78 protein-coding genes, 12 pseudogenes and 3 CRISPR repeat arrays (1 of these 93 running past the window's edge) are annotated in these 115343 nt (G+C 69.1%); of the genes and pseudogenes, 40 read left to right on the plus strand and 50 right to left on the minus strand.

Annotated features, from left to right (window positions below; genetic code table 11):
- Positions 1–276 precede the first annotated feature (276 nt).
- A complete protein-coding gene (locus tag ACFYU9_RS25435) occupies positions 277–1554 on the minus strand; it encodes an ABC transporter permease (protein WP_389346115.1) in 1278 nt (425 codons plus the stop codon).
- A gap of 335 nt (positions 1555–1889) precedes the next feature.
- Between ACFYU9_RS25435 and ACFYU9_RS25440 the strand changes: the two genes are divergently transcribed.
- Both ACFYU9_RS25440 and ACFYU9_RS25445 read left to right on the plus strand, forming a co-directional pair.
- A complete protein-coding gene (locus ACFYU9_RS25440; protein WP_389212074.1) occupies positions 1890–2495 on the plus strand; it encodes a TetR/AcrR family transcriptional regulator in 606 nt (201 codons plus the stop codon).
- 308 nt (positions 2496–2803) lie between these two features.
- A complete protein-coding gene (locus tag ACFYU9_RS25445) occupies positions 2804–3289 on the plus strand; it encodes an SMI1/KNR4 family protein (protein ID WP_389346239.1) in 486 nt (161 codons plus the stop codon).
- Here the strand turns inward: ACFYU9_RS25445 and ACFYU9_RS25450 are convergent.
- The 3 genes and pseudogenes from ACFYU9_RS25450 to ACFYU9_RS25460 form a co-directional block, all read right to left on the minus strand.
- Positions 3187–3624, minus strand: a pseudogene (locus ACFYU9_RS25450) (transposase); the annotation flags it as partial. The gene ACFYU9_RS25445 and the pseudogene ACFYU9_RS25450 sit on opposite strands and share 103 nt — an antisense overlap.
- A 1-nt stretch (position 3625) precedes the next feature.
- Positions 3626–3781 carry a hypothetical protein gene (locus tag ACFYU9_RS25455; protein ID WP_389346245.1) on the minus strand — a complete coding sequence of 52 codons (156 nt, stop codon included), beginning with the start codon at positions 3779–3781 and terminating at the stop codon, positions 3626–3628.
- A 499-nt stretch (positions 3782–4280) separates the two neighbouring features.
- Positions 4281–5186: an aminoglycoside phosphotransferase family protein gene (locus ACFYU9_RS25460; RefSeq protein WP_389346116.1), complete on the minus strand. Its 906-nt coding sequence runs from the start codon at positions 5184–5186 to the stop codon at positions 4281–4283.
- Between the two features lie 216 nt (positions 5187–5402).
- Between ACFYU9_RS25460 and ACFYU9_RS25465 the strand changes: the two genes are divergently transcribed.
- The 3 genes from ACFYU9_RS25465 (at position 5403) to ACFYU9_RS25475 (ending at position 7211) form a co-directional block, all read left to right on the plus strand.
- On the plus strand, positions 5403–5927 hold the full coding sequence (locus ACFYU9_RS25465; protein ID WP_389346117.1) for a hypothetical protein: 525 nt from the start codon (positions 5403–5405) through the stop codon (positions 5925–5927).
- A gap of 73 nt (positions 5928–6000) precedes the next feature.
- Positions 6001–6477 carry a hypothetical protein gene (locus ACFYU9_RS25470; protein WP_389346118.1) on the plus strand — a complete coding sequence of 159 codons (477 nt, stop codon included), beginning with the start codon at positions 6001–6003 and terminating at the stop codon, positions 6475–6477.
- Positions 6478–6641: 164 nt separating this feature from the next.
- On the plus strand, positions 6642–7211 hold the full coding sequence (locus tag ACFYU9_RS25475; protein WP_389346119.1) for an SMI1/KNR4 family protein: 570 nt from the start codon (positions 6642–6644) through the stop codon (positions 7209–7211).
- A gap of 69 nt (positions 7212–7280) precedes the next feature.
- Here the strand turns inward: ACFYU9_RS25475 and ACFYU9_RS25480 are convergent.
- Positions 7281–7465, minus strand: a pseudogene (locus ACFYU9_RS25480) (transposase family protein); the annotation flags it as partial.
- 305 nt (positions 7466–7770) lie between these two features.
- On the opposite strand from ACFYU9_RS25480, the gene ACFYU9_RS25485 reads away from it, so the two are divergent.
- Positions 7771–8061, plus strand: a complete 291-nt coding sequence (locus ACFYU9_RS25485; RefSeq protein WP_389212085.1) for a hypothetical protein — start codon at positions 7771–7773, stop codon at positions 8059–8061.
- Between the two features lie 29 nt (positions 8062–8090).
- On the opposite strand, the pseudogene ACFYU9_RS25490 reads toward ACFYU9_RS25485, so the two are convergent.
- Positions 8091–8174: pseudogene (locus tag ACFYU9_RS25490) on the minus strand (AAA family ATPase); the annotation flags it as partial.
- Between the two features lie 225 nt (positions 8175–8399).
- Here ACFYU9_RS25490 and ACFYU9_RS25495 point away from each other — a divergent pair.
- Both ACFYU9_RS25495 and ACFYU9_RS25500 read left to right on the plus strand, forming a co-directional pair.
- Complete coding sequence (locus ACFYU9_RS25495; RefSeq protein WP_389346121.1) at positions 8400–8888, plus strand: GNAT family N-acetyltransferase; 489 nt, start codon at positions 8400–8402, stop codon at positions 8886–8888.
- Positions 8885–9016: a hypothetical protein gene (locus tag ACFYU9_RS25500; RefSeq protein WP_389346246.1), complete on the plus strand. Its 132-nt coding sequence runs from the start codon at positions 8885–8887 to the stop codon at positions 9014–9016. The genes ACFYU9_RS25495 and ACFYU9_RS25500 overlap by 4 nt, the downstream gene beginning before the upstream one ends.
- A gap of 93 nt (positions 9017–9109) precedes the next feature.
- Here the strand turns inward: ACFYU9_RS25500 and tnpA are convergent, their stop codons facing one another.
- A complete protein-coding gene (gene tnpA / locus ACFYU9_RS25505; protein WP_389346122.1) occupies positions 9110–9541 on the minus strand; it encodes an IS200/IS605 family transposase in 432 nt (143 codons plus the stop codon).
- Positions 9542–9566: 25 nt separating this feature from the next.
- Here tnpA and ACFYU9_RS25510 point away from each other — a divergent pair, with 25 nt between their 5' ends.
- Both ACFYU9_RS25510 and ACFYU9_RS25515 read left to right on the plus strand, forming a co-directional pair.
- Complete coding sequence (locus ACFYU9_RS25510) at positions 9567–10793, plus strand: RNA-guided endonuclease InsQ/TnpB family protein (RefSeq protein WP_389346123.1); 1227 nt, start codon at positions 9567–9569, stop codon at positions 10791–10793.
- A gap of 17 nt (positions 10794–10810) precedes the next feature.
- Positions 10811–11167: pseudogene (locus ACFYU9_RS25515) on the plus strand (hypothetical protein); the annotation flags it as partial.
- Between the two features lie 128 nt (positions 11168–11295).
- Here the strand turns inward: ACFYU9_RS25515 and ACFYU9_RS25520 are convergent.
- Positions 11296–12279 (minus strand): GNAT family N-acetyltransferase, encoded by a 984-nt coding sequence (locus ACFYU9_RS25520; protein ID WP_389346124.1) that lies wholly within the window; start codon positions 12277–12279, stop codon positions 11296–11298.
- A gap of 166 nt (positions 12280–12445) precedes the next feature.
- On the opposite strand from ACFYU9_RS25520, the gene ACFYU9_RS25525 reads away from it, so the two are divergent.
- Complete coding sequence (locus ACFYU9_RS25525; RefSeq protein ID WP_389346125.1) at positions 12446–13180, plus strand: GNAT family N-acetyltransferase; 735 nt, start codon at positions 12446–12448, stop codon at positions 13178–13180.
- A 133-nt stretch (positions 13181–13313) separates the two neighbouring features.
- On the opposite strand, the gene ACFYU9_RS25530 is transcribed toward ACFYU9_RS25525, so the two are convergent.
- The gene (locus tag ACFYU9_RS25530; protein ID WP_389346126.1) at positions 13314–14759 is read right to left on the minus strand and encodes a PLP-dependent aminotransferase family protein; all 1446 of its coding nucleotides are present in this window, start codon (positions 14757–14759) and stop codon (positions 13314–13316) included.
- A 73-nt stretch (positions 14760–14832) separates the two neighbouring features.
- On the opposite strand from ACFYU9_RS25530, the gene ACFYU9_RS25535 reads away from it, so the two are divergent.
- The 3 genes from ACFYU9_RS25535 (at position 14833) to ACFYU9_RS25545 (ending at position 18349) form a co-directional block, all read left to right on the plus strand.
- Positions 14833–15258 carry a carboxymuconolactone decarboxylase family protein gene (locus ACFYU9_RS25535; protein ID WP_389346240.1) on the plus strand — a complete coding sequence of 142 codons (426 nt, stop codon included), beginning with the start codon at positions 14833–14835 and terminating at the stop codon, positions 15256–15258.
- A 107-nt stretch (positions 15259–15365) separates the two neighbouring features.
- Positions 15366–16640, plus strand: a complete 1275-nt coding sequence (locus tag ACFYU9_RS25540) for an MFS transporter (protein ID WP_389346127.1) — start codon at positions 15366–15368, stop codon at positions 16638–16640.
- Positions 16641–17629: 989 nt separating this feature from the next.
- Positions 17630–18349: a hypothetical protein gene (locus ACFYU9_RS25545; protein WP_389346128.1), complete on the plus strand. Its 720-nt coding sequence runs from the start codon at positions 17630–17632 to the stop codon at positions 18347–18349.
- A gap of 168 nt (positions 18350–18517) precedes the next feature.
- On the opposite strand, the gene ACFYU9_RS25550 is transcribed toward ACFYU9_RS25545, so the two are convergent.
- The 3 genes from ACFYU9_RS25550 to ACFYU9_RS25560 all read right to left on the minus strand — a co-directional run bounded on the left by ACFYU9_RS25550 (position 18518) and on the right by ACFYU9_RS25560 (position 20995).
- Positions 18518–18868 (minus strand): hypothetical protein, encoded by a 351-nt coding sequence (locus ACFYU9_RS25550; RefSeq protein ID WP_389346129.1) that lies wholly within the window; start codon positions 18866–18868, stop codon positions 18518–18520.
- A gap of 289 nt (positions 18869–19157) precedes the next feature.
- Entirely contained in the window at positions 19158–20156 is a 999-nt protein-coding gene (locus ACFYU9_RS25555) for a winged helix DNA-binding domain-containing protein (RefSeq protein ID WP_389346130.1), read from the minus strand.
- 104 nt (positions 20157–20260) lie between these two features.
- On the minus strand, positions 20261–20995 hold the full coding sequence (locus tag ACFYU9_RS25560) for an alpha/beta fold hydrolase (RefSeq protein ID WP_389346131.1): 735 nt from the start codon (positions 20993–20995) through the stop codon (positions 20261–20263).
- Positions 20996–21075: 80 nt separating this feature from the next.
- Here ACFYU9_RS25560 and ACFYU9_RS25565 point away from each other — a divergent pair, with 80 nt between their 5' ends.
- Positions 21076–22050 carry a helix-turn-helix transcriptional regulator gene (locus ACFYU9_RS25565; RefSeq protein ID WP_389346133.1) on the plus strand — a complete coding sequence of 325 codons (975 nt, stop codon included), beginning with the start codon at positions 21076–21078 and terminating at the stop codon, positions 22048–22050.
- 165 nt (positions 22051–22215) lie between these two features.
- On the opposite strand, the gene ACFYU9_RS25570 is transcribed toward ACFYU9_RS25565, so the two are convergent.
- From ACFYU9_RS25570 to ACFYU9_RS25580, 3 genes and pseudogenes are all read right to left on the minus strand, one after another.
- Positions 22216–22833 (minus strand): hypothetical protein, encoded by a 618-nt coding sequence (locus ACFYU9_RS25570; protein WP_389346134.1) that lies wholly within the window; start codon positions 22831–22833, stop codon positions 22216–22218.
- Between the two features lie 212 nt (positions 22834–23045).
- Positions 23046–23441, minus strand: a complete 396-nt coding sequence (locus ACFYU9_RS25575; RefSeq protein ID WP_389346136.1) for a VOC family protein — start codon at positions 23439–23441, stop codon at positions 23046–23048.
- Between the two features lie 118 nt (positions 23442–23559).
- Positions 23560–24350: pseudogene (locus ACFYU9_RS25580) on the minus strand (thioesterase family protein).
- A 13-nt stretch (positions 24351–24363) separates the two neighbouring features.
- Between ACFYU9_RS25580 and ACFYU9_RS25585 the strand changes: the two are divergent.
- A complete protein-coding gene (locus ACFYU9_RS25585; protein WP_389346137.1) occupies positions 24364–24516 on the plus strand; it encodes an Lrp/AsnC ligand binding domain-containing protein in 153 nt (50 codons plus the stop codon).
- A 241-nt stretch (positions 24517–24757) separates the two neighbouring features.
- Here ACFYU9_RS25585 and ACFYU9_RS25590 read toward each other — a convergent pair whose 3' ends face one another.
- Together ACFYU9_RS25590 and ACFYU9_RS25595 are read right to left on the minus strand one after the other, a co-directional pair.
- A complete protein-coding gene (locus ACFYU9_RS25590; protein ID WP_389346138.1) occupies positions 24758–25810 on the minus strand; it encodes a polyprenyl synthetase family protein in 1053 nt (350 codons plus the stop codon).
- 89 nt (positions 25811–25899) lie between these two features.
- Positions 25900–27192, minus strand: a complete 1293-nt coding sequence (locus tag ACFYU9_RS25595; RefSeq protein WP_389346139.1) for a tetratricopeptide repeat protein — start codon at positions 27190–27192, stop codon at positions 25900–25902.
- A gap of 366 nt (positions 27193–27558) precedes the next feature.
- Here ACFYU9_RS25595 and ACFYU9_RS25600 point away from each other — a divergent pair, with 366 nt between their 5' ends.
- Entirely contained in the window at positions 27559–28728 is a 1170-nt protein-coding gene (locus tag ACFYU9_RS25600) for a GDSL-type esterase/lipase family protein (protein WP_389346140.1), read from the plus strand.
- 170 nt (positions 28729–28898) lie between these two features.
- Here ACFYU9_RS25600 and ACFYU9_RS25605 read toward each other — a convergent pair whose 3' ends face one another.
- Positions 28899–29099 carry a hypothetical protein gene (locus ACFYU9_RS25605; protein WP_389212130.1) on the minus strand — a complete coding sequence of 67 codons (201 nt, stop codon included), beginning with the start codon at positions 29097–29099 and terminating at the stop codon, positions 28899–28901.
- 376 nt (positions 29100–29475) lie between these two features.
- Complete coding sequence (locus ACFYU9_RS25610) at positions 29476–30447, minus strand: beta-propeller fold lactonase family protein (RefSeq protein ID WP_389346141.1); 972 nt, start codon at positions 30445–30447, stop codon at positions 29476–29478.
- A gap of 338 nt (positions 30448–30785) precedes the next feature.
- On the opposite strand from ACFYU9_RS25610, the gene ACFYU9_RS25615 reads away from it, so the two are divergent.
- On the plus strand, positions 30786–31112 hold the full coding sequence (locus ACFYU9_RS25615) for a tyrosine-type recombinase/integrase (RefSeq protein ID WP_389346142.1): 327 nt from the start codon (positions 30786–30788) through the stop codon (positions 31110–31112).
- Here the strand turns inward: ACFYU9_RS25615 and ACFYU9_RS25620 are convergent.
- On the minus strand, positions 31070–32263 hold the full coding sequence (locus tag ACFYU9_RS25620) for a glutamate--cysteine ligase (RefSeq protein ID WP_389346143.1): 1194 nt from the start codon (positions 32261–32263) through the stop codon (positions 31070–31072). The two genes, ACFYU9_RS25615 and ACFYU9_RS25620, sit on opposite strands and share 43 nt — an antisense overlap.
- Positions 32264–32659: 396 nt before the next feature.
- Between ACFYU9_RS25620 and ACFYU9_RS25625 the strand changes: the two genes are divergently transcribed.
- Positions 32660–34054 (plus strand): NAD(P)/FAD-dependent oxidoreductase, encoded by a 1395-nt coding sequence (locus ACFYU9_RS25625; protein ID WP_389346144.1) that lies wholly within the window; start codon positions 32660–32662, stop codon positions 34052–34054.
- A 488-nt stretch (positions 34055–34542) separates the two neighbouring features.
- Here ACFYU9_RS25625 and ACFYU9_RS25630 read toward each other — a convergent pair whose 3' ends face one another.
- Both ACFYU9_RS25630 and ACFYU9_RS25635 read right to left on the minus strand, forming a co-directional pair.
- A complete protein-coding gene (locus tag ACFYU9_RS25630) occupies positions 34543–38247 on the minus strand; it encodes a S8 family serine peptidase (protein ID WP_389346145.1) in 3705 nt (1234 codons plus the stop codon).
- Positions 38248–38562: 315 nt separating this feature from the next.
- Positions 38563–38832: a hypothetical protein gene (locus tag ACFYU9_RS25635; protein ID WP_389346146.1), complete on the minus strand. Its 270-nt coding sequence runs from the start codon at positions 38830–38832 to the stop codon at positions 38563–38565.
- 289 nt (positions 38833–39121) lie between these two features.
- Between ACFYU9_RS25635 and ACFYU9_RS25640 the strand changes: the two genes are divergently transcribed.
- Positions 39122–40090, plus strand: coding sequence for a LuxR C-terminal-related transcriptional regulator (locus ACFYU9_RS25640; protein WP_389346147.1), 969 nt, complete (start codon positions 39122–39124; stop codon positions 40088–40090).
- Positions 40091–40329: 239 nt separating this feature from the next.
- Here the strand turns inward: ACFYU9_RS25640 and ACFYU9_RS25645 are convergent, their stop codons facing one another.
- Positions 40330–43947 carry a S8 family serine peptidase gene (locus tag ACFYU9_RS25645; RefSeq protein ID WP_389346148.1) on the minus strand — a complete coding sequence of 1206 codons (3618 nt, stop codon included), beginning with the start codon at positions 43945–43947 and terminating at the stop codon, positions 40330–40332.
- Positions 43948–44593: 646 nt separating this feature from the next.
- A CRISPR array of direct repeats spans positions 44594–49002; the repeat unit is 29 nt; unit sequence CGGACCACCCCCGCTCACGCGGGGACCAC.
- Between the two features lie 98 nt (positions 49003–49100).
- On the opposite strand from ACFYU9_RS25645, the pseudogene ACFYU9_RS25650 reads away from it, so the two are divergent.
- A pseudogene (locus ACFYU9_RS25650) lies at positions 49101–49610 on the plus strand (HD domain-containing protein); the annotation flags it as partial.
- Positions 49611–49917: 307 nt separating this feature from the next.
- Positions 49918–50154, plus strand: a complete 237-nt coding sequence (locus tag ACFYU9_RS25655; RefSeq protein ID WP_389346149.1) for a hypothetical protein — start codon at positions 49918–49920, stop codon at positions 50152–50154.
- 94 nt (positions 50155–50248) lie between these two features.
- Here ACFYU9_RS25655 and ACFYU9_RS25660 read toward each other — a convergent pair whose 3' ends face one another.
- Positions 50249–50683 (minus strand): hypothetical protein, encoded by a 435-nt coding sequence (locus ACFYU9_RS25660; RefSeq protein ID WP_389346150.1) that lies wholly within the window; start codon positions 50681–50683, stop codon positions 50249–50251.
- A 231-nt stretch (positions 50684–50914) separates the two neighbouring features.
- Positions 50915–51220 carry a hypothetical protein gene (locus tag ACFYU9_RS25665; RefSeq protein WP_389346152.1) on the minus strand — a complete coding sequence of 102 codons (306 nt, stop codon included), beginning with the start codon at positions 51218–51220 and terminating at the stop codon, positions 50915–50917.
- A gap of 1609 nt (positions 51221–52829) precedes the next feature.
- On the opposite strand from ACFYU9_RS25665, the gene ACFYU9_RS25670 reads away from it, so the two are divergent.
- The 10 genes from ACFYU9_RS25670 to ACFYU9_RS25715 all read left to right on the plus strand — a co-directional run bounded on the left by ACFYU9_RS25670 (position 52830) and on the right by ACFYU9_RS25715 (position 74274).
- The gene (locus tag ACFYU9_RS25670; RefSeq protein ID WP_389346153.1) at positions 52830–55562 is read left to right on the plus strand and encodes a CRISPR-associated endonuclease Cas3''; all 2733 of its coding nucleotides are present in this window, start codon (positions 52830–52832) and stop codon (positions 55560–55562) included.
- A 32-nt stretch (positions 55563–55594) separates the two neighbouring features.
- The gene (casA, locus tag ACFYU9_RS25675) at positions 55595–57205 is read left to right on the plus strand and encodes a type I-E CRISPR-associated protein Cse1/CasA (RefSeq protein WP_389346154.1); all 1611 of its coding nucleotides are present in this window, start codon (positions 55595–55597) and stop codon (positions 57203–57205) included.
- Complete coding sequence (gene casB, locus ACFYU9_RS25680) at positions 57202–57906, plus strand: type I-E CRISPR-associated protein Cse2/CasB (protein WP_389346155.1); 705 nt, start codon at positions 57202–57204, stop codon at positions 57904–57906. The genes casA (ACFYU9_RS25675) and casB (ACFYU9_RS25680) overlap by 4 nt, the downstream gene beginning before the upstream one ends.
- A 27-nt stretch (positions 57907–57933) precedes the next feature.
- Positions 57934–59109 (plus strand): type I-E CRISPR-associated protein Cas7/Cse4/CasC, encoded by a 1176-nt coding sequence (cas7e, locus tag ACFYU9_RS25685; RefSeq protein WP_389346156.1) that lies wholly within the window; start codon positions 57934–57936, stop codon positions 59107–59109.
- A complete protein-coding gene (gene cas5e, locus ACFYU9_RS25690) occupies positions 59106–59930 on the plus strand; it encodes a type I-E CRISPR-associated protein Cas5/CasD (RefSeq protein ID WP_389346157.1) in 825 nt (274 codons plus the stop codon). The genes cas7e (ACFYU9_RS25685) and cas5e (ACFYU9_RS25690) overlap by 4 nt, the downstream gene beginning before the upstream one ends.
- Entirely contained in the window at positions 59927–60601 is a 675-nt protein-coding gene (cas6e, locus tag ACFYU9_RS25695; RefSeq protein ID WP_389346158.1) for a type I-E CRISPR-associated protein Cas6/Cse3/CasE, read from the plus strand. The genes cas5e (ACFYU9_RS25690) and cas6e (ACFYU9_RS25695) overlap by 4 nt, the downstream gene beginning before the upstream one ends.
- A gap of 1527 nt (positions 60602–62128) precedes the next feature.
- Positions 62129–62476, plus strand: a complete 348-nt coding sequence (locus ACFYU9_RS25700) for a hypothetical protein (RefSeq protein WP_389346159.1) — start codon at positions 62129–62131, stop codon at positions 62474–62476.
- Between the two features lie 95 nt (positions 62477–62571).
- Positions 62572–62733: an NmrA family NAD(P)-binding protein gene (locus ACFYU9_RS25705; protein WP_389346160.1), complete on the plus strand. Its 162-nt coding sequence runs from the start codon at positions 62572–62574 to the stop codon at positions 62731–62733.
- A gap of 730 nt (positions 62734–63463) precedes the next feature.
- Positions 63464–73675, plus strand: a complete 10212-nt coding sequence (locus tag ACFYU9_RS25710; RefSeq protein ID WP_389346161.1) for a LamG-like jellyroll fold domain-containing protein — start codon at positions 63464–63466, stop codon at positions 73673–73675.
- Positions 73676–73710: 35 nt separating this feature from the next.
- Positions 73711–74274: an SMI1/KNR4 family protein gene (locus ACFYU9_RS25715; RefSeq protein ID WP_389346162.1), complete on the plus strand. Its 564-nt coding sequence runs from the start codon at positions 73711–73713 to the stop codon at positions 74272–74274.
- A gap of 111 nt (positions 74275–74385) precedes the next feature.
- On the opposite strand, the pseudogene ACFYU9_RS25720 reads toward ACFYU9_RS25715, so the two are convergent.
- From ACFYU9_RS25720 to ACFYU9_RS25740, 5 genes and pseudogenes are all read right to left on the minus strand, one after another.
- Positions 74386–74472, minus strand: a pseudogene (locus ACFYU9_RS25720) (IS5/IS1182 family transposase); the annotation flags it as partial.
- Positions 74473–74932: 460 nt separating this feature from the next.
- The gene (locus ACFYU9_RS25725) at positions 74933–75538 is read right to left on the minus strand and encodes an SMI1/KNR4 family protein (RefSeq protein ID WP_389346163.1); all 606 of its coding nucleotides are present in this window, start codon (positions 75536–75538) and stop codon (positions 74933–74935) included.
- A 97-nt stretch (positions 75539–75635) separates the two neighbouring features.
- Positions 75636–76432 (minus strand): IS5 family transposase gene (locus ACFYU9_RS25730; RefSeq protein WP_389346241.1). Its coding sequence is split into 2 segments (ribosomal slippage): positions 75636–76094 and positions 76097–76432, totalling 795 coding nucleotides; the frame shifts between segments, so codons are not numbered across the junction.
- 213 nt (positions 76433–76645) lie between these two features.
- The gene (locus tag ACFYU9_RS25735) at positions 76646–77047 is read right to left on the minus strand and encodes a DUF6009 family protein (RefSeq protein WP_389346164.1); all 402 of its coding nucleotides are present in this window, start codon (positions 77045–77047) and stop codon (positions 76646–76648) included.
- Positions 77044–77469, minus strand: a pseudogene (locus ACFYU9_RS25740) (primase-like DNA-binding domain-containing protein); the annotation flags it as partial. The gene ACFYU9_RS25735 and the pseudogene ACFYU9_RS25740, both read right to left, overlap by 4 nt.
- Positions 77470–77683: 214 nt before the next feature.
- On the opposite strand from ACFYU9_RS25740, the pseudogene ACFYU9_RS25745 reads away from it, so the two are divergent.
- A pseudogene (locus ACFYU9_RS25745) lies at positions 77684–78757 on the plus strand (tetratricopeptide repeat protein); the annotation flags it as partial.
- Between the two features lie 105 nt (positions 78758–78862).
- Here ACFYU9_RS25745 and ACFYU9_RS25750 read toward each other — a convergent pair.
- From ACFYU9_RS25750 to ACFYU9_RS25760, 3 genes are all read right to left on the minus strand, one after another.
- Entirely contained in the window at positions 78863–79075 is a 213-nt protein-coding gene (locus tag ACFYU9_RS25750; protein WP_389346165.1) for a hypothetical protein, read from the minus strand.
- Between the two features lie 397 nt (positions 79076–79472).
- Positions 79473–80612 carry an ABC transporter substrate-binding protein gene (locus tag ACFYU9_RS25755; RefSeq protein ID WP_389346166.1) on the minus strand — a complete coding sequence of 380 codons (1140 nt, stop codon included), beginning with the start codon at positions 80610–80612 and terminating at the stop codon, positions 79473–79475.
- Positions 80613–80734: 122 nt separating this feature from the next.
- Positions 80735–83401: a SpoIIE family protein phosphatase gene (locus ACFYU9_RS25760; RefSeq protein WP_389346167.1), complete on the minus strand. Its 2667-nt coding sequence runs from the start codon at positions 83399–83401 to the stop codon at positions 80735–80737.
- A 551-nt stretch (positions 83402–83952) separates the two neighbouring features.
- Between ACFYU9_RS25760 and ACFYU9_RS25765 the strand changes: the two genes are divergently transcribed.
- Positions 83953–86016 carry a SpoIIE family protein phosphatase gene (locus ACFYU9_RS25765; RefSeq protein WP_389346168.1) on the plus strand — a complete coding sequence of 688 codons (2064 nt, stop codon included), beginning with the start codon at positions 83953–83955 and terminating at the stop codon, positions 86014–86016.
- 1271 nt (positions 86017–87287) lie between these two features.
- Here the strand turns inward: ACFYU9_RS25765 and ACFYU9_RS25770 are convergent.
- The 13 genes and pseudogenes from ACFYU9_RS25770 to ACFYU9_RS25830 form a co-directional block, all read right to left on the minus strand.
- Positions 87288–88136 carry a ketose-bisphosphate aldolase gene (locus tag ACFYU9_RS25770; protein ID WP_389346169.1) on the minus strand — a complete coding sequence of 283 codons (849 nt, stop codon included), beginning with the start codon at positions 88134–88136 and terminating at the stop codon, positions 87288–87290.
- Positions 88117–88362: a PfkB family carbohydrate kinase gene (locus tag ACFYU9_RS25775; protein WP_389346242.1), complete on the minus strand. Its 246-nt coding sequence runs from the start codon at positions 88360–88362 to the stop codon at positions 88117–88119. Before ACFYU9_RS25775 ends, ACFYU9_RS25770 begins: the two co-directional genes overlap by 20 nt.
- Positions 88363–88399: 37 nt before the next feature.
- A pseudogene (locus tag ACFYU9_RS25780) lies at positions 88400–89128 on the minus strand (1-phosphofructokinase family hexose kinase); the annotation flags it as partial.
- Positions 89047–89772 (minus strand): ROK family protein, encoded by a 726-nt coding sequence (locus tag ACFYU9_RS25785; RefSeq protein ID WP_389346170.1) that lies wholly within the window; start codon positions 89770–89772, stop codon positions 89047–89049. The pseudogene ACFYU9_RS25780 and the gene ACFYU9_RS25785, both read right to left, overlap by 82 nt.
- A gap of 12 nt (positions 89773–89784) precedes the next feature.
- Positions 89785–90610: direct repeats of the CRISPR family, unit length 29 nt; unit sequence CGACCCACCTCCGCCTGCGCGGAGAGCAC.
- 17 nt (positions 90611–90627) lie between these two features.
- The gene (gene cas2e, locus ACFYU9_RS25790) at positions 90628–90939 is read right to left on the minus strand and encodes a type I-E CRISPR-associated endoribonuclease Cas2e (RefSeq protein ID WP_389346171.1); all 312 of its coding nucleotides are present in this window, start codon (positions 90937–90939) and stop codon (positions 90628–90630) included.
- A gap of 28 nt (positions 90940–90967) precedes the next feature.
- A pseudogene (gene cas1e, locus ACFYU9_RS25795) lies at positions 90968–91883 on the minus strand (type I-E CRISPR-associated endonuclease Cas1e).
- Between the two features lie 71 nt (positions 91884–91954).
- Positions 91955–92632 carry a type I-E CRISPR-associated protein Cas6/Cse3/CasE gene (gene cas6e / locus ACFYU9_RS25800; RefSeq protein WP_389346172.1) on the minus strand — a complete coding sequence of 226 codons (678 nt, stop codon included), beginning with the start codon at positions 92630–92632 and terminating at the stop codon, positions 91955–91957.
- Positions 92629–93498 (minus strand): type I-E CRISPR-associated protein Cas5/CasD, encoded by an 870-nt coding sequence (cas5e, locus tag ACFYU9_RS25805; protein ID WP_389346173.1) that lies wholly within the window; start codon positions 93496–93498, stop codon positions 92629–92631. Before cas5e (ACFYU9_RS25805) ends, cas6e (ACFYU9_RS25800) begins: the two co-directional genes overlap by 4 nt.
- Positions 93495–94673 carry a type I-E CRISPR-associated protein Cas7/Cse4/CasC gene (gene cas7e, locus ACFYU9_RS25810; RefSeq protein WP_389346174.1) on the minus strand — a complete coding sequence of 393 codons (1179 nt, stop codon included), beginning with the start codon at positions 94671–94673 and terminating at the stop codon, positions 93495–93497. The genes cas5e (ACFYU9_RS25805) and cas7e (ACFYU9_RS25810) overlap by 4 nt, the downstream gene beginning before the upstream one ends.
- A gap of 72 nt (positions 94674–94745) precedes the next feature.
- Positions 94746–95456, minus strand: a complete 711-nt coding sequence (gene casB, locus ACFYU9_RS25815; protein WP_389346175.1) for a type I-E CRISPR-associated protein Cse2/CasB — start codon at positions 95454–95456, stop codon at positions 94746–94748.
- Positions 95453–97087: a type I-E CRISPR-associated protein Cse1/CasA gene (casA, locus tag ACFYU9_RS25820; protein ID WP_389346176.1), complete on the minus strand. Its 1635-nt coding sequence runs from the start codon at positions 97085–97087 to the stop codon at positions 95453–95455. Before casA (ACFYU9_RS25820) ends, casB (ACFYU9_RS25815) begins: the two co-directional genes overlap by 4 nt.
- 225 nt (positions 97088–97312) lie before the next feature.
- A complete protein-coding gene (locus tag ACFYU9_RS25825) occupies positions 97313–100108 on the minus strand; it encodes a CRISPR-associated endonuclease Cas3'' (RefSeq protein ID WP_389346177.1) in 2796 nt (931 codons plus the stop codon).
- 295 nt (positions 100109–100403) lie between these two features.
- A CRISPR array of direct repeats spans positions 100404–102139; the repeat unit is 28 nt; unit sequence GTGCTCTCCGCGCAGGCGGAGGTGGGTC.
- Positions 102140–102205: 66 nt separating this feature from the next.
- Entirely contained in the window at positions 102206–102781 is a 576-nt protein-coding gene (locus ACFYU9_RS25830) for a hypothetical protein (RefSeq protein ID WP_389346178.1), read from the minus strand.
- A 318-nt stretch (positions 102782–103099) separates the two neighbouring features.
- Here ACFYU9_RS25830 and arr point away from each other — a divergent pair, with 318 nt between their 5' ends.
- On the plus strand, positions 103100–103528 hold the full coding sequence (arr, locus tag ACFYU9_RS25835) for an NAD(+)--rifampin ADP-ribosyltransferase (RefSeq protein ID WP_389346179.1): 429 nt from the start codon (positions 103100–103102) through the stop codon (positions 103526–103528).
- Positions 103529–103899: 371 nt separating this feature from the next.
- Here the strand turns inward: arr and ACFYU9_RS25840 are convergent, their stop codons facing one another.
- Positions 103900–104133, minus strand: coding sequence for a hypothetical protein (locus ACFYU9_RS25840; protein ID WP_389346180.1), 234 nt, complete (start codon positions 104131–104133; stop codon positions 103900–103902).
- A 122-nt stretch (positions 104134–104255) separates the two neighbouring features.
- A complete protein-coding gene (locus ACFYU9_RS25845; protein ID WP_389346181.1) occupies positions 104256–104717 on the minus strand; it encodes an HNH endonuclease family protein in 462 nt (153 codons plus the stop codon).
- Positions 104718–104822: 105 nt separating this feature from the next.
- On the opposite strand from ACFYU9_RS25845, the gene ACFYU9_RS25850 reads away from it, so the two are divergent.
- On the plus strand, positions 104823–105944 hold the full coding sequence (locus tag ACFYU9_RS25850) for a tyrosine-type recombinase/integrase (protein ID WP_389346182.1): 1122 nt from the start codon (positions 104823–104825) through the stop codon (positions 105942–105944).
- Entirely contained in the window at positions 105941–108700 is a 2760-nt protein-coding gene (locus ACFYU9_RS25855) for a DUF6262 family protein (RefSeq protein ID WP_389346183.1), read from the plus strand. Before ACFYU9_RS25850 ends, ACFYU9_RS25855 begins: the two co-directional genes overlap by 4 nt.
- A gap of 162 nt (positions 108701–108862) precedes the next feature.
- Here ACFYU9_RS25855 and ACFYU9_RS25860 read toward each other — a convergent pair whose 3' ends face one another.
- Positions 108863–109354, minus strand: coding sequence for a hypothetical protein (locus ACFYU9_RS25860; RefSeq protein ID WP_389346184.1), 492 nt, complete (start codon positions 109352–109354; stop codon positions 108863–108865).
- 556 nt (positions 109355–109910) lie between these two features.
- On the opposite strand from ACFYU9_RS25860, the gene ACFYU9_RS25865 reads away from it, so the two are divergent.
- Together ACFYU9_RS25865 and ACFYU9_RS25870 are read left to right on the plus strand one after the other, a co-directional pair.
- Positions 109911–110831, plus strand: a complete 921-nt coding sequence (locus ACFYU9_RS25865; RefSeq protein ID WP_389346185.1) for a tyrosine-type recombinase/integrase — start codon at positions 109911–109913, stop codon at positions 110829–110831.
- 413 nt (positions 110832–111244) lie between these two features.
- Positions 111245–111397: pseudogene (locus ACFYU9_RS25870) on the plus strand (pirin); the annotation flags it as partial.
- 224 nt (positions 111398–111621) lie between these two features.
- Here ACFYU9_RS25870 and ACFYU9_RS25875 read toward each other — a convergent pair.
- Positions 111622–112683, minus strand: coding sequence for a zinc-binding dehydrogenase (locus ACFYU9_RS25875; protein WP_389346186.1), 1062 nt, complete (start codon positions 112681–112683; stop codon positions 111622–111624).
- A gap of 250 nt (positions 112684–112933) precedes the next feature.
- Here ACFYU9_RS25875 and ACFYU9_RS25880 point away from each other — a divergent pair, with 250 nt between their 5' ends.
- On the plus strand, positions 112934–115343 hold the 5' portion of the coding sequence (locus ACFYU9_RS25880; protein ID WP_389346187.1) for a bifunctional cytochrome P450/NADPH--P450 reductase. Its footprint extends 806 nt past the window's final position; the window shows 2410 of its 3216 coding nt (coding positions 1–2410); the start codon lies at positions 112934–112936; its stop codon lies beyond the right edge, outside the window.

The following is a 115343-nucleotide window of genomic DNA, read 5'->3' on the forward strand; positions in this document are numbered from 1 at the left end:
CGGCTCCGGTACGACGCGCGAACACGTCGTACCGGAGCCGCTTTTCCGTCACGGCGGCGCGGGGGTGCGCACGGGCTGGCACGGGTCGGAAGGGACCGGCAGGGGACCGGCACCGGGACCGGCACCGGGACCGGCAGGGGACCGGCACCGGGACCGGCAGGGGACCGGCACCGGGACGTCGGCCCCCGGCTCCTCATGCCGGGACGGCCACCGGCTCCGGTTCGGCCACGGGGGTCGGACCGGTACCGGGGCGTCGGCCTCCCGACTCCTTACCCCTTACGCCGGAACGGCCACCGGCTCCGTTTCGGCCACGGGGCGGCGCAGGAACTCGTGCTCGGCCGCACGGTGATAGCCCCTGCGGTCGTACCAGCGGCTGACGCCAAGCCCGATCACCAGGGCCCCGAGGCCGTAACAGGCCACCACCAGCCACGCCCGGGCCGAGATGTCGCCACTACGGAAGAACAGCAGGCTGCGCGCGCCCGCGGCGATGTGACGGGCCGGCAGCAGGCCACCGAGTGTGTCGAGCGCGGCGGGCAGCGCCTCGACCGGCAGCGCCGCTCCGGACAACGGGATGCCGACCAGGGTCAGCAGCAGGAGCGCGACCACCTGGCCGGGGGCGCCGAGGGCGGCGAACAGCGCCAGCGTGACCAGCGTGACCGAGGCACAGGCCGTGCCGCCGAACAGCACGAACTGCACGGTGTGGGTCGCGTCCAGGTCCGTTATCCACAGGCAGAGCAGCGCGACGACCGCGCCCGCGGCGAAGCCCATCACGGCGGCCGGCAGGGACTTGGCCAGGAACGTCGTCGTCCTGGTGATGCGCACGGCGGGCAGCTGCCGGCGGCGCGGCCCCACCTCGAGCGGGACGTAGCCGAGCCGGGAGTCCAGCATCATCGTCAGCAACGACGCCGGCACCAGCCCGGACACGAGCAGCGCGATGGCGAAGTACAGGGGTACGGCCCCCGAGGTCGACCCGCCGGAGGCGCCGCCCGTGCTCCGGACGCTCTCCTTCACCTCCACCGGGTCGCCCAGCAGCGCCAGGAAGCCGCCGGACGGCCCGGCGGACGGCCCGGCGGAGGATCCGGCCGACGATCCGGCCGAGGCCTTGCCCGGCTTCGACACCTGTGCCGTGAGCGCGCCGCCCACCTGCCGCGACACCTGCGCGGCCGCCGTCTGCAGCACCTTGCCCGACATGGAGGCGGCCAGGCCGGCGGTCCCGGTGTGGCCGATGATCTCCAGCGACGGCCGCGGACCGGCCGGGCCGCGACCGTCGAGCAGGGCCAGCGAGCGGCGGGTGAAGTCGGCCGGGACGACGAGCGCGGCGTACGCCTTCTGGTCGTCCAGGAGCCGTTCGGCCTCCGCGCGCGTGGCGACCCGCTGCCACCTCAGCCGCCCGTGATCAGTGGCCTGCGCCAGCTTCCCCGCGACACGGTCACCGAAATTCACCTCGCCCGCCGGCCCGTGGGCACCCCGGTCCTCGGTCACCAGCGCCACGGGGAGGTCGTGCAGATGCCGCTCGGGAGCGGCCGCGGGTCCCAGGTAGCTCAAGGTGGACACGGCGGCGACCACGCACCCGAGCAAGGTCAGGACCCAGGCCAGGGGATGTTTCCAAACTGTCGCGGCCCGCATGGGGGACCACCTTTCCTCGATCGCTCGTGAATGTCCGAACAGGGCTGGCGTGCGGCCGACGGGATGGCCGGCCGTCAGGTGCGTCGCGCTGCCGTGGACTCGTCCTCAACGGCCCGGTTCCGGACCGCGGGTCATCGAGGAACGGAGAGGCAGCCGAACGGGGCCTGAAGCAACAGTGCAACGCAACGGTGCGTTGCGATATTAGGAGTCGATCACCGAGACCGCAACGCACCGTTGCGTTTTGCTTGATACGGTGGACCGCGATGACGGACGACACGCGGACACCAGACAGGACACCCGGCAAAGGCGGCGGCCCCCGCCGCCGTGACGAGATCTTCGCGGCCTGCCTGGAGCTCCTGGCCGAGCACGGTTACGACCTGCTGACGATCGAAGGTGTCGCCCAGCGGGCGAACGTGAACAAGACGACCATCTACCGCTGGTGGCCGTCCAAGTCCGAGCTGCTGCGCGACGCCCTGCTCAACTCGGGCCTGCTCGCCTTCGACCTGCCCGACACCGGCACCCTGGCCGGCGACCTCACCGCCCTCGGCGCCCGGGTCCAGGACCTGCTCGCGGACGAACACAAGCGCGCGGTGGTCGAGTCCGCCCTCGTCGGCGCCGTACGCCACCCCGCCATGCGCGACCTCGTCTCGTCCTTCCTGGAAGACCGCCTGGGCCGGCATCAGCCGATCTTCGTACGCGCCGTCTCCCGCGGCGAACTCCCCGCGTCCTTCGACCCGGCCCTCCTCGTCGACGCCCTCGCCGGCGCCCTCTGGCTCCGCATCCTCGTACGCCGCCGAGGCGTCACCGAGGGCTTCGCCGAGCAGATCGTCAGCCTGCTGATCAACGGCGCCACCGACAGCCCCTCCTGAATCCGTCGGCGGGGAATGAGCTGCCCTGGGCGCGGTCGAGCCTGCGTACCTTGCGCTGTCAGGGCCGGTCCATGCCAATGCAGTTGCTATAGGGCTGCATGGCCGGAGGCAGTCCGAAAGCAGACCGACTCCGACCTTCGGCGGTTGCAACCGGGACATGCTGACCGGCGTCTCAGTTGGCCCGGCGGGCTGACCAGGGAGTGGCGCGACTACAGTCTCAGCTCGTGACCGATGCTGCGCACCGTACTACCGCGGACGACGACGCGCTTCTGGAGAGGCTGCACGCTCTCGCGTGGGGATCGGCGAGTGTGCCTCCCTCTCCTGGACCTCTCCCAGATCAGCCGTTCCCGCCGCTCACGGAGGCGGAAGTGGACGTTGCTGAACGCAGCCTCGGGTATCCCCTGCCGGGATTGCTCCGCCGCATCTACACCGAGGTCGGCGACGGAGGGTTCGGGCCGGAAGGCGGCCTTGCGTCGCTGACACCGCGCCGTGTTCCGCATGGGCATCTGCCGGACTGGCATTGCGCAACGACCATCCATGCCAAGCGGACGGAGTGGGGGGCACCGACGTCGTGGCTCTTCTTGACGGGCGGCGGCTGCACCATGCAGTGGTACGTCTCGCTGATAGCGGTTGATCACCCGGTCCTGCTCTGGGATGCCGACGGCTGGGAACCGGCCTGGGGCCAGGATCCTCATGACGGCCTGCGATATGCGGCGCCATCGCTGCGCCAGTGGCTGTGGACCTGGGCAGACGGCGGCAACGTCTGGGACGAAGTACTGGCACTACCCGAGTAGGGGCCAGCGGGTGATGGCAGAGCAGACGCATTCTGCTGCGGTCGTCCTGCTCGGCGGGTGCTTTTCGGCTTCGCGGTCGGGTCGAGGGCCCGGTGGCCGCCGCGTGGTGGACGGCGAGGGTAGGCCCGCAGTTCCTGTCGGACGCCTTCCGGTGTCCGTGACCTGATCGGCCCGCCGGGGCCGAGGTGGTTCTTGATCTCGTCGAAGGCGAGCTCGATCTCCCAGCGTTCCCGGTAGCGCGCGACCAGCTCGTCGGCCGGGTACTGCTCGGGGTCCAACAGCGTCGTTCCAGGTAGGCGACCGTGTCGTCCTTCGCGAAGGTGGTGACCCGGTAGATCAGTGCTTGGGCAGGGTTCGGCCCTCCCAGGCGGCGCGGAGCCGGACCTCCTTGCCCGGTCGCGCCATCGACAGATACGAGCCGCCCCGAAGTCCTGCCTGGGCGGTGCCGAGGTGGTTGGACTGGAGCCTGACCAGCAGATCCGCGCCCGCCATGGTGATGACGTGAGCGAACTTGACCGACCGGAAGCCGCGGTCGCCGATGACCAGGTCGCCGGGGTGGAGCCGGCCAGCGGGTAGGCGAGGCTGCGTTCTCCGTCGCGGCAGCCGCCGAGGCGAACGTCGAGGACTCCGTGCGTTCCGATCTCGGCGAGGACCACTGCCCTGACCTGGGGGAAGCTCCGGGAGTGGCCGGGGGTGGCGAGCGGGCCGGCCACCTGGCGGAACACGGTCTCCAGCACCTCCTCGCCGAAGCGGGCGCGGGCCCGGCGGCGAGTCGGCAGGCGGTTCGGCCTTGGTGGTCATGGCGCCCCACGGAGACAGGTGTGAAGCGAGCCGCATTCTGGGGCGACTGAAGCCTTTCCTGGGCACGAACCGCCGGAACCTTTCCTCCGCGCCCCGAACGCAACTTCCTCCGACCCCGCTCCGGGCACCCGCAGCAGACGACAGCCACAGTGGAAACGGCACAGCGCTCCGGGCGCAGCCAGCGGGCAGATCAGCCGCCGGCCAGGGCCATCAGGAACCGGATCTCCGCGTCGTCCCGCCCCGCACACACTCCGGGGACCGCGATGAGAGCGGCCAAGGCCCGGCACCAACCCAGCACCCGGCGCGGAGACATGTCGGGAACCAGCGCCGCGAGCTCCTCGATTCGCCGCTCCAGCGTGGCCGGATCTGCAACTCCTTCCAGCACCCAGTCCACCGTGTCGAAGTCCGGGTCGCCCCACGCCGGCCTCGGATCGATCGCCACCATGCGGGCACCCGGACCGGACAGCACGTTGGCCGGGTGGAGATCACCGTGTACGAGCCTCACGGGCCCACTGCCCGCAAGTTCCAGGGCCGCCCCTCGGGCCCGGCCGAGCACCGTTGGGGAAACGACACCGCTCCTGCGGGCCGCCGCCAGCCTGCGCTCCGTCAAGTCGAACAGGAAGTCGATCCGGTGCGAGAGCGGCCGCAGTACTGAATGCTCTCCTGGCACGAGAGGCGAGACCCGCAGGTCTCGCAGCAGACCCGCGACTTCGGGCACCTCCCAGGCGACCTGCCGCACCGGCACTCCCGGTTCCACATCCTCCAGGAGCAGGGCCCCGCGGGCGAGATCCGCTGCCAGCACGTTGACGACCGACGGCACATCCGCCCAGGCGCGCAGGGCTTCGGCCTCCTCGCGAGCGACCAACGGCTGCGGCGTGAGCTTCAGCCACACCGAGGCACCCGTGTCACGCCGCACGCAGCGGAACACCCGCGAGGTGCCCCCGCCACCCGCCGCAACGAGATCCAGCTTCCAACGAGCGGCGAGCTCATGGACGAGACCAGGCAACCCGTCACACCAACCGAGCACGTCACTGCCGAACCGAACGACGAACCGGTCCCGGACCTCTGGCGCGACGCGGACCAGCTCTCTCAACACGCCCCCCGCAGATGGTCGATGCAGTCTCCGCGCATCCTATGAGCACGGTCAGTGCACGGCCCACCGCCTTTCGCGGCCACGGAAAGTGAGGAGCACCCCGCGACTGACCGATCCCGGCTTGATGATCAATCGCTGTCGAAGCTCGCTTCCGGCGCGGACCTTGGGGAGCGGTAGCGGAATGTCACCGGGCAGCAGGTGTCTGGCATCGTATGAATCGTGGCAGCGATAGACGACGCATCCGAAGCCGGCAGCCGTGCCCCCAGCGCCTATACGCCCCTGGTGCAGGCAGCATGGCTGTATCAGGCGGATCAGGTGTGTCCGGAAGATCTGCCGATGGCCGCTGCCCATGCGCTCGCAAAGGGATGGGACACGCCGAGCCTCCGTGAGCTTGCCGGTCTGCCGCGCCATGCGGACCCCCGGCACATCCGTGGCGCATTCGAGCAGGCCCTTGAAGAGTTGGGAATCATCCTGCCCGATCGCACCCTGGCCCTCCGGTACGCGCTGCGAAGGCTGGCCGCGCGATTCATCGCAGGAGAGGCGGATCTTGCCGACCTGGCATCGGACGAGTGGTCGGAGATGGAAGTCGAGACCGCTGAGGAGCGAGCATTCGTGGCGCTCCTCCCGTCATGCGCGTGCTGCATCGAGTACACGCTGGGGCTCGACGAGGCGGCATGGGAAGCGCAACTGCAGATTGCGGCCCGTGTCTTGGTCTCACATCCCAGCGTCGGGCCGGGCTTCTGACGAAAGAGGTCGGAAAGACAGTCGCGATCGCGGAGTGTCACTTCTCGCCGCCACCTCGACATCGTCACTGTCCATGTCCCTGACCGCGGCCTCGTTCTACGGCGCCGGCATCACCGCCGCCGACGGCGCCGTGCTGCCCGTTTCAGCGGCCCTTGTGACCAGCTCGCGCGTGTCGGCGCCGACGACACACCACGGACGTAAAGAAATCCCGGCTGCGGCACCCGCCGCGTGCAAGGGGAACGCCTGCACCGGGAAGAACCCCCAGCAGGAAGGGTGCGGTTCCGGCGCCACCGTGCTCGCGCGGATCAGGCCGGCGGGCGGCGGTCCGGAGGTCCCAGCTCCGGAATTCCACACGCTGCAGCGCGTCGTGGGCACGCATCCAGAAGGCGAACAGCAACTGGCGGTTCAAGATCGAGATCAGGGGCGTGAAGTCGTACATCGCCAATTAGGGGTGACGCCGTGGTCCTCGCTTGAGTGCTGGAATCTCCTCGGCTGGGCCCGCCGGCACGGTGGGTTGTCTGTGAGGAGTCGCGGGCGGGCAGTTCGCTGAGGGGCCCGACCCTGCGCTTCCGGGCGGACGACGATCGTGGGGAGGGATGGAACGCACGCTCGAAGTACCATCCCTGCAAGGTTCTCCGGCCTGTACTTCTCAACCTCCGCAGTGGCGTAGTCGGACGGAGACATCCCTGTAGAGAGGGCAGAGGGCAGAGGGCGATGAGTGTGGCTGAGAGTTGGTCGCGTGTGATGAGTCTTCTTCGGGAGCACGCGCCGGCCGATCACGCGGATCTGCCGGGGCCCGCTACGGAGCAGATGCTCGCGGCAGCCGAAGAGCGGATGGGGATCTCCCTGCATGGGGACCTGCGGACGTGGCTGTTGCAGAACAATCTGGATCTGCCGGAGGAAGATTTCGACGACGACGTGATGTGTTGCGGCTTCGATGGGTTCCCCGACGAGGGGAGCTTCTTTCTGGGCATCCGGGCGATGGAGAGGCTCTACGCGAACCGCTCCACGTCCTGCGGATTCGACCCTCCGGACCAGCCGGACTACCCGTTCTGGCGTAACGAGTGGATCCCGTTCCTGTCGGACCAGGACGGCTGGAGTGGAAAGTTCATTGATGTACGGGACGGGCGCGTCGGCAGCTGGTTTGTGGGTGGCCCCACGGTCACGGGCGAGTACGAATCGATGGCTCAGTATTTCGACTCTGTGGCGGAGACGCTGACGAGGATCGCCGGTGGAAGCTCCCCCGTCTGTCGGTTCACCGAAGGTCGGCTTGTCTGGTCGTGAGACGGTTCCCGACTGGATGATGACCATTGCCAATCCGTCCTCCCCCTGGAAGGGCAATGAGATACACCAGCGTTGACGTTCCAGGGTGATGGCTGCGGCGATGACGGTCATGCGGTTGGGGCTGCAGCAGGCCCGACGGAAGATCTTCCAGGACTTCAGCCTTGCGATGCTTCGTTCGACCGGTGCCCGTTTGCTGCCGACAGGCCCCGGTTGAACGATCGTTGGGTCGTGGTGAGGTCCCGGTTCGGGAGCCTGGCTGCGTAGGTTCCACGCGAGAGCACTTGTCAGCGGATTTCGGCATCACGCAGTGCCCGGAGAGCGTGTGAATGTTGGTGAGAAGTAAGAGCACCCCCGGGTGGCGGGGCTCGATCGTGCGTGCGGAGCTGGCTGTGTTCGTGGCAGGATGACGGCATGTTGATCAGAAAGGGCGATGCCGCGTAGGCGCCCGAAGGCCGTCCGTGCTGAGCGGTGGCGGCCTCGCAGACACGTTGTAGTTCGGCGGATCCGGGGCGTTTCCGCGAGGACTCGTGCAGCTGTCCGCCGCGTCGAGGATGAGCGGATGTGGCCTGGCGCAGTTGTTGACGCGCTCGCCCGTTTCGAGTGGGCGTTCAGGCAACCCGGCCGTTATCTGAACGCATCCCAGGTATGGCAGCCCGGACTGGAGGTGGAGTATGCCCGCGATGATCTGGAAGAGGTCATGCTTCACCTCCCTGGCGGTGCCCGGCGCGATCTCGGCCGGCTGATTGCCCGTATCGACGATGAGTTCGAGCGTCGCACCCTGCCGAACCCTGGGCCGGTGAACGCCTTCACGGTGGGCGGCTGGTGGTGGTCAAGGATCCGCGAGCACTGAGGATGCTCACGAGCCCTCATGCGTCCAGGTCAGCTCGTGGCCAGCTGTTGTTCGGCGTGGGCTCGGGTGGTGGCGAGGCGGTAGGAGTCGGTGCCGGTCTCGATGATGTCGCCGCGTACAGATCGACCTTGGACTTCGGCAGCACCCCGGCCCCCTCGTCGTGCAGAGCACAACGCGCCCCGGCCTACCTGACCCAACCCGACGGTTGAATCGGGCTGGTGCCCCGCCCACGGGCATCACCGGCGGACGTCGGGGTAGGTCCGAAACCCCTTGGACGGCACAGGGGCCAGCTTGCTGAAATGGGAAACAGCCTCTGTTGGAGTCGAAGGGACGCGGCGATGACCGAGATCAGGCTGCACCTATCGGTGCGCGGCCTCACCGACGCGGACCTGCCGGCCTGCACCTGGGCCGGCTCACCCAAGCACGTGCGCGAGCTCGTCCACCAGATCCGCCGTGCCGAGGCGGGCGAGATCGACTACCTGGCAGTCTGCACGCCGGTCGGGCTCCCGGTGGCGGTCGGCGGCATCGACTACACGGTCAAGCCCGGCGCCGGCACGCTCTGGCAACTCGGCGTCCACCCGGCCCTGCAGTCCTGTGGGATCGGCACGCTGCTGATCCGCTCCGCCGAGCAGCGGATCAGCGCCCGGGGCCTGACCCGCGCCGAACTCGGCGTCGAGGAGAGCAACCCGCGCGCCCGCGGCCTCTACGAACGCCTGGGCTACCGGGCCTTCGGCCGCGAGCTCGACTCCTGGGACGTGGAGGCCGAGGACGGCTCGCTCCAGCGGTACGAGACGATGTGCACTCTGATGCGCAAGGACCTGGCGTGACAATGGATTTCAAGGCGTTCGTCGCCGGTGCGTCGGCCGACCCGGCCGTCGTCGGGCTCGTCCTCAAGGGCTCCCGGGCCCACGGCGGCATGACCACCCGTCACTCCGACCACGACCTCTACCTTTGATCTTGGCCAGTGCTCCGGCGTTTACGCCGGGGGTGAGGGCCATCTCAGAACTGCTCTGACCTGCGCCGTGGGCACGGGTCCGCAGTGTTCAGCTCAGCCTACGGGGCGCTTCTGATTCTCGATGTACTGCTTCACGACGGTCAGGGGCGCCCCGCCGCAGCTTCCGGCGAAGTAGGAGCCGGACCAGAAGCGACCGCCCCACAGGTACCGGCGCACATGCGCGTCGTACTCCTTGCGCGGGAGCCGGGCGGAGACGCCTTTGAGGGAGTTGACCAGCTTGGAGAGCTGGACCTTCGGCGGGTAATGCACGAGCAGGTGTATGTGATCTTCTTCGCCGTTGAACTGCTTCAGCTCGGCCTCGAAGTCGCCGCACACCTCCCGCATGATCTCCTCGCAGCGCGTCAGCATGGCGTCGGTCATGGCCTTGCGTCGGTACTTCGTGACGAAAACCAAGTGAACGTGCAGGTTGGAGACGACGTGACGGCCGGTGCGCACATCGGGATTCGGGTTCCAGCGTGGTGACATGAACCACGTATGTATGGTGATCGCTGTGCAGCTCAGGTACGGGTTCCGCTTGTACCCGAACGGTCCTCAGCGCTCGGCGCTGGCCAGGGCGTTCGGGTGCGCTCGGGTGGTCTTCAACGACGCGCTTCGCGTCCGCGAGGACGCCCGTGCGGCCGGGCTGGCGTTCGTCACCTCCGGCGAACTGTCCAAGCGGCTCACGGCGTCGAAGAAGACGCCGGAGCGGGCGTGGCTCGGTGAGGTGTCGTCGGTGATTCTCCAGCAGTCCCTTCGGGACCTGGACACCGCGTACCGGAACTTCTTCGATGGCCTCAAGGGCAAGCGGCCCAAGATGGGACCGCCCCGTTTCAAGTCGAAGCGGGACACCCGGCAGGCGATCCGGTTCACCGCGAACGCCGGATGGAAGATCACTCCTGGAGGGAAGCTGCGGCTTCCCAAGGCCGGCGACGTGAGCGTGAGATGGTCGCGCACCCTGCCGTCCACTCCCACCACCGTGACCGTGATCAAGGACTCCGCAGGTCGTTACTTCGCCTCGTTCGTGCTGGAGACCGGCCCGGAAGAGGTCTTGCCCACCACCACGCCCGAGGTCGGCATAGACCTCGGACTGGGGCACTTCGCGGTCCTCTCCGACGGCCGGAAGGTCGACAGCCCGCGCTTCCTACGCCGGGCTGAGAAGCACCTCAAGAAGGCTCAGCGCGCCCTGTCCCGCAAGGACAAGGGCAGCGCCAACCGGACCAGGGCCCGCGTCAAAGTCGCCCGTGTACATGCACGAGTCGCCGACGCACGGCGCGAGTTTCACCACCAGCTCTCCACCAAGCTGATCCGCGAAAACCAAGCCATCGCGGTGGAAGACCTGGCGGTCAAGGGACTCGCCCGCACGCGCCTTGCCAAGTCCGTGCACGACGCCGGATGGTCGCAGTTCGTGACCATGCTGGAGTACAAGGCCAGCAGGTACGGACGCACCTTCGTGCGCATCGGCCGGTTTGAGCCGACCTCGCAGGTCTGCTCGGCCTGCGGCGTCAAGGACGGCCCCAAGCCCCTGCACGTCCGTGTATGGGAGTGCAAGGAGTGCGGGGCCGTCCTGGACCGAGACATCAACGCGGCGGTCAACGTCGCGAAGGCGGCCGGACTGGCCGTGTCAGCCCGTGGAGCGCAGGTAAGACGGGGACTCGTCCCCGCACAGCGCGATGAAGCAGGAACCCACTCGCAGCCGCGTCCGACAACGGCGCGACAGACGGGAATCGCCCTCCTTTAGGGGGGCGAGGATGTCAACGCTCCGTCAAGAACCACCGCGACGGCAACCCGCTCGCCGGCCACCTCGACGCGGCCGCCAGCATCGGATTCCTGCTCGACCTGCTCTTCGCCCTGGACCGCCGACCGCGCCCCTACAACAAGTACCTGGCCTGGGAGCTGGAGCGGTTCCCGCTGCCCGGCTGGGAGAGCGACGCCCTGCTGGACGCAGTCGCCCGGATCACCGCGACTGGCGAAGTGGCCTCGCAGCAACGGCTCTTCGCCTGGGTGGAGGCGGCTGCCCGGGCTGCCGGTCACGCGGCGGTGCTGGACGCCTGGGGCGAGGACCTGCTATTGATGCGGCCCCACCCGGACTCCCCGGCCCACCTGGACTCCTGACTTTCGGGGCGCCCAGAGCTTGGTGCGGCTACTTGGCCCAGTTGGCAAACGGCTCGTTGGAGACCTCGAACGGCCGTGAGGAATCGTCAAATTCTGTCGACCGACCGGACAGTCCAATGACCGGTCGATCAGGCGAGCGGCTTGCGGTAACGAACATGCTCGTTCTGCCTCCGGAACCCCACGCTCTCGTAAAGATCGTAGGATCGGTGCGGATTTGCCGTGCCCGTGTACAGCCTGGCCGTCGTTGCACCCTGCTCGCGAAGGCTTCGCAGCCCTTCCAGCAGCAGGATCCGGCCGATTCCGAGGCGCCGCTGGTCCGTTCGGACGCTCAGCTCTTGCACCTCGCCCACGGTGGGGTCGTGACCGCGGATGGAGCAGAGGGCCACGCCGAGCATGTCCTGCCCGTTCCACGCAGCCCTCCAGCATGCCGGGTCGGCGGTGTCGACAAAGTCCTGGAAGGACCATTTCTGAGTGAAACCGGTATCCGCGTACGAATCGACGACCGTCCTCCAGGCCGCACGGTAGTGGCTGGTCCCGATCGGCCCCGTCCGTATTCCGGCCGGGAGTTCGCTGCCCGGCTCGGGCAACTGCTGCAGATCGCTCAGCTCCAGCTCGACCAGACTGAAGACACGTCGGTAGCCGGCTGCGAGCAGAAGCTCCGTGGCGTCCTGCTCGGAGACCATGGCATTCGCGCCGATCACTGCCGTCCGCACCGTGCCATGGTCTTCGACCAGCTGGCGGATCCGCTCTTCTGCCCAGCTCAGCATGGCTGACCCGATGCCCTGGTCGCGATGCTCGGGCAAGAGGTATCCGCGGTGCAGGTAAAGCCACGTACCGTCCCGCTCCTGCCACCATCGGATCGCCGAGTAGCCGACGACGCTCCCGTCGAGTACCACCAGGACCTGGTTCTTGGACGGGTCGTCCAGCTTGGCAGAGGCCTCGGCGATCTCGGCCGCTGTCGGGAGCCCTTCCACAACCGAACGGGCGTCGACCCGGTCCCGTTCGACACATCCCAGCCGCACCGCGGCCATGGGGCCGTGGTCCTCGTCGCCCCGATACGGCCGGAACCCGAAGCCGGCTGGGAGGTCCTGTCCTGGCGTGTCATCCGACATGACCGGATGTTCTCGAACTCCGTCGCTCCGCGCCACCAGCCCACCTGGCCCAAGCCGGCGGCCGAATCCGGTATCGCGACTCAGGGGCGGGACTGTACGACGCCGGTCACGCAAGCCGGCCGATTTACCCGAGCGCCCGGCGATCTTGGGGTGGCAGGATCAGGGCATGAGCGCTGATCCGTTGCTGGCCCGTGCCCGCGGCCTGTGGGAGACGCTGGCCGCTGCGCCCGTCTCGTTTGCGCCGTCCGGCGGCGCGACGGTGGTCGTCTCGCCCGAGTCGGGGCTCTGTCCACCGTCCTGGGCAGGCATCGTCGTGCTGGGCGACGCGGCGATCGTCACCGCACCCACGGGGGCCGCCGCGCGAGCGTTGAGGTATGCGATGGCCAACGTACCCACGGACTCTCTCACCGCGGCCGACGTGATCCAGACGGTCCTGCCCGTTGCCGAGGTACTCGGCCCCGCCACCTTGGGGTACGTGTCCTCGGAAGGCTTCCGCCCCGCGGCGACCGGTGCGGCCATCGAGGAGTCGGCTCCTGGGCATCAAGAGCTCCATGGGCTGGTGAGATCAGCAGGGCAGCAGGATGCGGATGAGAGCGGGATGGAGGAGATCACCTCTCCTGCGTTCGTCGTCCGCGAGGGAGCCGACGTGATAGCCGCGGCCGGATACCGGACGTGGCCGGCCTCGACCGCGCACATCAGCGTGCTGACAGCCCCGCGTCACCGGGGCCGCGGACTGGCCCGACAGGTAGCTTCCGCGGCGGTGGCGCACGCACTGGCTGCGAATCTGATGCCCCAGTGGCGGGCTCGGCCGGTGGAATCCCGCAGGGTCGCAGCCGCGCTTGGCTTTCGGGAGTTGGGGACCCAGCTGAGTGTCCGTCTCGACCAGGACAAGCTCGTGTAGGGACAGCCAGGGCGCACGCCGCTCGGTGCGACGGCCACCAGCTCACCCTCCCCGACGCCACCGCCGACCGTCCCGTCAGGCAAAAAGCCAGCTCTCGCCCTCATACGGCACAGCCCTCAGGCGTACGCCCCCGTCACCTGTCGGCAGGCCCATCCGGCAGAGCCAGGCACAGGGCTTCGAGTGCGTTGGCGAACGCGTGCTCGGGCGGCGTGCCGAAGCCGATGACCAGGCCGTCGTGGTCGGCCATCGTGCTGTCCGGGTGGCGGTAGGCAGCCAGGCCTTCGAGCGCGAGGCCCTGGCGACGGGCGGCGCGCAGGGCGGCCTGCTCGGTGCCGGGCGGGAGTTCGAGGACGGCGTGCAGTCCCGCCGCCACCCCGCTCACCCGGACGTGCGGGGCCCGCTGGGCCAGCGTGGCAGCCAGCTGGTCCCGGCGGCGCCGGTAGATCCGGCGCATCCGGCGCAGCTGGCGGTCGTAGGACCCGCAGGCGATGAAGTCGGCGAGCGTGAGCTGTTCGACCACCCCGGACCACATCTCCCGCGTCCCCTTGGCGGCGATCACGTCGTCGACGAGCCATCCGGGCAGCACCATCCATCCCAGGCGCATGGCGGGGGAGAGGCTCTTGCTGACGGAACCGAGGTAGACGACGCGCTCCGGATCGAGTCCTTGGACGGCGCCGACGGGCTCGCGGTCGTATCGGAACTCGCCGTCGTAGTCGTCCTCGACGACCAGCCCGCCGGTGGATCGGGCCCAGTTGACGACGGCCGCGCGCCGTTCGTGGTGCAGAGGCCCGCCCGTGGGGAACTGATGGGCCGGAGTGAGCAGAACGGCTCCAGCCCGCGTGGCCGGCAGCTCCTCGATCCGCGCACCCTGTCCGTCCACGGTCAGCGGCAGGGTGCGCAGACCGGTCTCGGTGGCGACGTCCCGGTGGAACCCCAGTCCGTACGCCTCCACGGCGATCGTGCCGCGCAGCAAGGAGCACAGCAGCCGCAGGCCGTGGGCGAAGCCGGCGCAGATGACGATCCGTTCGGGCGCGGTGCGCACGCCGCGGGCTCGTGCCAGGTACTCGGTGAGCGCCTGCCGCAGTTCGAGGCGGCCTCGTGGATCGCCGACGCCGAAGGCGTCGTGGGGCGCGGCGGCCATGGCGCGGCGGGCGGACGTCATCCAGGCGGTGCGGGGGAACGCGGAGGCGTCGGGGGAACTGGGCATCAGGTCGTAGGCCGGCCGTCGCAGCGTCGTGCGGACCGGCGCGCGCAGCGGGCCCGTTCCCAGCGGTTCGGCTCGCGGTGCGACATGCGTTCCCGAACCCTGCCGGGCGGTCAGCCATCCCTCCTCGACGAGCTCCGCGTACGCGTCGCCGACGGTGTTGCGGGCGATTCCGAGATCGGTGGCGAGGGTCCGGTACGGAGGCAGCCGGGTGCCGGGTGCGAGGCGACCGGAACCGATGGCATCCCGTAAGGCGCGCATGAGTTGAGCGCGGACGCCGCCTGGGCCCCGCAGCACGAGGTGAAGATCTGCACCGCCCTCCGCGGTGGTGTCCGTCGTCGATGCCTGCGAGGAATTGACCCAAGAATTGTTCATGGAAATGCACCATACCGGGGGGCGTTTCCGCTCCTAGGGTCGAGACATGACAACGTTCCAGGTTCCCCAGCGCATGAACTTCTCCCAGGTCGCCCCGAAGGTCTTCAAGGCCGTCCTCGCCCTCGACGCCGCCGCCCGAGAGGGCCTCGACCCGGTCCTTCTCGAACTCGTCCAGATCCGTGCCTCCCAGATCAACAAGTGCGCCTACTGCATCGACTACCACACCGCCGACGCCCGCAAGGCCGGCGAGAGCGAGGAGCGCATCTACCAGCTCAGCGCCTGGGAGGAGTCCAGTCTCTACACCGCCAAGGAGCGCGCGGCGCTCGCCCTGACGGAGGCGGTCACCCTGCTGCCGGCGGGAGTGAGTGACGATGCCTACGCGGAGGCCGAGGAGCACTTCGAGGAGAAGGAGCTGGCCCAGCTCATCGCGCTGATCTTCACCGTCAACGCGTGGAACCGGATGAACGTCACCACGCGCAAGACGCCCGGCACCCCGTAGCAGGCCGCCTGATCCGATCAGCCCACGGGCGGCGGCCGCCCCATGTGCGGTCGCCGCCCGCTCCACATCCTCGACTCGAACGTACATGTGATCAAAGGGTTCCCGCCGTGACCACGATCGACCCCTCGCCGCCCGCCCCCGCGGACACCGGCCGCTCCGCCGTCAAGGGATGGCTCGCCGTCCTCGCCGTGACCCTCGGCATCTTCGCCCTCATGACCTCCGAGCTCCTCCCCGTCGGCCTCCTCACCCCGATCGGCACCGCGCTGGACGTCTCCGAAGGCACCGCGGGGCTGATGGTGACCGTCCCCGGCCTCGTCGCCGCCGTCGCGGCATCACTGGTCACCGTGGCCACCGGCAGACTCGACCGCCGCCTCGTCCTGGCCGTCCTCATCGGCATCGTCGGCGCTGCGAACCTGGCCTCCGCCTTCGCGACCAGTTTCACCGTCGTTCTCGTGGCCCGCTTCCTCATCGGCATCAGCGTGGGCGGCTTCTGGTCCCTCGCGGGCGGTATCGCCCTGCGCCTGGTTCCCGAGCGGCACGTCGGCCGCGCCACAGCCGTGATCTTCGGCGGAGTGGAGACCGCCTCCGTCCTCGGCGTGCCCACCGGCACCCTGCTGGGCGACTTCAGCGGCTGGCGCACCGCCTTCGCGGCCGTCGGCGTCCTCGGCCTGATCTCACTGGCCTGCATGGTCCTCCTGATGCCGAAGGTCGCACCCGAACAGACCATCACCTTCGCCGACCTGCCCAAGGTGTTCCGCTCGAACACCGCCGTCCGGGCCGGCATCGCCATGACCTTCCTGGTCATCACCGGACACTTCGTCGCCTACACCTTCGTTCGCCCCGTCCTCCTGGGCGACGGCATCGACCACAACATGATCAGCGCGCTGCTGCTGACCTTCGGAATTGCCGGCATCTGCGGCAACTTCATCGCCGGCGCCCTGATCGCCAAACGGCTCCGCCCCACCGTGCTCGGCATCAGCATCACCCTCAGCGGCGCCATGACCCTGCTCGCCGCGACCGACCCCAACACCGTCACCGCCGGCGCCATCCTCCTCCTCTGGGGCCTGGGCTACGGAGCCGTCCCCGTCACCTTCCAGACCTGGATCCTCAACGCCGCCCCCGACACGACCGAGGCGGCCTCGTCCCTGTACGTGTCGATGTTCAACCTCTCCATCGCACTCGGCGCCCTCTTCGGCGGCCTTGCCGTCGACCACATCGCGACGACCAGCGTGCTCTGGATCGGTGGCGGCCTCGCCCTCCTCGCGACGCTCGTACTCGGCACGGTCCGCAGCAAGCGGCCAGCGGCCGCCGAGGGCGAAGAGAACGAGGCGCATGCCGAGAACGGCGCCGTCGGCCGGGGTGACGGAGTACGCGTCCCTTGAGTGTGAGCTCGGTATGAGCAGTGGTAAGCCTGCTGGCCAGCCGGTGGCTCGAGAATCCGGTAGAGGCTCGCATTGCGGTCCTGCGATGGTGTCTGTCATGGATTCCGAGTCGCGCACTGATCTCGCTCGTCACTATGACTCAGGGGGCTGGTTGGCTCGGTTCGCGGGTCGGATGCTTGTGGTCTGCCCGCGATGCGAGGGCCGCGCCCTTGTGATCCCGCGGCCTGGCCTTTCTGATCCCAGTTACTTCAGCGAGCTCCTGTTCCAGCCGCGTCGTCTGGCTTGTGGAGGGTGCGGTGCCGTAGCCGACTGGAAACCTGAGGTGCGGGGGGCTGGGCTGGTCGGGGCGGTGCTGGGTGGTAGTGAGGATCCGTTCTTCCAGCGGCCTCTGTGGCTGCAGACCCGTTGCGCCGGTCATATCTTGTGGGCCTACAACGAGGAGCACATCGACGAGCTGTCCGCCTATGTCGGGGCGCGATTGCGAGAGCGTGGCGGCGTAAGGCCGACGATGTCGATGTTCGCTCGACTGCCGGCGTGGATGAAGGCGTCGGACAATCGTGCGGAGGTGTTGGCCGGCCTGGAGACGTTGCGAGCGCTGGCCGAACGGACGGCACCAGCCGACCGCTCCGATGCCGCGCACGGGCGCGGTGACCGTCCCCGAGCGCACAGCAGTATGTACTTCCGGGGCGGCCCTTATGAGTCTTGAAGACTCCGGCCACAGCCATTCGTTGATGCCCGCGATCAGAACGGCTCCGGGGCCGGTGCAACGGATGCCGCGGCGGCGCAGATAGGCACGGCTTCTGCGAGAGGCGTACGCCTTGTCCGCGCGGACTCCCTCTGGTCGGACGCGAGATCGCCCCGAGCCATGAATGTGGTCACCCAACACTCAAGATCCACTTCCGATCCATGCTCTGGAGCTGCCCGGTGGATCGTGCTTCATGGCGGGGGAGTCGTCCCCGTCTGCCTCGGAGCGGTTGAATGCTCGCGTGGTGAACTGGGGACAGATGTACGACTGCCATGGGGGCGTTCATCGCGTCCCTGAACTCCTGGACCGGGTCGAGCACGACGAAGACGCCGAAGCATGGGGCGAGCTGTCTTACCGCTTGGTCCTTGAAGGTGAGCTGGTGTTCCCTGCCAGTTTTGCCGCACTGCCACGCCTGGTACGTCTCGCGTCGCGGAGCGACCGGGCGCGTGGGCTGGCCGGGGCGATCATGCGATGTGCGGCTGGGGAGCACGGCTGTGATGATCTGTTCGCGGCCTGTGCCGACGCCATCGCGGAACTCCGCCAGACGCTGGATCGGCACCTGTGCTCGCGGCCGGCCGACTACCTCACGACCTTCCTTGCCTTGCTTGCGGTCGAGGAGCAGTACCACTGGAGCGCGGTGGTGGGGGACTTCTCGGACGACGTCTACCTGATCGCCTGCCCGCACTGTGCAGTGGAGGTGACGATCGCGATCGGCGATTACGGCCGCTATTCGGCGATCAGGGACTGGCACCTCGGCGATGTCGACCGACGAGACCTGGGGCCGGCGTCCCCCGAGGATCTCAATGACATCGGTAGATGGATGCATGCGACTGCCGTCCGTGACGGGCAGGCCTTCCTCGCCGTAGGAATCGTTCATCTCTTCGGCCGGGCGGAATGCCCGCGCTGTGCCAGCGTCTTCAGCATTGCGGACGAGTACGAGTCCTCCAATCGCCCTGTCATGTGAGCGGCGATGGATGGACCTAACTGGCCACCAGCCGGCAACCGAGCCACGGGCGGATCGAGGCGCAGCTCGGCTGCGCGGCCGACAACCGGCGCCGGATGGCAGGGCTGGTGGCTGTCATCCGGCGCCGCGATCCGACTACGACTCAGGACGTGCTGGGGCAGCCGGGATTCAGAGCCACCGCTGTGCCGCTTCGACGCTGTCCCCGCCGCTGGTGTTGAACGCAATGGCCGCCTGGGGCGCATGGCGGTGGACCAGGTTCACGATCTGTTCGAAGAGGGGAAGCAACTGGTCGGTCTTGCGGATCCCGGCGCCGACGACCACGACGTCCCACGGCTGCTTGGTCAACGATGCGACGAGGGCGGCCTCGGCCGATTCGCCGAACTCGATCAGGGTCATGGCCGCGTCGATGCCGTGCTCACCGAACCGGGCCAGCTCCGCATCGAGCGCCGCACGAAGAGCCTCTCCGTCGACGCCAGGGATCGCTTGCGGGTCGTATCCAACAATGAGTGCAGAAGGCATGCAGTCAACCTACCGAGTTCAGCCGGTACTTGATGTGACGGACGGACAGGGGTGTGACCGAGATGCGCACCCACGGGGCAACGGGATGCTCTTGAAGCCCTGAGCGCTCGTCGCCCGTCACCCATTCGGCTCAGCTTCGGCATCCAGCCGGAAGCGTACGACCCGAAGCCTGTCGTCGACTTCACCCCGCTCCGTGAGCAGGGCCTGATCGCCGCCGGCCTGGGTCAGGCCGCTTGACCCAACCTTCTCGCCTATGCGGCCGCCCTTGTTGGATCGGCATGCGGATCGGCTATGTGGTGGGCCGCAGAAAGCCGACGACGGCCTCCCTTTCCATGTCGATGCCATGCTCGATCTGAGGCGGGACAGGTTCGAACGCATCCACCTGGATGGAGCGCGTGCCGGGGCCACGGGTCCAGGTGGCGATGGCCAGGCCGTCGGCGATGACGGTGGGGCGGATGAGGCCGCCTCCTGGCCAGACGCGGGCCTGGTGGAGAGCGGGGACGGACGCCTCGCGGTTGCGGTAGCCGATCAGGTAGTTGTCGTAGGCGGGCAGCATGCGAACGTCCGGGGTGTCAGAGGGGCGTGGGAGTTCTTTCACCCGCCCGGCGAGCATGGTCAATGCACCGTACTCGGTGATCGCGCCGGATTCCGCCAGCATTTTCCAGGCCCTGCGGGCCCAGGTGATCGGCAGTCCGGACCAGGCGGCGAAGTCCTCCAAGGTGGCGGGGGCGTGCGCGGCCAGGTATCGGCGGGCCAGCTCGGCGAGAGCATCGTCGCCTTCCCACCGCAAGCGCCCGGTGGAGGGCAGCCAGTCGTCGAGCAGGACATACGTGCCCTCACCGGCGCGCTGCGGACCATGGCAGAGGATGCCGGTGAGTGCTGCGTGGCGGATCAGGTGGAACGGCGCCTGCCCGTCCGGCGGGATACCGAGGGTGGTGAGGCGCTCGGTCAGCTCGGCCCGGGTGAGTGGGCCGTGCGCGGCAAGAGCACGCCGGATGAGACGGTCGGCGCGCCGGCGCAGATCATCGCCCAGGCCCAGTTGCTGGTAGCGGCGGCTGGTTGCGGCAAGGATCCGCGGGGACAGCAACTGCAACACCCAGCGGGCCTCGTCGCTGGGGATGGTGTGCAGGGTGCCGCGCATGTACCAGTTGCGGACGATACTCCGCTCTTTCTCGTATGCCCTGCGGATGGCTTGGGCGGTGATGTCCCGGCCGCGTACCCGGATGCCCAGGTCGGCGGCCGTGGCGTCCTGGGCCTGGATGGCGAAGACCCGTCGGACGACCGTCACGGCAGAGGCCTCGCGTGCTCCGCCGGCCAGGGCCTGCGCACAGGCCCGGAGCCTGCGGATGCTCTCGTGGTCGGGCGTCGGGCTGTGCCTCTCGGCCGGCGCGGTCAGGAGACGGCCTTGTCGAGGACGCGGGCGAGTTCGGCGGGCGCGGACAGCATCGGCCAGTGCCCGGTGGGCAGGTCGAAGCGCCGCCACGGCGGCTGGTTCAGGTAGGCCAGCATCGGCACTCCGGCGTCCAGCAGCCCCGTGAAGTCACGACAGGCGATCAGGACACGGTCCACACCGGGACCGGGCTCGGCCGGGCCGGCGAGACGCTGGGTGTAAGTGCCGAACGGCTGAGGGGTGGCACGCGTGCGCAGCACGTTCTGCCGGCCCTCATCGAGCCCGTCGAGGCTGCTGGACAAGCCCAGGACCTCGAACGGCGGCATCGGTAGCCGCCACCCCTCGCCGGAAGCGTCGACCTGCCGGCGCAGCTGGTCCACTGCCTGCGGTGGCATGAGGTCGAGCATGCACATGCCTGCGGCGAACGGCGCGCTGTCCACGTAGATCACGCGCTCCAGCCGGTCGCCGAGACGTCCGGCGGCCCCGGTGACCGGTGCAGCCGCGTAGCTGTGGGCGACCAGCGTGACGTCACGCAGATCGTGCTTTTCGACGAATCCCGCGATGTCCGCGATGTGCGTGTCCAGATCCGTTTGAGGGCCGCCCCGGTCTGCGTGCTCGGCCAGGCCGGTCAGTGTCAGCGGCAGCGCCGTGTGGCCGCGCTCCTGCAGAGCTCGGGCGGTGTCTTCCCAGGCCCATGCCCCGAGCCAGGCGCCGGGAACGAGTACGAAGGTGGCCATGTGATCTCCCTGAAGTGAGGTGCTGCAGGGAGCGTAAAGTCGATACAGGACAGAATCCGCCCTGAAATGCCGAGTGATCCATGTCGCATCCCCTGACCCGTGTGCTGACCCTGCTGGAACTCCTCCAGTCCAACGCCCGGCTCACCGGGACGGAGCTGGCCGACCGGCTGGACACCGACGTGCGCACGGTGCGCCGGTACACCGCGCACCTGCGGGAACTGGGCATCCCCGTGGAGGCCGAACGCGGCCGCCACGGCGGCTACCGGCTGGCCCGCGGCTACCGCATGCCACCCCTGGTCCTCACCAATGACGAGGCTCTCGCCGTCGTCCTCGGCCTGCTCGCGGCAGAACGTCTGGGCATGGGCACCGCCGCACCGGCCAGTGCCGGTGCCCTGGCCAAGATCGAACGGGTGCTTCCGCACGCCCTGCGCGAACCCCTCGCCGCCATGCGGGAGACCCTGTCGTTCACCGCCAACACCGTGATCGGTCAGGCACCCGGAACCGGCGTCCTGCTGGCCCTGGCCCAGGCCTCCCGCGCCCGCACGACCGTCGGCATCCACCATCAGTCCTGGCGCCAGGAACACACCGAACGCGACATCGACCCCTACGGCGTGGTCTTCCACACCGGCCGCTGGTACGTCGTCGGCCACGACCACCTCCGCGACAGCTTGCGCACCTTCCGCATCGACCGCATCACCTCCGTCACCCCCAGAGCCGACACCTTCACCGCACCCGACGGCTTCGACCCCGTCGCCCACCTGACCTCGACCCTCGCTCAGGCGCCCTACCGCTGGCAGGTCGAGGTGACGATCCATGGCCCCCTCGACGAGATCGCCCGCCGGCTGCCTCGCTCAGCGGTGACCCTCACCGCCCAGCCCACCGGCGTTCTCATGCACGCACGGGCAGAACGGCTGGACGGCATGGCCCACATGCTCGCCTCCCTGGAGTGGCCCTTCACCATCCACCATCCCGACGAACTGCGGCAGGCGCTCAAGAATCTGGCCGCCCAGCTCACTGCAGCGGCCCAGCGCAAGCCGGAAGAACTACCGCAGTAGATGCCGGATTTACTGCGGCAGAGTCCTCACCGTGATCAGCGCGACCTGCTGCGGGCCATTCCGGCCGCCGGGACGAGGTGTACGCATTTATCCGCCCCCATGTTCATCTCGGCGAGATGATCCGGAAGGCACGTCCAGCGGCGACGCGCGGTGCCAGTGGCCTGCTCAGTCGTCGAACCACACGACGAGGCGCACGTTGTCGTCACCGTGCTGCTCTGCGAGTTCTTTCATGGATTCCCAGACGGGTTGCCACTCGCCGGTTTCGGTGACGGCATCTCTGCGGCGGATGGTGACCGATTTGTAGAGCGTGTCCCCGACGAGCCACTCACTTCCTTCGGGCCACTCCCGAACCTCGCCGCCTTTGAGACCGACAGCATCGGCGAATGCGGGACTCCAGGCGGCCTTGCCCGTCATCCTGAGCCCGCTCGGCGTCTGGCGGTATTCGTGAAGCCGGCCGTCGGGCTTCTCTGCGGGCTCGTCCCAGTCGACGGCCTTCACCTCGGCCCACGTGATCCACGTGGTGCCCTGAAAGCCGTCTTCGCCGTACCACTCGGTCAACTGGGCGAATTGCGCACTCACGGCGGCCGAGGCGTCGGCGGGAAACCCCCTGCCTGCGGCCAAGGGACGGAAGTTCGCGTAGTTGCGGACCCCGAAGAGACAACCGAACGCGTCGTAGTTACGGACATCGTTGAGGGAGCTGAGGTCGTGCGCGCCGCACCAGGTCGGCTCCTGATCGTCTTGCAGGACCCGATATTCGAGGAAGCCGCTTATGTCTGTGCCCATGCCAGGCATTCTGCCGACGCCGTCAAATTGGTTTCGTCCGCGCAGGATCGATGACCTGCGCATACGTGAGCTGCCTGGTCAGGAGGTTCTGGGGGGTGAGAAACAGTGCCCGGACGCGGCCTTACGGTCAAAGCGCGGACCGCAGCGGTGACCGTAGTCCGGTGTCAACGGATGGGAGCAGTACCGACGGCATGTAATCCGAAGGAAGCGGCCTACCCCTGCGGTGCCAGGGTGCGCAGGACGTCGAACTCATTGCCCTCGGGGTCGGCCATGACCACCCAGTTCCGGTCCGGACCCTGGCCCACGTCCGCCCTCGTGGCGCCGAGACCGAGCAGTCTGGTCACCTCGTCCTCGGTGCTGCCGTCGATCGGGCTGACATCGAGATGAAGCCGGTTCTTGACGGTCTTGCCCTCGGGTACACGGATGAACATCAGCGTGGGCGGCATCTGGCGGGCCCGGACATCCTCGACGGTGGGGACCCAGGAGCCGATCTCCACCTTGCCCTCGCTCCGGTCGATCACCTTGAAGTCCAGGACCTCGCACCAGAAGGCCGCGAGCCTCTCCGGATCGTGGCAGTCAACGGTCAACTCGGTGAACCTGCTTGTCATGCACTTCTCCCAGATCGTACGGACGGTGCTCAGCGTAAGTCGCTCGCTCGACAGATCCGAGATCTTTTTGACCACGGATATCAGCCGGACTGGACTCCGAGAAAGCAGCCTGGCCCCATCACGAGGGCTGGGGGCGGATGGTGAGGATCTGCTGGGCGTGGCCGATGGGGCCGGCCGTGTCGTGGAGGACGGTGCTGGTGACTCCGTGGGCCGTGGGCCCGAAGACGACGGTGGTGTCGAGGCCGGTCCAGCGTCCTCGGGGCTGGCGGTGGAGGTGGATGGTCAGGTCGACGTTGGGGAACATCCAGGCGGTGGGCGGCTGGCGTGCGGCGATGCCGTTGGCGGTGTCGACCAGTGCGACGTACGAGGCGAGCAGGCTGACCTCCTCGCCCGCGACCAGGTCCAGGTCGGTCGTGATCCACGCGGTCGCACGGCCCGGCTCCGCGGCGCGACCGGGCGCACGTCGAGCGAGGCGATGTAACCGCCCGGCCACACCGTGCTCATCGGCCAGGAGTCGAGCACCTCGGGCGGCGCGAGCGGGTCGGCCGTGCCTCCGGCGACGGCCGTGGTGTCCGCGGACGCGAGCAGCCAGGCCCGGGCGCGCACTACGGGCCGGTCGGAGATGAGGACAACGGCCTCGATCAGCTCGATGGTGCGGCCGGGCCGTATGGTCTCGATACGGATCTCGCACTCGTCGAGGGCCAGACGTCCCAGGATGTCGAAGCTGATCCTGGACACGGCGAGGCGACTGCCCGGCCGGCCGGCCAGGTGGCGGTCGAGAGCGTGGACGACCAGGCCGGCGAGCGGGCTGACGTGCATCTCGTCGGGGTCCCACGCTCCGCCGGCGTGCGGAGTCGGCTTGTAGCGGTAGGAGTTCGAGGAGACGGTCGCCTCGTACGAGGAGGTCATCGAATTCCGACGCATGTACGGCCGCCCCGACTACTTCATCCGCGCCGCCGTCGCCGACCACGCCGCCTGCGAGGCCTTCCTGACCGGCAAGCTGAGCGGACTGCCCGGCGTCCTGCGCTTCACCTCCCACATCACGATGAAGGCCATCAAGTCCGTCGGCGCGTGAACAGCCGAGATGGTCGGGATGGCCGGGATGCAATATGCCGATGAGGGGATGGCAGCGGGCCGGGGCCTTCGGACGTACTTCCGGACAATCGGCGGACACAACCCCTCGCCTCCGGCCGGCGGAGTGCCGATCGCGCCCGGAGTGGCGTCACTACCGCTGGTGGTGACGCCACTCGGTCATCGTGTGGCCGGGGCACAGAGCGGCGCCGCTCCTCGCGGCGCCCCTCCCCGCAGGCCGCGAGTCACCAGGTACGGGCGAGCAAGTGCGCGAACAGCGCGTCCAGTTGCCGTACGGCCGTGGGCGCGAGCGGTGTGTCGCGCAGGGTGCGCCGGGCGGTGTCCAATTGGCGGCGCGCCTCGTCGCGGGTCGCGGACCGGCCACCGGCCTTCTCCACCAGCGCCGCGACGTGCGCGGCCTCGTCATCGTCCATCCGCCCGGTGGTCGCGAGGAGCGCGGAGAGTTCGCGTGCGGCGTCGTTTCCGCCGGCCAGTGCCGTGAGGATCGGGTAGGTCTTCTTGCCCCGTCGCAGGTCCGCGTGGACGGGCTTGCCGGTGACGGCCGGGTCGCCCCAGATGCCGAGGATGTCGTCCACCGCCTGGAAGGCGAGGCCTAGATGACGTCCGGCTCGTTCGAGCGCGGTCACGGTGTGGTCGGGGGCGCCGCCCAGGACCGCGCCGAGCGCGAGCGCGCAGCCCAGCAGGGCGCCCGTTTTCTGGTCGGCCATCGCACGGTACTCGTCCGGGCCCACCGCCCCGGGCCCGCACCACGGGCGGTCCTCGAAGCGCAGGTCCTGCGCCTGGCCGGTCACCAGCGTGTTCAGGGTCCGGCAGAGGCAGCGGACCGCGGCTCCCGCATGCCGGCTCCGGGCCTCGGCCAGGGTCGACACGGCCTGGGCCAGGAGCGCGTCGCCCGCGAGAACGGCCGGGCCCGTCCCGTACGCCTTCCACACCGCCGGGCGCTGCCGGCGCAGTGCGTCGGCGTCCATGATGTCGTCGTGCAGCAGAGAGAAGGTGTGGACGAGCTCGACGGCCACGGCTCCCGGGATGCCGCCGGCGCCGTCGGCCCCGACGGACTCCGCTCCGAGCACGGCCAGGGCTTGCCGCACGCCCTTGCCCTCGGAACCGCCCGGGTCCGGCGTACCTGACGCGTCGGCCCAGCCCAGGGCGTACGCGGCCATCTCACCGGTCCAGGGATGCAAACTTCCCACCGCCTCCACCAGCGCCGGCCGGACCAGCGCACGGCAACGGTCCAGGACGGCGGACGGCGAGGGATGGTGAGGGCGGGGCGGGCTCATCAGCGCCGCGCCGGCGGGACCGGCGGTGGATGACCCGGCAGGTGTGCCTGCGCGTGCACGGGCAGGCGCCGACGGCTTCGGCAGGGCGTTCATCGCATCCCCTCCACGTCCGCCACGCGCGAGGCCTCCACGTCCGGCACGCGCAGCCCCTCCACGTCCGCCACACGCGGGGCCCCCACGTCCGCCACGCGCAGCCCCTCCACGTCCGCCGCCCGCAGGGCCTCCACCCCGGCTGTCGGCAGCACCGGCTCCGCCGCTCGTACGGCCTGCCTCCCGACCGCCGGCCGTACCGGCTCCGCCGCCCCCGGTCCCTCACCGGCATGATCAGGCAGCGGCCCGACCCCGAGCTCGGCCGCGGCCTTGTCCACCATGTCCCGCGCGTGCCGCAGTCCGATGCGATCCAGGGTCGAGCGCAGCTCGGCCAGCTCCGTGGCGGTGTGCGCGGCCTCACGGCCCAGGCGGGCGTCGGCCTTGACCAGGCCCAGCCTCGACAGCGCCGTACCGCGCGGCTCCTCCATCTCGCGGAATTCCTCCAGCGCCTGCGCGTACAGCTCGCGGGCCTGCTCGTAACGGCCGGCCCGGTACAGGACGTTGCCCCGCATCTTGTGGTTGTACGCGAGCGCGCTGGACAGGCGTATCTCCCGGCAGGCCTCCTCCGCCTGCGACAGCAGCGACAGGGCGCGGTCCACGTCACCGTCGCGTACGGACACCACGTCCGCGATGCCCCGCAGGGCCCACGCCCAGCCGCGCCGGTCCTCGGCGCGCGACGCCGTCTCGGCCGCCTCCTCGAACAGGGCCAGGGCCTTGTCGTACGAGCCCGTGTTGCGGTGCATCTGCGCGATGCCCTCCAGCGCCCACACCGTGTGGCGGGCCTCGCCGCGGCGGCGGGCCTCGGCGAGCAGCTGCTCGTGCAGCCGGCCCACGGCCTCGTAGTCGCCCTGAATGCGCCCGGTCTCGGCGAGCCCCGCCAGCGAGTAGCCCCGCACGACGACGTCTCCGCCCCGCTCGCCCGCCTCGGCCGCGAGCCGCAGGAGCCGGTACGCCAGCGGGAACGCACCGCGCTGCCGGGCCAGTGTGCCGCCGCTCCACAGCGCCCAGGCCATCGCACCCTCGTGACCGGCCGAACGCGCCGCCCGATAGCTCGCCTTCCACGCCCGGTCGGCCTCCGCGATCCGCCCGAGCCGGCGGCACGCCTCCGCCACGGCCAACCCGCACCGCGCCACCTCCCGCAGGTCCCCGGCCCGTTCCGCCGCCTGGAGTTCCTCGATGCCCCGGGCGAGCACCTCGGGCAGCGAGGCGTTCACCGACAGCGAGCCGAGCGCTCCCTGATACTCCGGCGCGGACGCCTTCGCCCGCCTCGCCTCACGCACCTGACCTGCCATCAGAACCTCCTCCGGTCGGCTCGACGATCAAGCCGACGCGAGGGTGAAGACGGTGTCGGCGGTGCCGGGTTCCGGATCGCTGGGAAAGTCCATCTCGGTAGGGGCGGCGGGTCATCCTCAAGTGCTACGAGGGCGACGGAGGTTCCTCAACGAGACGGACCCGTCGGCTGGTTGTGGCCGGGTACGGGCAGGTGGCGCGCGGTGAGGGCGGTTGAGAAGTCACAGCAGCCGAGGCAGCCCGGTTGGGCTGGCAGGCTGGCCCGGTGCGGCAGCCCTGGTGGCACACCGCGTGCCGTAGGTTCTGAGGGAAGCCCGACGGATCCGGCTGATCAGCCACCCGGCCGGCCGGACCAGAGCTGGGGAGTGGTGACGGTGACGTTGCGGGAGTATCCGCTGGTGGGCGGCCCGGTGGAGGTACGGGGTGCGCTCGACCTGGAGAGGACGCCGGCGGGGGTGATGCCGCGCCGACTGCCGGCATGGACCAAGGAGCAGTACCAGGACCCGTCGGTCTACGGGGGAACGGTGATGCCTTCGGGGGTGCGGCTGGTGTTCCGCACCGATGCGCGGGTGCTCGAGTTCGAGATCCTCACCTCCACGGGGCAGCTCGACAGCGAGCCCCGGCCTCGACCGACCGGGGTGCTGGAACTGACGGTGGGCGGTGCTCTTGTCGGGCGCCGGCGTGCGCCGCTGGGTCATGTGGTGCGGATGGCGGGCCCCGGGGCCCCGCAGCGACTGGTTCCGGGGAAGCCGGGAACGGTACGTTTCGCCGGGCTGGCGACCGGCATGAAGAACGTCGAACTGTGGCTGCCCCAGCAGACCCCCACGGAACTGGTGGCGCTCCGCGCTGACGGCGAGGTCCTGGCGCCCCTGCCCGACGGCCGGCCCGTCTGGGTGCACCACGGAAGCTCCATCAGCCACTGCCTCGAAGCCGACGGCCCCACCGGCACCTGGCCCGTGGTGGCGGCGTCGCTCGGCGGCGTGGAAGTGACCAATCTCAGCCAGCCGGGCAACGATATGCTGGACCCCTATGTCGCCCGGACGATCCGCGACATGCCGGCCGACCTGATCAGCCTCAAGACCGGCATCAACATCGTTGGCCTGGGCACCTTCCGACTGCGGACGTTCGGCCCGGCCGTACACGGATTCCTGGACACGATCCGCGACGGGCACCCGGACACCCCGCTGCTGGTGATCTCACCGGTGAGCTGCCCGGCACTCGAGGCGCATCCCGGCCCGACCGCGGTGGGCCGGGACGGGAGGATCACAGCGCTCGGCGACCCGGCCGATCTGGCCCGTGGGGTGTTGTCGCTTCAGGTGGTCCGTGCCGAGCTGGCGAGAATCGTGGCGGTCCGCCAAGCACACGATCCTCACCTGCACTACCTCGACGGACGCGAACTGCTCGGTCCGGCCGACGTGGAAGACCTTCCGGATGGGCTGCACCCCTCCGCGGCCGCGTACCGCCGGATGGGCGAACGCTTCGCCGCTCACGCCTTCGCGGACGAGGGCCCGTTCGGCGCCCGCTCGCATACGCAGTGATCGCATGCCGTGGTTGTAGCAGCGGGCCGGCTCACGGGCCGTTCCGCCGTCCACCTGTGCGGCAGGGTCGGCGCCGCAGGCGCTGCTGGACCGGTTCACCACCCGACAGGACTGAGCTGAAGGCCCATCGTCCGATGGCGGGCTTTCATCGATGATCGCCCAGGCAGTTCCTAGTCGGCTCGTCCGGGCAGGGCCTTTCGCCCGCTCCACTTCATCCACTCGCGTCCGTAGAGCACGGCACCCGACAAGAGCCCCGATGCCAAGAGACTCCGGATGATTGTGTCGTCCTCAACGATCAGAGCTATGAGCATCGGAACAAGCATCACGACATGCCAATGCGGGTTGTTCCGCCAGTCGTTCTTGTCGGCCATCCCCCACCTCCCTGCCGCACCTTAACGTGCTCCTCCAGCTCCGCTCACCCCCAAGCCGCGGGGCAGTACGGCTGTCATTGCACCGTCTGTCGTTCAGAGCCCGGCAGCAACAAGCGTCCCTGCCCCGATGAGGGCGAAGTCGCCCTCCGATCACTCTGCACGTGCTGCCGGGCCACGATCGGTAGACGCAGGACATCGCCTGGAAACGGTCGGCTACCCCTCGGACATGGGTGGCCGAGAGCCCCCGCCCACGAGAGCCACGCCAGACGACATCAGCTCGAAGCCCTGACCGTTCACGACGCAATGATGGGGAGCCCTGGCCGGCGAGGGCGCACGTGCTCAGGCGAGCCGCACTGGCGCGGTGTTCGGACCCGGATCAGGCCTTCTTTTCTTGTGCCGCCGCGACGCCGGTCGGCCCGTCGCCCACCGCCACGGTGTCCACTGCGCGGGCTGTCGACGTGTCGATGACCGAGAGTGTGTTCGAGTTGAAGTTGCTGACGTACACCTGGGAGCCTCCCGGGCTGACAGCGAGGCCGTTGGGACCGTCTCCCACGGCGATGGTCTCGGTGACCGCACGGCCGCGGGTGCTGATCACGGACACGTTGTCGGACCCGATGTTGGCGACGTAGACCTGGCGGCCATCCGGTCCCACCCCGATTCCAGCAGGCTGGTCCCCGACCGGGATGCGGTCCGATTCCGCGCCGTCGTGAACGTCGACCACCGACACGTCGTCCGAGGTCAGGTTGGAGACGTAGAGGTTCCGGCCGTCGGGGGTGAGCACCAGGGCGGTCGGTCCGCTGCCGACAGGGACGGTGCCGGTGACGGTCCCGGTGGCGGTCCGGACCACTGACACGGTGCCGGACGCGGCGTTGGCGACGTACAGGGTGCATCCGTCGGGTGTCACCGCCACGCCCAGCGGGGCATCGCCCACCGCGATGGTGTCCGTCACGGAGCGGGTGCGGGTGCTGATCACCGACACGTTGTCCGACCTGACGTTGGCGACGTAGACGTTCCGGTTGTCAGGAGAGACCGTCACTCTGCTCGGTTCGTCCCCGACAGCGACGGTGGCGATGACCGTCCTGGTACGGGCGTCGATCACCGATACGGTATCCGCAGCCGAATTGGTGACGTAGACGCGGGAGCCGTCCGGGCTGACGGCCACGCTGTCCGGTCCGTCACCAACGGGAACACTGCCCACGACCGTGTCGGTGCCGCTGTCGACGACCGACACCGTGTCGGAGTCGAGGTTGGCGATGTAAACGAGGGCATCGGGCCGCGGGAGCGTCCAGGCGGATGCGCCGGCCAGGCTTCCCGGTCCCATCAGCGCCGCTGTCGCGCAGAGGACCACGGCCGCTCGCTGCCCCATGTCCTGATTCCTCGTCATGGGGCCACGCTAGGCCTCCGGAGCGGAAAGTTACGTGAGGCTCACGCTCAGGCCGACCGAACGGCATCCATCGAGGCCCACGACGACTCCGCTTACACCGCCCAGACCCTGCGCAACCTCACCCGGGCCGCGAACCCGGCCCCTCGCCGTGCCGGCTGACCGGGCGTCCTCCTTCCGCGACATCCGCAGCCACCTCCGGCGCCGGCGAATCCGGGCGGTCATCCCGCATCCGTCTGACCAGATCGGCCACCGCCGGCAGTGGAAGCTCTTCGTGGACCTCCCGCCGGAGGAGGGGGGTGGGGATGTACGGCTTCCGGCACTACTTCGCCTCCAAAGCCCTCGGCAACGGCCTTTCCATTACCGACGTCGCGGAATGGATGGGCCACAAGTCCATCGAGGAGACCTACCGCACCTACCGGCACCTGACGCCGGGCAGCACAGCGAGCTCCGCTCCCTGCGCCTCCAGCAGCATGGTGTCCACTGCGACTTGCAGCGCTTCCTGCTTGGTCGGAGCCCTCCCTTCCATCCTCAGCACTGAGGGCGGAGAGACGAGACGTTCGTCTTCGGGTGGAGCGGCGCCGGTCGATCAGAAGTCGCTGTCGGTCGCGGTCATGGCGTTCGCCAGGTAGTCGACGACGGTGGTGAGGCCACCGCGGTCTCGGTGAGCGGCCCGTTGGCGGTCGGCACCGCCGCCGACGGTGCGCGAGGTGGCCCAGCCCGCCGTCACGGTTTCCAGGTCGCCGTGGCGCAGCAGGGACGGTCGAAGGTCTGCCAGCAGCCCTTCCACGAGGGAGGCTGCGGGGGCGAGACGGTGAGTTCGGAGGTCGACGCCTTCACCCGCCAGGCCGTCACGGGCGGCGCGCCAGCAGGCGGCGCGCAGGATCTCCGCGGATGGCTCGAAGGCGGGCCTGCCGGCTCCGATGTCGGTCAGGGCGGTGTCGACCAAGGCCCTGACGACCGCGGCGAGCAGCACAGTGTCCTGCGCGGTGGCTCCGGCGTCGGCGACTCGGATCTCCACGGTGGGCGCGTGGTGGGAAGGCCGGATGTCCCAGTACAGCCCGCCACGGTCCATGATCGCACCGGTTGCGGTCAGATCGGCGACGAGACCCTCGAAATGGGCAGGCGAGCGGATGAAGGGCGGCGGGCCCGCGGCCGGCCAGCGGGCCCAGGCCATGGTGCGCCAGCTCGCGTAACCGGTGTCCCGGCCCTGCCAGAAGGGCGAATTGGCCGCCAGGGCGATCAGCGCCGGGAGCCGGTGCCGGAGGTGATTACTCACCTGCAGCGCGGTCTCCAGATCCGGGACGCCCACGTGGAGGTGGCAGGCGCAGATGCTCTGCTCGTCGTCCAGGGCACCGAAGGCGGCCGCGCTCCGCGCGTACCGGTCTCCTTCGGTCAGCGGGGGTGGCAGCGACTGGGGGAGGACCGGTGTGCCGCTGGAGATCACGGCCAGGCCGTGGCGGGCTGCGGCGCGCACCACGGCCGACCGCATCGACCGGACCTGTTCGGCGAACTGGTCGAGGCTGGAGTGAGGCTCGGTTCGCGCCTCCACGTGGTAGCTCGTGATCTCGGTGGTCACCCGGTCCCCGAGTTCGGTGGCGGCCTCGGCCACCACCTTTGGCGCCTCCGGCCGCAACTCCCGGGTCACCCGGTCGACCAGGAGGTACTCCTCTTCGGCGCCGACCGTCAGCGGCCTCCTGAACCGCCCCGCCGGGGACGCTGCGACCACAGGGGCCGAACGAAGGTGCTCCGGGGACGCCTGCGGCGACGGTTCGCGGGTCACGCGGTCATCGTGGCACAGACGGTGATGGTCGGGGAGATGACGTTCGGGCATGCTCAGACGTGGCCGAGGATCGTGTTGCCGGGCGCCTGGGGGTCTTTCGTGCCGGCGAGGGTGAAGTCGGATTCCACGGAAGGGCGGACCACGGCGGACACCTGCTTCGGGTCGGACGACCGGCTCAGCCCGGTGACGAAGGCCTCCCGGGAGGGCGGTACATACGGGCTTCACCGGTGGTCTACCGGATGTGGCCGCGCCGAGCCGGGAGCAGCGCGGCCGAGTCACCTGCGTGGCGGCGCCGGTTCACCGCAGGACCGATTCTTCGGAGGCGGTCTTCCGGCGCGCGACGTCACGCGGTTCACTGGCCGGAGCCAAGCAGTCCCCTGAGTGCAGGAGGCAGCCGTGCACAGCGAACGCCCGGTCATGGAGACGGAAGTCCTGGTGGCCGGCGGCGGCCCGGCCGGCGCGACGGCCGCCGCGCTGCTGGCCCGCCAGGGGTTCGACGTCATCCTGCTGGAGAAGGATCGCTTCCCCCGCTATCACATCGGTGAGTCGCTCCTGCCCTCCCTGCTGCCCCTGTTGGACCTGCTGGGCGCACGGGAGGCCGTCGAGCGGTGCGGTTTCGTACGCAAGACCGGGGCGTATTACGACTGGGGCGGCCAGGAATGGGCCCTGCGCTTCGACGGGCTGGGCCCGGACGCGCGGTACAGCTTCCAGGTCGTACGAGCGGACTTCGACAAGGCGCTGCTCGACCACGCCCGTGACCAAGGCGTACGGGTCTACGAGGAGACGGCCCTGCGGACGGTCCGGTTCGACGGAGGCCGCGCGAGGTCCGCCGCGGACGGCCGTCACGGGACGATTTCCTTCCGGTACCTGGTGGACGCCTCCGGCCGCGCCGGGCTGCTGACCGCCCGGCAGTTGCGCACACGCCGGTTCCACGACGCCTTCCGCAACATCGCCGCCTGGGCCTACTGGCGGGACGCGAAGCCCGCTCGGGACGCCCCCGAGGGCGCGATCCGGCTGTACTCCCTGCCCGACCACGGCTGGTTCTGGGCCATTCCCCTGCACGACGGCACCCTCAGCGTCGGTCTCGTCACCGACAAGCGCTCCTTCGCCGAGGGCAGGCGGGCGCTGGGTGGCACCGAGGCGCTCTACGCGGACCGGCTGGAACGCACCCCCGCCCTCGCCCGCCTGCTGGCCGGCGCCAAACAGGTCACCGGCCTGCGGGTGGAGAGCGACTACTCGTACGTGGCCGACCGCTTCTGCGGACCGGGCTGGTTCTCCGCCGGCGACGCGGCCTGTTTCCTCGACCCCCTGCTCTCCACCGGGGTCCACCTCGCCATGCACAGCGGCATGCTCGCCGCCGCCTCCATCGCCGCCGCCCTCCACCAGGACGTGACCGAGGCCGAAGCCGCCGACTTCTACCAGGGCGCCTACCGGCACGCCTACGAACGCCTGCTCATCCTCGTCGGCGCCTTCTACGATATCCACCAGGGTCGCGACGCCCACTTCCGCCGCGCCCAGCAGCTCAGCCACCGCGACCAGAAGCCGCTGCGGATCCACGAGTCCTTCTTGAACATCGTCACCGGCGTCGAAGACCTCCACGACACCCAGGGCGATGCGGTCTCGCGGCTGTTCGGCGCGCTGAGAGAACCTCTCCCGGGCCGGGACCGCGTAGGGCTCGGAGGCCACGGGGCGAGCGCGATGACGCCGTGGCCCACGAGCCCCGGGCAGGCCGTCGCCGGCCTCAGCCTGATGCTGGAACCACGTCTGGGGCTGCGCAGGGCCGACGGCTGACCCGGGCCGGGCACGAGGGCGTCACGCCACGCTGTGGACCGACGCCTTGACCGGGGGTCCCAGTCGGCCGTGGCCCGGTCGACGGATGAGTCGAGCCCGATGCCGAGGAGTAGCGCGACCAGGTTGGCGGTCCACACGGCTGGGATGCGCATCATGGCCAGGTCGATCAGCGGAGCCTTCGAGCGCGCTTCGACCAGGAACCAGTAGCCGAAGAAGAACACCGCGACCGCGAACAGACCCACGATCCGCAGCGAGCCCCGGCCCGAGACGTTGCGGAGGTGCCGGCGAGGCGTTCGGTGCCGAGGTAGCGCTGGATCAGGTCGCGCAGGGCGTTCGTCCACGGGGAGTCTGCTGTCCAGGGGCTGCCGTCTCCGAGGATTGGGGCGGTGGCCTCCGGTGGCGTCACTGTTTCGAGGCCGGCGCGGTGGAGCGGAGAGGGGCGCCGCACGGGAGTTCCCGTGCGGCGCCCCCACTGTGGGCGGGTCGCGTTACTTCAGCGCGTACGCGCGGGTGACGGTCTGGACCGTGCGGTTGCCCGCGTTGTCCCAGACCTCGGCCTTGATGCTGACATAGCCGTTGGAGTCGGCCAGTTCAGCGTTGGTGAACCGGGCCTTGAACGAGTTGTCGTCGACCCGGTCGACGTCCGCGCTCTTCCAGGTGGCTCCGTCGTCGTAGCTGACGGAGAACTTCGCCCCGGCCATCAGGCTGTCGCCGGTGAAGCCCTTGGCGTGGGAGGCGTCCACGGTGATCGTGAAGGGGGTGCCCGCGGCTACCTCGTTGAGCAGGGAGGCATTCATCCGGTAGTGGAGCTGGATGACGGGCAGCACCTCGCAGGCGGTCGCCCGGGGCAGCACCGACGTGCAGCCGGGTGCGTCCAGCGCTTTCGGCGCCGTGGAGGTGAAACCGTACGCGGTGACGACCTTGCCGCCGAGCTTCACTGTTTTGTCGGAATGGGTGGTGGTGGAGACGAAGGTGTAGTCGGCCTTCTCCGGCACGAAGAGCCTGGAGGTGTCGGTGATCTGCTCGCTGTTGCGGTAGTACGCCCAGGTCCGGCCCACACCGTACTCGGTCCAGTGCGTCGGGTCGCTGTCGCCCCCGTAGCCCGGGGAGAAGGCAGTGCCCACGTCGGAGCGGCAGAACGAGCAGGTGGAGTCGGGATCGACGGACGGATGCTGTACGGGCGCCCACCAGTGCGCGGCGACCGAGGTTCCGGGCTGGTAGCTGCGCGCCGACTCGACCATGTCCACGGGCCCGAAGTGGGAGGAGCGGACCGAGGTCTGGTAGAAGGCGTCCGGACGGGCCAGCATGTAGTCGTCGCGTTCGGTGCCCAGCTGGAGATTCCGCAGCAATCCCAAGGAGTACGCGGGGCTCGGGCCCCAGGAGTCCACGAGGTAGGAGGTCGTCTCTTCGGTGCCGTTGCTGTGGAAGGAGTTGCGGACCCTGGCGTAGTCGTCCTTCGTGCTTGGGATCGACAGGTTCGCCGGGATGCCGGTGTTCCACTCGTAGCGGCCCGTGTACTGGTAGCGCGACTCCTTGACGCTCCGGACGTCGATCGTGGTCCGGCCGGCCGTCACATCCGCGGTGAGCCTGCGGCCTTCGTCGTAATTGATGGCGAAGTAGGGGACGTTGACCCCGGCGACGTCCACGCTGAGGGTCTCGTCGACGGTGGGTACGAGGACGATCGCGGCGGCGCCGGCGGCCTCCACGCGCTGGATCACCGGGTTGCTGCCGATGAAGCTGTCGAGGTGCAGGAGAGCCGCCTTGTCCGTGAGGTCGCGTCCCGCTAGGTCCTCTTCGGTCCCGGCTCCGACGTCCACGGCGTCATAGTGGCTGTGGTCGTCGAACCGCTTGACGTAGTCCGTGGTGATGGGCGTCAGTGCGTACGAGTCCGGCCGGGTCACCGATGCGCGGATCAGTGGCTCGCGGCGTGACTGGGAGAACGAGGACCACAGCTCGCCGTCACCCTTCTTCGGTGCCTCGATCGGGATGGCGCCTGCGTGCTGTCGGCTGCGGACCACCTTCGCGAAGCCGTAGCGCTGTATCACCCTTCCCTTCTGCCCCACGCGGACGAGGGTGTACCTGTATTCCCCGGTCTCCAGGGGCCGCTCCTCGTCGCGCACGTCCAGCTTGAAGTCGGTGGCCGTGGTGCCGTCGACGGTCAGCTCGGCGTCACGGGAGGTGAGGTCGATCGTCGGGAGAGCGTAGAGATCGAGGGCCTCGGCCGTGTCCCTGCCGAGCTGGGTGGACACCCGTCCCATCATGCTGTAATGGTCCGCGGGCAGGCGCAGTTCGAGTTCCCCTGTGTAGCCGGTCCCTGTCTTGGAGGTGCCGGTGCCGATCCCCGCGAGGGTGTAGTCGAAAGTGCTCGGTGTCCGGCCGTTGCGGTCCTTGAAGTGGACGGTGAGCGTGTGGTGTTCGCGCTCCTTGTCCAGGCCGACGGCAGTGTGCGCCGTGGCGCCCGACGAGCTGGTCAGGGTGAGGGTGCCGCCGGCCGGGCCGGTCGCGGCGAGGTTAGGGTCGAGGGTGACGGTGATCTGGGCGCTGGCGCCCGCGGCCACCTCGACCGGCCCCGGGACGGTGACTGCGCCCTGCGGGATGTTCCCGCCGAGTGTGGGGGTCACGGTGGTGGCAGTGTCCGTGGTGTTGGTGACGGTGAGGGTACGGGTCTGTTTCTCGTACGTCCCCGGGTGCCACGTGATCAGCCCGAAGTCGGCCGTGCCGGACAGCTCCAGCGCCGGGTCGAGTGCGGCGGGGACATCGACGCGGCCGTTGCCCTGCTGGTAGACGGAGTAGGCGCTGCTGGGCTTGGCGTGCGTGGTGAGTGCCGCCTTGATGCGCTGGCCGGTCCAGTCCGGGTGGCGCTGGGCCAGTAGGGCCGCGGCGCCCGCGACATGTGGAGCCGCCATCGACGTGCCGTTGAGCGAGGTGTAGTTGGCGTCGACGGGTGTGCCCAGGGAGGTGCCGGCGGCGCGGGCCGCGACGATGTCGACGCCGGGCGCGGTGATCTCGGGCTTGATCGCGCTGTCGCCGACACGGGGGCCGCGGCTGGAGAATCCTGCGAGGGCGTCGGACTTGTCGACCGCGCCGACGGTGAGCGCGAAGTCGGCGGTGCCGGGGCTGGTGACGGTGGTCGCGCCGGGGCCCGAGTTGCCGGCGGAGATGACGAACAGCGTGCCGGTGGTCGCCGACAGTCGGTCCACCACCTGTGTCTTCGGGTCACTGGGGGTGCTCGCGCTGCCGCCGAGGCTCATGCTCACGATGTCGGCGCCCTGGGCCGCGGCCCACTCCATGCCGTCGATGATCCACGAGCTCAGGGCGTTGCCGCCGTCGTTGAGCACTTTGCCCACCAGGAGGTCGGCGCCGGGGGCCACCCCCTTGTACTTGCCGTCCGAGTTGGCGCCGCTGCCCGCGATGGTGGAGGCGACATGGGTGCCGTGACCGTTTCCGTCCTGGACCGTGGCGGCGCCGGGCACGAAGCTCCGAGTGGCTGTCACTCGGTCCTTGACGTCGGCGTTGTTCAGGTCCACTCCGGTGTCGAGGACGGCGACCTTGACGCCCTTGCCGTCCACGCCCTTCGCCCAGACCTCGGGGGCGCCGATCTGCGGCACGCTCTTGTCGAGGGCGGCCTTGACCTTCCCGTCGTACCAGAGGTGGGAGACCTTCGACCCGCTCGGGGCGGTGACCGTCCTGCCGTGCCGGGGCGGTTCGGAGACTGGCTTGACGGACCGCCAGAACTGTCCGGCGTTCTTCTTGTCGACCTTCACGCCCGCCATGTCGACGGTCTCCAGCAGCGCACCGCGGTCGGCGGCGGGCAACGCGTCGACGCGCGCCTTGAGCGTAGCGTCCGACGGCTTGTCCGCGTAGCCGACGATCACCGGCAGGCTGTCACTGCGGGAGTCGGCGTAGCCGTCCCTGATGAGTCGGGTGACATTGAACAGCTCGCGGTCGACGGCCTCGGAGGCGATGGCGTCCAACGCGCCCTCGGGGAGCACATACATGTCCCCGTCCGGGCCGGACACCGTCTGGAAGCCCTTGTGCACGCCTCCGGCGTCGGCGATGTGCACCGACTGCCTGCCCTGTGCGTCCTTGACGACATCGACGGTGTCGCCGGTGACCAGGGTGACCCGGGACGTGACGGCCCCATCGGCAGAGGCAGCCGGCGGCAGCAGGCCCGTGTACCGCTCCGAAGCCACCGCGGCACCCGCCAGTCCGGGCAGCGTGGCGACAGCGGCCAATACCACCGCCGTCGCCGCAAGTCGTCTGTATCTGGTTCCTCTTGGGTTGTTCACGTGCTCCCCTTGACTCCCTTTCACGCCCAGAAGACAGCGCGCCTGTCATCCTGCTGGGGCAGAAGTTGCGGTCCGCAGTGCCGGACCAGGATCAGCGGAGATCACTGCCCGGAGGAAGACGCCGGTGCTGTCCGAATCCGGCATGGCAGGAACCCGACAGAGCTTCAGCTCGGACGCCCTTCATGTCACGGACCATCCCCGTCGTCGGGCGTCGGAAGCTCAATCCTCCCGTGTCGTGGACCTTGCCGGTACGGCTTTGTGCGCGGCCGTGGGACGGCCGCGCACCTGGGGTGACGTCCTCAGTTCGTCGCGTCCCTGGCCAACTTCGTAGAAGGAGGTGGCGGAGTCCAGCACCCGCTGGGTGTTGAGGGCCTCGCCGCGGGAACGCGTGAGGTAGTACGTGCCGAACGCGTGCGCCATCCGCTCGGTGCGGTGGGTGGCTTCGGGCCGGGGCAGCGTGGTGTCGAAGAGGTTGTTCTCGTACTGCACGGTGGCTGAACTCGTGGGCGAGGATGGCACGCGGAGCGGTGGCACCGAGGCCCACGGCCTCCATGCCCTGCAGGACGCCGTCGCTCATGACGATGGGGTCGGAGATGCCTTTCGGATACGGGGCGCCCTTCTCGGAGTGGGCGAGCTCGGAGTGCATGACGGGAAGGCGGCAAGCCGCATACCCTGGGAGTCCGCCGGACTCCGCATACCTGACCTGCTGAGACATGAGCAGTGCGCCATGCCCGACGGCACTCGTCTCACCAGGCATCCGACGTGCGATAATTCGCATATGTATTCGACCAGTGGTATAGGTGTCAGTGCGACGGCCGAGGACGCCTATTTCGCCCTCGTCGAGCGCGGCCCGACGACCCCGGCCGAACTGGCGAGCGGCCTGCGCGTGACCTCGCACGCCATGAACACGGTGGTCGGTGAACTGACCCGCATCGGCCTGGTGGAATCTGATGGCGCACGGCTCGTCGCCCGCTCCCCGCGGGCCGCGCTCGACACCGTGGTGGAGGCCCGCACCAAGGAACTCGCCGCGCTGCGCGAGGGCGTCGAGAAGCTGTCCCGCTTCTGGCGCGACCACCACGCCGAAGGGGCCAACTACATCGACATCGTCCGGACGGAGGCGGGCCGCCAGGCACTCGGCCGACGGCTCTACGACGAGGCCGACGACCGGATCCGCGCCCTGACCATCGGCTACACCGGCCGATCGGCTCGACCGAACATGCTGGCCCCCGGCTTTCGGGAGGCACTGGCACGCGGCGTCACGTGCTCGGTCGTCTACGGGTCCCACGTGCTGAGCGACGCACCCGGCCGGGAGGCCCTGCGAGCCTCCATCGACCTCGGTGAGCGAGCGCGCGCCTTACCCGGTGTCCCGCTCAACATGGGTATCTGTGACGACCGCTTCGCCCTCGTGTGTCCGCCCGCGCGCGACTGGGACCGTCGCCACCACATCCTCGTGCGGCGATCGGACCTCCTCGACGCACTGATCGGTGTGTTCGAGTCGTTCTGGCAGATCGCCGTCCCGCTGCCGACCGTCTTCGAGACGGCGGACGACACCGGCACCGCCCCCACCGCCGAGACCCGGCAGTTGCTCACCTACCTCAGCGGCGGCCTGACCGACGAGTCGATCGCGCGCGAACTCGGCGTCAGCGAACGCACCGTGGGCCGCCGTATCACCCGTCTCCAGGAGGTGCTGGGCGCACGGACGCGCTTCCAGCTCGGCGTCCAGGCAAGCCGCCGCGGCTGGCTCTGAAGGGCGGACGTCACCCACTCCAGGTCGGTCGCGCGGTCTGGGAACGGGACGTGCTGTCCGATGAAGACCCGGCCTCGGTCGATGCGGGCCGGGAACTTCTTTGCCCGCCGCGGCTCAGGGGCGCAGTTCGGCGCCATGGCGCACAGGGGCGACAGAACTGACGCCTGACCGACGGTGTGGAAGGGTCGGGCTTCCCGGCTGCGAGACACCGCAGCCGGGAAGCCCGACCCGTCGGGGCGCTACTTGACCGCGAAGGCGCGGATGACGGTCTGTGTCACGTTGTTGCCGTTGCTGTCCGTCGCGGTGGCACGGATGGAGACGTACGACGCCGGTTTCGGTGCCGTCAGCCTGGCGGTCCACTCGGTGCCGGACCGGTTCAGGTCGGCCTTCTGCCAGGTGGCTCCGTCGTCGTACGAGACCTCAAGGCCGGCCGAGGTGACCGTGCCCGCGTTCAGGGCACCCTCGATGGCCGACGGGGTGACGGTCAGTCCAGTGCTGCGGTGGGCGTAGCCGTCGGCATCGGTCTCCACCCCGTAGTCGAACTGGATCAGCGGCAGCAGCTCGGCCTTGTCGGTGTGGCCCGACAGGAAGGTCCACTCGGTGTGGGTGCTGCTGGACAGGGGGTTCACCGAGGAGTCCCGGGAGGTGTCGACCACGAGGCGATACGGCACCCGCTCGGAGGTCGGGGCACCGATATTGGTCATCCACGGGGAGTTCGCGCTGCTCACCAGCTTGTCGTCCTGGTAGAGGGCAACCGTCTCCTTGAAAAGTCGGCTGCCGTAGGCCGCGAAGCCGGCGTGGTTCGGTCCGGCGTCGCCCCAGCCGGGGACGTTGAAGCTCAGCCGGTCGAGACTGCGCTGCGGCAGCCAGTCGCTGTCGTTGAGCCGCGGGTGCTGGACGGGCGAGAACCAGTTCACGTCCGTGGTGGTGCCGGCCTTGTAGGTGAGCCGGGCGGACCGTTCCTCCATCAGGCCTGGGATGACCGCGGTCTCGTACCACTTGCCCTTGCTGTCGGTGGACACCCAGTCGGTGCGGGTGCCGGGCATGTCGGCCTTGAGGAGGAGACCGCCGATGGCGACGCTGGCGTACGGGGGGATTTCCTGGCGGAACTCGTAGCCGGCCACGGCCCTGCCGCTGTTGAAAGCGACGTTCACCCGGGCGAGGTTGTCCTTGGTCGCGTGGTAGGTGACGTCGGCCGGGATCATGCCGTCATGGCGCTCGACCAGGTCATAGGCGTAGTCGCTGACCGGCTTCGAGGCCACCGCCAGCTTGGCGGTGCCCTGCTGAGCTTGGGCGATGAGCTCCTCGCCCTCGGCCTTGGTGAGCGAGGCCACCGCGATGGACGAGTACGTCGAGCGGTCCGCGGCGCCGTACCAGGAGTTCAGCCGACCGGTGCCGTCGTTCACCACGAGCAGCAGCTTCGCCCCGGCGGCCACCGCGGCCGCCGCTTGGTCGGATGCGGTGACGCTGCCGCTGCGGCGGACCACCGCGACCTTGCCTGAGACGTCCAGACCGACATAGTCGGACGTGGCGCCCTGCCCCGCGTAGACAGCCGGAAGCTCCCAGTGGCCCTCGGGCAGCCGGGTACTGCCGCTCTGCGGCAGCACGTCGCCGAAGCTGCTGCTCTTGGAGGCGATGGCGAGCTGCGGCTGCACGGAGCGCCAGTTGGTGCTGAAGGTGAAATCGCCGTCCTCGACCTTGGCAGTGCCGCTTTCGGCCCAGATGCTGTCGTACTTCGCGGGTAGCCCGTAGGCGGACCGCCAGTTGCTGGCCCCGCCCGAGCGGTGGTACTCGATCTCGGTCGAGATCGGGGAGCTCTGCTTGGGTGTCACGGCGCGGACTTCGTGCGCCCGGGTGCCGTCGAGTACCAGGGTGGTGTCCTTGTCGACCTTCACTTCGGGGTTGCCCAGCAGTGCGAAACCGAGCGAGCCGGGGCCGTTGGCGCCCTGCACGTCGGTCCACATCATCGCCGAGTAGGTGCCCGGATCGACACGGACGTCGAGTTCGCCGGAGTCGTCGATGACGGCAGGCTGCGCGAACCGAGACCCGATCTTGAGCAGTTCGACGACGCCGCTCAGCGGCTTGCCGTCGCGGTCGCGGGCCTTGAGCTTGAGCGTGTAGCGCTCCCTCTCCTTGCTGATGCCTATCGTGGTGTGAGCACTCAGGCTGCCGCTCGCGTCGTACGCCTTGACCTGCCCGGTCGCCTTGGTGCCGGCCGCCAGGGCAGCGGGGTCGGCGATGAGTGTCACGCCCTGCGTGCCGTGCGCCGGGACGGTCACCCGGTCCGTGGAGAGCGAGAACAGCGCGGCGGGGGCGCCGGCCGCGTCGATCTTCAGGCCGAGGGTGGCGTCGGTGTCGCCGCTGTTGGTGTAAGTGATGGTCTTCTCGGATTTCTCGTCCCCGTCGTGCGGCCAGGTGTAGTAGCCGAAGTAGGCCGAGCCGGTCGCGAAGACCGTGTCGGAGGCGGCGGCCTCGACGTCGACCCGGCCGCTGCCGCCCTGGTAGGCGGATTGGTTCGGGGTCTCCTTGGCCGTGCTGACCAGGGCGTTCTTGATCTGCTGCCCGCTCCAGTCCGGGTGCTTCTGGGCCAGCAGTACCGCGGCGCCGGCCACATGCGGCGTGGCCATCGAGGTACCGCTCAGAGTGGTGTAGTAGCCCGTGCCCCAGGAGGCGTAGTGCGAGCGGGCGGCGAGCACATTGACACCGGGGGCGGAGAGGTCGGGCTTGAGGGCGTCGTCACCGAGCCGCGGGCCCTGGCTGGAGAAGAAGGCGAGGTTGTCGGAGCCGTCGACCGCGCCGACCGTGAGGGCCGCGTCCGCGGCACCCGGAGCGCCGATGGAGTACGGGACACCCACGTTGCCCGCGGCGACGACGAACAGCGTGCCGGTCTCCGCGCTGAGCCGGTTCACCGCCTCGCTCAGGAGGTCGGTGCCGTCGCTGGCCCCGGAGGAGCCCAGGCTCATGCTGACGACCTTGGCGCCCACGGACTTGGCGGCCCACTCCATACCAGCAATGATCTGCGAGTCGGTGCCGGTTCCCCTGTTGCTGAGCACCTTGCCGATGTAGAGGTCGGCGCCGGGGGCGACGCCCTTCTCCTTGCCGTCCGAAGCTGCGCCTGTACCGGCCACGGTGGATGCCGTGTGCGTTCCGTGCCCGTGAAGGTCGTCGGTCGTCTCACCGCCGATGAAGCTGGCGGTGCCCTTGATCCGGTCCTTCAGGTCCGGGTGGTCGCCGTCGACACCGGTGTCGAGCACGGCGACCTTGACGCCCTTGCCGTCGTAGCCGGACTTCCACACGTCCGGCGCACCGATCTGGGCGGTGGTGTCGACCAGCGTCGCCCGTACCTTGCCGTCCAGCCAGATGTGCGAGATGCCGTCGCCGAAGGCGGCCTTGTCGCCGGTCGCACCGAGGGGCCGGGCGTTCTTGGTGACGGCGGACCAGAAGTCGCCGGCTTTGCTGCGCCCGGCGATCACAGCGGCGCCCTGAACGCTGGGCAGTGCACGGACCCGGGTGGCACCCGCGGGTGTGCCGGTGCGGAGGCGGCGGACCCCGGCGTCGGTGTAGGTGACGATCAGCGGCAGGCCCTTTGTATGCGCGTCGTCGTAGCCGTGGGAGATCAACTGGGTGACGTTGAACAACTGCTTGTCGAGAACGCCCGAAGCGACGTAGGGCATGGCCTCGTCAGGGTAGACGTACAGGTCTTTGCTGGCGGTGGTGGTACGGACGCCGCCGTCGGCTCCGGCCGGACGCTCCACAGTCGCGGCACTGGTTCCGTCGGCGAAGGTCCTCACCTCGACGACGTCGCCGGTGAGAAGGGTGACGGTGTGCAGGGCAGCGGCGTCATATAAGGCATCCACGGGAGCGGCCGCAGGGGCGGCCGCCGAGACGGGATCGGCCGCAGGGTTTGTGGCCAGGGCCGACGGTGCACCCGCCAGCACGGTCAATGTGGCGCACGAGGCTATCAACCCTCGTCTGCGCGAGAAGAACACGCATCCTCCATGGAATCGGTGGCGGAGGCGATTTTGGGACGCCCGAGTCAAGGGCGGAAGGTGGGAAACATGGCAGATCTCAGACTTGTCGAGTTTCCGTCACATCGGCTGTACCGATTGCGGTCTCCAGCGGCGAGCCGTATGGCGACCCGCTGGTAGGACACGCTGCGACGCGGCAGAACCTCGAGCGCAAGGGCGAGTTGCGTCACGCTTCAGCAGACGTGGGATGGGTGCCGAGAAGGTGGCTAGGGGTTGGTGGCATGTCCTCAGGGTTCCGTGTCGTCGTGGCCCCCTGGTGAAGCAGCCAGTGCTGGGTCTGTAGCGGATGACGGGCGACTGCTTCGGCGAGGTGAAGGGCTATGGCGGGGACCGCCTGTACGCGCCGGAGGTGCCGGTGACGTAGCTGAAGGCGCGGGGTCGGGTGCGTTGACCCGGGGCTTCTCTGTTGGTCGATGCGGTCGGGGGATGCGTGGTCCCTGCCGGTGACTGCCGTCGAGGTGCCCTTCGCCCGGAGCGGACCACCCCCGCTCACGCGGGGACCACAGGTCCGCACCTTCAAGACGTACGAGCGGCGCGGACAAGCCCCGCTCACGCGGGGACCACGATGCGGTCGATGCGGCTCATGGTCAGCCCCTCGGACCACCCCCGCTCACGGGGGGACCACTTTCCGTAGCAGCGCTCCGCCTCGGCCGGCTCCGGACCACCCCCGCTCACGCGGGGACCACGCGTAACCCGTCGCCGACGACCGCGAGTTCGGACCACCCCCGCTCACGCGGGGACCACTGGTCCGGCGTGCAGCCGGGCGCCACGTACACCGGACCACCCCTGCTTACGCGGGAACCACCTCAGCGAGGCCGTGGCGGATCAGCGCATGGACGGACCACCCCCGCTCACGCGGGGACCACCTCCGCGAGGCCGGCGCCCAGTTCATGCACGACGGACCACCCCCGCTCACGCGGGGACCACGCCATGCAGGCGGGCCGTGCGCTGGGCAACGGCGGACCACCCCCGCTCACGCGGGGACCACTTCCCGGCAGGTCAGGATGGCACACCCATAGCGGACCACCCCCGCTCACGCGGGGACCACAGCGCCGCCCGATCACGCGCCGGGACGGTGTCCGGACCACCCCCGCTCACGCGGGGACCACGAGCGTGTCGCAATCGGTGGCCAGCTCCGTGGCGGACCACCCCCGCTCACGCGGGGACCACCAGCAGGGAGGCGGGTCGCTGAGGCCCCATCGCGGACCACCCCCGCTCACGCGGGGACCACTTCTCCGAGGCCGGCTCGGGGACGGCCTCCACCGGACCACCCCCGCTCACGCGGGGACCACCGGGCGGCCGCCTATCAGCGCCAGACGTCGACCGGACCACCCCCGCTCACGCGGGGACCACGAAGACGGCGCCGATGTCCCGGGTGCGGAGGGCGGACCACCCCCGCTCACGCGGGGACCACTTCAGCGACCGGGTGTAGTCGGTGAGGGACACCGGACCACCCCCGCTCACGCGGGGACCACCCGCTCGGCGGGTCCAAAACAATCCTGCAGACCGGACCACCCCCGCTCACGCGGGGACCACGTCTCTTCCCACGTCTCCTGTTCACCGCTGGGCGGACCACCCCCGCTCACGCGGGGACCACGAGAACGTGAGGGCCTGGAGGTCGATCACGTCCGGACCACCCCCGCTCACGCGGGGACCACGACCCCCAAGCCAACGCTAGCCGGCGCCTCGGCGGACCACCCCCGCTCACGCGGGGACCACAATTCCCCTCCGCAAGCCCGGAGGGGAATTCGCGGACCACCCCCGCTCACGCGGGGACCACTCCCTCGCCGCGTCCGCCGGCTGCGTCGGCATCGGACCACCCCCGCTCACGCGGGGACCACCCGTTCCGGAGGCCGGACTGGCACAAGGCGGTCGGACCACCCCCGCTCACGCGGGGACCACAGGGCGGAGTCGCTGGCGAAGTGCTTGGCGACCGGACCACCCCCGCTCACACGGGGACCACGCGTCCGCCGTCGGTCGACTCGTGGCCGCCGCCGGACCACCCCCGCTCACGCGGGGACCACAGCTGCGAGGCCGGAGGCATGCTCACCGCAAACGGACCACCCCCGCTCACGCGGGGACCACGCGCCCGGGAAGGGCTCGTAGGCCGGCGCAGGCGGACCACCCCCGCTCACGCGGGGACCACTTGCGGACGGTCGCCGCGAGCGCGTCACGCGCCGGACCACCCCCGCTCACGCGGGGACCACCTCGGCGTGCAGCGGGTTGCCGAGAAGCACGGCGGACCACCCCCGCTCACGCGGGGACCACAGCCGCTCTACGCCACACCCGAAGCTGCCTACCGGACCACCCCCGCTCACGCGGGGACCACGCCTGCATCTGCGCCCGCGGGACGGTCCGCAACGGACCACCCGCGCTCACGCGGGGACCACCGTGCACGGACATGGGTTCACCTCTTCTCTGCCGGACCACCCCCGCTCACGCGGGGACCACGGGGCCGCCGCGTGCGCGGCGGCCTCGGTCTTCGGACCACCCCCGCTCACGCGGGGACCACGGGATCTCGGGGGGCAGCGGCTGGCTGACCGCCGGACCACCCCCGCTCACGCGGGGACCACATGATCGAGGCCGGGGCCGATCTGGTCCTGGCCGGACCACCCCCGCTCACGCGGGGACTACGGCTGGAACGGCGGGGTGGGCAGGCCGGCTTTCGGACCACCCCCGCTCACGCGGGGACCACTTCAGCGACCGGGTGTCGGTGAGGGACACCGGACCACCCCCGCTCACGCGGGGACCACGCGATCCCGAAGTGGGAAGCCAGGGTGCTCGACGGACCACCCCCGCTCACGCGGGGACCACTCACGGCAGGCGGAGCACGTCACCTTGGGCAGCGGGCCACCCCCGCTCACGCGGGGACCACCTCTACGCCCCCAAGGTCGAGCGTCGCGAGCCCGGACCACCCCCGCTCACGCGGCGACCACTCGGCGGCCGTCACCGCGACCGCCCAGAACGTCGGACCACCCCCGCTCACGCGGGGACCACTGGCGTGGGTGGGGATGATGGGGCTGCTGGGACGGACCACCCCGCTCACGCGGGGACCACTCCGCCTTGGCCAGGAGATCCCCTATGAGTGACGGACCACCCCCGCTCACGCGGGGACCACGGCATCACCGTCGACCGCGGCCCGGTCGACTTCGGACCACCCCCGCTCACGCGGGGACCACACCGGCAGCGGCTGCTCCCACCGCCCCGCCTGCGGACCACCCCCGCTCACGCGGGGACCACACCGGCAGCGGCTGCTCCCACCGCCCCGCCTGCGGACCACCCCCGCTCACGCGGGGACCACAGCCGGTAGGGGTTCGTGACCCGCTGCGGGTTCGGACCACCCCCGCTCACGCGGGGACCACCTGCCCGCCCAGGGCCGCATCTCCCACGACGCCGGACCACCCCCGCTCACGCGGGGACCACTGGTCCGGCGCGCAGCCGGGCGCCACGTACACCGGACCACCCCGCTCACGCGGGGACCACCTCCGCCGGCACCGCGGCATGACCCGCGAGGTCGGACCACCCCCGCTCACGCGGGGACCACGTGTTCCAGTACCCCGCGCAGTGGCTCCGCAGCGGACCACCCCCGCTCACGCGGGGACCACGGACGCAACGCGGGCAAGGGCTTCCTGCGGGGCGGACCACCCCCGCTCACGCGGGGACCACAGCCTCGGCGTCCTGCTCGTGGTCTACGGCTACGGACCACCCCCGCTCACGCGGGGACCACGCCCCCTACCAGGCATCCGACTTCGTATCGGCCGGACCACCCCCCGCTCACGCGGGGACCACCTCTCCTCCTCACCCCGGCCCTCGCTCTTCGCCGGACCACCCCCGCTCACGCGGGGACCACAGCGCGGCGGTCCGGGCGGACGCTGCGAGCTCCGGACCACCCCCGCTCACGCGGGGACCACGGTGCCCCCTCCTCCTCCGAGGAGCCCCGCGTCGGACCACCCCCGCTCACGCGGGGACCACCAGACCGGCCTCGACGCCGACTACACCCCGGACGGACCACCCCCGCTCACGCGGGGACCACAAGGGCGCCACCCGCCGCGACGGCATCATCGGCGGACCACCCCCGCTCACGCGGGGACCACGGTCTGCGCCGGGGCGCGTGTACGCCCGGGACCGGACCACCCCCGCTCACGCGGGGACCACTCGTTCGAAGGCTGGTAGCCCTTCGGCTGCGTCGGACCACCCCGCTCACGCGGGGACCACCCCTCCTCCAGGAAACGGCGCCGCTGATAGATCGGACCACCCCCGCTCACGCGGGGACCACGCGTTCGTCGCCTCCGGCTACGACGACAGCGACGGACCACCCCCGCTCACGCGGGGACCACACCGGCTTGCAAGCGGCCCTTCTGACGGGCCGCGCACCACCCCCGCTCACGCGGGGACCACGCCTCGGCGGCGCGCTTGGCCTGGTTGTGGGTCGGACCACCCCGCTCACGCGGGGACCACACCAGCTTCCACGACGGCCTGGCGTTCGCCGCCGGACCATCCCCGCTCACGCGGGGACCACGACGGGATGGTCGCGCGGAGGTTGCCGGGTTCGGACCACCCCCGCTCACGCGGGGACCACGTCCGCGACCGACTCACCCGCCACACCGGCACCGGACCACCCCCGCTCACGCGGGGACCACCCCTGCCACCACCGCATCTGCGCGGAGGACTGCGGACCACCCCCGCTCACGCGGGGACCACTTCGTCGACGCGGGCACCATCGACCCGGTCACCGGACCACCCCCGCTCACGCGGGGACCACCTACGCTGCGCGTGTGACCCACCAAGGACGGCTGGACCACCCCCGCTCACGCGGGGACCACCTCAGCCCCGGCGAACTGGCCTCCGCGCAACGCGGACCACCCCCGCTCACGCGGGGACCACTCTTTCTGAGCTGGGCATTCAGGATGCCTTTGCGACTTCTTTACTGGTGGGCGTCCTGTGGGGCATGCGTCCATCCTGGCAGAGGAGGTGACCGTTGCATGCCGGCAGGTCGGCGTGCTCACGGGGGCTTTTGCTCGCGCGGATCTCGTAGAGGGGTTGATGAGGGCACGGTTCTGGGTGGGACACCAGCTCGATGTGAGAAGCGGCGCGACGAGGGCTGTTGTCAGTGGCGTGTGGTGGACTTCGCGCCGAGACAGTCTTGTGGAGGTGACGCTGTGGTCGATGCACGGTTAGGTGGCAAGTCCGAGGGGTTGGTCGAGCCGTATGCGGTGATTGGGCATCTGGTCGACACTGCTGAGGTCTGTGGGGCCGTCTGGGACTGGCGCATGAGCCCGACCCAGCATGAACGTGTTGCCGCAGCACTCGGGTTGGGCGTCGACGATGCCCGGAAGACGGTGATGTTCTGGGCTGGATTGCACGACCTGGGGAAGATCATGCCTCAGTTCCAGGACATGCTGCTCAAGGACCGGCCGCAACACAGGGCTTTCCTGTCGGAGTCTGGCTATGCCCATGACCGGGGCCGTGACAGCGAGATGTCCCGGGTACGGCACGAGTACGCCACGCACGCGGCTCTGCCATCGCTGCTGATCGCTCTTGGGTATCCACGGGCCGGCCGCCCGGCCGGACTTCTCCTGACACAGATCGCCCAGTGCTCGGTGGACACGACGGCCGCTATCCGCACGACAACGAACCCGGTCATCTTCGTGACCCGTTGGAATGTCTGCCGGAGTTCGGCGCGGGCCAGTGGGCGCAACAGCGTGAGGAGCACGTGCAGGCCCCTACAAGGTACTGGGACGTCCCCCAATTCCGCAGGTTCGTGCGCTTCCGGTCCCGCTGGCGGTCGTGCTCACTGGCATGGTCATCGTCTCGGACTGGATCGCCAGCCAGGAACATGTGGTGGCCGGACAGCAGCGGGCCGCACGCTCGGGTGCTGGCCTGTGCACCTCGGCAGGGCTCAAGGCGCATGCGCTGCGGATGGAACGTCTGGCCCCCCGACTGTTGGAGGACGCCGAGTGGGACGCGTGGCGTTCAAGGACGGCGGGTTCCACGATCTGTTCCCGGGTATCGACCGTCCACGTCCGCTGCAGCTGAGCGTGGAGGCCGGCTTGACCGGGGCCGGGCTGGCAGGGCCGGGGATTCTCCTCGTTACCGCCCCCACCGGAGAGGGCAAGACCGAGACCGCGCTCTACGCAGCCACGCTGATGGGCAGGTCCTGTGGCGCCGAGGGCATCTCTTCGCCCTTCCCGCCCAGGCCACAGCCAATCAGATGTACGGCCAGCTGGTCGACTTCGCGCGAGCGAACCTCCTTCACTCCTCTCAGTTGACCGTGCTCCACGGAGCTGCTGACCTCTACGCGCCCGACACCGATACGACGCCTGCGTCGTCGGACTTGGACAAGGCGGAACCGCAGATCCTGTCCGACCACGAGCCGGGAGCTCGCGAAGGCGCCCGGGTATCGGTCGAAGCGGGGCGCTGGTTGCGTGATCGAGGGCGCGGCATTCTCGCCCCCGTGGCGGTCGGCACGATCGACCAGGCGCTGATGGGGGTCCTCCCGCTCAAGCGGAACGCGCTGCGGCATTTCGGGCTCGCCGGCAAAACGGTGATCGTCGATGAGGCGCACGCGTACGACGCCTACACCCACGCCCTGATGCTGCGTCTGCTGGAGTGGCTGGGGGCCCTGCGTGTGCCGGTCGTTCTGCTGTCGGCGACTCTGGCCGGGGACATCGCCCAGGGCATGGTCCGCGCCTATTTGTCCGGAGCCGCCCCCTCCGGCGGCCTGCCCGATGTACCGGCTCCTGCCTATCCCGGCTGGATCTACGCCCCGGCCGATGGCGGGCGTGTGATCGAGCCCTCAGAACCGCTGGTCAGTGAACAGGAGCGCGACCTCCACGTGGAGGTCCACCGCGTCCGTCACACCTACGATCCGGCCGTCGCGGACGGGCGGCTGGCCGTACTGCTGCAGACCCTGGACAGCACTGTCGCCCACGGCGGATGCGCCGCGGTCATCTGCACGACGGTCGCTGAGGCCCAGCAGACCTATGAGGCGCTGCGTGCCCACTACCGCGCCAGGTACGGCGACGACTATCTCGGATGGGACGAGACCGCGCCAGAATTGCACGGGCTCGCTCAACTGAGATTCTTCAACGACGATATCCACGACGCCCAGCTTCTGAATCGCGCCGCTGCACTTGCAGGGTCAGCATCAGCCCGGGAGTGGCTAATCAGTAGAGGCCCTCGCTCGCACGCGGACCACTGGCGCTTCTCCAGTCCGAGGGAGTCGGCGACCGGAACACACCAGCTAGCGCGAGGACCACACCACACACACCTGCCCCGAGTGCGGACACACCGGACCACCCCCGCTCGCGCGGGGACTACTGGTACTCCAGCCACGACAGCAGGATCCGCTGCGGAACACCCCCGCTCGCGCGGGGACCACGCCCCGTGGCGCATCAGCGACCAGCCACGGCACCGGAACGCCCCCGCTCGCGCGGGGACCACTTCATCGAGTACACCCGACGCAACGTCGCCGACGGAACACTCTCGCTCGCGCGAGGACCAAGCCAGCACGTCGGCACGTCCACGCTGCGGCACTGGAACACCCCCGCTCGCGCGGGGACCACCCGACCCCGCCGTCCGGCAGCAGGCAGGAAGGCGAAACACCCCCGCTCGCGCGGGGACCACGACGACCGTCGGCCCTGCCGCCGCCGACACATCCGAACACCCGCGCTCGCGCGAGGATCACCCGCCCGCGATGTCCTTCGTGGTCACGCCGGCTGGAACACCCCCGCTCTCGCGGGGACCACGGGCTGACGACAGCAATCCCGATCTTCAACCTCGGAACACCCTCACTCTCGCGGGGACCACATGATCGTCGACCTCGACGCCACCGGCAGAAACGGAACGCCCCCGCCCGCGCGGGGGCCACGTGTCCGGGACCCGGCCGGAGAGCGCCAACATCGGAACACCCCCGCCCGCGCGGGGACCACCCGCCGGTAGCGCGGGTGATCCAACCCCCCGGCGGAACGCCCCCGCTCTCGCAGGGACCATGTGGGGGCCGGCCTACAAGGTCAGCCCGTCGCAGGAACACCCCCGCTCTCGCGGGGACCACCAGATCCTGGAGTCGGCCGGCATGCCGAAGGGCGGAACACTCCCGCTCGCGCGGGGACCCCTGGCTCGGGTTCGAGGATGTCCGATCCGGAAGCGGAACATCCCCGTTTGCGTGGGGGACGCGATTCCCTCCGCGGGGGAGCGGGACCGGCCCCTGATCCGGGCCTGCGGGCTGTCAAGAATCGCCCGCCGACGGGGCATTGCTTCCATATGAGGGGTGACGGACCCCTGGGATCCGTCACCCGTGGCTCAGATGAGCCAGCTGACGAGTTCGCTGATCAGGACACGGAGTACCGTGCTGACCACTACACGAGAGGCCTTGAGGAGGGTCTCGCGACGCAGGGCGAACTTGGGCAAGAACCGGGGCACTGTATCTCCACGTGGCATCACACTGCCGAGGGCGCCACGTCCCTCGGGAGGGTCATGCGTTTGTCCCGACAGTGCCGCCGGCTGGAGAGTCAGTGGGGTTCCGCGCACCTCAGGGAGGCGTGCAGCGCTAAGTAGTCTACTGCGTAAAGATGTTGGCACACTTGCGGTTGACCGAAACCTCGTTGGTTTTCGTATCGTCCCGGCGAGGTGGTGATGCGTTCGGGTGTGGATCCTTCCGCTTCCCGCTTCTGGAGCAGGCATGCGCTGCGAATCTGCGACAAGGAGAATCCGTGTCACTGGACTCCCGTCTTTGGGGCAAGCATGCCGGGCTGGGCAAAAGTGCCGGCGGTGTGCAGCACGCGCACCCTTTGATCTGTCATCTCCTGGACACGGCAGCTGTTGCCGAGGTCGTCTGGGACGAGCTGTTGACCGTGCACCAGCGGAGCGTGGTGACGCAGGCGCTGCAGGTTGAGGATGAGCAGGCGCGTGCGCTTGTGGCGTTCTGGGCGGGGCTGCATGACGTCGGGAAGATCAGTGTGCCGTTCCAGCTGCAGAGCGGAGGGCCGAAGCGCGGGGACGGGGAACTGCAGGCGCGGGAGTTGCTTGGTGAGCCGGGATACGGATTCGGTGCCGGCGCTGCGCAGGACAAACAGTCGCATGAAGCGGCGACCCACTGGTGGCTGGTGCGGGCGTTCAAGGAGATTGGCTATCCGTCGTCACAGCGGCGTCCGCAGACTCAGCTCAGTCATGCCGTGGCCCAGTTGCTCGGCGGGCACGGCGGTGGTTTCCATCCGGTGGTCTATGACAAGGACTCGAGGTGTCCCGTCGCGCATCACCCCGGTATGGGAGTGGGAAGCTGGGAGGAGCAGCGGCGGATCCACTTCGATGAGGTACGCAGAGTCACCGGGGCAAAGGGGGTTCCGGCAGGGCAGATGACGCCGGGAGCGGCTGTTGTCCTGGCGGGGTTGGTGATCATGTCGGACTGGCTGGCCAGTATCCAAGAAGGGGTCCGGGCCCGGCTGAGGGGGGAGGGGTGGTCTGGAACTTCGGCGGAACTGGATGCTTACTGGCAGGTTGCCCGCACCGCGGCTCCTCTTCTGGTGCAGCAGACGGACCTGCTGGGTACGCGCTTCGCTCGGCCGTCATACCCGCCTGCGCGCCATGGCGAGCGTGGCCTTGCGGCGAGCATCGCAGGCCAGTTGCCTGACTTGGTAGCCGAGCACGGGCCGGGCATCGTGGTGGTGACGGCACCCGCGTCGCAGGATCGTACAGAAGCGGCTCTTCATGCAGCGGCGGTTCTCGGGCATGCGGCGAATGCGCGGGGGCTTTTTTACGCGCTTCCGACCGGTGCAGCGGCCGACAGTCACATGGAACAGCTGCTTGATTTCGGCCGGCAGGCTCTGACAGGACCCAAGGGGGCGCTGTTGCTTCACAGCTCGTCCCGGCTGAAGCCGGCGGAGGCCATGGAGCAGTGGGCGCAGGCCAATGCGACAGGGGGAGTCTGTGCGGAGCCTGGTGAGGAGTGGGCTCTCGCAGCGGACAGTTGGCTCAACTCTCACCACCGTGCGCTTCTGGCTCCGTTCGGTACGGGAACGGTGGACGAGCTTCTGCAGGCTGTCATGCCGGTGAAGTTCAACGTGATGAGGCTGTTCGCCTTTTCCGGCAAGGTCATTGTCGTGGATGAGGCTCATGCTCGTGGGGCCTGGGGGCAGAAGCTGATGCTCCGGTTCCTGGAGTGGGCGGCTGCGCTGCAGATCCCGGTCGTCCTGGCCGCTTTGGCCGCGGACAGGTCGGTGGATGCGATGCTCGCGGCCTACCGTCGCGGCGCGGGAGGGGGAAACGAACCCCTGACGCAGCCTCGTGGGCTACCTGCGTGGTTGTTCGTGGATGCGCAGTCCGGAGGTAGGCGCCTGCCCCTCCAGCCTGCCGGGGATATCCATATCGGCACTCTCAGCATCACGGTCGCTGACGGTGCGCCGTACGACGAGATCCGGCAGGCCCTTGCACCGCTGGCCGCAGCTGGTGACGGAACAGCCGCTGTGTACTGCTCGACACCCGAGGAAGCCATCTTTACCTTCCGCCGGCTCACGCAGGATCTGCCCGGGCTTGATGTGATCCTGGTTCACCAGCAGATGCGCAACAAAGACCGATGGCAGCGTCTGGCAGCCTGTCGCAGTGCCTTCTCTGCCAATGGTGGGGTGTGCGGCCCTTCCGTGCTCGTGACGACGCCGATGCTGGAGCACGTCCGGGGTCTGCACTTCGACCTGGTCATCTCCGGGCCGGCCCTTCTCGTGAACCTGATGGCTCGTGCGGCGCAGAGCACGGGTGAGAGGGCGCGGCTTGTTGTGCTTCAAGCGGGCGATCGGACCGAACTGGACGATGTCGCGCTGGTGCGGCGCACCGGCATGGTCCTGGGAATGGGCAGGACGGTTTCCTTGCCCGAGGACCTGCCTTCACTGCTGGACGAGGTGTATGCCGACGACCTCGTCGGCGGCCTGGGAGAGCGAGCGGCTCGTGAGCTCCAGCGGCTCGACAATAAGCGCACGGTTCAAGCACGCAGAGCTAGCGGTACCGCAGGTTGGCTGGCGGTACCTGGACCGCGGGACCTCGATGGCGACCTCAGCCTGCTGAGCCGCGATTACGGCGGAATGGAGCCCGAACTGCTCTCCTCCGTGCTCGGCGAGGATGCGATGCATGTGGTGTGCCTGTACCCAGGGAATCTGTTGGAGGACGGTGTCCTGCGGGTGAAGCTCGAGCGGGACTCCAAGAAGAGACCGAAGCCCAGTCAACTCGTCCCCTATCTGATTCCGGTACCCAAGCGACTCGTCGAGGGTGTGGCGGGCGATGCCAACGCATCATGGCGTGAGGTGTCCGCACTCAAGACCGTCCTGCGGTTCAACCTCACCCCACAGGACGGTGAGTGGGTGTACAGCAACGGGGAAAACCGCTTCTGCATGACTGAAACCGGCCTGATAGCTGGCCGGTTTCCGGAACCGCCCGCGCCACCCCGCCCGTCCGTCTAGCATTCGGTGCACGTCTGACACGGGGGAGGGGCGTGTCCACGCCTGCGTTCAATCTGATCGACCAGCCATGGATTCCTGTCGCATGGGTGGAGGGAAAGTCAGGCCCACCGGAAGTGGGCCTCAGGGACATGTTCCTGCGGGCACAAGAGATCCGCTCTTTGCTGATCCCGGAAGCTCCGGCCCACTCCGCTCTGCTGCGCGTGCTGTACGCGCTCACCGCCCGAATCACGGGCCTGGACGAAGCCCGCCCCGGGAGCTGGGGCGATCGGCGTGAGGAAGTCCTCGAGCAGGGCTTCTTTGAGCGGAACATGGAGCTTCCCAATGGCCGCCAAGCCGGTGTCGAAGGCTACTTCGAGCAGTGGAGCCACCGCTTCAACCTGTTCGATCGTGATCGTCCATGGCTCCAGGACCCCCGCCTGCCCGACCAGTGCGACAGCAAGAACACTGCCGGGGCCCATAAGCTGATCATGAGCCGGGCAGCGGGTAACAACCACTCCTGGTTCGGGCATTGGAGCCATCACGACCCAGTGCCCCCCAGCCTCGCGCAAGCGACTCTGTCACTGCTGACCTGGCACTATTGGGGAGCCCCCGGCGCGCTTTCGACGCGGACGGTTGGCGAGGTAAGCCACCACTATGCGAAGGCCGCACCCCTGCGAGCTGCGCTGTCGTATCACCCGGAATGCGACAACCTTTTCCTGACGCTGCTGGCCGGACTGACTCCGCCGGCGGACGAGGTCAGCCGGCAGACCGATCTGTGCCCCTGGGAGCGTGACGACCTCCCGGACCCGCTCAAGCCGATGCCTGAACCACTGGGCCCCTGCTCGCAGCTCACCGCCTGCTCGCAGCACTCGCTCTACCTCGTCCCCGACCAGGACGGTGAGCACGTGGCTGACGCGTACGTCACCTGGGCCTACGACGCCGAACGGATCCGGCCGCAGGACGACTACCTGATCTGGGACATCGACGACGACGGAAACACCTTTCCCCGCCTCGCAGACTCCTCCCGCTCTCTCTGGCGGGACATCGACGCCCTTCTACTCAAGCAACTGGACGACTCCAGTCCCATCCAGCCAAGAGTCATGGACCACGCCTTCGACGTCAGCGAGTACCTGCGGATACGCGCGCTCGGCTTCGAGCAGGACGCCGCCCAGGCGGCCAACCGCCAATACGTCGATTCCACGACCCCCATGGTCCTGACCCGAGTAGAGCAAGCGGCGGTGAGCACCGACCTGCCCGTACGCCAACTCCGTGAGTTGGGCGAGCTTTTCGGGGAACGGCTGAATCTGGCCACCAAGGAAGCCTGGCTGAAGTACACAGATGACAAGAAAAACAATCCGGGAACCTGGCAGGACGCGGTCGCAGCACGCTACTGGCCGGCAGCGGAGGACGAGTTCTGGTTACGATTTCGACAGCTGACACGATCCGACAACACCGCGGAATCCAACTTCGACTTCCAGAACGCATGCCGGGCCTTCGGGCAGCACGCGCTGGAAGCATACGAGACGGTGACCGGCTCCGTGACACGCACAGCACGAGGCGCGAAGGCCGTCGCCGGCGCGAGAGCGATCATCCTTGCCGCGGTTAAGGACCCGCTCAAGGCCATGGAGCGAGCGAAGAAGAAAAAGGCGGCCAAGAAGTCATGACCACCCTCGCCGACTCAAGGACCCCCGCAGTGACCTCTCAAGCCCCTGAAGCGAGCAAGGGCCAGAAGAACCGTGCCGCGTACGCCGCATTCACCGCGAACATCGAACGCTTGTGCCGCACGGACCCCGGCGCACATGCAGCGCTACGAGCGGGTCTGCGCCGCGACCTCAACCACCCGCGCGCCCGCCCCATGCACCGGCTGCTGGCCACCCGAGTGCCGGAAGAGTGCGACGACGCCACAGCACAGGCGTATTACACCGTAGCCTCGCTGATCGCCGCCCAGCCCCGACACGCCTTCTCACCCAGCCAGGAAGAAGACGAACACGACACAGACGAGCCCGAGGCAGCACAGACGCAAAACCTCCAGGAGAGCGACGAAGCGGACAAGGAAGATGCTCCCTCTGCGCCCGCCCCGTACGGCTCTTCGTTCGGCTCCACTCTGGGACAAGCCGTCATCGCACAGGGCGCCTCCCTTCGGATGAGCGCCGCAGAAAACCGCATCAACCTTCTGACACGGCAGAGCACCCGCGGCATTCACCTACACCTGCCTGCTGCGGTCAACCAGGTGCGCGCCGCGGGCGCCCCCATCGATTGGGGACAGTTGCTGGCAGACCTCGTCGACTGGCCTTACCGGTCCGGACGTATCAGCCGCCGCTGGCTGCAGGACTTCTACCGGATCACCGCCGCATACCAGGACTGACCCTTCCTCACCCATAGGAGCCACCCCGTGAACCTCAAGCCACGCTTCATCGACATCCACATCATCCAACCCGTCCCGTACGCGAACCTGAACCGGGACGACACCAACTCGGTGAAAACCATGCTCTACGGCGACGCCCTGCGTACTCGTGTGTCCAGTCAGTCCTGGAAACGGGCCGTCCGCGAGCACTTCCAGGACAAGCTCGGTGACAAAGCTCTGCGCACACGTCGCATTGGCGAGCGGGTCGCCGAGGTCCTCCGCGAACGGGGATGGGACCAGGCGATCGCCGAGCGCGCCGGCGCGCATGTCGCGACAGGAAGCAGCATTAAGTGGGAGGTGGCCAAGGGCAAAGACAAGCAACCCATCACGAATAAAATCCTGACTAACGCACTCATCTACCTCCCTGAAGACGCTGTCCAGGAACTGGCGGACATCGCCGAAGCAAATAAAGACGCGCTCACGGCCGACTTCACAGGCAAGGGAAGGAGTAAGGCTGAGAGTGCATTGAAAGGGAAGATCGACAAGGTTCTTCTCAAGAGAAACGGAGTCATCAACCTCTTCGGCCGCATGCTCGCAGAGGTCAACCAAGCAGGCGTCGACGGCGCCGTGCAGGTCGCACACGCTTTCACCACGCACACCACCGAAGTCGAACTCGACTACTTCGCAGCCGTTGACGATGTCACCGCAGCGAAAGGCGACGAAACCGGCAGCGGCCACATGGGCACAGCCGAGTTCAGTACCGGCACTTTCTACCGGTTCGCTACCGTAGACCTCGAGGAGCTTGTCAAGAATCTGAGCGACGACTACGACATCGGACTCGAAGCCGCCCGCGAACTCGCCGGCCAATTCCTCCTCTCCTTCATCGAGTCACTACCGCAAGCGAAGAAGAACTCCACCGCTCCGCACTCGCTCCCGCACCTGGTGCACGCAGCAGTCCGCTCCGACCGGCCGCTGTCATTCGCCGCCGCCTTCGAAGAACCCGTACGCTCTGCCCAGCACGGCGGCTACGTCGCACGGTCAGTCCAAAACATCGACGCCTATTCCGAGGCCGCGAATACACTCCTCGGCCGCGACCGCGTCCTGCACGCAGGGCACGCTTCTCTTCACTTCGACAAGCTGGAGCACCTTGGAGAGCGGCACTCCTCCTTCGAAGCCCTCGTCGCCGCAGCCGTAGCCACCGCCCTTGCCGAGCACCCGCAGTGACCGCAAGGCCCGCCCGCGGGCTGCTACTGCGCCTAGCAGGCCCACTGCAGTCCTGGGGCACCCACAGCAAATACCTGCAGCGTGACACAGCCCGGTTCCCCACCAGGTCCGGCGTCATCGGCATGCTGGCTGCAGGTCTCGGTCGGCCGCGCGGCGCCTCCATGGATGACCTCACGGCGCTGTCGATGACCGTCCGAGTCGACCGCCCCGGTGTCGTACTGCCCGACTTCCATACCGTAGGCGGCGGACTGCCGGCTGACGAGACAGTCATTACCGTCAATGGCGAACACCGACCCGAGGGCAAGGGCACTTTGGTGTCCAAACGCTACTACCTTGCCGACGCCTCCTTCACCGTCGCACTCACATCCGACGACGAAGAGTTGCTCCAGTCGTGTGCTGACGCCCTGAGAACTCCGCGCTGGCCCCTCTTTCTTGGCCGTCGAGCCTGCCCGCCAGAGGGACCGATCCTGCTCGGAATCGTGGAAGACCCGCTGCACCACCTGACACGAATGCCACTGGCAACCAAGAAGCCACGCACCAGCCCGCAGCCGATCGAATTCTACGGCGACAGACCACTCGGAATTCTTCCCCTAACCACAGTCGTCCCAGACCACGACCACGGCGACCACCACAGCGGCGAAGTCAACGACGAACCTATGTCGTTCGCACCGTCAGCACGCCAGTACAGACCCCGGCCGCTCTACCGCCGTTCTGCCCTCCTCCCGGATGCCGAGTACGGAGGCTTCGCCACCGACTACCTGAAGAAGCTCCAGCTTTACACCGACACCCATTTCACTGCGCCAAAGAGGAGTGCCTGGTGACACTGTGGCTGACCCGCATCCTGCCCTCGGCCAGCTCTCTTGAAGCCCACCGGGACCTTAGCGGCAACGCTCAAGGACTCCGGTTGCATCAGCGTTTGCTCCAGATGTTCCCTGACGGAGCCGAAGGTCCTGCCCGAGTAGCATTCGGCGTCTTGTTCCGAGCCGAGGAAACCCCACGCGGGCCGCAAATCCTCCTGCAAAGTCAAGTCAAACCCGACCCCTCACGCCTGCCGGACACCTACGGCAGCATCGAAACCCGCTCGCTCGAGAGTCTGCTGTCAAGCCTTTGCAAAGGAACAGTGGTCCACTACCGCTGCGTGGCCAACCCCGTGCGTAAACCCGGAGCAACCTCCCGCGAGGCGTACAAACTCCCTCCCATTGTCGCCCTGAGCGGCAATGCCGCAGTCGAATGGTGGGAACGCCAGGCCACCGCAGCTGGCCTGGAACCCTTGCACATCGACGCTCAGCTACTCGCCAAGGTCAGTGGCTACAAACCTTCCAAGAACCGCACCGCAAAGCAGCTCGTCCAGCACTCCCGCACCCAATTCGACGGGACAGCCCGAGTCCTCGACGCCGACCTGCTGCGCGAGAAGATCGCTGCAGGCATCGGACGAGGCAAGGCACACGGGTGCGGAATGTTGACAGTTGCACCCATGCAGCAGCGTTCATGAATATGGTTCCTGGCCCAAGGCGGCCGGGTACTCGCTGCCGTGGCTGCTTTCTGTGTTCGCGGCCGACGTCCGGCAGCCGGTCTCGCAGTCCTGCTCTTCATACGCGTGGGGGTGACCCCCACGCCTTTTTCACAGGGAACTGCGGTGCCAACTACCCCTTGCCCACGCGGGGGCCACTGCTCGCCGGTGAGGGCCTCGACCTCCTCGCGCGGACCACCCCCGCTCGCGCGGGGACCACAGTGCCACGTACTCCTGGGCCGGCTCCCAGTACGGAACACCCCCGCTCGCGCAGGGACCACGACACCATCCAGAAGGTCGAGGTCTACCTCTACGGAACACCCCCGCTCGCGCGGGGACCACTACGGCACCGAGCCGGGCCTGACGCCGGAGCATGGAACACCCCCGTCGCGCAGGGACCACGCGACCAAGGCGGCCTTGGAGCCGGCCGGGTGCGGAACACCCCCGCTCGCGCGGGGACAACGGCTCCGTTCAGTCGGCGAGTCGGGCGGCGAGCGGACCACCCCCGCTCGCGCGGGGACCACGACGGCTGCCACAGGTACTGGCCCTGGCCGTCCGGACCACCCCCGCTCGCGCAGGGAGCACGCTCATGCCGGGCTGGAGGACTGCGGTGAGGGCGGACCACCCCCGCTCGCGCGGGGACCACCTGGGCAGGGTGTGGATGAGGTAGACGTCGACCGGAACACCCCCGCTCGCGTGGGGACCACGCGCGGATCGCGGCGACCTTGGCCTTGGTCTCCGGAACACCTCCGCTGGCGCGGGGACCACGCCTTCCTCTCCTCGTGCGCGGCGACGGCCCGCGGAACACCCCCGCTTGCGCGGGGACCACGGAGCTGGCACCTGCCCCGAACCCGCAGACTGCGGAACACTACCGCTTGCGCGGGGACCACCGGGGCGCGGGAGGCTTGCGCGCGGTCGACGTCGGAACACCCCCGCTCGGGCGGGCACCACTGGCCGACCTGATCGAACAACGTGCCCATTCGGGGAACGCCCCCGCTCGCGCGGGGTCCACGGGGAGGTGCTGTGGAAGCTGCACCGTCCCGCTACATCTGCTACCACGCCTGTCAGAGGGTTGCCGGCTGGCTCACCGGACGGAAATCTGGTCCGTGACTGGTCCGCAGGTGTGAGCTGGGCGGCCGATTCGACTACGTGACGTGACGAACCAGAGCAGTTATCTCGGCCGGCTCTCGTGAGCAATTTCCGTTTCAGCATCCCGACTTGGGACGCTAGAAGAACCCCACTGCCTTCGGGGAATAGCTACAAAAGATGTTCTTCGTCTGCTGGTGGTACACACCTCGTGTGGCCGCTGACCAGCGGAAACAGCTACGATTCGGACAGGCTGCAGGCGGCTGGCCGTGTATGGCCCGGATCTTGGTCGGCCTCGTCCCTGGCCCCGAAGAGCGACCGCCATGCGGGAGTAGTCCGCACCGATGGACGACAGCCGCTCAGCCCCGCCCCCCTTTAAGGCCACGATGAACCGGCGGGCCGTACGGGCACCCCATGGTCTCCGTGCACAGCCTGCCTGACCAAGTGGAGGCCGCCGTACGGAGCGACCGGGCCGCCGACGCCGGTCGGGCCGCCGAGCGGTTCACGCGCTTGGCCGAGGTCACCGGGACCGCGTGGGCGGGGGAGCTGCGTTGCCGTGCTCTGCTCGCCGCCGACGACGCGCGGGCAGAGGAGGCGCGCACCCGGCTGCTGTACGGGAGCCCGCGTACGGTCGGCTACCACCTGTCCAACGCCTACTCGAAGCTCGGCGTGGCGCCGCGGGCCGCGCTGGGAGCGCTCGACTGGGCTGACGTCCGCTCACCCCGTCGCCCCGGTCGGCCCGGGTCACCCCTCCGGCCCCGTCACGCATGAACGCCGGTACGGAACCAGGTCATTCGACGGATCCGCAGGTGCGGGTGCGTTTCCTACGGTTCCTCTGTTCGAGGAACATTCCCGTGGGAGGGTTCATGAAGGTTCTGGCACTCGGTGCCACCGGTCACATCGGCTCCGCGGTCGTGTCGCACCTGACGCTGGAGGGCCACGACGTGGTGCCCCTGGTCAAGGACGCGGCCGCGCTGCATCCGGACATGCCAGTCCGGGTCGGCGATCTGGCCGACCCGGCGTCGTAGTGCGCGGCGTGACGGACGACGTGGACGCGCAAGGCCTTGCACGTCCGTGAGTGCGATGAAGTCCCTCGCTGTGACCCACGGTCCGACACCGCCTTCGTACCCTCCACCGACCGAGAGGCTGACGGAGGGCGGCCTTTTCCTGCAGTCAATGGCATCCGTGCCACTGTTCGGAGGCTCGCCAGGACGGAAAGGTCCTGGCTGACACGCGGGTTGATATCCATGCCGCGAGTTCAGGGGGCAAAGGGCGAGAGGTTCACGCGAGGCGTCTTGCTTTCGCCTCGTGCGCCTTCAGCCATCCGCAACCGGCTGACCGTTGCGGTCGGCCTCGAGCAGTCCGATCCCTGTGCACCGGCGGTTTCACGGCCGACCCCTGCGCGGTGTCGGCCGTGCCGCGTCCTCGCAATCCAAAACGTCTATGTAAGGGATTTTCGTGCGTACAGCGCGACCACTGGTTCTGCTGGTGGCATTCATATTGGCCGTTCTGGCAGGTACAGAACAGGCGGCCTGGGCGGTGAACAAGTGGGTCACCGCGAGATACGGCCCCGGTGCCGGTGTCATACCGGAGCAGGGTTGGGGATCCGCGGAGGGCCGGCGTCACAACGCTGCCGGCAGCACGACGGATGCTTCCGCCTCCGGCGGCCGAGCCGGCGCTCTCAAGGGGCGGGGAGAACTACCGCTTGACGGCTCCGCGGCCCCGGTACGTCTGGGGAACGGGACGCCACCCGTCAAGGTGCCGTTCCACGAGGTTCCCGCCCCGGCGCCGGGCCGGCCGAAGGGGTTCGAGGCCAAGTCCAGCCGTGAGGTGACGGCCAGGCGCACCGAGCGCGGCCGGACGTTCCTCAACAAGGACGGGACGTACACCACACGCTTCTACAACGAGCCCGTCAACTTCCCCTCTGCGGACGGCACGTGGAAGAGCATCGACACCGCGTTGTCCCCGACCGCGCCGAGCGGATCGCAGGGCCCGAGCGGGGCGGGGGCAGGGTGGCACACGCGCGCCACCCAGAAGCAGCTCCGTTTCGCCCAGTACGCCGACGCACCGTCTCTCGTGAGTCTGGGGGTGGATGGCAGTGGCGCCGTCGCCTATGGCATCGAGGGGGCGGCGCACGCGGCGGGCAAGGTCTCCGGCAGCGTCATCACCTATCCGGAGGTCCGGCGGGCCTCGGATGTGGAGCTGATCGCCGGCAGTGACTCCGTGAAGGAGTCGCTGATCCTCAAGAGCGCCGATGCACCCACGCAGTGGCGTTTCCCGCTGGCGCTCACGGGCCTGAGCGCGAAGCTCGACGGCCATGGCGGCGTCGTGTTCAACGACGCGGCGGGCCGTCAGCAGGCGTGGATGCCCGCCGGCTGGATGGAGGACTCCCATCGGGATGCGAATTCCAACCAGGGTGCCGTGTCCTCCGGCGTGACCTACAGCCTGGTGCGCGAGCACGGACGCCAGGTACTGGTCGCCGATCTGGACAAGAAGTGGCTTGCGGCGCCCGAGCGGGTCTTCCCCGTCAAGGTCGACCCGTCGGTCACCCGCACCGGCGCGACCGCCGGCACCTACGTCCAGTCGCCCTACAACCAGAACTTCTCCAGCGACACCGTCCTGAAGGTCGGCACGTCCAACGGCGGCAGCAACAAGGCGGCGTCGTTCCTGCGGTTCGACGGACTCAGCTCGCTGAGCAACGCGTGGATCATCAACGCGAAGCTGCAGGTGTTCAACACCTGGTCGTACTCGTGCACGGCCCGCCCGGTGACGGTGCACGCCATCACGTCGAACTGGTCCGAGGGCTCGACGTCCTCGTGGCCGGGCCCGGCCACGGGCGACGCGCTGGCGTCCAAGAGCTTCACGCACGGCTGGCGTCCCGCCGGGCAGACCAGCTACCCGTGCGGCGACGCCGCCTGGGAGGCCATCGACCTGGAGGGCGCCGGCCGTCAGCTGGTCGACGACTGGACGCACAACCGCAAGCCCAACTACGGCCTGGCCATCAAGGCGTCCACGACCGACTCCTACGCCTGGAAGCAGTTCGGCTCGGACAACTACCCCAACGGCAAGCCCAGCCTCGATGTGACGTGGACCAAGTACGGAGCCGCGTACCAGCTGGGTCAGTTCGTGCAGCCCATGACGGCCACGACCGAGGGCACCTTCAAGGTGACCGTCACCAACCAGGGCCAGCAGACGTGGGGCGCGAACAGCAACTACAAGCTGCGCTACCTGCTCTACGACGCCGCCGGTAACCCGATCAGCGGTGCGGACAAGGTCCGCTGGACGCCGATGCCGCGCGATGTGCCTCCGGGTGACACCGTCACCTTGGACGCGAAGATCGCCCCGCTGGTCCCGGCGCGGTACACACTGGTGTGGACCATGGACGACTACGGCACGGCCACGTTCGTGAACGAGGGCGTGCCTGGTGCGGGGCTTCAGGTTGACGCGGTCAACATCCCGCCGCAGCTGACGGCCGAGTCGCCGCCCAGCGGCGCCGTCCCGGACACGCTCACGCCGACGCTGTGGGCGTCCGCGACGGACCGAGACCAGTACCCGGGCGCGCTGACCTACCAGTTCGAGGTGTGCGAGGTCGCTGGGCAGAACACCCGGCAGAACTGTCGCACCAGCCCGTCTTCGGCGTCGCAGAGCTGGACTGTCCCGGCCGGCTGGCTCAGCTGGGGCAAGGCGTACGCCTGGTACGCGTATGCCAGCGACAGCAAGGATCAGTCCGCCCGTCCCGGGCCCTCGCTGCTGAACATGCAGGTTCCGCAGCCTGTCATCACCTCCCACCTGGGCGGTACGGACAGCGGACGGGGCTTCGACGAGCGGTCGGGGAACTTCGCCACCTCGGCGCGGGACGCCTCCGTGAACGCGGTGGGTCCCGAGCTCGCGGTCACCCGCACCTACAACTCGCAAGACCCCAGGACCTCGAGTGCCTTCGGTGCCGGCTGGGCCACTCGGTGGGACATGCGGGCGCTGGCCGAGCCCGACGGCAGTGTGGTGATCACCCTTGCTGACGGCAGCCAGGTCCGGTTCGGCAAGAACAGCGACGGCTCCTACAGTGCCCCCTCCGGGTCGATGGGCCAGCTCACCGCGGTGAACGGCGGGGGCTGGACGCTGCGGGACGCCACCGCGTCCCTGTTCACCTTCGACGCGACCGGCCTGTTGACCAAGATCAAGGACGGCAACGGGCGCGAGCAGCTCCTGACCTACACGGCGGGCAAGCTGTCCAAGGCCACCGATGCGCTCTCGCAGCGCTCGCTCGCCTTCTCGTGGAGCGGCGAGCACGTCGCCTCCGTGTCCACGGACGCGGTCGGGCCGTCGGCGCCGGCCCTGGTGTGGTCGTACACCTACACCGGCGACCTGCTGACGAAAGTCTGCCCCCCGTCCTCGGCCACCGCTTGCACGGTGTACGAGTACACGGGCGGTTCCCAGTACCGCAGCATGGTCCAGGACGCCGACCCGGTCGGCTACTGGCGGCTGAACGAGGCCGAGGGCGAGGCCGCGCAGAGCGAGGCCGTCTCTCGTACCGGCATGAGCACCGGCCACTACCGCGACGTCGATCTCGGCGCACCGGGTGTGCTGGCCGGCACTGGCAACAAGGCGGTGTCCTTCAACGGCACCAACTCCTACATCGAGCTGCCGCAGACCACGCTGGCCTCCTCCACCGTCCTGTCGGTGGAGATGTGGTTCAAGGCGGACAAGCCGGGTGGCGTGCTGCTGGGCTTCCAGGACGTGGCGCTTGGGTCGGGTGGCCCCAGCCACTACAACCCGGTCCTGGCCGTCGATGCGGCCGGCAAGCTACGCGGGGCCTTTGAGGTGTCCAACGGCTATGTGACCCCGATCGCCTCCACGGCGCCGGTCACGGACAACGCCTGGCACCACGCCGTCCTCACGAGCACCGGCACCAGCCAGACGCTCTACCTGGACGGTCAGGCCCTGGGCAGCCGCACGGGGCCGGTCACTCACTCGGTGAAGACCTTCACCTACCTTGGTTCCGGCTTCACCTCCGACAGCTGGGACGGCGGCGGCGCGAACACCACCCGCTACTTCAAGGGCTCGATGGACGAGGTCGCGGTCTACCACCGCGCCCTTGACGCCGGCTCGGTCCGCGCGCACTACGCGGCCCGGACCGGTGCCTCGAAGCTGTCGAAGACCACTCTGCCCTCCGGCCGCATCGCCAACGCGGCCCTCTACGACGCCGACACCGAGCGCGCCACGGAGGTGACGGACAACAACGGCGGTACGTGGAAGATCTCGGCCCCGCGCTACACGGCCGGCTCGCAGGCATACGCCGACGCGGTCCGTGCGACGGGGCCGGTCAACTACTGGCGCCTGGGAGACACCAACGGCGCGGCCGCGGCGGATGAGATATCCAGCGGCGGCAACGGCTCCTACCGCGACGGCGTCACCCTGGGCGGCGTCGGCGCCTTCTACGACGGCGACGACGGTGCGGTAACCCTCGACGGCGCCAAGGGCGCGATCGCCGTACCGGCGGAGAGCCTGGCCGGGGCCACGTCGCTGTCGGTCGAGTTGTGGTTCCGCACCGACAGGCCCAGCGGAGCCCTCCTCGGGCTGCAGAACGTGGAGATCACCAACACCACGCCCGCGATGTACAACCCGAGCCTGCTCATCGACGGCGAGGGCAAGCTGCGCGGCCACCTGTGGGACGGCACCAACGGCTGGCCGGTGATGGGCGGCAACACCGTCACCGACAACAAGTGGCACCACGTCGTCATCACCGGCGGCACCGCAGGCCAGTCGCTCTATCTCGACGGTGCAAAGGTCGGCTCGAAGGCCGGCGTGGTCAAGCCCGAGACGATGGCCTACGCCTACCTCGGCGCCGGCTTCTCCAGCGCGGGCTGGGACGGCCAGGCCAACGGCGTGCGCTACTTCAACGGCCAGCTCGACGAAGCCGCCTTCTACGCGAAGGAGCTCGACGCTCAGACCGTCGCCGACCACTACAAGGCCCGCAACCGCCTGGTCGCCGGCAACGGCGCCCAGTACCAGGGCACCGTCCTCGCCGACGCCCCCTCCGGCTACTGGCGCCTGGACGAGAGTTCCGGCACCCAGGTGACCAACAAGGTCGCCGCAACCGGCGGCACCGGCACCTACACCAAGGCCACCCTCGGATCGACCGGCGCGTTCGGTCCCGGAGACGGCACGGCCGCCTCCTTCAACGGCGACGGCTACGCCGAACTGCCACCCATCGGCATGACCACCACGGACCTATCCGTGGAGCTGTGGTTCAAGACCGCCAAGCCCGGTGTCCTCTACAGCGACCAGGAACGCCCCCTGCCCGACCCCGGCGTGAGCACCTACACCCCGGTCCTGTACGTCGGCTCGGACAACAAGCTCCACGGCCAGTACTACACACCCAACACCAACGCCACCAACGTCTCACCGACCACGGTGACCGACGACCAGTGGCACCACGCCGCCATCACCGTGCGAGCAGGGACTCAGACCCTTTACCTGGACGGAGCCCAGGTCGCACAGGCGGTGACGAGCCCGATCAGTCACCAGGCCAACAAGCGCACCTACATCGGTGCCGGTTACTCCTACGGCTGGCCCGCCAGCCCCGGCCACCCGTCCTATCTCACCGGCAGCATCGACGAGGTCGCGGTCTACCCTCGGCCCCTCACCGCGGCCCAAGTGAACACGCACTACCAGTCTCGCGCGCAGGCCAGCAGCTCCTCGCTGTCCTCCACGGTGACGGTCACCGACCCCGCAGGCGTGACGACCGCCAGCACCTTCGACGCGGTCCGCGGCCAGCGCCGCACCGCTACGACGGACGCTGACGGCGGGCTGACCACGTACGCGTACGACACCGGCGGCTTCCTGCACACGGTCACCGACCCCAACGGGCACTCCGTGATCACCGGTCACGATGCGCGCGGCCGCACCGTCTCGACGACGACGTGCCGCGACGCCAACTCCTGCTGGACGTCGTTCACCGACTACTACACCAACGACGCCGACCCCCTGGACCCGCGCGGCGGCAAGCCGACCGCGGTCCGCGACGGCCGCTCCAGCGGACCGGAGGACAACCGCTACCGCACCACCACCACGTACACCGCGCTCGGCCTGACCGACACGGTCACCTTGGCCGACGGCCGCACGAAGAGCACCACCTACACCACCGGCAGCGAACCGGCGGTGGGCGGCGGGACGACGCCGGCCGGCCTGGTCGCCACAGTGAAGGACACCGACGGCGCCACCACCCGGTACGCCTACGCCGCCAATGGTGACGTCGCCCAGATCACCTCGCCCTCCGGGCTCGTCACCACGTACACCTACGACGGACTGGGCCGCAAGACCTCTGAGACGCAGCGGTCGGACGCCTTCCCCGCCGGGGTGAGCACCACGTACGCGTACAACGCCATGTCCCGGATTTCGACCGAGACCGGCCAGGGTGTGAAGAACGAGATCACCGGTGTCACCCACACCGCGCGCATCTCCCGTACCTACGACGCGGACGGCCTGCTGCTGACCGAGTCCACGGAGGACACCACCGGCGGTGATGCAACCCGCACCACCACCCGTCACTACAACGCGTTCGGCCTCAACGACAGCACCACCGACGCCGCGGGCAACGAGACAACCTTCGTCCACGACCCGCTCGGCCGCGTCATCCGCGAAACCGACGCCGCCGGGAACGTCACCACCCACTCCTACACCCGGCGCGGCCAGCTCGCCGAATCGGTCCTGAAGGACTGGACGGGCGATCCCTCCGGGCAGACGCGTGACCTGACCCTGGTCTCCAACGCGTACGACCCGGCCGGCCGCCTTGCGTCCACCACCGACGCCATGGGCGCCACGAGGAGCTTCACCTACTACGACGACGGCCTCAAGGCCACCGAGACGGCCAAGGCCGTCACCCAGTCCGACGGGACGAAGAAGGACATCGTCCTCTCCTCGACCTCCTACGACGGCGCGGGCAACATCCTGACCCAGACCGCCAGCGGATCGCGGACCACCGTCAACACCGTCGATGCCACGGGCCGGGTGACCCGTTCGGTGTTCGACCCGAACGGTCTGAACCGCATCACCACCGCGGTTTACGACGGCGGCGACCGGGTCACCGAGCAGACGCAGTCGATCGACGGCCTCGGCAAGAAGCTGACGACGACCACCGAGTACGACCAGGCGGGCAACCCGAAGAAGAACACCGTCACGGACGGAACCGCCACCCGCGTCTCGACGGCCACCTTCGACCAGCGCGGGATGCCACTCACCCAGGTCAGCCCGAGGGGCAACACCTCCACCATCCGCTACGACGAACTCGGCCGCCCGGTCGAGACGACCGCGCCGCAGGTGCAGGCCGAGGAGAACGGCGGTGCGGCAGCCGCCGTGACGCCCAAGACGCTCACCGGCTACAACACCTTCGGCGAGGCCACCGAGTCGCGCGATGAGCGCGGCCAGGTCACCAAGACGCAGACCGACCTCCTCGGTCAGCCCGTCACGGTCACCCTGCCCGACTACACCCCGCCCGGCGCAGCCACCGCCACGACCGCGGTGCGGCGGACGGCGTACGACAAGCTCGGCAACCCGGTGTCCAGCACCGACCCGCTGGGCCGCACCACGTATTACGCCTACGACCAGCTCGGCAACCTCGTCCGCAAGACGGACCCGGCAACCGGCGACCAGGGGCTCCAAGCCCCCGGCACGGCAACGTTGAACGGCACCAGCACGGACCCGTCCGGCAGCGGCGTCACCAGCTTCACCTGGACCCCCACCGGCCTGCCGCTGTCCGCGACCGACCCGACCGGGGCCCGTAAGGAGTCCACCTACGACGAACTGGGGCGCAAGCTAACCGCCACCGTCATCGAGCGCAAGCCCACCCTGCAGAACCTCGTCTCCCGCTACACCTGGGACGACGCGGGCAACCAGACCGCCTCGACCACGCCTGCCGGCCGCAGCACCACGGCGACCTACAACAGCGCGGGCGAGGTCCTGACCGTGACGGACCCGCTGGGCGGCGTCACCCAGAACTCCTACGACGGCCTGGGCCACGCCATTGAGACCAAGGACGCCACCGGCCGCAAGGCGACCACGGCCTACGACGTCTTCGGCAAGCCCACCACCGTCACCGACTACGGAACCGGCACCACCGCCCTGCGGACCGCCGCTACCGAGTACGACGCCGACGGAAACGTCACTGCAACCGTCTCCGCCACCGGCGCGCGCCGCACCTACACGTACGACGCGCTCGGCCGGCTGACCCAGCAGGTCGAACCCGTCACCGCCACCGACTCCATCACCACGACCTTCGGCTACGACGCGTCCGGCCACCGCACGAGACTGACCGACGGCCGCGGCATGACCACCATCTACACCTTCAACACCTGGGGCCTGCCCGAATCCACGATCGAACCCTCCACCACCCAGCACCCGGCCCTCAGCAGCCGCACCTGGACCAACGTCTACGACGCCGCGGGCCAGGTCATCACCGAGCTGCTGCCGGGCAGCGTCAAGCGGAACAAGACCTACGACACCCTGGGCCGTCTCACCGGTGAGACCGGCTCCGGCACCGCGGTGGCCACCCGACCCCGCTCCCTGTCCTACGACCTCGCCGGACACCTGACCGGCGTCGCCGGCGACGGGGTCCTGGCAGGCAACACCTACGCCTACAACGACCGGGGCCAGCTGCTGTCCACCGACGGTCCCGGCGGCACCTCCTCCTACACCTACGACGCGGACGGCCAGATGACCGCCCGCACGGACGCCGCCGGCACCACCGGCTTCACCTACGACCAGGCCGGCCGCCTCAACACCACGACCGACCCGCTCACGGGCACCCAGGTGCGCAACTACTACGACGCGGCCGGACGCCCGACCGCCGACGAGTACGCCCGCCCCGCCACCGGCGGCACGTGGACGATCGGCTCCAAGCGCTCCTACACCTACGACGCCCTCGGGCGCCTCGCCGACGACAGCGTCAAGAACACCGCAACCGGTACCGGGATCGCGGGCACGGCCTACGAGTACGACCTCGACAACCGCCTGGTGAAGAAGACCACCACCGGCACCGCCGGGGCCGCCGCCGAGACCTACACCTACGACCTCGCCGGCCGGATGACCTCCGAGACCACCGGCGGCACCACAACCCCGTACGAGTGGGACAAGGCCGGCAACCTCACCAAGAAGGGCGACACCACCGGCACCTACGACTCCCGCAACCGCCTCACCGCCTGGGGCACGCAGACCTTCGACTACAGCGCCCGAGGCACCACACAGACCGTCACCGAGAACGGCACCAGCCGCCAAATCAAGTCCGACGCTTTCGAGCGCACCATCACCAACGGCACCAGCACCTTCACCTACGACTCCCTCGACCGGGTCATGACCCACAACGGGGGCGCCTTCACCTACGACGGCGGCTCCAACGACCTCGTCCAGGACGCCACCTCCACCTACACCCGCACCCCCGGCGGAACGCTGCTCGCCAGCGCCACCACCGGAACCGCCGGCACAGGACGCCTGGCCGTCACCGACCAGCACACCGACCTCGTCGCCAGCCTCACCCCTGACGGCACCTCGGTCGCCTCATCGAAGGCCTACGACGCGTTCGGCAAGGTCACCGCGAGCAACGGCACCAGCCCCAACCTCGGCTACCAGTCCGGCTGGACCGACACCAGCACCGGCGAAGTCAACATGGCCGCCCGCTGGTACCAGCCCGGCACAGGCGGCTTCACCAGCCGCGACACCTGGCAACTCGACCCCAACCCCTCCGTCCAGGCCAACCGCTACACCTACGCCAACGCAAGCCCCCTCAACGGTACCGACCCGACGGGGCACCTCGTATCGGACTGCTTCGACATCCGTCGCGGAAAAATCTGGGCCACGCCTTACCTGAGTCCCGCTTGCGCCTTCTGGGAAGCGTTCATGGCCGGTTCGAACAGCATCCGCAATGACGACTGCTACCGCGGCGGCAGAGACGTCTGCGCGTGGCAGCGACCGCAATACGAAGACAACGTCGCTCCCTACTTCGGCGGCTACAACTCCTCCGAAGACAACGTCGCCCCCTACTTCGGCGGATACACCGGCGGTGGCGGCGGTGGCGGAGGTGGCGGAGGAAGGCCGCCGCGGTACCGACCCCCGCACGGACCTGGCGGACCCGGCCGTACCCGACCCAAGCCGGTCGCACCGCCGGCTCCGCCGCCGCCCCCGCAGAACCGCTACATCGGTGGTAGCCCGCCCCCGGCACCGAGCCTCGCCGCACCTTTGGCAGCCGCAACCGCGATCGCCGGTACCGCGGCAACCGCCGCCGCCACAACGGTGACCGTCACAGGGCAGGCGCTCCTCGATACGCTCGCCCTTGCCCTCTTTGCTCCGGTGATCGCTGGTTCGCCAGACCCAAGGCTGGAGGAGAAGCCGGGCGGAAACAACAAGTGGCGGAATCGGACAGATGGGCAATGTGATGACGGGCCAGGAAGGAGTGACAATGGTCATCAAATATACCTTCCGCGAGAACGCTATTTTGACAACTTTTCCGGGCAGGAAGAATGCCGGGCGACAGGCGTCTACGGAATTCTGGACGAGAAGGACCTGACGACTGCGGCCCACCCGGGGCCGGGGACCTCCACGAAGCAACGACTGCGCCCTCCCGGGTACAATGAAATCAATTCGCAACCTGGCCAAAGGGCGAACAACGGGCACCTGATACCGAACCTGGGCGGTGGGTCAGGAAAAGACCTCAGGAACCTGGTACCTCAATACGAGTGGGTCAACTCCCCGTACATTCGCGACACGATCGAGGACGACATCCGAGGCGGCCTAGAGGCCGGCAAGCGAGTAACCGTCTCCATCGTCCCGCACTACGACAGGGCAGGGACCGGAATTCCGACGAGAATTGAGTACAAGTACTCAGTTGTCGGAAGCGGGGAATGGAAGCACTGCACCGTGTACAACACTCCTGACAAAACCGCCACCACGACAGGGACAGCAAATTGCCCGCAGAAGAAGTAGGATCGGCCAACGGGATCGACTATCTACGGAAAACAATGGCAGTCCTCGGCGAGCCAAGGAACGTCTTCGCGGGCCACAATGCCTGGCAGTCCGTCGAGGATGAAATGGGAGTGGCACTGCCGTACGACTACAAGCATTTGGTAGACGCGTACGGCCCCGTTCAATTGAACGGGCACCTCTACCTGGAGCACCCGGCGAACACTTTCTATCCACTCGGGAAGTGGATCTCCGACACCATCGACACGCTTCGCGATATCGAACAAGACAGAGAGATCAGTGGAGCTCGCCACCTGGGACCGGTATTCGGTAGAAAGTACGACCTGATTCCACTCACTCACACAGATAGGGGCGAATACGCGTTCTTGGATCTGGCAATCGATGGAGGTCAAACCAGAATCCTCACCTGTGACCGCGATGAGACAGATTTGCATGAACATCGCATGATGTTCTCAGAATGGCTGTACAGGTATCTGGAAGGACAGGAGATGTTCAGTCCCGGGCACAGCGACTACTACCCCGGGCCCCTCCTCCTCGAAAGCCTCCCGACCGGCATGAACGACATCCATTCCGAATGGTACGGGCCAGACCGAGGCAACTGAGGAGAGTCGCAAAACATTGAGCGCTCAAGGGGGCGTACTCGGGAGTCCCGAGTACGCCCCCTTGAGCATGTAACCCTTTACCGTTTGACTCCAAGGCGTCAGTGAGGATTTTCAGCGTTGACGCTCCAGAGTGAGGACGGCGGCGATGGCCGTCATGCGGTCGGGGCTGCAGCGGGCTTTGCGAAAGATGCGCCAGGACTAGAGCGACCATGGCCGAGCGGCCCCGATGTCGAATACTTCAAGTTCCGCCTTCCGCTCGAGCCAGGCCCGCGAACTTGATGATCACGGCAGTGCCTCGTTCTGGTGGGCCGTTTCTGGCTCACCCCCTTTGTGAGGCTCCACGCACAACTGGTGGCCGATGGTCTCCGTGGAGCACCGGCCATCAGACCAGCCCGCAACCGCCACCGACAACGCCGACTTGCCCGGGTCAGGAGCATGGGCACGAAAGTCAGCCGCGGGCCTCTCACTCAGGCACTCGTCCGCCCAGTCCCGCTCTGCCACTCGCCGTCCCCCTCCTCAGCCTCGACGCCCTTCGCCTGGCAGTCGCTGCACAGCCTCGGACGGCAACGCGATTCCGGCTTCGGGTAGCCCTTAGAGGTCATCTCGTTTGGGTCGCTGGGGCATTCGGTGGTCGCCTGTGGCTGTCGTGGCGGAAGGGTTACATGCCGCGGTCCTGCCCGCTCCACGGTTCTGGCCGTTCGTCGGCGGTCATCGGAAGTCGGCACAGCTGTACCGGGCCGGGGTAGAAGGCGGAGGAGTTGGGGCCGGCCATGTCTTCACCGATGAGATAGCGGTAGAGCCACTCGGCGAAGTTCATGTCGTACCGTGCCCAGCCGCCTTCGCCGTCTTCGACCAGGAACCAAGGGGCCGTGTCGTCCGCGGCCATGAGGAAGATCGTCTCGCCTCGGTCGGTGCTGGCGATCGGCCACAGTCCGTTGCGGGTGCCGAAGCTCAGCTCCGTGAGTCCGAACAGCACACGGGGATCTTCGTCGGCGTCAAGGTCGAGTTCATCCCAGGGCACGTCGTTCCAGGCCCGGACCGTGTCCGTGATCCACTGGTTCAGGTTCCATCGCTCGGTTGCGGGATGGTGCAGGTACAGGTGTCCGTTGAGGTGGATGGGAGCGTATGCGTCCACGAGGGCCTGGTAGTCGGTCGGCAGCCGGATGCCGAATTGTGCGTGGAGCCGGTCCCAGGCGGTGGGTTCCGCATAGCGGTTCTGGGCCGGGCCGAGCATCGCCATGGTGGCGGCCAGGTAGTCGGTCATGGCGTTCCTCGTTGTGTGTGCCGCCTGTGCGGGAAGCAAGCCCTCTTGGGGTATTCGGGGTATGGCATGGATCATCCCAGCCCGGAGGACCAGCCGGTCAGGCGGTCAGGCTGCGGTAGCAGATCAGGGCGGCGGCGATGCCGGCGAACGCCAGGCAGTGTTCGGCCTTGCGCTCGTAGCGACGGTGCAGGCGGCGGCATCCGGACAGCCACGCCACCGTGCGCTCCACGGTCCACGGATGACGGCCCAGTCGCTGGGAGGATTCGATGCCCCGTCGCGCGATGCGCGGTGTGATGTTGCGGGAGCGGAGCCACGTGCGAAGCCGGTCGAAGTCGTATCCCTTGTCACCGTGCAGCTTGGCCGGTCGACGGCGGCGCGGCCCGCGGCGGGACCGGATCGGTGGGATGCCCCGTACCAAGGGCTCCAGCCCCTGGCTGTCATGGGTGTTCGCAGCCGAGATTCCGATCGATAGCGGCAGACCGGTCCGCTCGGTGATCAAGTGGATCTTTGATCCCTTCTTGCCGCGATCTACGGGATTCGGACCTGTCAGGTCCCCCCTTTCGTCGCCCGCATGCTCACGGAGTCGATCGCGCACCGGGACCAGTCCAAGGCGCCGCGAGCTCCGAGCTTGTCTAGGACCAGGCGGTGGAGCTTGCCCCACACCCGGGCCCGGCTCCACTCGGTGAACCGGCGGTGCGCGGTCGGCCCGGACGGGCCAAAGCCCGGAGGCAGTTGGCGCCACGTGCAGCCCGTCGTGGCCACGAACACGATGGCCGCCAGCACCTGTCGATCTCCATACCTTCGCCGGCCACCGCCCTGCGGTCGTACTGGAGCAGCTGGAACCACCCGCTGGAACAACTCCCACAACCCATCCGGCACCAGACGCTCCACCATCGCCGTCACGGCCGTCAGCCTAGTAATCAAGCCAGTTGAGACGACCTCTTAGTGACCTTCAAGCAGGCGTCGGTGAACTTCGCCCAGCAGCGGGCGCAGGTGGGTTGGCGGCCCATGCGCTCGGCTGCCTTCTCCTCCACCGAGCGTCGCAAGGGCGCGGTGATGTCGGAATCTCGGTCGCTTGAGTCGCTTCGGTCGCTGCGACCAGGCGGGTCAGAGCGGGAGGGTTATCCCGAGGGCCTGCATCGCGCTGGACGGCGGGCCGCCTTCCGAGCGCTCCGTCTTCCTGCCCTTGGTGCGTGGTTGCAGGGTTGCGGGGTCGATGGCTTCGGCCGGGGCGCTGCTGGCGTAGAGGCCGTCGGGTTCGGTGTCGCGGTCGTGTGGGAGGAGCCAGAAGACGCGGCGGCGGAAGGTGCCGGAGGCGCGGGAGGCTTTGGCGTCGGTGGCGAGGGTGGCGTAGCCGACCATGCGGCCGTCGCGGCGGTAGGCGGGTTTGCCGGTGCGGGTGGGGAGGCGGTCGAGGCTCTGGCGGACGTAGTCGAGGCGGGTGATGTCCTCGAGCCAGACGATCCCGGTCTCGTGCTTGAGATCGTTCTCGCTGATCAGGGAACTCATGCCGTCTCCTCGTGGGCGAGCAGTCCGATGCCAGGGTAGTACTTCCTCGAATTCGACAAGATCATCTCTTTCGGGGAGGCGAGGCCGAGTAGTTCGCGGGCGCGGGCGGCGAAGGTGCGGTTGCTCATGGGGATACAGCCTTCGCTCTGGCACCAGCCGCAGTAGGCGTCGTAGAGGGTTTTCTGTTCGGTACGTGCGTCGGGGTTGAGGAGGCATGCCTCGTCGAAGAAGCGGCCGGTGTGGTCTTCGGTCTCGGCGTAGGCGTAGGCCTTGGTGGCGATGCGGACCTTGTCGGGGCCGGTGAGGTCTTTCTCGCCTGCGAGGTAGCGGCGGGCGCCGTCGATGAGCCAGTTGAGGATGCCGGGGCCTTCCTCGGCGACGAGGATGTCGGCGAGGTTGTCGATGCGGCGGTCGTCGGCGACGGTGTAGCCGTCTCCGACGACGACGATGTCGAGCCGGTCGGCGATGGGGCCGTTGTCGACCACCTTGGCCACCTCGCCGTCGGCGACCGCCTCGGTCGCCGTCAGGCGGGAGGCCGGCTGGTTCCGGCTCCCCGGCGGCACATGCGTGTGGCCGGATCCGGCGAGCGTCCCGTGTTCCGGCCCGGGTATCTCGACCTCGACCCCGGCCGTGGGGGGTGCCGTCGGGTCCGCAGCGGTGCTGCCGGGTGCGGCGGCGAGGACGGCCGCGAGGGCGATGGCCACTCCGGTCGCCATGGCTCCGCGTCGTGGGCTCGGCGACTGTGCCCTGGAGACCGGTGAACTGGTCGACGCGGGCCATCACTTCCAGGCCGCCGAGCGGCTCCTCGCCGAGCAACCGCTGCCCCGCCGCGCACGCGCGATCCGGGGCCGTGCCGTCGCACACCTCCTGGCGGGGGAGCTGCGTTACGCCTGCTACCTGCTCGAATCCACCATCGACGAGCTCGGCGCGAGCGGCCTGGCCGACCCCGAGGCGCTGGTCATCCTGTACGCAGCGGTGATCGGCCCGTACATCGACATGGGTGCACACACCCGTGCCGCGCACGCCGCCGAGCTCGCCCTGGCGCTGGCTCCGCAGGTCGACGATCCGGCGCTGGTGGCGGGCATGCACCGGCAGGTGGCTCGCACCTTCCTCGCCGAGGGGCGCACGGCCGACGCCGACGCCTCACTGGCCAAGGCGCAGGCGATCTACCAGCAGCTGAGCCTGTGCACCGATCTCGCGCACTGCCACTGGATGCGCGGATACGTTCAGGCTCAGAAGGGCGAACTGGCTTCGGCTGAAAAGGAGTTGCGAGCCGCCCGGGACATGTTGAATGCCAAGCGCGCGGCTCTGTTCACCGCGCAGGTGGAGGTGGAGTTGGCCGATGTCCTCCGGCGGCTCGGACGGCACGACGAGGCGTCGGACCTGCTCTCTGCATTTCTGGAACTGGGTGACCGGCACGGGGCGGTGCACGCGGGGGGTGCTCACAGGCTGCTCGGGCTGATCGCCGAGGAGCGGGGGGACAGCGAGACCGCCGAGGAGCACTACGTCATGGCGCTCGGACTGCTGGAGCGCAGCGGTGCGAGCGGCGACCTCGCCGATCTGTGCCGTCTGCTGGGCGACCTTCTGCGCCGCGGCGGCCGCACCGAGGCCGCGCTGGACGCGTACCGTACGGGGCTGGGCCATCGCTCGCCCCCCGGCACGACGACGCTGGGGCCGGCTCCGACGGCACTGGCGTTCCCGCGGCACTGAACGAGCAGCCGACAGTGTCCTTCCGGCATGGTCCGGATCCCGGTTTCGCGACACAACCAATCGCGCCGGTGGAGGGCCCGGTACTGCTCCATGCCCGCTGAGGGATCACCGAGGCGCGACCGGCACACCCGTCAGCTCGTACACGCGGAAGGACGGGTCGGGCCCACGCCGGACGGGTAGCCGATCGAGAACGATCGGGCCGGCATCCGGAGCCTGAAGGGGCAGCCCCGGCGCATCGGCATCGCGGCGGTCCATGCCGTGGAGGAGGTCGATGTCGAGGCGGGGAACTGCTCCTACGGAGATCTGTTCGGCGGTCACCGTCACCGTCACCGTCGCGGGCGAGGTCTCGAGCGAAACCAGGAAGCGGCCTTGAGGTCGACGCCCATGATGTTCTCGCTGATGTCGCAGAGGCGGGCGGGCTCATCCGCATCACGATCCCGGTTCCCGCGCACCTCGCCAACTGCCTGCGCACGCTGCGCACGCTGCGCATGCTCCACGTCTTCGCGGACGGGGCGTGCCGCCGAGCGCTGAGTCGACACCGGACGCCCTTCACCACCGTGAGGCGGTCAGGGACCGGCTCGCAGAGCTCCTCGATCTGATCGTCAAACGGTGAGCATGGCCTGTAGTCGGGCCGGACAGCGGCCGCGAGTGCCGTGGCCACCGGTGTGAGGCCCGGACCGGTGGATGCACGCCTGGTCAGGAGCGCCCTTGGCCCTCAGCTCGAGACCGCCTCGGCCCAGCCGCGGTTGACGGTCTCTCTTGCCTTCGCCCTCTGCGCCTCCGTCGGAAACGTCGGCGTGCCCTCGACCGTCGGCAGTTTCTCGGCGGCGGCCTTGTCGAGGGTGCCGTCCTTCTCCATGGCGTCCATGAGGACGGGGCGTGCATAGGCGCCGAGCCGGAGGTTCTGGCCCTCCGGGCTGAAGACGTACTCCTGCCACAGACGTGCCGCCGCGGGGTGCGGAGCGTCTTTGTTCACCGCGTTCGCGTAGTACTGAGCGAAGCTGCCGTCGAAGGGGATGGCGGTCCGCCAGTCGACGTCCGTGCCATTCTCGCGGAATTCGTCGGCGTAGCCGAGATTGAGGAAGTCCCAGTCGATGCTGATCGGGGTCTGGCCCTTCGCGATCGTGGCCGGGGTGGATTCGACCGGGATGAAGTTGCCGTTCTTGCTGAGCTCGGCGAAGAAGTCGATGCCGGGCTGGACGTCGTCGAAGGAACCCCGGTTCGCCAGGGCCGCCGCGTAGACCCCGGCGAAGGCGGAGCCGGACTTGGTGGGGTTGCCGTCGAGCGCGACCTTGCCCTTGTACTCGGGCTTGCGCAGGTCGGCGAAGGTCGCGGGGCAGGTCTTGACGCGCTTGGCGTCACAGCCGATCGAGATGTAACCGCCGTAGCTGTTGTACCAGCGGGCCCGGTCGTCCTTCTGTTCCTTGGGGATCTTGTCGTACGCGGCGACCTTGTACGGAGCGAGCAGGCCCTGACGTGCCGCGGACTGCGCGAACGAGCCCCCCACGTCGATCACATCGGGGGCGCGGCCTCCGGCCCTGTGCTCCTTCAGGGCGTTGATCTCGTCCTGGCTGGTACCTTCCGGGTTCTCCACTGTGACCCTGATCCCGTACTTCTTCTCGAAGCCGTCGATCATTGCGCCGTAGTTGGCCCAGTCGCTCGGGAGCGCGATCGTGTGGAGCGAGCCTTCCTTCTTGGCCGCTGTGGTCAGTGCTGCCATGCCGCCGGCGTCCGCGGCGGAGGTGGCCACCGCGGGTGCTCTGGGCGCGGTGGGCTTGTCTCCGCAGGCGCTGAGGGGCGCCGCGAGGAGCAGGCAGGCGGCGACGAAGGCTGTCCGGAGACGAGGTGCCGGCACAAAGGCTCCATAACGGGCGGTCGCGTACTGATCGATCCCAGCGTACGTTCGGCGGCCTCGGCAGCGCAGTCCCAGACTGCGGTGTCCGCTGTCTTCCCCGCGGCTGCCGTACCGGCGCGTTCTCAGAACCCCTCGTCGTCCCACCCGGCCAGGAGCGCCTCCCCGAGATCCATCGCGGGCGGTGCGGCCCCGTCGAGGAGGGCCTGCTCACTCCAGATGATCTTGCCGCGGGCGGTGTAGCGGGTGCCCCAGCGCTCGGCGAACTGCGCGACGAGGAACAGGCCGCGGCCGCCCTCGTCGGTGGCCTCGGCCCGGCGCAGGTGCGGGGAGGTGCTGGACCCGTCGGAGACCTCGCAAATCAGGCTGCGGTCGTACAGCAGCCTCACCCGGATGGGCTCGGTGCCGTAGCGGATGGCGTTGGTTATCAGTTCGCTGAGGATGAGTTCCGTGGTGAAGGCGAGCTCCTCCAGGCCCCAGTCCGCCAGTCGGCGGGCGCAGGCGTTGCGCACCGGGGACACCGCCGCAGGGTCGGGGCGCACGTCCCACTCGGCGATCCGAGCGGGGTCCAGTCGGCGGGTGCGGGCCACCAGCAGCGCGACGTCGTCGCTGGGCCTGGTGGGCAGCATCGCGTCGATCACCGCGGTGCAGGTTTCCTCCGGGGTGCGGGCGGGCCCGGCCAGGGCGGCGCGCAGCGCTGCCAGGCCCGCGTCCGGATCGCGGTCGCGGCTCTCGATCAGCCCGTCGGTGAAGAGTGCCAGCCGGGAGCCTTCGGGCAGGGTGACCGTCATGGTCTCCATGGGCAGGCCCTCGCCCAGGCCCAGCGGCGGGGAGACGGGCACCTCGGGGAAGGACACGGTTCCGTCGGGGCGGACCAGAGCGGGGCCCGGATGCCCGGCGGTGGCGGCCGTCACCTGCCCCGAGACGGGATCGTAGATGGCGCACAGGCAGGTGGCTCCGGTGATCCCCTGCCACTCCTGCTCGTCGGTGTCGATGTGGGCGACCAGCTCGTCCAGGTGGCTCAGGAGTTCGTCCGGAGGCAGGTCGAGGGTGGAGAAGTTGTACACGGCGGTGCGCAGACGGCCCATGGTGGCGGCTGCGTGGAGCCCGTGGCCGACGACGTCGCCGACCACCAGGGCCACCCGGGTGCCGGGCAGCGGGATGACATCGAACCAGTCACCACTCACACCGGCCTGGGCAGCCAGATAGCGGTGCGCGACCTCGACGGCGGACTGCTCCGGTACGCCCCGGGGCAGCAGGCTGCGCTGCAGGGTCACGGCCATGGTGTGCTCGCGGGTGTAGCGGCGGGCATTGTCGACGGCCAGTGCAGCCCGGGCGGTCAGCTCCTCGGCGAAGGACACGTCCTCCTCGTCGAACGGCGGGGAGTCCTGCCCCCGCCAGTAGCCGGCCATCCCCAGCACCACGCCCCGGGCCCGCAGGGGCACGGCGATCAAGGAGTGGATGCCGCGGTCCAGGATCTGCAGTGCGTTGGCCGGGTCCTGGATCCGCCAGCCGTGGGTGACGCGCAGGTCCGCCTCCAGGACCGCACGGCCGTCGGCCAGCCGAGCCGCCATGGGGCTGGTGGGAACGAACCGGATCAGCTCGCCGACAGGGGAGAGCGGGTGGTCGCCCTGAAGGCCGACGGCGGCGGTGCGGCGCATCTCGGTGCTCCCTTCGGCCGGCTCCTCACCGTGCAGCACCGGGTCCAGCAGGTCGACCGTGACCACGTCGGCGAACCGCGGGACCGCCACCTTTGCCAGTTCCTCCGCAGTGTGCTCGACGTTCAGCGTCGTTCCCACCCGCACTCCCGCGTCGTAGAGCAGCTTCAGCCGCTCGCGGGCCACCTCTGCCCTGCCGGAGAGTGCCCGCAGCTCGGTGGTGTCCCGCAGCGTGACGACGGTCCCGGCCTGCCCGTAGGGGGCGGTGGGCCGGATGTTCACCGACAGCAGCCGATCGGCCGCCATGTGCAGCTCGTCGGTCGCGGAACGGCCCGATGCGATCGGCTCGGCGATTCCCTCCTCCAGACCCAGGTCCGTGACGGGGAGGCCTTCGGCGTCCACGGGCAGACGCAGCAGCCGCCGCGCCTCGTCATTGGCCAGCAGCAGTCGTCCGCCGCCGCCGATGATCAGCACGCCCTCTCGCACCGCGTGCAGCACCGCGTTGTGGTGCTCGTACATCCTCGTCATCTCGGCCGGTCCCAGGCCATGGGTCCGGCGCAGCAGCCGACGGCTCACCAGAGCGGTTCCGCCCGCGGACAGGGCGAGCACCGCGGCTGCACTGCCGAGGACGACCGGCAGCTGCCGGTTCACCATGCTCTGCACGTTCTGGACCGTGACCGGGGAGGAGACGATGGCGATGACGCGGCCGTCGGAGTCCTTGACGGGGACCACCGATACCACGGACTGTCCCAGGGACCCTTTGAAGGTCTCGGTGAAGGACTGGCCGGCCGCCGCCTTGGAGAAGGGGCCGACGACGTGCTTCCCGATCTGCCGTGGGTCGCTGTGGGCGAGGGTGATCCCGGAGAGTGTGTACACGTTGATGCCGTCGACCCCGGCGATCTTCCGGGCCGCCTCGGCGCTCGGCTGTAGCACTGCGCTCGGATGGGGGCTGCGGAGGGCCGCGACGATTCCCGGAGATTCCGCGAACGTTCCGGCGGCGGCGAGCGTACGGTGCCGGGCGTCCACCATGCCGGCGCTTCCGGCTTGCACCACGAGCGCCACCACCGCGGCAGCGACGAGCAGCACGACGACGGCCAGCTGCAGGAGGAACACCTCGCCGGCCACGCTGCGCACGCTCAGAAGGGAGGACAGACGCTGCGGCCGGCGCGCCCCTCCCTTGGGGGGCTGGGCGTGCTCCTGACGCTCCTGGTGGCTTCCCGAGCGGGGACGCCGCGAGGGAGAGGAAGAGCTCGTGGCCGAGCCGAGCAGCCGACGTCGGACGCGTCCAAGGAGGTCGCTCATACTTTATTTTCTAACCTCTGTGGGCCGTCGGCAGTGGGGAGCGACGGTCGCCGAGCCGGCGATCCGGGTCCTCTCCGCAGAGCGAGGGGTGAGGTGGCGCGGCGCGCGGGGGTGCGGGCGGGACCCGGGCCGCCGCAGCGCTGATGTGGATCCCCCGCCCACACGCCGTGCAGGAAGTCATGCTGGTTCAGGGAAGTGGAGGGGGGGACGGGACGAGCGCTACGACGTGCCGCCCGCGCCGGTTCCGGCCTGCTGCGCTGAGCCGGCCACCGGCGGCCGGGGGCGTTTCTCTCGGCTCAGTCTTCTCCACGGCGCACTTCGCGCCGCGGAATGCCCGGGGTGTCCGGATAATGGATGGAACGGCGAGTGGAAGGGGACATCTCGTGCCATCGGCGCGGCCGGGGGGCGAGGAGACCCACGGCCCGTTCTGGTCCGAGCCGGGGACGCTGCTGGAGCACGTGCCCGTGGCCGTCTTCGGCCTCGATGACAGAGACCTCGTCTGTTACTGGGGGCCCGGCGCGCGGGACCTCTTCGGATATGACGTCACCGCCGTCCTGTCGAAGCCCGGCGCCGTTCTCTTCGCCGACGGCCCCCCGGGTGCCCCCGATCCGTGCTCCCGGCTGACCGAGCGAGGCCGGACCCAGGGTTACTGGAGGCGGCGGCTGCCGGCCCGGCATCGTGACAGCACCGTCTTCGACTGCGGCTTCCGGGCCTTCTCCGTGACCGGATCGGGCGGACCTCCGGTGGTGATGGTCCTGGCGAGCCGCAGCGACGAGCTCGATCGGGTCAAGACCAACCTCGCCTTCCTCGACGCGCTCTTCGAGACGTGCCCCATCGGTCTGGTCATGCTCGACCAAGACCTCCGGTACGTCCACCTCAACCAGGCGCTCGCCGACATGGACGGTCTGCCGATCGAGGCCCACCTCGGGCGGCGCATGGATGAAATCATGATCATGTCCGACGGCGGTGAGTACCAGCGCATGCTCCGCGGCGTCGCCCTGGGCGGAGCACCGGTCGTGGGGACCCTGGTGGGCACGCGTCCGCGGGGGCATCCGGACCGTGATCAGGTGCGGTCGGTGAGTTTCTTCCCCCTGAGCCAGGCGGTCGGCTCGCGCCCCGGAGTGGGCGGGCTGATGCTGGACGTGACCGACCGGGAACAGGCCATCCTGGAAGCCACCGCCAGCCGTCGACGGCTGGCTCTGCTGGCCGGGGCCTCCACTCGCATCGGGACCACCCTGGACGTGAACGTCACCGCCCAGGAGCTGGTCGACGCTTCAATGCCGGACTTCTGCGACGGCGCCGTGGTCGAAGTCGTGGAGCGGATGGACGAGGCAGAGGACTTTGACCCGGCGCGACCGCTGTTCACCCGCAGGATCGCCTCCGGGACGATCCTGCCCCCTCCGGCCACCGAACTCGTGAGCGGGGTGGAGACGGTGCGGTATCCGCCCGGCTCCCTCATCCACGACATGCTGAGGACCGGTCGCGCCATCTCCGCCGTGGTGAACGAGGAGCTCCTGGCCCGGACCGTCCTCATCGAGTCACGCTCACGGCTCTTCGCCGAGAGTGGGTTGACCGGCGTCCTCGTTGCCCCGCTCATCGCCAGGGGCACGGTCCAGGGAATCGCCATGTTCGGCCGGTCCGCGGGCCGGCCGGCCTTCACCCGGGACGATGTCAGCCTGGCCGGTGAGCTCGCCTCACGGGCTGCGATCTGCCTGGACAACGCCCGTCTGTACAGCCGCGTCCAGGACATCGCCCTCACCCTGCAGCGGGCGTTGTTGCCCAGCGCGTTGGCGACCAGCCCGTACGTGGACGTGGCCCACCGGTACGTACCCGGCAGTCGGATCACCGAGGTCGGCGGAGACTGGTACGACGTGATCAGCCTGTCCGACGGCCGAGTCGCCCTGGTGGTGGGCGACGTGATGGGGCACGGTGTGTCGGCCGCCGCCGCCATGGGCCACCTTCGTATCACCGCCAAGGCTCTGGCCAGGCACGACAGCGAACCCGACGACCTCCTCACCGAGCTCGACGCATGCGCCCAGGAGGCCGGCATCGAGCTGGCGACGTGCCTGTACATCGTCTACGACCCGAAGAGCGGAGGAGCCCGCATCGCCAGCGCCGGCCACCCTCCGCCCCTGGTACTCCGGCCGGACGGCACAGTGGAGACCATCGACGACGTCCTGGGAGTCCCTCTCGGCGTCGGCGGCTGTCCTTTCCGGGCGATCGAGATCGAACTCCCCGGGAACGCGAGTCTCGCCCTGTATACCGACGGCCTCATCGAGAAACGAGGTGCGGACCTCGAGGTCGGTCTGAACGCATTGCGCGCCGAACTGGGCGGGCCCCCAGGCCCGTTGGAAGCAATGGCGGACCGCATCCTCGCGAGCATGCTGCCCGCCCAGCCGGCCGACGACGCGGTTCTGGTCCTCGCCCGCGTCCGCCGCGCCCGTTGAGGAGGCGTCGAGTCCGTTGTGTCTTGGCCGCTACTGGTACGCGGCCGGCGGGAGGCGGCCTGCCGCAGGTCATGGCGGACGGTGACCACGTCAGCCGGGTGGCTGTCGCGCGTACCGATCGCAGACGAAGGTGGCCAGTTCCTCGTCCGGTCCCCAGGCGGACTCGGCCTCCCGCAGGCCGCGTTCGGCCCACTCCAGAGGCCTCGATCATGCGGCCCGCCGCCTCCAGCTCCCTGGCGATCAAGAGGTGGGCGTGGCCGTTCGGGGCGAGGCCCGCAGTGTGGATCGTGGCCGGCGCGTCCACGCTGCCGCCGTCCGCCTGCAGGAGACGTTCCGTGAGGGACTTCTCCGCCCCCCTGGGGCTGGCCCGCCAGGCGGCCACCACCAAGGGGTGGGCCCGGGCCATGCCCGGCTCACCCAGCACCTACCGGTAGTCGAACAGGTCCGTGTCCGTGGCGTCGTTGGCGTCGTCCAGCAGGTGGCTCAAGAGCCACCCGGCGGTCTCCACCGGATCGGGCCGGGCGGTTCAGGCAGGCCCTCCGGGTGGGCCTCGGCCAGGCCGTCCGAGTCGTCGCTCTCCCCGTACGTCCCTCCCTAGGCGAGGAAAACGAGAGGCGCCTGACGGGCAAAAGCCCAGGTCAGGCGCCTCTTTTCGTGTCCCTAGAAGAAGCCGAGCTTCTTCGGGGAGTAGCTCCCCAGCAGATTCTTCGAGTGCTGGTGGTACACGCCTTGCGTGGCCGCTGACCTGCGGAAACGGCCACGATTCGGCCAAGCTGCAGGCCGCTGGTCCGCGTATGGCCCGGATCTTGGTCGGCACGGGGTGGACCCCTGACCGATGGCCCGTGGCGGCGGCGAGCCGGCACACAAACGAGGGGCGTGCTTCTGTGCCAGAACCCGATTTCATGGCAGAGCCAATGTCGGCCAGGCCGATGGCGCGATAGCGCTCGCGCCCCCCGGGGGGGGCGTTCGATCGGGGCAGCAGGCGCGTGTTGCCACCACCACCGCTGATCGCGCCGATGCCGTCGAAGGTGCGTCCGCTGCTGTTGCCGTCCACGCTGATCGCGGTTCCCGCGGCGGCGCGTGCCTGGCTCGCTGCCTGGCCACCGAGTGTGGTGACCGTGAGGAGCAGGCTGGCGAGGATGGCTGCCCGTCTGAGCAGTCCGCCGTTCGGACCGAGGGGTTTGCGCATGGTGCTTTCCCTTATGGATCGTGCCGGTGACGTTTCGGGGACGAGGTACCGGAGCCGGGTGGGCGCCGTGTGCAGGGGCCCATCAGGCGACATCGGTTCGTGCGAGAAGTGACAGCAGGCGTGCCACCTCCTCGGCGACCGCGTCACGCGCGCGGCCGAGGTACGTGCGGGGGTCCACGGCCTCGGGATGCGCGGCCAGGTGGTCCCGTACGGAACGGGTGAAGAGCGCGTTGAGGTGGGTGGAGATGTTCACCTTGCCGGACTCGACCGCCTTGGCGAGATCCGTGTCTCCGACCCCGGAGGAGCCGTGCAGCACGAGCGGTACGTCGACGGCCTCGCGCAGGCGTCCTATGAGCGCGAAGTCGAGGGCCGCGTCACGGGTGCGCATGGCGTGCGAGCTGCCCACGGCCACGGCCAGGGCGTCGACGGTCGTGACCTCCACGAACGCCCGGGCCTCCTTCGGGTCGGTGCGGGCGCCGGGCGCATGCGCACCGTCCTTGCCGCCCACCTCGCCCAACTCGGCCTCCACCCACACACCCTGGCGTCGGCAGGAGGAGGTGACGGCGGCGGTGGCGGCGAGGTTCTCCGAGTACGAAGACTTGGAGGCGTCGAACATCACGGACGTGAAGCCGAGTTCGACTGCTTCCCGGACCAGGGACGCGGGGGACGCGGACTCGGCGTGGTCCAGGTGCACGGCGACGGGAACCCGCGCCGCTCGGGCGGCTGCGAGAGCCGCGCTTCCGATGACGGCGAGGGAGCCGTGGTACCGGGCGGTGTTCTCGCTGATCTGCAGGATGACGGGCAGTCCCGCGCTCTCCGCGCCGGCGACGATGGCCTCGGCGTGCTCGACCTGCACGACGTTGAACGCGCCGACGCCCGTGCCCGCGGTGCGGGCGGGGCGGATGATGTCGTCAGTCGGGGTGAGGGGCATGGATCTTCTCCACTGATACGTCGGTACGGATGCTCCGGTAGAGGTCCGCGTCGACCTCACCGGCTACGGGACAGGGCACGGCCGCGGCCGAGAGGGCGACGGCCTCGCGGACCAGCTCCGGCCAGCCGGCGCCGTCGACGAGACCGGCGGCGAGCGCGGCGACGCAGGCGTCCCCAGCGCCGGTGGGATTGCCGGTCAGCTGCCGCGGGGGAGCGGCACGCCAGATCCCCCCGGGGAGTGACGGCGAGCAGACCGTTGGGCCCGGCGGACGCCACGACCGCCTTCGCCCCGAGCGCCCGCAGCTCGGTCGCCCCGCCGATCACGTCGTTCCAGCCGGTCACTTCGGCCATCTCCGCCGCGTTGGGCTTGATCACGTCCGGCTCGGCGGCCAGGGCCTCCAGGAGGGCCGGGCCGCTGGTGTCGAGGATCGTGGCCGCGCCCGAGCGCGAGGACAGTCGGATGAGCTGCGCGTACGCGTTGGAGGGAAGCCCGGGCGGGAGACTGCCGGACAGGACGACCACCCGGGCGGAGCGGACGAACCGGTCGAACCGAGAGGTGAATTCGGTCCACGTGGTGAGGTCCACCTGGGGGCCGGACTCGTTGAACACCGTCGCGTCGCCGTCCTCGTGGCTGACGACGGTCAGGGTGCGCCGGGAGTCGAGGCCCATGTCCACTAGTTCGTCGCGGAGCCTGGCGGCACGCAGGTCCTTCCGTATGAGTTCGCCCCTCCGACCGCCGACGAGACCGGTGACCAGCGCGGGCCGGCCCAGCGCGGAGAGGACCCGGGCGACGTTGATCCCCTTGCCCCCGGCGCGGGCGTGGGAGGCGAGGACGCGGTGCGAGCCGTGGGGCCTCAGGGCGGCGACTTCGTACGTGACGTCAAGGGCCGCGTTGAGGGTGACGGTCAGGATCACGAGGTCCGCACCCCGTCCTCCTCGGACACTGCCGGCCGGCCGGTCGCCTCCCAGGCGGACAGGCCCGCACCCAGGCATCCGGACCTGTCGCCCAGAGCCGCGCGGACCAGCAGAGGCCGCCGTTGGAAGGTGAGCGCCTCGTCGAGGCGGGCCCGCAGCGGCCGGAGCAGGAGCTCACCCGCCTCGGCGAGGCCACCACCGATGACGATGAGCTCAGGAGCCAGCATCGTGGTGGCTGTCGCCAAGGCGGTGGCCAGCGCCGCGACGGCCCGGTCCCAGACGGTCCGCGCGTCGGCGTCGCCCCGCGATACGCGGTCGGCGACCTCTGCCGATCCGTCGATGGGGCGGCCGCACCGTGCGGCGTACCCCTCCTGAATGGCCGCGGCGGACGCCACGGTCTCCAGGCACCCCCGGCTGCCGCAGGCGCACTGCCTGCCGCCCGGCTCGACGACGACATGGCCGAGTTCCCCCACGTACCCGTCGGCGTGCAGGAGCCGCCCATCGCAGATCACGGCGGCGGAGACGCCGGTGCCGACGGGAACGAACAGCGTGTTCCGCGAACCACGGGCCGCGCCGATCGTGTTCTCCGCGAGCGCCCCCGCGCGGACGTCGTGCCCGAGGGTGACGGGAAGTCTGCAGGCGTCCTGGAGCCGGGCGGCGAGCGGGAGGTCGCGCCAGCCGATGTTGACGGAGTGGACCGCCCGTTGTCGCTGGTCGTCCACGATTCGGGGGACGAACCCACTTCCGCCTGCGCGGAGAGCACGAGACCGGGTCGGTGGCGAGTTCGCCGGTGACCGACCCACCTCCGCCTGCGCGGAGAGCACTGGGCCTGCTGCTGCATGGCCATGATGCGCACCGACCCACCTCCGCCTGCGCGGAGAGCACGGCGAAGAGGGCGAGACCTGGTCGCGGGCGTCGACCCACCTCCGCCTGCGCGGAGAGCACGTCCTGCGGGCCGTTAGGGGACCTGACGAGGCCGACCCACCTCCGCCTGCGCGGAGAGCACGAAGACCGCCCGCTTGATAGAGCGGTAGAAGGCGACCCACTCCGCCTGCGCGGAGAGCGCGATGGCGAGTCGGCCGCCGGAACTCAGGTGGGTTCCGGCGACCCACCTCCGCCTGCGCGGAGAGCACGACCAGGCACGACGAGCGACCTGACGGAGAACCGACCCACCTCCGCCTGCGCGGAGAGCACCGGCCCGACTCGCTGCGTATGTCGCACAGCCGCGACCCACCTCCGCCTGCGCGGAGAGCACCGGCCCGACTCGCTGCGTATGTCGCACAGCCGCGACCCACCTCCGCCTGCGCGGAGAGCACATGACCCTGCCGTCAAGAACATCGACTCGCGCCGACCCACCTGCGCCTGCGCGGAGAGCACCCGTGGGTCACTCGGTTTTCGCGCCGACACCTCGACCCACCTCCGCCTGCGCGGAGAGCACAAGACGCACCTGACCACGCAACAGGTCTGGGACGACCCACCTCCGCCTGCGCGGAGAGCACGAGGACGCGATGAGCCATGTGGGGCTGTCAGTCGACCCACCTCCGCCTGCGCGGAGAGCACCTTCCTGACCTGCCATTCTAAAAGGGCTTTTCCATTTCTTGACTCTTCTTCTCGAAGGCCATCAGTGTGAGCCCGTCGAAGTCGATGGGTGAGCGCCGTCGGCTGCCGGCGGTCCGGAGGGTGAAGCCTTGTTCGTTGGTGGCGGGATAGGCGAGGACAGCAGCGCCGTCGGCGGTGCAGGCGGTGACGGAGGTCCAGAGTTCGTCGCGGACGCGGGCGGAGACGGTGCCGATGTACAGCTCGGGTGTGACTTCGAGGAGCCAGCGGGTGAGGGCGCCGCGGAGGTGGGCGGGTACGGCCGTGGCGGAGATGACGATCATCGAGGGCATGGTGGTGGGGTTCTCACGCGGGGCGTGGTCAGGGGCCGGGGGTGTGGTTGGTGCCGCCGGGGACGGTTCCGGTGAGGGGTCCCAGAGGTCTACGAGTTGCTCTTCGGGGTCAGGGATGTTGGTGGGGTGACCGGGTGCGAGGAGGGTTTGGATGTCGGTGACGATGCGGGGGAGCAGTTTGAACAGTCGCAGGCCGTCGCGGAAGGAGCGGCGGGCTGTGGCTTCGGGGTCGGGTGAATTGTGGAGGGAGAAGGCGAGCGGGATGGTGAGGTCGGCTTTATAGAGGTCGGCGATGTCGTAGACGAAGGCTTGCTGGTTGCCGTTGTGGACGAAGCCCAGGGCGGGGGAGCAGCCGAGGGCGAGGATCGCGGCGTGGACGATGCCGTACAGGCAGGTGTTGGCGGAGGACAGGGCGAGGTTGACGGGGTCCTGGGTGTCCCAGGAGTCCGGGTCGTAGGCGCGGCGGAAGCGGCCGATCTTGTATTGGCGGGCGAGGAGTTGGTAGAGGGCTTGACGCGTTGTCCCTCGAAGCCGCGGAGTTGGTTGAAGTTGGCGCCGGCGGGGACGGTGCCGGGGCCGAAGCGTTTTTCGTACATGGCGGTGGCGACGGCGAGTCGTCGGGTGTCGTCGGCCCAGGCGCGTGTCTGGTGTTCCAGCCAGGTGGTGGTGAGGGAGTCGGGCAGGGTGGCGGCGTAGCAGCGGACGCCGCCGGCGCCGGTGATCAGGACTGTGGTTCCGTGGCGGGCGAAGGTGGCCAGTGCGCGGGCGGTGATGGAGGTGCCGGTGCCCAGGAGGACGCAGGAGAGGGCGGCGGTGGGGAGGTAGACGGTTTCGGTGCCGCGTCGTTCGCTGGTGACTTCGGCGCACACTCCAGTGTCGTCCTGGTGGATGCGGACGATGTCGAGGTAGAGGAAGGAGAGGGAGTCCGCGACGCGGGGGAGCATGGCGACGGTGGGTGAGGCAAGGCGACGCCGCCCGTGGGAACGGGCGGCGTTCGGTGCAGGGTTGGAAGTGGTCACTGGGGCCCTCGGGCGGGGGCAATGGTGAGCAGGCCGCATCCGTAGGCTTTTCCGCGTCCGATGCCTTCGGTGATTTTCGTGCGGAGCAGTTCGGGGTTTTCGATGGTGGCGGTGCCGTCGAAGCGGGTGCGGGCGTGGCGGACGAGGACGTGGGTGGTGGTTGTGCCGCGCTTGCCGTGGCGCCCGCTGGCGGCGTCGAGGGAGGTGGATTCGATGGTGTGGGGGGTGAGTCCGGCGGCCTGTGCCTGTCCTTCCCACCAGGTGTCGGCCGCTGTGCCGTGGAGGGGGACGACGGCGGGGAGGTTGTAGTGGGCGCGGGTGGTGTGTCCGGGGCGGCGGACGGCGTTGGCGATGCAGCGGTAACGGACGGTGAGGCCGGGGCGCAGGGCATCGAGGAGGGCGTCGAGGGGGCGGGAGAGGGAGGTCCCGTAGTTCTCGGGGAGTCGGGCCAGGTCGGGCTGGTGGGTGCTTTGCATCAGCAGGTGCAGGCCGTGGGGGGTGTCCTCGGCGCGGAAGAGCACGTTGAACCGGGCTCGCGGGTCAGGCCCGGCGTCCGGGGGGAAGAGTGCCATGAGGCGCTGGTGGAGGGCGAGGCCCATGCGGGTGCCGGCGGTGTCGTTGCGGGCCTGGGCCGAGCGCGGGTCGGGGGCGATACGGGTGAGCCAGACGGTCACGGACGGTTTCCTTCCATGGTTTCCGGCAGGTGGCGGGACAGGTAGGTGTTCAGGGCGTCGAGCTGCTTGGTGCCCAGGCCCGCGTACTGCCCGGCGGGCAGGTGCAGGGAGCGCCGGTAGAGGGGGCGGGCCCGGTAGGTGCGGCGCGTGGTGTGGAAGGTGAGGGGTTCGTCGGTGGCCTGGCCCGAGGGATGGGCGCCGTCGCTCGCGTCGGCGGTGAGCAGGTTCTCGGGGATGGGCAGGGTGTGCAGGGGTCGGTCGGAGAGGAACTCGATGCCGGAGGGTGCCGGGGCGGTCGCGGCCAGGGGGAGGCGGACCAGGTGGTGCAGTGCGTCGGCGGTGCGGGCCACAAGGAGGGGGCCTTCTGGCGGGCAGGAGCGGCGGCCGAGGTAAAGCGGCCACCGCGGGAAACGCAGGGCGTTTTCGCAGCGCGCGAGTAGGTCGTGGTGGTCGGTGTGCTCCGCCTGTGTGCTGCCTGGGGTGGGGGGTGCGGTGAGGGCGATGGTGAAGGCCGCGTCGGCGAGGTAGTGGCGGTGGCTGAGCAGTGTGGTGGTCTCGCCGCTGCGTTTTTTACCCTCGGCGGTGGTGACGGTGGCTTTGGCGGGCAGGCCGCCGCCGACGGTGTGCAGGTCGCGCAGGCGCACGCCGGGCCGGTCGGCCCGTACGGTCAGCGACAGGCGGGTCAGGTCGGTGATGGACTGGCCGCGGCGGCGGCCCAGGGCTGCGGCCAGCAGTCCGATGACCCCGGAGCGGGTGGGGAAGGCGGCAGTGTCGCGGTCGGTGAAGTGGCTGTGCTCGCCCCAGGACTGCAGGGGAGCGGTCAGCCGCAGCAGCAGGCCGGGCTCGGGCAGGGCGGGGCTGCTCATGCGCTGGTTCCGGCCGGTGCGGGGGTGAGGGCGTTGGCCAGGGTGGTCTCCAGGAGCTCGTCGAGGGAGCCGTAGCGGATGCCGAGGCCCGGCAGGTCTTTGGAGTTGGTGCTGAGGAAGCCGGAGGTGAGGATCCGGCCGTTGCCGAGCATGGTGTTGGCCGCTTGGGCGTAGGCGCTGAGGTGGTCGGCGGAGGGCTCGGCGAAACCGCTGGTTTCGGTGGCGCGGACCGGCTTTTCGAAGGCTGCCGCGTAGGAGACGGGACGGTCGGTGCGTACGGAGAGGTGGATCAGGCTGGGCAGGGTGTGCGGCGCGGTGGAGTTCTTCTTGGCGTGCGGCACCGATTCGATGAAGGCGGACAGGAAAGCGCTGGTGAGCTCGCGCAGCGCGTCCGGCTCGTGGCCGATGTTCGCCGCCAGGTCGCGCAGGTCGATGGTGGCGAACCGGTAGAAGGTGCCGGCGCTGTACTCGGCGTGTCCCATGTGGCCGCTGCCGGTGCTGTCCTTCCAGGCTGCGGTGATGTCGTCGACCGCGCTGAAGTAGTCCACCTCGACGTCGGTGGTGTGGGTGGTCAGGGCGTGGGCGACCTGGACGGCGCCGTCGACGCCGGCTTCGTCGACCTCGGCGAGCATCCGGCCGAAGAGGTTGATGACTCCGTTGCGGGAGCGCAGGACCGTCTCGATGCGGTCCTTGGGCAGCACGCTCTTGTCCGCGGGCTTCTTGATGTCCTTGGCCGCCTCCAGCAGCGGGCGGAACTCTTCGGCGAGGTCGGCGAGGTCGCCGACGGCCGTCTCGGGGACGTAGACCATGGCGTTGGTCAGGACCTTGTTGGGGATGATCTCCTTGTCCTTGTTCTTGGCCAGTTCGAACTTGATGCTGCTGCCCGCCGCGAGGTGTCCGCCGGCCCGCAGCGCCAGATCGGCCGGCCACCCCCGCTCCTGCAGTTCGCGCGCGACCCGCTCGCCGATGCGCCGGGTGCGCAGGGCGGCCTGTCCGATGTGCGTCTGGAAGTCCTCGCGGGCCGCGCGCTTCCAGCACTGGCTGCTGACCCGCGTGCGCAACGTGCCTCCGTACTGCACGGTCTTGACGGCGTTCGCGTCATCCCGGTTCAGATTCGAGAACGGGACAGGGTGAAGGACGTGGATGTCGATGAAGCGGGCGGTGTTCGGTGCCATGACTGGTCGCATTCTGTGGTGAGGGTGGTGTGGAGGAGAGGGCGGGCTGTGGAACAGCCCGGCGAGAGGCGGTTACGGCGCGTTGTTCAGGAGGGCGTTCTCGTCCTCCTGGTCGCTCTTGTCGCGCTGGTCTTCGTTGGTTTTGCGGTAGTAGTCCTGGAGCCAGCGGCGGCTGATGCGTCCTGAGAACGCCGGCCAGGCGATCAGGTCCTCCATCAGCCGGACCCAGTCGACATCGATGCCGGTCTGCCTCAGGTGGCGCACGGTGGCCGGCAGGTGGCGGTGCAGCCCGGCGGCGCTCTGCCGGGTCAGCAGGTGCAGCCGAGCCTCGGCGTTGGAGATGCGCATCTCGCGTTCACGCCCGGGGCCCTCGACGACAGCCTGCGCGAGGCAGTGGCCCAGACTCCGGCCCCAGCGCTCGGACCATGTGTCCTCGTCCTCGCCCGCCGGGGCCGAGCCGGGGCCATCTGCCGCAGGGGGCGTAGGGACGGCTTCCTCGGCGGGTTCGTCCTCGGCCGTGAACGTGTGCCGCGGTCGGTCGGCGATCATCGACGCGATCAGGTAGAAGGCGCGCTCTTCCGTCTCGGGCACAGGGCGGTGGCGGGGAAGCCAGGGCGCCACGATCCGGTGCATCGGGCGCACATGGTCCAGGTCCCGGCGCAGACCCGCGCGCAGCGCGCTGCGGGTGCCGGGGTTGCGGCACGCGTCCGTGATCCATGCGACGTACTTGTGCAGGTGCTCTCGGCGAAGGCTGGCAGCCGTGCGCGGTGACTGGGTGGTCATACGGACACTCCCTGATCCGATCCGGTGGGCTCGAGGCGGGAACCGGCCGCGATGCCGCTTCCTGCGCCCTTGTTGGTGGGCCGGCCCCCGTACAGCTCGATACGGGCCTCGGCCACGGCTCTGGCACCGCGCGCATGGGACCCGAGGGGTGCGGTGACCGTGTCGTAGCTGCGTTCTGCCAGGGCGAGGAACGCCTTGCGCGTCGCTTTTCGGTCCAGGCCCGCATCGAGCGAGGCCGAGGAGCGGTCGAGCCGGCGGTAGCGCGACCAGAATTCCGTCTCCGCCTGCGGCCAGTAGCGGGCGCCGGCCTCGGCGGACCAGGTGGAGTGCTCGGCCTTGGGGTCGTCAACGTAGAGAGACCAGGCTTTGCGCACCGCGCGCTCCAGCCTGTGGCCGTATAGCTCACCGAGTTGGCGCAGCCGGCCCACCGCGGCTTCGGTGCGCGGGGCGTCTTCCTCCACCCGCCCCAGCAGGGGAGGGGTGGACCCTTCGACGAACTGCCGGTCCTTGGCCTGGCCCTCCTGCTCGAACCCCAGCGCCCTTACCCGCAAGGTCTCCGCGACCTCGAAGGCGGTGTCGAACACCTTCGGCCGTCGCGGTTGTGCCGGCCCGCCCGCCTCGTACAGCAGCAGGGCGTCCACATCACGCCACAGCCCCCGACGTGAGTCCGCGGGCCGCGGGTAGCGGTTGCCCTGCTGGCTGATCTGCCAGATCAGATAGGCGTCGTCCCGGGGGATGCGCTCGCCGCGATACGACCATGTGATGAACGCGTCCGCCACCGTATCCGGTCGTTCCTCGTCTGCCACGAGCAGCAGGGCATGTGAGGAGCAGGCCGTGAGTAGCGCCAGCGGGCCGGTTCGGTCGGTGGGCGGCCTCTCGGGATCGGGCAGTTCCTCCCACTCCCACGGACACAGATCGACCTCACGGCGGACCGTGGCCTCCGGCGGGGTGAGCCCTGCCAGGAGGGTCTGGAAGAGGTTCTCGCCCTCGGGGTGGTAGGACAGCGCGGTCCTCAGCGGACCGGCGGTGGCGCTGGCACTCTTCACACCCCCCACGTCACGGGCCGAGCATCTGCCGGAGGGCCCGTAGAAGTGCCAGACCAGCAGATTGAGAACGGCCTCGGACACCGTCGGGAGAGTGGGGGCCAGTGGGCTGACGTGGGTGAACCAGGAGTGGTTGTTGCCCGCGGGCCGGGTCACGATCAGCTTGTTCACGCCCGCGGTATTGCCGGCGTCGCACTGCTCCGCCAGGCGCGGGTCCTGCATCCAGGGCCGTCCCCCTTCGCCGTCGAAGACGAAGAAGCGGTGTCCCCAGGTGGCGAAGTACTCCTCGATCGCCTCGGCGGGAAGCCGTCCCGCCTCGACCACGTCCATGCGGCGCTCACCCCAGTCGCCGGGACCGCTTTCGTCGAGCCGGGTGACCCGCGCGGTCAGGGCGTACAGGATGCGCAGCAGAGCCGAGTGCGCGGGCGGTTCGGCGACCGCGAGCCCCGTGATGTCTTGGCTGCGCAGCAGCAGCTCACGAAAGCCCAGCATCCGGGGGAGAGGCTCGGAGGTACTGCTGCGCGCGTGCGGCGCCCAGATGACCGGGAAGAGCGGTGCTTCTGCTGTGCTGTGCGAACGTGCGGGCATCAATGCCTCTCAGGAGTCACAATGCGATGGGGTCTTCGTGCAGACGGAGGTGACTCGCCTGCCGCCACTGGGGCAATCGGGTCAGCCCACCCCCGTGCCCGCGCAAGCGGGCGTACCGCCCGACAGGGGACGCCACCCTTCGGCCCGTCGGGGGGATGCGTGCCTTGCTGGATGAATCTCACCAAGCCTGCTGCTACTGGGGGAGCGCTTTGCCGGTAGCTGGCTTCAATGGATCTCAAGGCCTACTGATGAGACGGAAAATGATCGTTTCCCGTGACGCCCGCGCCAGCTCGTACTGTCCGGTTCGCGGTTCACGGCCACCAGAACGAGCCCGCGAAGAACCGCCTGCTTCTCCCAGCCGGCGGGATGAGGAATGCCTTCGCCCTCAGGCAGCCACGCCCCGGGGACGGGAGCGACCCGGGACATGATCGAGCCCAGTTCCTCGCGCGTGGGCGTCGATCTGCGCGCCAAGGCGGACAGGCTCAGCGTGCCCTCCTCGTCGAGCGTCAACTCCCCATCGGGCTGGGTGTACAGCAGCAGCACGCGACCGGTGTCCGCTCCCAGTCGGGTCGTCAGCAGCTCCTCGGTCACACCGTCCTGGAGTGCGCTGAGCCTGCCGAGGTCTCCTTCGACATCATGCGGCGCGCAGATCGTCGCCATCCGGGCCAGGTGCGACTCGGCCGTCTCCTTCGCGGCGCGTTCCAGATCCATCCGCGCCAGTTCCTGCTTCACCGCCGCATCCAGACCTTCGACGAAGTCCGCCGCGTACACGGCGTCGACCAGCCGCTGCACATCGCCGGGAACCTCGATCCCGCCCGCCTGCTCCCGGCGCAGTAGCTCCGCGGTGCGAACAAGCAGCCCGTGGTCGTACACCGCGCCCCAGACCGGCGGAACCTTCGTGCGGCCCTCACTGTCTACCGGCTCCAGGACCACCAGCTTGGGACGCTCCTCCGCCTGCGCCCAGGAAGGCCGCCCCTTCGGCCCCCGCCGGTGCCGCCGGCCCCGGCCCACCCGTTGCAACAGCTGGGCGAGCGGAGCGAGATCACTGATGACGAGATCGAAGTCGAAATCCAGCGACTGCTCCACCACTTGGGTCGCCACCAGAATCGATCCCGCCCGCACCCCGATCTCCTCGCCCGCGGCGGGCTTACCGTACGCCTTCTCGCAGTCCCTGCTGATCCGTCGGCGCTCCCGGGCCTGGTAACGCGAGTGCAGAATCCGAAGCCCACCCTTTCGCCGGTCCAGTTCGGGAAACGCCGCACACAAGTCCCGGTAGGTCGCCTGGGCTTCAGCGACAGTCGTACAGCACACCAGAGCGGTCCCACCCTCGTCCGCCACCTGCCGCAACTGCGCCCGCAGCCGTTCGCGCCTCCCGCCCCTGCGGACAGCCGAATCCGGAGCGTCCAGGCTGTCCCAACTCACACCCCGGACCTCGACGTCCACGGTCCGAGCCCGCTCAGTCAGCGTCGCACGCGGCGTGGACACCCGGCCGCTCGCCGCGTCCGCGAACAGCCAGCCCGGGTAGCACGGCCTCACCTCCGCCGGCTCCAGGAAACCGGCGCCCCGCCGGTAGGCGTTCACCAGCGAACCCACCGTGGAACCCGTCAGAGTCGCCGACAGCAGCACCACCGGAGCACCGAACGCCCCGAGCCACTCGAGCAACCGGGTCATCAGGCTGTGCATCCACGGTCCGTACGCATGGGCCTCGTCGATCACCAGGACCTTGTCCGACACACCCAGCAGGCGCAGCACGTTGTACCGCAGTGGAAGCACACCGGCCAGCACCTGATCGATCGTCCCCGCTCCCAGCGGCGCGAGAAGGCCGCGCTTCGGCCCCCGCAGCCAGGTTCCGGCAGCGGTCGCCGTGCTTTGCTCCGCAACCACCGCACCCCCACCCGCTGCCGCCGAACCGGTGCCGGTAGAAGTATCGTTGGCGGGCCCGAGCCAGGCCATGGAGTGCAAAAGCGTCAGCGCACGCTCCCCGTACAATGCCTGATCGGCAAAAGCGGCCACCCGAGGAAACATGCCGTCCGCCGTCGCCATCGTCGGCAACGCGAAATACAGCCCGCGCGCCCCCGCCACCCGCCCGAGCACCGCAGCCGCATACAGTGCGGCCTCGGTCTTTCCGTCACCGGTGGGGGCAGTGACCAGCAGCAGACCGGAACCCCGCGTTCCCGCCAGCCCGGGAAGGTGCTCCACCAAGTCCCGTTGCAAGGGATTGGGGGAGAACGGGAACATCCCCTCGAACTGCTGGAGAGCGAAATCCGCCCGGCCCAGCTGTGCGGCCCTCACTACGCCGGGAGCGGCATAAGACGCCCTGGCCCAGTGCTCGTCCAGCGCCCGGGGCGTCGCCTTCCACCCTGCCGCAGGCAGAAGCGGCTTGATCCAGTCGGCCTGGCTCGCCAGCCAGTCCGCCACCACGATCAGACCGGCAACGACAACGGAGAGTTCAGCCGACAGCCCACCTTTCGGCAAGGCCACCGCCCCCACCACCCGCCGCAGCTCGCTGAAGTGCTGACGGCGCTGATCGGCCCAACCTTGCTCGCCGAGACCTGGTGCATGGACACTCCCGGCACTCAGCTTCCGCTTCAACAACGGCTTACCGAACACGCCGTGATGACCACCGAGCAACTGGGCCACCTGATGACTCACCGCTCGCCGCATCCGATTGAGGTCACCCGGGTAACCGATCTCGTCCAGGAGCGAGGTCACCGCCCAGTGCGTCGCCACCTCATGCCGGAAAGCGGTCTCGTGCTCGGCCCCCGGAACGGCGAAGTACACTGACTCCTTCCGCACGGCCGCGAAAGCCGCAGGCACCTGAGCCTGAAAAGGCGGAGTGATCTTCCCGAGATCGTGCAGGCCCGCCCAGAACGACAGGACCTGCCGAGCCTCCGGCTCGGACAGCTGCACGGCATCCGCGATACGTGCCCGGGTCCGGGAACTCAGCACCACATCCCACAGCACGCCGAACACAGCCGCCGCATCCAGCAGATGGCAGATGACCGGGTAAGGGCGCTCCAAGCCGCGTTCCTTACCCCACAGACGGCAGTCGGGGCCGGCGGCACATGCGGAGACGACATCAAGTTCTGTCACGACACCACAGGTATCAGGTGCCACTGACAACACCCCGATCTGCAAGCCCTCGTGGTGCGACGCCTGCCTCGGCGCACTGCAGCAGGGCGTACTGCTCCGGCTGATGTCCCGTAGGCTTCGCCGTTGTGACCAGGCTTGTGGAGGCAGACATGCTGGCGTTCCTTTCGAAAGAAAAGAATCGTCAAGAAACGGCAAAGCCCTCTTAGAATGCCTGCTCAGGAAGGTGCTCTCCGCGCAGGCGGAGGTGGGTCGCTGGGCTCAATGCCGCTGAGCCGGGAGTGCTCGTGCTCTCCGCGCAGGCGGAGGTGGGTCGCGGGCGGAGGTGTTGGTGGACAGCGCAAGGCCGTGCTCTCCGCGCAGGCGGAGGTGGGTCGGATTCGAACCTCTGAAGACCCCGTCGGGTCAGGTGCTCTCCGCGCAGGCGGAGGTGGGTCGCTGGGCTCAATGCCGCTGAGCCGGGAGTGCTCGTGCTCTCCGCGCAGGCGGAGGTGGGTCGGATCCCGTGGAGATCATCATCAAGGGCGCGACGTGCTCTCCGCGCAGGCGGAGGTGGGTCGGCGGTGACGGCGTAGATGTCGAGGCCGACCGGGTGCTCTCCGCGCAGGCGGAGGTGGGTCGGACTTCCACTCCCGCTCCACCGCCGTCGGCCCGTGCTCTCCGCGCAGGCGGAGGTGGGTCGGCGACTTCGTCTGCGACAACACCAAGGACGACGTGCTCTCCGCGCAGGCGGAGGTGGGTAGCGTGAGGACGAGTTCGCGCATGACGTCCAGCTGTGCTCTCCGCGCTGGCGGAGGTGGGTCGGTCCAGCGGTCGACGATGACGTAGCGCATCGTGTGCTCTCCGCGCAGGCGGAGGTGGGTCGTTCGAGGTCGCCGGGATCTGGGAGGCATGTTTGTGCTCTCCGCGCAGGCGGAGGTGGGTCGATGTCGGTGTGCGTCTCGCGGTCGTGGTCGGAGTGCTCTCCGCGCAGGCGGAGGTGGGTCGCCCGCGTCATCGACCGCGGTGTCACCGAGGATGTGCTCTCCGCGCAGGCGGAGGTGGGTCGGCATCGAGGAGCACGCCCGCGAGGTCGAGGTCGTGCTCTCCGCGCAGGCGGAGGTGGGTCGAGCGCGGGTTGTCCCTCCACGGATTCCAGGGCGTGCTCTCCGCGCAGGCGGAGGTGGGTCGGCGAAGGCGAGCAGGCCAAGGCCCGGGCGGAGTGCTCTCCGCGCAGGCGGAGGTGGGTCGCTCATCGGCGAGGGCGGCGGAGATCGGAACATGTGCTCTCCGCACAGGCGGAGGTGGGTCGATCGTGGCCGGTGCCATCACTGCCGACAAGCTGTGCTCTCCGCGCAGGCGGAGGTGGGTCCCTCTGAGGGGCCCGCAGGTCGGTGCGGGCCCCGTGCTCTCCGCGCAGGCGGAGGTGGGTCGACGTCCAGGCCCCAGGTGAGGCCCCACGACTCGTGCTCTCCGCGCAGGCGGAGGTGGGTCGACCACACAGAAACAGGAAGAGCCCCGCGGCTCGTGCTCTCCGCGCAGGCGGAGGTGGGTCGACCTGAGGCCCGGCTGTCCGCCCCAGCCACCCGTGCTCTCCGCGCAGGCGGAGGTGGGTCCCGGCGTACGACCGCGTGCAGCTGACCTCGTACGTGCTCTCCGCGCAGGCGGAGGTGGGTCGCAGTACCGCACACAGGGCCTCAACGCCCTGGTGTGCTCTCGGCGCAGGCGGAGGTGGGTCGGGAGACGGAATCCACAATCAGCGGGACGGGGCGTGCTCTCCGCGCAGGCGGAGGTGGGTCGACCGTTTACGACATGCAGCGCAAGCTACGTCGGTGCTCTCCGCGCAGGCGGAGGTGGGTCGGTGCTGGCGCCGCTGATGGAGAAGGTCGAGGTGTGCTCTCCGCGCAGGCGGAGGTGGGTCGTCCGAGGTCATCCGCGAGCTGCTCCGCCTCGCGTGCTCTCCGCGCAGGCGGAGGTGGGTCGGGATTCGAGACTGTGCTGCTCATCGGGGCCTCGCCGGGTCGTGTGCTGGTGCTTGCCCCTCCAGGGTCAGTAGCCCCTGCGGTTGTCGTACCGGCGCAGCCGGGCAGCCGTGGCCTTCTCGGTGCTGCCGAGCGCCGCTGCGATCTCCTCGTCGGCGTACTTCCTGGTGGCCAGGCGGGCCACGTAGGAGCCGTTGAGGTCGACGATCGAGTCCAGCTCGCCGATGATCCGCAGCGCGGTCAGGGGATCGTCGTCCTTGATCTCCTCCAGGCGTTCGCGGAGCTGTGAGAGGAGCCGTGCGATGTCCTCGGGCAGCGGCACCGTTCGGGCGTTCACCTGCCGGGTGTGGTTCTCCCAGTCCTTCTCCGGGCCCGAGGTGTCGTAGAGGTGGGGCTCGCGGTGCGGGACCCGCGTCCAGTCGATCGGGTAGGTCGTCTCGCCGTACCAGCCGCAGGCGCACACGGCGCGCATCCGCTCCGCGAGCGGCGCGCGGCCCTCCCCGGTGTAGAACCACCAGTCGGTGAAGCTGGGGACGTGCCCGCTGCTGCCGAGGTCGATGTACACCGGGCCCGGCACCGTGCCGTCCTCCAGCAGCACCCCGACCTTGCCCACGTGCCCTTCCGCCCCGTCCGGCTCCCACATGATCCGATCTCCCCTTCTGCCGTGTATCGGTCAGGCTGCCGTTGTACGAGGCGACGGCAGTCTCCGGATCCCTCACAGGGGCTGATCCGGTGGGGCGGGCGCAGGCGAATCCGCGCATATTCCACGGGCGAGTGACAAGGCCGCTCCGGCAGGAGGGGCGGCGCAGGTCCTGGCACCAGGGTGTGGCGCCAGGACCCTGAGCAGGCCTCGCGGCAACGAGCCGGCTCTCTCCGGTATCGGCGCCCAGCCGGCGTGGTCCCGCAGGGACGGCCGTTGTGGTTGTCTGTGGGACCAGCGCCCCAATCGAAGGAGTGGCCGATGAGCAGTGTCCCTGTTCCCTTCCAGGTGTACGAGGCGGGAACGTACCTGCACGGCACGAAGGCAGACCTCGCTCCGGGGGATCTGCTGGTTCCCGGATACCCGTCCAACTACGAGGAGGGTCGCGTGTCCCGGAACGTGTACTTCTCCGAGACGTTGGACGCCGCCGTCTGGGGTGCCGAGTTCGCCGCTGGTGACGGCGAGGGGCGGATCTACGTCGTGGAGCCGACCGGTCTCGTGGAAGATGACCCCAACGTCACCGACAAGAAGCTGCCCGGCAACCCGACCCGTTCCTACCGCACGAGCGATCCCGTGCGGATCGTCTCGGAGCTCAAGGGCTGGGTCGGACACTCCCCCGAACAGATCAAGGCCATGCAGGACGGGCTGGCCGAGCTTCGACGCCGCGGCGCCGCCGTCATCCTGGACTGACGCACGTCGGCGCCGCAGGCGGGTCGCACGGGACCGCCGGTGAACCGGCTCCGGTGGTCGAGCCTCCCGGGTGCCTCGGCGAAACGGCCTGGCCGGCTGCCGTCGGTCGGCCGATGTGTCCGATCCCGCGTCATCGGTCGCCGGGCCGGCTCGCCGGCTCCGGGGTGTCCGTCAGGATCTCGGGCTCCAGGCCCTCGGCCGGGGTGGTGAGGGGGGCGGCCGGTATCGCACGCCAGGCCTCGAAGGCGAGGGTTCGTCGCCGTCACCACCGCCAGTCCCAGCAGCCACACCCCGACCACGTCGCTCACGTAGTGCACTCCGAGCGCGGCGCGCGTGTAGCCGACGCCGAGTACCGCCACCGTCGCCAGGAGTCACGGCAGCGGCCGCCAGGCACGCGGATTGGTCCAGCGGGTCCACACCGCCGCGTCCGTGCCGATGACGAACTGCTGCAATGCGCCATCGCTGAAGACGTGCTCGGAGACCGGGTAGCCGCAGTTGATGGTGATACTGCCGAACTTGCAGTTCGACGCTTCCGCCGCCGCAGCGGCCCTGGACACCGAGCGGTACTTCGGCACCCTGGCCGGCAGGCACACGGCGGCAAGCATTCCCGCCACAGCCTGAGGCGAGAACCGAGGTCACCCACGGTCGATGACCCCCGGCTTCTGGCTCCCTGCCCGCCGGCTCGGCGGGCAGGGAGCCAGGCTGCGCCCCAAGCGGGCTTCTGGTGCTACGGAACCGGCTCGTAGCTGACGAGGGCTGCGGGACAGTGCTCGGCCAAACCGAACAGCGCCTGACGTTCGGCTTCGTCCGCGGCAAGATCCCAGCGCAGCTTCGTGGCGACCCAGGTCGCGGCGTAGGCGCAGTGGTAGGAAGTGTCCGAGGGCAGCCACTCGGCCGGATCCTTGTCGGCCTTGGACCTGTTCGAGGCCGCGGTGACAGCGATCAGGGTGTCGGGGCTGTCCTGGTCGTTCGCGTACGCTTCCCGCCGCGCCGGGCTCCAGGGAGTCTGCTCCGAGTCGTACACCTCAGCGAGCGGAACGAAGTGGTCCACGTCGAGGCGGGCCGCGTCGGTGACCACGACGTTGTCGTACTTGCTGAGCCAGGACCCGCCCGTCAGCACGCAGCCGGCCGAGACCTGGGGTGCTTCGACGGCCTCGGCCAGGATGACTTCCTTGCGTGTTATCTGCATTGCTCAACCAGGGCTGAGTCACATGTGTCACAGGTGCTCCTATCAGCTGTGCCTCACTGAAAGTGATGATGGAGGTGAGGCACAAGAACCACTCAGGAGTATTTGATGTTGCGCATGGAACGGGCCGTGTCACCAAGCACGGGCACCGTGACCATGGTCTTGGTCCATGACCAGACCTTCGAGATCCACGAGGAGGCTCGTGACTATTCGCTGAACCTTCAGGCGCGTGGTCGATCACCCCACACGCAACGTAACTATCTGCCGCGGGTGGGGCGGTACTTGAACTGGTGCTCCGAGCGGGGGACCGATTGGACGACGGTGTCGCTGGGAGACCTGGCCCGGTACAAGTTCCACGTCGAGCAGACCCCCGACCGCCGGACTCTACGACTGCCCACGGGGAAGACGGTCAACGCGCACCTCACCTCGGTCTGCGAGTTTCTGCGCTTCTGCGCCGCGCAGGGCCGGATTCCGCAGGAGGTGGCCGATCGGCTGGTGGAGCCCCGTTTCCTTCGGTTCACGCCGGTCGGCTACCACCGTGGTGAGGGCGGTGAACACCAGACGGTCCGGGCTCGGATACTCAAGGCTCCGGAGATCGAGAAGCCGCCGGCGATTCTGTCCGTGGAACAGTCCCAGCAGGTCGTCGAGGCTGCGCGGACGGCACGTGATCGCCTCCTGGTCAGTGTTCTCCTCGCGGGTGGTCTGCGGATCGGCGAGGCCCTGGGTCTGCGGCGCGAGGACATGCACCTGCTGCCCGACGCGGCTCACCTGGGATGTCGTCACCGCGGTCCCCATCTGCATATCCGCCCCCGGCAGGACAACACCAACGGGGCCCGTGCCAAGAGCGGTCGGTCCCGGGTCGTGCCGCTGACCGGGACGGTGGTCCATCGATACCGCGACCACTGGGCGGAACGCGATGAGGCGGCTGGGGCCGCCGGCTCCGACTACGTGTTTGTGAATCTGGTCGGCCAGTACGCCGAACGGCCGATGACGTACTCCAACGCCAAGCAGATCATCGAACGGATCGGGGTCCGCTGTGGATTCCGTGCCCGTCCGCACATGATGCGGCATACCGCCGCGACCCAGTGGATCCGGAACGGTGTCGATCCGGACGTGGTGCAGACCCTTCTGGGCCACGTCTCATCCGCGAGTACGGCCGTCTACCTTCACGCCTCGGACGACGACCTGCGTGCTGCCGTGGAACTGACCGCCGCAGGGGCCGGACGATGAGCGCGGTGCTGGTAGCGGTGCCGCAGCCGCGTCACACGGAGACCCGGGACCTGCCGCACTGGAGCGAATGGCTGGTCGGCCAGCTCGATCCGTACTGGCGGCCCGATGAGTGGGACGGCAAGACGAACGTCTTCACCGGCTCGGTGGACAACCCGCTGACTGCAGCCCACTACTGCCGGGTGGTCCGCTGCACGGCGATGGTGGAGGCGTTCAACTCCTACTGCTCCGCCTGCGAGTACCACCGGCGGAAGAAGAAAATGGAGGACCGGGCGGACTTCGCGGAAACCCACCATCCAGGAGTCCGGTATGCCCGCAAGATCGGAAAGTCGCAGTTCACGCTCGCACCACTGTCGGCGACCGTGCGCACAGAGATCCTCTACGCACTTCAACAGCGCGATCAGATGGAGGTCATTCTGGTTCCGGCTCGCGTCCGGCATCTCACGGCGAAGCTGCCGGCCGGCCTCGGCTCGCTGTTCGATCTCGGTCAGGGATTCCCCGCGTCCCTCGAGAAACTCCAGAGCGCGACGTTCCGAGGCCTGATGGACCAGCTGGTCCGGGCACGGACCGAGCATGAGGGTTCCGACCCGACCGCCGGCGACATCTGGGACTGCCGCCTGGTCGGCCTGCTCGCCGGCAAGGGTCGTGAATACCGGGCCACCTCCGGGACCATCGACTTCACCAGGCTGCGGCAGACATGGCTGCGAGAGGTCGCCAAAGAGTACGGACGGCAGGTGCGGCCGACCGTGATCGAGCTGCGATTCACTGTCCAGGCGGCGTCGATCGCCTCGGCTGCGCTCGTCTCCCGCCCCTGCGGCGACATGCCGGGGAAGCTACAGCTTGCGGACATGAGTACCGTCGTCGACGCCTTTCGCACCGCGGTCAATCCCAAGACCCGGAAGCCCTACGGCGACAAGCACCGCAGGGCACTGCTGGGGCACTGGCGACGATTTCTGGAGCGTGCCCGGCTGCTCGGACTCATGGACGAGGTCCCCGGCGCTTTCGCGCTCTCTCCCGCTTTCCACCAGATAGACGCGCAGGAGGACGCGGAGGACGAGCTCGGCCGGGCGATCCCCGAACACGTCATCGCCCAGCTCGACGAACACCTGCACCTGATCGGCACCAGCTACGAACGCGGCGGGTGGACCAGCAGCGACTACGCGCGGATGTATGCCGCGTACTACCGGATCGTGCGGGACACCGGCCGTCGGCCGGAAGAGGCCGCCCGGCTCAAGCGCGGCTGCGTCAAGCGGGTCGACGGGAAGCCCACCCTTATCTACGACAACCTCAAACGCCGCCGCTACGGGCGCCGGCTGCCCATCACCGAGGCCACAGCCCGTGACATCGAGGCATGGGAGAAGGACCTGTCCGTCCTGCCGGTGCGGGACCGCGGTGAGGATTGGCTCTTCCCCGCCCCTGGCCAAAACCGCACCCTCCGCGGCCACATGTCCGCGCACCATTACTCCTCACATATCTTCCGGACCTGGGTGAACAGGGTTCCCTCCCTCCTTGCCGAAGGCATCGACGACGAGGGCGACCCCGTTCCGCTGGATCGTTCGGAGATCACCGTCTACGGGCTGCGGCACGCTTACGCACAGCGGCATGCCGACGCCGGTGTACCCGTGGACCACCTACGTGAGTTGATGGACCACCGTGAAATCGACACCACCATGGGCTACTTCAAGGTCTCCCTGGAGCGGAAGCGGAAAGCCGTGGAGAGGGTCGCCCCGCTGACCACCGACCGGCACGGAAACTCCCACGGATACAGCGACGTCCTGGCCTACGAGGGTCAGACCGTCGCAGTCCCCTACGGCGGATGCAGCGAACCCAGCAACGTCAAGGCCGGCGGACAGCACTGCCGCATCCGCTTCCAGTGCGCCGGATGCGACTTCTACCGCCCCGACCCCTCCTACCTCCCTGCCCTGGAACAGCAGATCGCCGAACTGCGGGCGGACAAGGAAGCTGCTCTGGCCATGGGTGCTGCCAACTGGGTCATCCGCAACTTCGATGACCAGATCACCGGCTACGACAAGTCGCTGGGCCAGATGCCGGAACACGCTGGAACAGCTTCCCGAACAGGAACGGGCAGCTGTCGAGGAAGCGGCCCGGGAACTGCGCAAGGCCCGGTCGGCCGCCGCGTTCATCTCGCTGGAGAGCCTGAAGATCAGGGGCGGGGCATGAGCGGAACCGCATCGTCCCGCGACGCACGCGTGGCGCGGTTGCGCCAGGCCCGGCAAGCGGACAGCACGGCCAAGTCCGTCCGGACACAGGCCGTTGTCCGGGACATGCTCCAAGCCGGTCAGCGGATCTCCTTCGCCCGTGTTGCCCGGGAAGCCGGCGTATCCACCTGGTTCGTCTATAACCAGCCCGTGGTCAAAGCCGCGGTCCGGGACGCGATGAGCGACCAGGCCCATCACGGGACGGAAGCGGCAGCGGCACCCCGATCTGAGCGGACAACCCCCGCCAGCCTGCACGTCGACCTCGCGTTCGCCCGCGAACAGATCCAGGATTTGAAGCGGGAGCGTGACGGGCTCAAGCGCCGGGTCCAGCTCGCCCTTGGCGCGGAAATCGACAACGTGGCCCGAGCCGATTTGGTCAGCCGGATTCAGGACCTGGAACACCGCAACCGGGTCCTCGCCACCGACCTCTCCGAAGCCAGAGCCCGGGCCGAACGGCTTGCGGAACAACATCGGGAGGCGGAAGAAACCGTCGCATCGCTGCGGCTCGCCCTTCGAAAGGCGATACGCCCAGTCCGCTGATCTGCTGATCCATAACATCCGGTGAGGGCGCCCTGTCCGAAGGCGGGACATCCTCACCGGCATCGGTAGAGACCCCGTTCAGATCGTCGGGTGACCATGATCGACCCGGTGGCACAGGTGTCGGCGTATTGGGTACAGACGAACGTGCCCGGCACCGGACCGTCAGTCGATCCGCCGGGAAGGCAGTCCCGCTTTGGTACGCCAGTGGTCGGCGTCGTGAGGATCGGCCAGCCAGCCGACCAGGCGTTCGGCACCGACCCGGAATGCACCGGGCAACGAGGTCTTCTCTCCGACCACGAGCCTGAGGGCGTCGACATCGTGGGTGGCGTGGTCGGTCTCGCACCAGCAGGCCACGTTCACCGCTGCATCGACTGCAAGGTGGCCCGGATCGATCCATACCACCTGAAGCAGGAACTCCAGCTGATCGCCTCCCCCGGAGTGCTCCATAACATCCAGCCCGAGGACGACCGGCGTGCCCGGCTGCATGCCTGGGAAGACGGCGTGTTCCAGGACCCACTCCCATTCCGCCGTGGCTCTGCCTGCACGAGCCGTGTCGACCATTCCGGCCGCCTCATGCAAGGAGTCCGCATCTGCAGGCGTCAGGAGAGGAAAGAGCACGGTTAAAGGGACGTTGTCGAAGGCACCTCTCATCATGAGGCGATCATCCCTGGCTCCGACTCGCATCACGAGCTCTGGCTGGCTCTCCCGCATAAGAAGGCCCACGGCCGGGGGCGGTCGGCCAGCGGGCACCTTCATCCGTACCTGGTTGGGCACGCCGACGAGTAAGCCGACAGCAGGAGGAGGCACGTTCGTCCAGGGCATTGCTCTGCTGGACGATTCTCCATCTCCCGCACCCTTGTGACTCACATGCCTCAGGAGCTACGGAAGCGCTAAAGTGCCCATGCACCAGCAACGTTGTGTCCTACCCCCGACGAGCGATGCAGATAATCCTTGTGTTGCACCCGTCGGAAGGGTTGAGGCCCTTGTTCCAGTGCTTGTACAGGGTCCGGCTGTACCCCTCGCGATGCTCGGCCGCGACGGGGATCTGCTCGATCCTTCGAACAGCGGCAGCAGTACCCGGGCCGACGGGCCCGGGGCGGCCCGGTGCGGCTGCGGCGCAGGAGTGACGTCGGCGGCGGCCGGCAGGGGCGTTGCGAGGACGGGAAGGGCGGCGAGTGCGAGGGCGGGCAGGGCGCGCCGCATCAGATGGGTGATCATGCCCCGCGTTGTAGCTGTTCAAGCCGACGTGCTGCGTCGGGCGCTGGACGCCCTGTGTCGCAAGTTGGACGGTAAGGAGGCTGCGGCCAAGACGGCGCGGCGCAAGCGGGCTGCGTTCAACGAAGTGCTCAACACGGCAGTGGAAAAAGGTTATTTCGCGGAGAACCCCCTCAACGGTCTTCGGTGGAACGCTCCGGCGGTCAACGAGGAGGTTGACCCGGCTGCCGTTCCCAATCCGGCCCAGGTTGCCCGACTGCTTGCGGCGGTTGCTCAGCAGCCCGGGCGCGGCCCTCATATGGAGGCGTTCTTCGGGTGCATGTACTACGCGGCGATGCGGCCGGCGGAGGTCATTCACCTCCGGCTCGAGCAGTGCCATCTGCCCGAGACCGGGTGGGGCATGCTCAACCTGTCGGGCGGTGTCGTCACCGCCGGCAAGGGCTGGACGGATGACGGCGCCGTGCATGAGGTGCACTCACTCAAGCGCCGCGCGGCTACAGCCACTCGGCAGGTACCCATTCCGCCGCGGTTCGTGGGTGTCCTCCGTGCACACATCGACCGCTTCGGCGTGGCACCGGACGGCCGGTTGTTTCGGAACCAGGCTGGCAACTACGTGGATCCGGCGGCCTATGGCACGACGTGGGCGCGGGCACGGGAGTACGTACTGACACGCATGGAGCTCGCTTCCGGTCTGGCCAAGCGGCCCTACGATCTCCGGCACGCAGGCATCTCGTTCTGGTTGTACTCCGGGGTGGACCCGGCGGAATGCGCTCGTCGCGCGGGCCAGAGTATCGAGGTCCTGTTCCGTCACTACGCCAAGTTCCTGGATGGCGTCCGGGAGCGGGCCAACCGCCTCATCGAGCAGTCCATGGAGGAGTGGGAGCGCGTCAGTCGGGGCGAGGCGCCTGGGGGGTGAGCCGGGGTTTTGGTCCGTGACTGGTCCGGAAGAGCTGGTCAGGAGCGGGATACCGGTGGGATGAACTGGGAGTTTCGGTACAAACGCGACCCCTCCCTCGGCAAGGGAAACGAGAGGCGCCTGACGGGCGAAAGCCCAGGTCAGGCGCCTCTTTTCGTGCTCCTAGAAGAAGCCGAGCTTCTTCGGCGAGTAGCTGACCAGGAGGTTCTTGGTCTGCTGGCGGTCCAGCACTGTTCTGCACTTGACCAGTGGAACGGGCGTGCATTGAGGCTTTTCGAAACGCGACGGTCTAGCGAACGGTCGGGGCCTTGGCGGTGGGTGAGGCATGGCCGCGCTGTCGGTCTGCGACATGGTGCCCTTCATGCCGTGATTTTTGAGTTGTAGCGATGCGGTGCGTACGCGAGTTGCGGGGGAACGTCGTGGGCCGCACGGACGAGGAGATCCGCGTGGCGCGGGAGGAATGGATGACGGGCACCCGCTTCGGCGAGGTGAAGGGCTGCAACGGCGCCCGGCTGAACGCCCCGGATGTCCCGCCGACCCAGTTGAAGGCGCGGGGTTGGGTGCGCTGCCCCGGGTCGCGTGGATCTGCGTCTTGCTCGTTTGCGCGGTGGTGTTCCACGCCGACAACTGCGCGGAGGATGAGCGTCTTCAACACGGTGATCGTGGCCGGCATGGTTGCGGCGCTGGACCGCGGGCAGCGCGCCTGACAGGTGCCGTTGATCCCCGGACGGCGGGGCGGTGACCCGGATCAGCCGAGCTCCGCGGGTGATCCGGCCACCGCCCCTCCTTCTCAGGGGATGAGGACGAGGCGGATCGGGTCTCCGATCTTCTTCTCCAGCCGGGCGACGGCGTCCGCGGCTTCGGCCAAGGGGACGTGGGCGCTGACGGAGGGGCCGAGGTCGATCCGCCCGGCCGCGGCCAGTCCGACGAGCTGTTCCACGTGCTCCGGCTCGGAGCCGTAGTGTCCGCGGATCTGTCGGACGTTGAAGCAGAAGTCGATGCTGTCGGCGACGGTGATCGGCTCCGGGGTGAGGCCGGCGAGCACCAGGACGCCGTTGGGGCCGAGGGCGGCGGTGGCCTGGGCGCGGGCCGCTCCGACGCCGGCGAAGTCGAAGGCGACGTCGATGCCGCGGCCCGCCGTGGCCTCGCGCACCGACTCGGCGAAGTCTCCGGCCATGGGGTCGAGTGCGTGGTCGGCTCCGAAGAGGAGGGCGCGCTCGCGGGCGGAGGGCAGCGGGTCGACGGCGATGACGGGGGCGGCGCCGACCAGGCGGGCGAGCCGGATGCCGTGGGCGCCGAGACCTCCGGCTCCCCAGATGCCGACCGCCTGCGCTGGGCGGACGGCGCCGGTGTCCACGATCGCGGCGTACGGGGTGGAGACGGCGTCGGGGATGATTGCGGCCTGGTCGAACGGCAGGTGGTCCGGGATGGGGAGCAGGGTGTCCTCCCGGGCGAGGGCGTACTGTGCCCAGCCGCCGTCGTAGTCCACCCCGCGAGTTCGGGGCTGGCGGCAGAGCGCGTGGCGCAGGCAGTCGGCGCAGTCGCCGCACGCCTGCCCGGCCTGGAGCACGACCCGCCGGCCGGGTGTCCAGTCGCCCTTCACGCCGGGGCCGACGGTGTGGACGACGCCGGCCACCTCGTGGCCGGGAGTGATGACGCCGGAGTCCTTGACGGCGTCCACGGGGTAGAAGGGGCTCAGGCTGCCGTCGATCAGATGAATGTCGGACAGGCAGACGCCGGCCGCCCGCACCTCGACGAGGATCTCGCCAGGTCCGGGAACCGGGATCGGGACCTCCTCGACGGCGAAGGTACGGGTGTCCAGGCGCAGCCGTCCGGCCAGCATGGTGTTCATGCGGAAACCTCGATGTGCTCGGTGAGAAGTGCGCACGCAGCTCATGCGCTCGACATGGTCGAATGACCATGTCGCTCAACCGTGTCGAGTGACAAGGTCGCCTGTCAAGCCGCTTCCAGCGGACGTTCTTTGAGGTCGACAGGTTGCGTCAAGGGACTGTGTCGCTCGATACAGTCGGCCGACATGTTCACCTGACACAGTCGTGTGTAAGTTGATCGGCGACTGCTGGAGTGCAACGAAAGGCACGCTCATGACTCAGGTGTCCGTCGGTGCGGCGCGGGCGATCCCCGAGCGCCCCCCGCTGCCCCTCGTAGGCCACGCGTTCAACGTTCCAGCGGGCGCGGACTTCCTGGCCTACCTGCTGAAGGAGTTCAGGGAATTCGGGCCCGTGTACCGGCTGCGGATCTTCGGGAGGGACACGGTCATGATCGGCGGCCTGGACCTCGTGACCGAGCTCTCGGACGAGACCCGGTTCCACAAGCACGTCCACGCCGACCTGGTCGAGGTCCGAGCTCTGGCCGGGGACGGTCTGTTCACCGCCTACAACCACGAACCGAACTGGCGCAAGGCCCACGACATCCTGATGCCCGCGTTCTCGCTCGGCGCGATGCGCAGCTACCACGACCCGATGCTCAAGGTCGCCCGCTCGCTGATCGGCAAGTGGGACCGGCTGGTCGGGGTGCAGTCGGTGGACGTGCCTGACGAGATGACCCGGCTGACCTTCGACACGATCGGCCTGTGCGGATTCGGTTACGACTTCCAGTCCTTCCGCCGCGACGACCTCCACCCGTTCGTCGAGGCGATGGCCCGGGCTCTCGTCTTCGCCCAGGAGAAGGGCGAGTCCATCCCGGGTTCCGAGCTGTTCAAGAGGAAGAAGGTCGAGCAGTTCCGCGAGGACGTCGATCTGATGACGGACCTCGTGGACGACGTGATCAGGGAGCGCCGCGCCTCCGGCGACACCAGCACGGACGACCTGATGGGGTTGATGCTGCACACGAAGGACCCCGTCACCGGCGAGCTGCTCGACGACGTCAACATCCGCCACCAGGTGATCACCTTCCTGATCGCCGGCCACGAGACCACCAGCAGCGCGCTCTCCTTCGCCCTGTACTACCTGACCAAGCATCCGGAGGTGCTCGCCCGGGCCCAGGCCGAGGTGGACGCGCTGTGGGGCGACACCGAATCGCCGGATCCCCAGTACGGGGACATCGGCAAGCTCACCTACATCCGCCAGGTGCTCAACGAGAGCCTGCGGCTGTGGCCGACGGCGCCCGCGTACGCCGTCGAGCCGATCGAGGACACCGTCATCGGCGGCAAGTACCCCGTACGCAAGGGCGAGTCGCTGATGGTGATCACCTCGGCCCTTCACCGCGATGCGGCCTGGGGGGAGAACGTCGAGCTGTTCGATCCCGAGCGCTTCACCCCCGAGCGGGAGGCGGCACGTTCGGTCCACGCCTTCAAGCCGTTCGGCAACGGCGAACGGGCCTGCATCGGTCGCCAGTTCGCGCTGCACGAGGCCACCCTGCTGCTCGGCTTGCTCGTGCACCGCTACCGACTGATCGACCACACCGATTACCAGCTGAAGATCAAGTCGACGCTGACCATCAAGCCCGACGGGTTCAGCCTGCGGCTCGCCCGCCGCACCAGCGACGAACGGCGTCTGTCCGCCGCGACGGCGACCGCCCCCGTCGCGGGCCGGGCCGCGGCCGGGACGCGCCGGGCGAGCGGCACCGCGCTGACGCTGCTGCACGGCTCCAACCTCGGCACCTGCGCCGGCATCGCCCGCGACCTCGGCACGGACGGCGAGGAACACGGCTTCACCCCGACCGTCGCCACCCTCGACCAGTACACGGAAAGGCTGGCCGGCGCCAAGGGCCCCGTCGTCATCGTCGCCGCCTCCTACAACGGTCGTCCCACCGACGACGCCGCCGAGTTCGTCGCCTCCCTGGAGAACCTCGCCCCCGGTTCGCTCACCGGGCTGCGGTATGCCGTCCTCGGTGTCGGCGACCGCAACTGGGCAGCCACCTACCAGCGGATCCCCACGCTGATCGACGAGCGTCTGACCGCCGCCGGCGCCACTCCGCTCCTGGAGCGCGGCAGCGCCGACGCCTCCGGCGACTTCGGCGGCGCGGTCGACCAGTGGACGGAACACCTGTGGACGGCACTCCTGGACGAGTACGGCGAAGCGATCGCCGGTGAAGCGGCCGGCCCCGCACCGGAGACGGAGGAGGACGGGCTGTACGAGTTGGAGGACACCTCCGAGTCGGTCCTCGGCGGCCTCGCCGAGCGCCACGGCGTCCGGCCGATGGAGGTCCTCGAAGCATACGAACTCGTCGACACCGACCACGAACTGGGACGCTCCAAGCGGTTCCTGCGGCTCCGGCTGCCCGAGGGCGTCACCTATCGGACCGCCGACCACCTGGCCGTCCTGCCCAGCAATTCCGAGGTCCTCGTCCAGCGCGTCGCCGACCGCTTCGGCCTCGATCTGGACCGCACCGTCCGGCTGCGTGCCCGCCGCCGGAGCCGGGGTGCCCTGCCCGTCGACCGGCCGCTGACCCTGCGTCGCCTGCTCACCGACTTCGTCGAGCTCCAGGACGCGGCCACCCAGGAGCAGGTCGCCGTGCTCGCCGAGCACACCGCCTGCCCGCCCGAGAAGCAGC

It is taken from the genome of Streptomyces sp. NPDC004327 (assembly GCF_042873935.1).
Taxonomy (GTDB): Bacteria; Actinomycetota; Actinomycetes; order Streptomycetales; family Streptomycetaceae; genus Streptomyces.

What these genes read in the sequence shown, in the direction of transcription:
- ACFYU9_RS25440 (WP_389212074.1), top strand. Translation starts at nt 1,890, where the DNA reads ATGACGGACGACACGCGGACACCAGACAGGACACCCGGCAAAGGCGGC.
- ACFYU9_RS25455 (WP_389346245.1), bottom strand. Translation starts at nt 3,781, where the DNA reads ATGGCGGGCGCGGATCTGCTGGTCAGGCTCCAGTCCAACCACCTCGGC.
- ACFYU9_RS25470 (WP_389346118.1), top strand. Translation starts at nt 6,001, where the DNA reads ATGTCCCTGACCGCGGCCTCGTTCTACGGCGCCGGCATCACCGCCGCC.
- ACFYU9_RS25475 (WP_389346119.1), top strand. Translation starts at nt 6,642, where the DNA reads ATGAGTGTGGCTGAGAGTTGGTCGCGTGTGATGAGTCTTCTTCGGGAG.
- ACFYU9_RS25485 (WP_389212085.1), top strand. Translation starts at nt 7,771, where the DNA reads ATGTGGCCTGGCGCAGTTGTTGACGCGCTCGCCCGTTTCGAGTGGGCG.
- ACFYU9_RS25495 (WP_389346121.1), top strand. Translation starts at nt 8,400, where the DNA reads ATGACCGAGATCAGGCTGCACCTATCGGTGCGCGGCCTCACCGACGCG.
- tnpA (WP_389346122.1), bottom strand. Translation starts at nt 9,541, where the DNA reads ATGTCACCACGCTGGAACCCGAATCCCGATGTGCGCACCGGCCGTCAC.
- ACFYU9_RS25520 (WP_389346124.1), bottom strand. Translation starts at nt 12,279, where the DNA reads ATGTCGGATGACACGCCAGGACAGGACCTCCCAGCCGGCTTCGGGTTC.
- ACFYU9_RS25525 (WP_389346125.1), top strand. Translation starts at nt 12,446, where the DNA reads ATGAGCGCTGATCCGTTGCTGGCCCGTGCCCGCGGCCTGTGGGAGACG.
- ACFYU9_RS25530 (WP_389346126.1), bottom strand. Translation starts at nt 14,759, where the DNA reads ATGAACAATTCTTGGGTCAATTCCTCGCAGGCATCGACGACGGACACC.
- ACFYU9_RS25535 (WP_389346240.1), top strand. Translation starts at nt 14,833, where the DNA reads ATGAACTTCTCCCAGGTCGCCCCGAAGGTCTTCAAGGCCGTCCTCGCC.
- ACFYU9_RS25550 (WP_389346129.1), bottom strand. Translation starts at nt 18,868, where the DNA reads ATGCCTTCTGCACTCATTGTTGGATACGACCCGCAAGCGATCCCTGGC.
- ACFYU9_RS25560 (WP_389346131.1), bottom strand. Translation starts at nt 20,995, where the DNA reads ATGGCCACCTTCGTACTCGTTCCCGGCGCCTGGCTCGGGGCATGGGCC.
- ACFYU9_RS25565 (WP_389346133.1), top strand. Translation starts at nt 21,076, where the DNA reads ATGTCGCATCCCCTGACCCGTGTGCTGACCCTGCTGGAACTCCTCCAG.
- ACFYU9_RS25570 (WP_389346134.1), bottom strand. Translation starts at nt 22,833, where the DNA reads ATGGGCACAGACATAAGCGGCTTCCTCGAATATCGGGTCCTGCAAGAC.
- ACFYU9_RS25575 (WP_389346136.1), bottom strand. Translation starts at nt 23,441, where the DNA reads ATGACAAGCAGGTTCACCGAGTTGACCGTTGACTGCCACGATCCGGAG.
- ACFYU9_RS25585 (WP_389346137.1), top strand. Translation starts at nt 24,364, where the DNA reads ATGTACGGCCGCCCCGACTACTTCATCCGCGCCGCCGTCGCCGACCAC.
- ACFYU9_RS25590 (WP_389346138.1), bottom strand. Translation starts at nt 25,810, where the DNA reads ATGAGCCCGCCCCGCCCTCACCATCCCTCGCCGTCCGCCGTCCTGGAC.
- ACFYU9_RS25595 (WP_389346139.1), bottom strand. Translation starts at nt 27,192, where the DNA reads ATGGCAGGTCAGGTGCGTGAGGCGAGGCGGGCGAAGGCGTCCGCGCCG.
- ACFYU9_RS25605 (WP_389212130.1), bottom strand. Translation starts at nt 29,099, where the DNA reads ATGGCCGACAAGAACGACTGGCGGAACAACCCGCATTGGCATGTCGTG.
- ACFYU9_RS25615 (WP_389346142.1), top strand. Translation starts at nt 30,786, where the DNA reads ATGTACGGCTTCCGGCACTACTTCGCCTCCAAAGCCCTCGGCAACGGC.
- ACFYU9_RS25640 (WP_389346147.1), top strand. Translation starts at nt 39,122, where the DNA reads ATGTATTCGACCAGTGGTATAGGTGTCAGTGCGACGGCCGAGGACGCC.
- ACFYU9_RS25655 (WP_389346149.1), top strand. Translation starts at nt 49,918, where the DNA reads ATGGTCATCGTCTCGGACTGGATCGCCAGCCAGGAACATGTGGTGGCC.
- casB (WP_389346155.1), top strand. Translation starts at nt 57,202, where the DNA reads ATGACCACCCTCGCCGACTCAAGGACCCCCGCAGTGACCTCTCAAGCC.
- ACFYU9_RS25705 (WP_389346160.1), top strand. Translation starts at nt 62,572, where the DNA reads ATGAAGGTTCTGGCACTCGGTGCCACCGGTCACATCGGCTCCGCGGTC.
- ACFYU9_RS25715 (WP_389346162.1), top strand. Translation starts at nt 73,711, where the DNA reads ATGGCAGTCCTCGGCGAGCCAAGGAACGTCTTCGCGGGCCACAATGCC.
- ACFYU9_RS25725 (WP_389346163.1), bottom strand. Translation starts at nt 75,538, where the DNA reads ATGACCGACTACCTGGCCGCCACCATGGCGATGCTCGGCCCGGCCCAG.
- ACFYU9_RS25735 (WP_389346164.1), bottom strand. Translation starts at nt 77,047, where the DNA reads ATGAGTTCCCTGATCAGCGAGAACGATCTCAAGCACGAGACCGGGATC.
- ACFYU9_RS25770 (WP_389346169.1), bottom strand. Translation starts at nt 88,136, where the DNA reads ATGCCCCTCACCCCGACTGACGACATCATCCGCCCCGCCCGCACCGCG.
- cas2e (WP_389346171.1), bottom strand. Translation starts at nt 90,939, where the DNA reads ATGCCCTCGATGATCGTCATCTCCGCCACGGCCGTACCCGCCCACCTC.
- cas5e (WP_389346173.1), bottom strand. Translation starts at nt 93,498, where the DNA reads ATGAGCAGCCCCGCCCTGCCCGAGCCCGGCCTGCTGCTGCGGCTGACC.
- cas7e (WP_389346174.1), bottom strand. Translation starts at nt 94,673, where the DNA reads ATGGCACCGAACACCGCCCGCTTCATCGACATCCACGTCCTTCACCCT.
- casB (WP_389346175.1), bottom strand. Translation starts at nt 95,456, where the DNA reads ATGACCACCCAGTCACCGCGCACGGCTGCCAGCCTTCGCCGAGAGCAC.
- casA (WP_389346176.1), bottom strand. Translation starts at nt 97,087, where the DNA reads ATGCCCGCACGTTCGCACAGCACAGCAGAAGCACCGCTCTTCCCGGTC.
- ACFYU9_RS25830 (WP_389346178.1), bottom strand. Translation starts at nt 102,781, where the DNA reads ATGTGGGAGCCGGACGGGGCGGAAGGGCACGTGGGCAAGGTCGGGGTG.
- arr (WP_389346179.1), top strand. Translation starts at nt 103,100, where the DNA reads ATGAGCAGTGTCCCTGTTCCCTTCCAGGTGTACGAGGCGGGAACGTAC.
- ACFYU9_RS25840 (WP_389346180.1), bottom strand. Translation starts at nt 104,133, where the DNA reads ATGCTTGCCGCCGTGTGCCTGCCGGCCAGGGTGCCGAAGTACCGCTCG.
- ACFYU9_RS25845 (WP_389346181.1), bottom strand. Translation starts at nt 104,717, where the DNA reads ATGCAGATAACACGCAAGGAAGTCATCCTGGCCGAGGCCGTCGAAGCA.
- ACFYU9_RS25850 (WP_389346182.1), top strand. Translation starts at nt 104,823, where the DNA reads ATGTTGCGCATGGAACGGGCCGTGTCACCAAGCACGGGCACCGTGACC.
- ACFYU9_RS25855 (WP_389346183.1), top strand. Translation starts at nt 105,941, where the DNA reads ATGAGCGCGGTGCTGGTAGCGGTGCCGCAGCCGCGTCACACGGAGACC.
- ACFYU9_RS25860 (WP_389346184.1), bottom strand. Translation starts at nt 109,354, where the DNA reads ATGATGAGAGGTGCCTTCGACAACGTCCCTTTAACCGTGCTCTTTCCT.
- ACFYU9_RS25875 (WP_389346186.1), bottom strand. Translation starts at nt 112,683, where the DNA reads ATGAACACCATGCTGGCCGGACGGCTGCGCCTGGACACCCGTACCTTC.